The following is a 115,343-nucleotide window of genomic DNA, read 5'->3' on the forward strand; positions in this document are numbered from 1 at the left end:
TTCGGCATCAGCGCTTCCACAAAGCTCGGCTGTCCCGTCTGCTTAACCGCCATCGCTACCCTCCAAGGCTTTGCCCGAGGGAATCACAATTGACGAATTACGCAACAGGCCCACAAGGGGAGAAGGGGCGGCATCGCTCGTGGCTGGGATCAACTCACTTCATCGCGCACTTGTCGTGGAAGCGATCCTGGTCGTTCTCCACGATGGTCGCGACCGTCTTCAGCGAGAGCTGGCCTTCGCCGTCCTTGACCACGTCCTGGAGGTAGAAGCTCTGCACCGGGATGTGGTTCTTGCCGTATTTGAACGGGCCGCGCAGCGACTTGAAGTTGGCCTTCTCCATCTCGGCCTTCATCGCGTCCTTCTTGCTGGTGTCGCCCTTCACCGCGACCACCGCACTGTTGATGAGCTGGGCCGCGTCATAGGCCTGCGCGCCGTAATAGGTCGGGCGCAGATTGGGGTATTTCTTGCGGTAGTCGGCGACGAAGCGCTTGTTCTGCTCGTTCGGGAGGTCGTTGACCCATTCCTGCGCGCCGGGAACGCCGAGCGCATTCTCCTTCTGGAGCGGCAGCGAGAGCTCGTCGACGGTGAAGGCGGTGTAGAGCGGCATCGTGCTCTTGAGGCCGGCCTGCGCATATTGATTGAGGAACTGCACGCCGGCCGCACCGGGATAGAACACGAAGATCGACTCGGCGCCCGAGGCGCGCGCCTTGGAGAGCTCGGCGGAGAAATCGAGCTGGCTCGGCCAGACCGTGTATTCCTCGCCCTTGACCTCACCCTTGAACGTGCTCTTCAGGCCCGCGAGCATGTCCTTGCCGGCCGCGTAGTTCGGCCCGATCAGGAACACGCTCTTGACGCCCTTCTGGTTCATGTAGAGGCCCATGGCGGCGGGCGTCTGGTCGTTCTGCCAGGAGGTCGAGAACACGTAAGGCGAGCACAGTTCGCCGGCGAGCTGCGACGGACCGGCATTGGCCGAGATCAGGAAGGTCTGCGAGTCCACCGCGGTCTTGAGCGAGGCCAAGAGCACGTTCGACCAGATGTAGCCGACGATGAAGTCGACCTTGTCGGACTGCACCAGCTTCTCGGTCTTCTGCTTGCCGACATCGGGCTTCTGCCCGTCATCCTCGTAGATCACCTCGACCGGCTTGCCGTCCATCTTGCGGCCGATGTGGTCGAGCGCGAGCTCGAAGGAATTGCGCATGTCGTTGCCGATCACGGCAGTCGGGCCGCTGAAGGTCGAAACGAAGCCGATCTTGATGGTGTCGCCGGCGAAAGCCTGATTTGCCAGTACCAGCGCCGCTGCGCCCGCCAGCCAGAATGCCGTCCTCATAACCACTCCCCTCCTTATTATTGATCCCGGAAACGGGGTGATCGCCGCCCCCGGGTCTGTCTCTATTGAACGCAAAATCTGTCGCGCCGCCAATGGCTCAGCGTCCGCCCCTGCACCATATTTCGCCCTAATCGAGGATGGCAAGAAATATAATTCTACTCACTTCGATCAAGGCTGCGGCGCTTTTTCGCGGGGTATGGCGATACGCCCAGCCTATGCCGCGATTGATGACGGCTATTGGACTACGGCGCCCAATGCGCACTTAGATGAAGGGAGAGCAGCAGCGAGATTCGAGGGTGCATCATGGCCGCAAATCCCCACCGCGTCGTCATCGTCGGAGCCGGCTTCGGCGGGCTGGAGGCGACCTACCGGCTTGCGGGCGCGCCGGTCGAGATCACGCTGATCGACCGCCGCAACCATCATCTGTTCCAGCCGCTGCTCTACCAGGTCGCGACCGCCTCGCTCGCGACCAACGAAATCGCCTGGCCGGTCCGGCACCTGATGCGCGACCGGCGCGAGGTGACGACCCTGTTTGCGACGGTGAGTGGCGTCGACGCCGACCGGCGCTGCGTGCTGATCGACGACGGCAGCGAGGTGCCCTACGACACGCTGGTGCTCGCCACCGGCGCGCGCCATGCTTATTTCGGCCATGACGAGTGGGAGCAGTTCGCCCCCGGCCTGAAGACGCTGGAAGACGCGACCACGCTGCGCCGTCACATCCTGGTGGCATTCGAGCGCGCCGAGCGCGAGACTGATCCGGCCAAGCGCGCGGCGCGGCTGACCTTCGTCATCGTCGGCGCCGGCCCGACCGGCGTCGAGCTCGCCGGCACCATCGCCGAAATGGCGCACCACACGCTCCCCGCCGACTTCCGCAACATCGACACCCACAAGGCACGCGTGGTGCTGATCGAGGCCGGACCGCGCGTGCTCGCGGGCTTCCCCGACGATCTCTCTGCCTATGCGCAGGCTTCGCTGGAAAAGATCGGCGTCGAGGTCGTGCTGGGCCAGGCCGTCACCGAGATCAACCGTGAGGGCGTCGTGTTCGGCGGCAAGCTGCTTGAGGCAAAGACACGAATCTGGGCCGCCGGCGTGCGCGCCTCGCCCGCCGCCGAATGGCTGGGCGCACCAAGCGATCGCGCCGGGCGCGTGGAGGTCGAAGACGATCTGACGATACCTGGTCATCCCGATATCTTTGCGATCGGCGACACCGTTGTGATCAACGCCTGGGAGGGTAAGCCAGTGCCCGGCATCGCGCCGGCCGCCAAGCAGCAGGGCCGTCACGTCGCCGAGACCATCAAGGCGCGCCTGCGTGGCGAGAGCAAAGGTGCATTCCGTTACAAGCACTCCGGTAGCCTCGCACAGATCGGCAAGCGGCTCGCCGTGATCGATTTCGGCAAGGTCAAACTGCGCGGCACCATCGCATGGTGGATCTGGGGCATCGCCCACATCTACTTCCTGATCGGCCTGCGCCACCGCCTCAGCGTCGCCCTGAGCTGGCTCTGGATCTACGCCCGCGACCAGCGCGCGGCGCGGCTGATCACGCAGGGGAGCAGCAAGGTGGCGTAGGGACGCTACCGTAGCGCGCTTTGCTTACCCTCCCCTGGAGGGGGAGGGTCGGCTCAGATGGAGCGCAGCGACATGCGAGACGGGGTGGGGTGACGGTCTCTCCGCATCGAACAGTGCCCGTGTTGAGAGATCACCCCACCCCGCTCGCGCTTCCCGCGATCGACCCTCCCCCTCCAGAGGAGGGTGAAGAGGCAACCGCAGCGACATCGCTACTTCACCAGTTCGCATCCGCCCTCCGCGAGCGGCCGGAACGCCTGGTCTGCGGGAATCGTCGAGACCAGCTTGTAATAGTCGTACGGATATTTCGACTCCTCCGGCTTCTTCACCTCGAACAGATACATGGGATGCACGACGCGGCCGTCCTGGCGGATCGTGGTGTCGCCGAACAGCTTGTCCTTACCCCTGAACTTCTTCATCTCGGGCACGGCGTCCTTCGCATTGTCGCTGCCGGTCGCGGCGACCGCGTTCAGATAAGCGAGCGTCGAGGCATAGACGCCGGCCTGGTTGCCGCTCGGCATCTTGCCGTTCATGCCGGGCCGCACAGCGAAGCGCTTTGCAAACGCGCGGGTGTCGTCGTTCATGTCCCAGTAAAATGCTTCCATGAGCTGGAGGCCCTGGGCAACCTTGATACCCATGCCGTGGACGTCGTTGATGAAGAGCAGGAAGGCGACGAGCTTCTGGCCGCCTTGCTGGATGCCGAACTCGGCGGCCTGCTTCACCGCGCTGATGGTGTCGCCGCCGGCATTGGCGAGGCCGATCACCTGCGCTTTCGAGCCCTGCGCCTGCAACAGGAAGGAGGCGAAGTCGGAAGTGCCGAGCGGATGTTTTGACGAGCCAAGCACCTTGCCGCCGTGCGCCTCGATGTATTTCTGCGCCTCCGCCTCGATGCCCTTGCCGAGCGCATAGTCGACCGTGAGGAAATACCAGTCCTTGCCGCCGCGCGACATCATCGCGGCCGCGGTGGTGTTGCCGGTCGCCCAGGCGTCGTTGACCCACTGGATCGTATTGGGCGAGCAGGCCTTGCCGGTGAGATCCGAGCTTGCGGTCGACGACGCCAGGAACGTCATGCGGCTGTCGCGCAAGAGCGTATTGATGGAAAGGCCGACGGCAGAGTTAGGGACGTCAACGATGGCATCGACGCCCTCGACATCGAGCCATTTGCGCGCGATCGCGTTGCCGACATCGGCCTTGTTCTGGTGGTCGGCATAGACGATCTCGACCTTGATGTTCTTGCCGCCGCCGTTGAAATCCTCCGCGGCCATGCGCGCGGCCTCGACCGACCCCATGCCGTTGGTATCCTGAAAGATGCCCGAGATGTCATTGAGCACGCCGACGCGCACGACATTGTCGGAGATCTCGGCGCTTGCCGCGCCGCTCATCAGGCTAGCCGCCAGCGCAAGCGTCCATTTCAGGTGTTTCATTGTTCCCTCCCCTATTTGTTTGGCAGCCGTTCGCGTCAGGCCGGCGTGATCGTCACCGGCAGGCTGTCGAGCCCGCGCAGCGTGTTGTTGAAGCGGCGTTTTGGTTCACCCGTGATCTCGATGCTGGCGACGCGACGGGCCAGTGCCGTGAGCATCGTCTCGCCTTCGAGCCGCGCCACGAGCTGACCGACGCACATGTGAATGCCGGAGCCGTAGCCGACATGGCCGGAGGTGCGGCGCGTGATGTCATAACTGTCTGCCTTGTCCCAGCGCCGCGGATCGCGATTGGCGGCGGCGAGGAACATCAGGACTTTCTCACCTTCGCCGATCGTCGCGCCCGACAGCTCGACATCGCGCGTCGTGGTGCGGAAGAACGTCTGCACCGGACTCTCGAACCGCACCGCTTCCTCGAAGGCGTTACGCGCCAGCGTGAGATCGCCACGCAAGCGCTGCCACTGCTCGGGGAAGCGCGCCAGGCAATAGACCGCCGCACCGATCCCGTTGACGGTGGTGTCGAGGCCGGCCGACAGCAGCGAGCGTACCAGCAGCGGCGCCTCGGTGGCCGTAATCGCGCCCTCGTCGACATGGGCGTGAATACACGCACCGATGCCGCCGGGCGTGAGATTGTCGCGCTGGCATTGGTCCGTAACGTAGGCCTGGTGCGGCGCCGAGCGCGCAATGGCTTCTTGGCGCAGTTCATTGGGTGGGCCGAACGCGTTGAACACCACGCTCGCGTAGGGGATGAGATGCTCGCGTCCCTCAGGCTTCAGCCCGAGCGCATCCGGGAAGATCGAGAGCGGATAGGCTTCCGCGAGATCCGTGATCGCGTCAAAACTGCGCTTGTCGAGCAGCACATCGACCCGTTCTTCAGCTGCCGCTGCAAAGCGGTCACGGAGGCCCTTCATGACGGTCGGCGACAGCACCTTCGAAAGCACGGCGCGGGTCCGCGTATGCGCGGGCGGATCGGCCTCGAGGATCAGGCTCGGCGGCCGCCACGGCGTCTCCTTCCTGAAATCGGAGAGGCCGACGCCGCGGCTGGAGCAGAACGTCGCGGGATCGTTCAGCACGGCGTGGACCTCGGCATAGCGTGCCACGCCATAGACGTTCCACTTGTCGAGATAGATGACAGGGCCAGCCTCCCGCAGCAGCTCGTGCGTGGGATAGGGGTCGGCGAAGAAATCCATTGCGAAGGGATCGACGTCGAGATGCGGGACGCCTGACGCAGGGGAGCCCGATGCGCTCATGAAAATCCTCCCTCATTTTGATCTTGTGAAAGGGCAGCGCTTGCCCTTAGGTCATCAGGCGCGCCGCTAGTGAGCCCGATATGCCGCCTTCGACCAGATCCCGCCAAAGACCTGCGACCGCCGAGGCGGGACCGACGCTCGACCTCGATCGTTACGTCCCGGCCTTCGTCACCTTCATCGCCAACAAGCTCTCGAACAGCGCGACCGCGTTCTACCAGCGAGAGTTCGGCGTCAACGTCACGGAATGGCGGATCATGTCGCTGCTGGCGATCGAGCCCGGCATTCCCGCCTCGCGGATCTGCCACGTCATTGGCTTCGACAAAGGCCCGGTGAGCCGGACGCTCGCGGGGCTGGAGAAGCGCGGACTGGTCTCGATTCGAACCGACCCGAACGACGGCCGCACCCATTCGATCTCGCTGACGGCGAAGGGCCGCGCCACCCATGACAAGGTGATCGTCGCGGCGTTCGAGCGCGAGCGGCGGCTGTTGTCCTGCCTGAGCAAAGACGAGCGCGAGGTGCTGATCGATCTGCTGCGCCGGCTGCACGAAAATCTCGGCGCAGTCACCGGCAGCAGCACCAGTTGACGCAGCGGGCGTGAGACGCGTGAGCCGCGTCGTGTTGCCGCCTTCAGGCATACGACGGCATTTACCCGCGGCCCCCTCTCTGCCGAACATCGTTTCCTCCAGGATCAGGCGCAGCGGTTCCCCCGCCGTCATCCTTGTCTGGAACGGTTCGCACAAATTAGTTGCTTAAGCAACAAAAGAATCATGCAGGATATTGCGGCAGAATGGCTGGCGTATTTTGCGAGCTGTTTCGCACCCTCTCCCCGTTCTTACGGGGAGAGGGTGGGGTGAGGGGCCTCTCTCCGCAAATGAGATGGCCGTGAGACCTGTACCCCCTCACCCGGATCGCAAGAGCGATCCGACCTCTCCCCGCAAGCGGGGAGAGGTGAAGGAGGCGCGAGCTCCGTTGTGATTGACGAACGGCTACAGACCGATCCACTCACCCGACGCATCATCATTCACCCGCGCCACCGCATCGGCCCGCCGCGTCAGCACGGCGCGCTGGTTGATGTAACCCTTGTCGGTGATCTCACCGCCATCGACCGACGGCGGCTCGGCGAGCAGCAGCGCGCGCGTAGCGTGGCCGGAGGAGTTGGCGCCCTGCTGTTTCAGCTTCGCCAGGCCCTGTGCGATCGCGGTCCTGACCTTGTCATCGCCAAGCACATCGTTCACGCCTGCCGTCTCGGGCAAGCCGGCATGGGTACGGCACATGGCCATGTTCGGGAACACCAGAAACCGCACCTCGTCGCCGCCATGGCCGGTGACGACGATATCCTGCGCCAACGGCGCCAGCGCGGCGATGCCGGCGACGCGCAGCGTACCGACGCTGACCCAGGTGCCGGAGTTGAGCTTGAAGTCCTCCGCGACGCGGCCGTCGAAGAACAACCCGCGCTCAGGCCGTTCCGCATCGGCAAGCTTCACGGCATCGCCGATCATATAGAAGCCCTCGTCGTCGAAAGCCTGCCTGGTCAGCTCCGGCGCCTTCCAGTAACCCGGCGTGACATTGGGGCCGCGCACCCGCACCTCCAGCTTGTCGCCCGACGTGACGAGCTTCAGCTCGGTGCCGGGAATGGGCACGCCGATATTGCCCGAGCGCTCCGCGAGGAAATGACAGTCGGTCGCCAGCGGCGACGTCTCGGTCGAGCCCCAGGCCGACACCATCGGCAGCGGACGACCAACAGTCTCCACCGAAAGCTGCTCGAGCGCGTCCCAGAGGTTCTGCGGCAGCGCGGCGCCGGCATAGAAGGCGAATTTCACTTCGCCGAAGAAACGGCGGCGCAGCTCCGCGTCGCCGCGCAGCGCTGCGATCAGCATGTCGAAACCGCGCGGCACGTTGAAATAGACCGTCGGCATCACGCTTTTCAGATTCGCGAGCGAGGTCGCGAACAGACCGGGCGCGGGCTTGCCGCCGTCGATATAGAGTGAACCGCCGTTGCGCAGCACCAGATTGAAATTATGGTTGGCGCCGAAGGTGTGGCTCCAGGGCAGCCAGTCGAGAATGACGAGATCGCCGCCGCCCGGTTCGAGAAACGTCCAGGTCTGCGCCTTGGCCTGCTGGCTCGAGGTCAGCATGCGCTGGGTGTTGATGACGGCTTTCGGCGTGCCGGTCGAGCCCGAGGTGAACAGGAATTTTGCGATCGTGTCCGGTGTTACCGTGGCGAGGGCTTTTGCGACGTCGCCCGTTTCGGGCGTCGCCGCGATGTCACGGAAGGCCAGCGCATCGGCATCGCCGGCATTGCCACTGATGATCTGCGCCTCGTGCAGCGGCTTAATCGCGGCGAGTGCAGCAGCAAACGGCTTTGTCGCGGAGACATAGATTGCGCCCGGCTGAAGCAGCGAGATCATGCTCTTGAGCTTGTCGAAATCCTTCGACATCAGCGAATAAGCCGGCGAGATCGCGGCCGAGGGAACGCCGACATGCTGGGCGGCCAGCGCAAGCAACGCGTGATCGATGCTGTTGTCGGAGAGGATGATGACGGGACGCTCGGCGCTGAGCTCTTGCGCCAAAATCCAGCTCGCCGCTGCGCGGACCCGCCGCAGGGCGCCCGCGTAGGTCATGGTGGCCCAGGGCGTGTCGGCGCTGTCACGCTCGGCGAGGAAGATCGTGTCAGGCGTCTGCCGCGCAAAATGCTCCAGCCAGTCGCCGATGCAGCGCGCGCCGTCGCGCAAGGGTTCTGGCGAGCGCAGCACGATGCTGCCGTCGGCGCGATGCTCGGCGACGGTCTTGGGCGTTGCGAACAGGCTCGAAGCGTCACCGCGTGCGGCGGTTGTCATGGTTTCCTCCTCGCCCTGGACGTCCGGATCGGCTGCAGCCTCGTTCCGGGCCGCTTTGGCCATATTGTTGGGCACGGCAATTGTTGTCGTCAACAACAATCTTCCGCGAGGGCCTTCGGAGCGCTAAGCTTGCACGGCAGGAGAGATCACGTGACAGCCAGCGCAGCCCGAACTGAGCCCCGCCCCGCCCCACGCAAGCGTGCCGGCAACGGCGCGGCGCGGCCGAACGACGCGGACGAGATCGGCCTCGACGCCCTGGTCGGGCACGCCGGTTATGCGGTGCGGCGTTTCCAGATCTGGATCTTTCAGGACTTCATCAAGACGCTCGGCGAGGTCGACATCAAGCCGACGCAGTATTCCGTGCTGACGGTCATCGGCGCCAATCCGGGCCTGTCCCAGATGGCGGTAGCGAAGCGGCTCGGCATCGAGCGCGCCCGGCTGGTGCATCTGCTCGACAGCCTCGAACAGCGCAAGCTGGTGAAGCGGGTCAAGTCGAAGGCGGACCGCCGCTCCCACGCGCTGCACCTCACCGCACCGGGGGAGACGGCGCTGGCAAAGTTCAAGCGCCTCGCTGCCGAGCACGAGCGGCATGTCGTGGAGAAGATCGGCAAGGAGAACAGGGAGCGCCTGCTCCAGATCCTCGCCGGCTTCACCTGATCGACGCTGCCTAATATTTACGCAAATGCCCGTATCAGGGCGCTGGCACGACCGCCCAACAATTCGAAATATCTTACAAGCCACTGATCCCTCGATAATATCCGAGACCTAACGCCTGCCCGGATTGTGTACACAATGGCACATCGCTTGCTTCAATCCGGGTAAGACCTGTTGCCGGAGTTTTGTCACCATGGGGGCTGAGCAGCCTGAAACGATCGCCGCGATTGTGGCTGCGCATCGCGCGGGCACGAGCACGCCTGCGCAGACCGTCGCGCGAACCTATCAGCGCATCCGCGATCACAACGATCCCGCGATCTTCATCAGCCTGCGCGACGAGAAGGACGCGATCGCAGAAGCCGAGAAGCTTGCCGCAAGGGATGCCACCAGCCTGCCGCTCTACGGCGTGCCGGTTGCGGTGAAGGACAATATCGACGCGCTGGGATTTCCGACCACCGCGGCCTGCCCGGCCTTCTCATATACGCCGATGCATGATTCGACCGCGGTGGAACGCCTGCGTGCGGCCGGCGCGATCATCATCGGCAAGACCAATCTCGACCAGTTTGCCACCGGCCTCGTCGGCGTGCGCTCGCCTTACGGCATCCCCAAAAACTCGATCCGCGAGGATCTCATTCCCGGCGGCTCGAGCTCGGGCTCGGCGGTCGCCGTCGGCGCCGGACTCGTGCCGCTGTCGCTGGGCACGGACACCGCCGGGAGCGGCCGGGTGCCGGCGATGCTCAACAACATCGTCGGCCTGAAGCCGAGCCTCGGCATGATCTCGAATGCGGGCCTGGTGCCGGCCTGCCGCACGCTCGACTGCATCTCGGTATTCGCTCGGACCGTCGACGACGCCGCGCTGGCACTCTCCGTGATGGCGGGTCCAGACCAGGCCGACCCATTCTCGCGCGACCGGCCGCTGGGCGCGATCACGCCGTTCCTCGCGAATTTGCGCCTCGGCGTGCCCCGCAACGGACAGCTGATCTTCTTCGGCGACAGGAAGGCGGAAGCGGCTTACGGCGATGCGCTGAAGCGCTGGACCGCGCTCGGCGCTGAGCTGGTCGAGTTCGACCTCGAGCCGTTCTACGAGACGGCGCGGCTGCTCTATGAGGGGCCGTGGGTCGCCGAGCGTTATCTCGTGATCAAGGATCTGCTGGCGTCCGCGCCTGATTCGATTCATCCGGTGACGCGCGAGATCACCGCGGCCGGCGCGCGGCTGACCGCTGCGGACACCTTCTCTGCGCTCTACCGCCTGCAGGGCCTGCGCAAGATCGCCGAGCGGACGTTTGCCAGCATCGACGCGCTGGTGTTGCCGACGGCGCCGACGGCGTACACGACCGCGCAGGTGCTGGCCAATCCAATCGAGCTCAACAGCCGGCTCGGCACCTACACCAATTTCGTCAACCTCCTCGATCTCTGCGGCCTCGCGGTCCCGGCGTCGATGCGCGCGGACGGCATTCCGTTCGGCATCACGCTGCTCGCGCCCGCAGGACGCGATGCGATGCTCGCGAGCATCGGCCGCGTCTTCCATACCGACACCAAGCTGACGGTGGGCGCCAAGGACGCTACACAAGCACCGCTGGCGCCGCTTGCCGCAAGGAGCAGCGACGAGATTCCGATCGCAGTGGTCGGCGCTCACCTGTCCGGCATGGCGCTGAACGGCGAATTGAAGGCGCTCAACGGAAAGCTTATCGAAGCGACCAAGACCGCGCCCGACTACAAGCTCTACGCGCTCCAGACCACGCCGCCGAAGCCCGGCATGCTGCGCGTGGAAGCAGGCAAGGGCGCGGCGATCGAACTGGAGATCTGGTCGCTGTCGTCGTCGGCTTTCGGCAAGTTCGTGAATGCGATTCCAGCGCCGATGGCAATCGGCACAATCAGGCTTGCGGATGGCCGCAGCGTGAAGGGCTTTCTCGTCGAGCCGGAGGTGCTGGGCGAGGCGCGCGACATCACGGCGTATGGGGGATGGCGCGCGTATATGAAGGAAGTCGCGGCGATATAGGTCTCGTAGGGTGGGCAAAGCGTAGCGTGCCCACCATCACAGCGGTTAGGAAAGACGTGGGCACGGCGCTTTGCGCCTTTGCCCACCCTACGGTACCGCGTGCGCAGCTCTAAACCGACACCGCGTAAATCTCATACTCCCCGCGCACCAGTTCGATATGGGCGCGCATGGCGGCCGCCGCGCCCTGCTTGTCGCCGCGCATGATGGCGACGACGACGCGGTCGTGCTCGGCTTGCGACTTTGCCAATCGGCCGAGATTGCGGAACTGGGCGCGGCGGAACGGTTGCACGCGGACGCGGGTCGCCAGCGTGATCTCGGCGATGTAGCCGTTCTGCGATCCCGCATAGATCGCGTTGTGGAAGCGCTCGTTGACCTCGTGGAAGCGATCGGGATTGCCGGCGTAGCTGAGGACGCGCAGCTCTTCGTGGACGGCTTCGAGACCGTGGCGCTCGGCAGCGGACATGCGCTCGGCGGCAAGGCCCGCGCACAGCGCCTCGAGCTCAGCCATCGCCTCGAACATGCCCTTGAGACGCTCGACCGAGGGCTGCGCCACCACCGCGCCGCGATGGGCGCGCGATTCGACGAGGCCGCTCGCCACCAGCTGGCGCAACGCCTCGCGGACCGGCGTGCGCGAGACGCTGAAGCGCCGCGCGATGTCGGTTTCATCAAGCGGCGCGCCGGGGGCCAGGGTTCCGCGTACGATCTCGTCGGCGAGTTGAAGCCGCAATTCCTCGGCGCGCGTGATCTTGTGCACGCTGGGCTGCGCCCGGTCGACGCGCGGCACCACCGGCTCGGCCGGCAATAATCCCTGCGGAAGATCGTCAAGCGTCATACGATCAGGTCTCTTTCGACTCGTCGATGATGCTGACATGGGCGGCGACGACGCGCCAGCCCTCCGGGAAGCGAATCCAGGTCTGCATCTGCCGGCCGACCTTGCCGGGAGCCGTGTCGCGATAGAACAGGGTGGAGGCCACGGCCGTGTCGCGGCCATAGCTGGTGATCACGGTTTTCGCGGTGCGGCGGTTGAGGCCCACCGGCGAGCGCCCGGCGCGGAAGCCGGAGATCGCCTCATAGCCGTAGAGGTTCTCGCCGATGCCGTAGCGCAGCGTGCGGGGATCGTTGCGGAAGAGCTCGCCGAGCACGGCGACGTCGTTGGTGATCAGCGCCTGCTCATAGCGCTCGAACGCGGCCTTCACTTCCGCGATCACCTCGGGGAGATCGATCTCCATCTTAAATTCCTCTCAAGTCCCCTTTTATAGTCCCCTTGGCGACGGCGCGGATACCACGCCCATCTTCTCCAATGCGTACGCGACGCGCAGCGCGATGTCCTCGCGCCAGGGCGCGGCGATGATCTGCACGCCGATCGGCAACGGCTCGAGCGGCACCGGCACGGCGACCACCGGCAATCCGATGAACGAGATCGGCTGGGTGTGGATGCCGATATTGGCGCGAACCGGCAACTCGACGCCGTCGAGTGTGAAATTCACCTGGCCAAGCTTCGGCGCGGTACAAGGCGTGGCCGGTGCAATCAGCACGTCGACGGATTTGAAGATCTCGGCAAGCTGCACGCGATACCAGCGGCGGAATTTCTGCGCGCGGTCGACCAAGGGCGCGGGCACCATCGCGCCGGCAATCAGCCGGTCACGCACGGCGGGATCGAAATCGTTCGGGCGCTTGCGCAGGCGATCGAGATGCAGCGAGGCGCCTTCGGTGGTGGTGATGACATAGGCCGCCGCGCGGGCGCGCGAGGCTTCGGGCACGTCAACGATCTTCGTCGCGCCGAGTGCCTTGGCGACGCGGCTGACGGCTTCGACGGCCTCGGGAAACAGGTTCTTCTGAAAGTGCCCGCCGGCAATCGCGATGCGCAGGTCCGACACCGGATTGGCGAGCAGCGGCAGCGTCGGCTCCAGGCCACGCGTGGTGCAGGCGGCATCATCCGCATCCCCCCCCTGCATCACGTCATAGGCGAGCGCGAGATCGGTCGCCGAGCGCGCGAACGGGCCGAGATGATCGAGGCTCGCGACGAACGGGAACGAGCGCGCGCGCGACAGCCGGCCATAGGTCGGCTTCAAGCCAAAGATGCCGCAGAAGGAGGACGGCACGCGGATCGAACCATTGGTGTCCGAGCCGAGCGCGATCGGCACCAGCGCGCCGCCGACGGCGCTCCCCGAACCACCAGACGAGCCGCCGGTCATCCGGGTCGTGTCATGCGGATTGCGCGAGGGACCGTCATGGACGTTCTCGCCGGTGAAGTCGTAAGCGTATTCGCCCATGTTGAGCGCGCCGACGAGCACGGCGCCGGCGGCCTCCATCCGCTCGATCAGCGTAGCGTCGCGCTTGGCAGGCGCGAGGTCACGATTGATCTTCGAGCCGGCCCGCGTCGGAAGCCCCGCGACGTCGAACAGGTTCTTCACCGCGAAAGGAACACCGGCGAGCGGGCCGATCTCCTTGCCGGCAGCAATGTCGGCATCAACAGCGCGCGCCTTCGCACGGGCGCGCTCGGCGGTGACGTCGGTAAAGGAGTTGAGGACGCCATCGTGCTGCTTGATACGCGCAAGAGCTGCTTCGGTGGCATCGAGTGCCGACATCTTGCCGCCGGCCACAGCCTTGGCGATGTCCGCAGCCGTCATCTCTGGCTTGGTGGTCATGGCGGGATCAGACCGTGAAGATCGGCGCCGGCTCGGTCTCGTCCGGCAGCGCGAATTCGTCGACCAGTCGGCCAAGCCGGAGCGAGACTTCGAGATTGGCGCGCACCGCCGGCCTCCAGGCCTCCTCGACCGGCAGCGCCAGCGCTTTCGATACGGCGTCGATATAGTTGTCCAGCGGTTCGGCCATCACGCTCCCAAACAATCTCTCAGTGTACCTGCAACGGCGGATGCGGGATCGCCGTCAGCAGCTCCTTGGTGTAGTCGTCCTGCGGATCGCTGAGGACTTTTTCGGAAGAGCCCTCTTCGACGATTCGACCTGTCCGCATGACAATGACACGATCGCACAACAAGCGCACTACGTTCAAATCATGCGAGACGAACAGATAACTCATACCTAAGCGCGCTTTCAGGTCCTGAAGCAGATTGAGGACCACGGCCTGGACCGAGACGTCCAGCGCCGCGGTCGGCTCGTCCAGGATGACGAGTTTTGGACGCAGCGCGATGGCGCGCGCAATGCCGACGCGGGCCTTCTGGCCGCCGGAAAGCTGGTGCGGAAACCGATCCAGCAGATTGTGCGGCAGCCCGACCATGGTCGCGAGTTCCTCGCAGCGCGTGCGCAGCGCATCGCGGCCCCTGATGTCGCCGAGCTGCATGATGGGGTCGGCGATGGCGCGGGCGGCGGTAAAGCGCGGGTTGAGGCTGTCGGTCGGGTCCTGGAACACCATCTGGATGCGGCTGCGTTGCGGCAGCCGGGCGAAGGAGGCAGGCGCGATGGCGCCGATGTCCTCGCCGTCGAACTGGATCAGGCCGGAGGTCTGGTCCAGTAGGCGCATCACCATCATCGACGTCGTCGATTTGCCGCAACCGGATTCGCCGACCAGGCCGACGCTCTCGCCATGGCCGATGGAGAGGCTGATGCCGTCGACCGCGCGGAACACGTCGGGCTCGACTGGCGGCTTGCGGCCGAACAGTTTGCCGAGCGTGGCGGTGGCACCCTGACGAGGATATTCCTTGACCAGCTTTTCGACGAGGAGGAGGGGCTTCTGGCTCTCTGCGGCGGCGGCCGGGGCCGGCTCCGCGGGGGCGGCGGGTTCCGCGCCCTCCTCCTCCGGCAGCAGATCGCGCAAGCTCACACCAAGCCGCGGCGTCGCGCGCATCAGCTTCTTGGTGTAGGGGTGCTGCGGGTTGGCGAAGATGTCGGCGGCCTTGGCGGTCTCGACGACGCGACCCTTCTCCATCACGACGACGCGGTCACAATAGGCGGCCGCAAGGCCGAGGTCGTGCGTGATCAGGATGGTCGACATCGCCTTGCGTTTTGTCAGCTCGACGATCAGGTCCATCACCGCCTTCTGGGTGGTGACGTCGAGGCCGGTGGTCGGCTCGTCCGCGATCAGGAGCTGCGGATTGCAGGCGAGCGCGAGCGCGATGACGACGCGCTGGCACATGCCGCCTGACAGCTCGAACGGATAGGCGTGGTAGCGCTCGCGCGGGCGGGCGATCTTGACCTGCTCCAGCGCCTCGATCGCCTTTTCTCCGTGGTCCGAGACCGTGGCCTGCTGCACGTGGGTGCGCAGCACGTCCTCGATCTGGTCACCCACTTTCCGGATCGGGTTCAGGGCCGCGCGCGGGTTCTGGAAGATCATCGAGACTTCGCGGCCGCGCAGATCGCGCATCTGGTCTTCGGTGGCCGCCCTGACGTCGATGCCGGAGAACATCACCGAGCCCTCGGCGATCCGCCCCGCCCGATCGAGGATGCGCATCACCGCATAGGACGTCACCGACTTGCCGGAGCCGGACTCGCCGACGATGGCGAGCGTCTCGCCCTTGGCGACGGAGATGTTGACGTGCTGGACGGCTTTGACGATGCCGCGGCGGGTGGTGAATTCGACCGTGAGATCCCTGACGTCGAGCAGGGGCTGGGCGGTCATGAGGGCCTCCCGATCAAAAAAGTAGAAAACAACCCCATGCACAGTAGAGATGTGCTTGATTCAACTAAGAAACTTTTTGGAGAATTTTGGCGTGAGGCGGACCCGGCCCTCTCATTCCCTCCCCCCTTGCGGGGGAGGGGCAGGGAGAGGGGTAGCCACGAACTCAGATCTCGCTTGGGGCTACCCCTCTCCCATAGCCGAAGCTTCGCTTCGGCGTTGACTAAGAGGACGGCCGCCGAAGGCGGCCTGTGCCTCCCCCGCAAGGGGGGAGGGAGCGCAGCTGCGAGCTTGGAAACAGCCATCACGTCCTCCGCTGCGGGTCGACGATGTCGCGGAGGCCGTCGCCGAGGAGGTTGAAGCAGAACACGGCGATCATCAGCGCAAGGCCCGGGAACAGCGCGATCCACCATTCCCCTGACACCATGAAGCCCGCGCCTTCGGCAACCATGATGCCCCACTCGGCTGTCGGCGGACGGACGCCGAGGCCGATGAAGGACAGGCCGGCGGCATTGAGGATGGCGTAGCCCATGGTCAGCGACATCTGCACGATCATGATCGGCATGATGTTCGGCAAGATGTGCACCAGCAGGATGCGGAGTTCGCCGTTACCGGACAGGCGTGCGGCCTGCACGAAGCCGGCATTGCGGCGGACGTTGGCTTCGGCGCGGGCGACGCGGGCGTAGAGCGGGAAGTTCACGATGGCCGTGGCCAGGATGATGTTCTGCACGGTGTTGCCGAGCGCGGCGACGATGCCCATCGCCAGCACGAACAGCGGAAACGCCATGATGGTGTCCGCGATGCGGCCGACAATGCGATCGGTCCATCCGCCGAAATAGCCCGCTGCGATGCCGGCAAGGCCGCCCATCAGGAACACCAGCACCACGGAGGCGATCGCGATGAACGTATCGAGCCGCGTCGCAACCACGACGCGGCTGAAAATGTCGCGGCCCAATTGATCGGTGCCGAACCAATGCGCGGCCGAGGGCGGCTTCAGTGCAGCGGCCGTGTCGGAGGCCAGCGGATCATACGGCACCACATAGGGACCGAAGATCGCGGCAATCAGGATCACGATCAGCAGCGCAAAGGCAAAGCCGGTGACCTTGTTCTCGCTGAGAACGTAGCGGGTCTGTTCGAGGATCGCAGTGAGGCCCGACGTTCGCGCGGGGCCGACAGGTTCAACAGCAGGCGCAACCGAACTCATGATTTAGCCCTCCAACCTGACACGCGGATCGATCACGCCATAGAGAATGTCGATCACGAGATTGAGCAGCACGTACATGACCGCCATGGTCAGCACGAAACCCTGCACCGGCGCGAAGTCGGACGAGATCAGCGCTTCCACCGCGTAGGAGCCGATGCCGGGCCAGGCGAACACTTTCTCCACCAGCACGTTGGCCCCTAACAGGAACGAGAACACCATGCTGAGCGTGGTGATCACGGGCAGCATCGCGTTGCGGAACGCGTAGGTGATGATGACGGTCGCCGGCGACAGACCACTGGCGCGGGCCGTCCGCACGAACTCCGACGACAACACCGCCAGCATCGAGGCGCGCGTCATGCGCGCGATCGGCGCCAGCGAGAAGATCGCGAGCGTCGTCGCCGGCAGAATCAGCTGGCTCAGCGCGGAGCGGAACGCCTCGAAGTCGCGCGCGATCAGCGTGTCGATCAGGTAGAAGCCGGTCACCGTCGGCGGCGCGCTGGTGAACACATCGAGGCGACCGAGCGGCGCGGGTGACCAGCCGAGCCTGAAATAGAAGATATAGACCAGCACGAGGCCGGTGAAGAACACCGGCAGAGAGACGCCGGCCGTCGTCGTGACACGGCAGAGATGGTCGACCCATGATCCCGGCCGCGTCGCCGCCAGCACGCCGAGCGGAATGGCGATGACGACCGAGACGATGAGGCCGAGCAAGGTCAGCTCTGCGGAGGCCGGCAGGCGGTTGCGGATCTCGGCCGCCACCGGCTGTCCCGTGGTGAGCGAGTTGCCGAAATCGCCATGGGCAAGGTCGTTGGTGTAGCGGAAGAACTGCTCGATCAGCGGCCTGTCGAGGCCGAGCTTCTTGCGGATCTGCTCGACAGCTTCCTTGGTTGCCGCGGGCCCTGCGAAGTAGGCGGCGGGATCGCCCGGCAGCGCGCGCGTCAGCAGGAAGGTGACGATGACGACCCCGATCAGCGAGGGAATCGCGAACATCAGGCGCTTGCCGATCATGGTCAGCATGGAAAGACGCTCCTGGATGACGAACGAATCTTGCTAGCGGACAAGAGCGTTGCCCCGCGCTCCGCTGCGTTCCCTCCCCCCTTGCGGGGGAGGGTTAGGGAGAGGGGTGGCTCCGGGTGAGATCTGAGTTCGTGGCTACCCCTCTCCCCGCCCCTCCCCCGCAAGGGGGGAGGGAGTGAGAGGCCAGCGCCCGCCTCACTCCGAAATGCAGCTAGCGTCGCGGCCATGTCGCGCGCGCTCATGACGGCTCACCCCTTCACCAGCGCGCGGTAATCCAGCCTCCGGTGGAACCAGTATTGGTAGCCGCTGATGTTCTTCTGCATCGCGACGTTGACGAAGGGCTGGTACAGCGGGATGCGCGGGATGTCGGTGAAAGCGAGATCGACAAAACCCTTCACATCGGCATCGTAGGCCGCAGTGTCGCCGGTCGCAGCCGCCGTGCGCGCGCCGTCGATCAGTCTGTCCATCTCCGCCGACTTGTAGCTCATGGTGTTGAAGACGGAATTATTGCCGTGATAGCACCAGTAGAAGAAGTATTCGGGGTAATCGAGCCAGCCCGAGAACACGTTGGTGAAGAGCGGCATCTCCTTCTTGTTCAGCTCGGTGCGCCAGTTGGCGCCGGGCACCTTGTTGATGGTGGTCTTGATGCCGATCTGCGCCAAGCTCTCCTGCACCAGCACGCAGAGCGGCTCGTTGACGCCGGCGAAATTGAGATCGAAGGAGATCGTGGTCTCGAAGCCGTTGGCGAGGCCTGCCTCCACCATCAGCGCTTTCGCCTTCTCGATGTCGGTGTTGTATTTGTGCGGCTGCGGCCAGGCGACTTCGGTCGACTTGTCCTTGGGCGCGCCGAACATCGGGTTCGCGAGGCCGAACATCACCGCGTCCATGATCTTCTGATAGGGCAGTGCATAGGCCACCGCCTGGCGGACCTTGGGATTGTCGAACGGCGGCTTGGTGACGTTCATGCCGATATACTGGATGCCGTTGGAGAACGGCAGCGACACGACGTTGAGCTTGCCGTTCGCCTTCATCTCCTGAAAGTCCTTGTTGGGCAGCTCATAGGAGATATCGGCGTCGCCCCGCTCCAGCAGCGCGCGGCGGTTGCCGGCCTGCGGCACCATGCGCCAGATCACGCGCTTGATCTTCGGCAGCGGACCGCAGACCCAATCCTCGTTGCGCTCCATGATGACTTCGGTGCCGGCGGTCCACTTCGTCACCTTGTAGGCGCCGGAGCCCGCGGTCTGCTGCTTGGTGAATTCGAGACCCCAGGGGTCCTTCTCACTGGCGTTCTTCTTCACCAGCTCGGAGTTGACGATGCAGGGCACGATCACCGCGAGATCGGGGATCGTCAGCCTGTCCTTCTTCAGGAAGTCGACGCGCACGGTGTGGTCGTCGATCACGACGAACTGCTCGGGCTTTGTGAGAGAGCCCGCGCTCATCTGGAAAGTCGGGAAGCCGCCGACGCTGACGGCGCGGTCGAGCGACCACTTTACGTCCTTGGCGGTAACGGGCGTGCCGTCGTGGAATTTGGCGTTCTTGCGCAGCTTGAAGGTGACCGACATGTCGTCGATCTTCATGTCCTCGGCGAGCTCACCCTTGAACTTGTCGCGGTCGTAATAGGGCACGCCGCCGGGGCCGACCTTCATCTCGTGGCTGATCAGGCGGTCGTAGCAATTCCAAGACACTTCATAGCCGGGCACGTTGGTGCCGACGCCGTGGATGTCGAGATTGTTCGGGCCGCCTTCCGAGACGATCAGCAGCGTCTCCGAGCGCGCATCGGCGTAGGCGGACGAGATCACCTGTGGCATCGCCGGAAGCGCCGCGCCTGCGGCCAATCCGGACACGGACTTGAGGAAATCGCGGCGCTTCATGGAAAATGCTCCAACGCAAAAGTTTCTGGTTGGAACAGGGATTCGCAAGGTTCGTGCCAGCGCTTAACGAGGCTTTAATTTCCACATAAGGCACTGATTCTGAATAATATTTTTGACATTTCGGCGATCGATCGCGCTTCGGGCAGACCGGTCAATTGCATACAAAGGTGCGATTATGCTCCAAAAATAGGCTGAAAGATTGAGCGCCGCCGGATTGAGCAGGCCGTCGCAGATGGCCTGGGCGGTTCAGCCCGGCCAGATCAGATCCTGGAGTTCGACGAGATCGTTCGCCCTGTCCTGCCAGCCCTCGATACAGACGTGGCTGTTGAGGTCGCTGGCGCGGTGCAGCAGCATCAGCGCCATCAGCCGGCGCTTGAGCGCATAGTCCAGCTTCGCATAGCCAAAGCCCTCGAGCAGGCTGCGCACCCTCCCCGGCCGTCCGGCCGCCATGAAGGCGCTGGGGCCGAGCAGGTCGTAATCGCGCCATCCTGCGAGCACGTCGCCGAAGTCAAACAGGCCGGCGAGCGACCAGTTGCCGTCGTCGCAGGCGAGCAGGAAATTCTGGGGGATATATTCGCCCACCAGGATCACCGGCGGCGCATCCATTGGAATCAGCTCGGCTGCATCGCGCAGGAGATCGTCGAGGCCTTCGAGGAATTTCGGCGCAAGGCCAAGCCGCGTGTGCCGCGCCTTGCATCCCTCCATCTGGGCACGCATGAAGTCGTCCCAGCGCGGTTCGATCTTTGCGAGCGGCCCAAGCGGCGCGTGCTGCACGGCGGCGATGGTCTCGCCGATCTGGCGCAGCAGGCGCTCTTTCTGGTCTTCCGCCAGCTGCGGCCACACCTCCGAGCCGAGCGTGCCGGCAAGGCGCGTGATGATGAGGTAAGGCCAGCCGTCGCGCTCACCCTCCGCGACGATCTCCGGGATCGGCAGATGAAGGCGGCCGGCAAGCTGCGCCAGCGACCCGCGTTCGGAGACGAATTGCGCGCGCAAGAGCGGCGGGAAGATTTTCAGGATCAGCCGGTCATCGAGGCCGACGACGAGATTGGTGCCTGTTACAAACACGTGCGGCGAACTGGCATCGAGACCGTGGCTGCGCGCGACGTCTATCGCAATTCCCAGCCATTGCCGTGGATCAGAGCGAAAGACGCGAAAGCTGTCCGCATCGGCGAAAGCCGGCAACACGGCAGTTGTCATGGGCCGCTACCGGTCCGGGCTGGCGCGCTCGAACTGGCGCAGCAGCTTGTTGCCGCGCTCGACCGCGGCATCGAGCGCAGCCTGCGCGCCCTTCTGGCCGGTAAAGGCCTGCTCCAGCTCGTCCTCGATGGCGCCGCGGATCAGCACGAACGAGCCGAGCCGGATGCCCTTCGAGTTCTCCGTCGGCTGATGCAGCGTGATCTCCTCGAACGAGATCGCGGAGCCCGGATTGCGCTCGTAAAAACCCTGCGCGCGCGTCAGCTCGAAGGCGGCGCGAGTGATCGGCAGATAGCCGGTGTTCTGGTGCCAGGCGGCCTGCACGCCGGGCTGCGACAGATAGGCGAAGAACCGCGCCACGCCCTTGTATTCCTGGCGCGGGCGGTCGCGCAGCACCCACAGCGTGGCGCCGCCGATGATCGAGTTCTGCGGCGCGTTCTTTACATCGGGCCAGTACGGCATCATGCCGTAGCCGATATCGAATTTCGAATTCGCCTTGATGTCGGCCCGCGTCGCCGAGGAGCCGATGAAGATGCCGCATTCGCCCTTCTGGAAGCGCGGCTCGGCCGACTGCCCGCGGCCGCCGTAATCGAACACCTTGCCCTTCTGCCACTCGGCGAGCTGGGCGATGTGTTGCACGACGACCGGGTTGTTGATGGTCAGCTCGGCATCCAGCCCCGCAAAGCCATTGGTCCGCGTCGCGAGCGGCAGATTGTGGAAGGCGGAGAAATTCTCGATGTGGATCCAGGACGGCCAGGAGGTGGTGAAGCCGCAAGCCGCGCCGCGGTCGCGCAGGCGTTTTGCGGCAAGCCCAAGCTCGGGCCATGTCTTCGGCGGCGTCTCCGGATCGAGGCCCGCGTCGCGGAACATGGTCTTGTTGTAATAGAGGATCGGCGTCGAGGAATTGAACGGGAAGGACAACAGATTGCCGGCCGCATCGGTGTAATAGCCGGAGACGGCGGGAAGGTAATCATCCAGCGAGAACGGCTCCTTCATGTCCCGCATCATGTTGAACACGGGATAGATCGCGCCCTTGGCCGCGGTCATGGTGGCGGTGGCGACCTCGTTGACCTGGACGATCGCCGGCTGGCTGCGCGAGCGGAAGGCGAAGATCGCCGCCGTCACGGTCTCGGTGTAATTGCCCTTGTAAGCAGGCACGATGCGGTAATCGGACTGCGAGGCGTTGAAATCGGCGGCGAGCTTCTCGAGCTGCCGGCCGAGCTCGCCGGACATGGCGTGCCACAGCGCGATGTCGGTGGCGGCGCGCGCCTGAAGAGGCATTGCGAGGACGATGAAAGCGGCGAGGATCCGCAAAAGACGCGATGCTGAAATCACGATGGCTCTTCCCGTGGCGCGCGGCAAAAGGCGACCATACCTGCTTAAGGCGCGGCATTTCCCGTTTCAACCGGGAATGAACGGCGGCCGCGCCGCACAATCGCCCCGCCGGGTGCGGCGGGATGGCCTTCCCTTAACCATCTGCTAGATTGCATTGAACCTTTTGGCTTCGCCATAGACTCCACCACTGAGGGGTTGAGTGTGCCAGTGCTGAACCGTGCCGAACTCTCGCGGACCGGGGTGATCTTCGTTGCGCTTCTGCTCGCGGTATGCGCGACGGGCGCAGCTGCGCGCGAATTCCGCGCCGCCGACACCCAGACCGAGGACTACCCGACCGTCCAGGCGCTACGCTACATGGGCGCGCTGATCGCCGAGCGCACCGGCGGCCGGCACGAGATCAAGGTGTTCCACTCCCGTCAGCTCGGCGAAGAGAAGGAGACCATCGAACAGACCAGGGTCGGCGCGATCGACCTCAACCGGACCAATGTGGCGCTGATCGGCAACTTCGTCCCGGCGATGAACGTGCTCGCCATGCCGTTCCTGTTCCGGTCCATCGAGCACATGCAGAGGGTGCTGGACGGGCCGATCGGCAGCGAGATCCTCGGCAGTTTCGAGCCCTACGGCTTCGTCGGGCTCGCCTTCTACGATTCCGGCGCGCGGTCGATCTACAACGGCGTCCGTCCGATACGGAGTGTCGCCGACCTCAGGGGATTGCGGATCCGGGTGCAGCAGTCGGAGTTGATGAGCGAGATGATCCGCTCGCTCGGCGCCGAGCCGGTCGAGATGCCCTACGGACAGGTGCTCACCGGACTTGCCAACCATCTGATCGACGGCGCCGAAAACAACTGGCCATCCTTCGTGACGACAGACCATTACAAACATGCTGGCCACCTCGCGCTCACCGAGCACACGATGAGCCCGGAAGTGCTGGTGATCTCGCTGAAGGCCTGGAAAAGCCTGTCGGCGGACGACCAGCAGATATTCCGCGAGGCCGCGGCTCGCTCCAGCCGGTTCATGCGCGAGAAGTGGCGCGACCTCGAGGAGCAGTCGCAGCACAAGGCTGAAGCCGCCGGCATCACCGTCGTCAAGGACATCGACCGCAAGCCGTTCGAGGAGGCGATGGCTGCGATCTACGCCAAGGCTGGGCGCGATCCCGCCGCGGCCGCGCTGATCGAACGCATTCGCAAGGTGGAGTGAGCCGCTTGGCTGCACTTGGACACAGCGAGCACGCAGACAGGCCGCCCGGCCCGCTCGGGCGGCTGCGCGCGCGTCTGGTCGGCATGCTCCGCGCGGTGCCGATCCGCTGGCGCATCCTGTCGATCGCGGCGCTGAACTCGGCCGTGGTCGTGGTGCTGGTGGGGCTGATCTGGAACGGCACGCAGGTGCTGGGCTCGGCCTGGGGCGACGTCCGCCAGGTGCGCGAGTCCGACCGCATCCTGGCGCTGCTCGAAAGCGAGACCGGGCGCCTGCACAATCTGATCCACCGCTACATCAACCAGCCGAGCCCGGACCTGTTCGCCGAGATCCTGCTGCTGCGCGAGGCGGTGCTGGGCACGCTGACCGACCGTGCCGCCAAGGACCCGATGCTGTCGGGCTCGGTCGAGGAGCTGGAGCGCACCACCGACCGCTTCCTCAACGGCTTCGGCGAGCTGCGTAGCGTGCAGGCGACCATCGCCAAGACCTATGAGGAGCAGGTGCAGGGCCCGGCCCGGGACATGGCCGGTCTCTATTCCATCATCGAAGGCGCCACCGGCCACCGCGACGCGCTGATCTGGCCCTCGCTCGGCAAGTCCCGCGAGGCCTTTACCGCGATGCTGGTGGCCGCCAACTCCTACTATCTGTCGCTGTCGCCTGGTGCCGCCGACGACGCGCGCCGCAACACCGAGACGATCGAGAAGACCATTCCGGTCATGATCGATCTCGCCGACAACGACCTGCAGCGCATGGCGCTGCAGCGGCTCGGGACCCGCACCATGGCGCTACGCGAGGGTTTCGCAAAACTCTCCGAGCAGCTGACGAGCCGCACCGAATTGCTGCGCAACACCATCGACGCCAGCCAGGCCGAGGCGATCGGCGCCATCGACGACCTCTCCACCAAGATGCGCCAGCGCGAGCAGAAGGCGCAGGAGACGTTTGATCGTACCCTGGCCGATATCTCGCGGCGGGTGCTGTCGATCGCGGTGATCTTCCTCGGCATCATCCTCACCGCGGGCGTGCTGATCGCGCTGTCGATCCGCCTGCCGCTGCAGCAGATCATGACCGCGATGCGCGCGATCACGCTCGGCGACCTCGACCGCGAGGTGCAGGGCACCAAGGCACGCGACGAGGTCGGCGCCATGGCGCGCGCGGTCGAGGTGTTCCGCGAGAACGCGATCGCGAAGCGCGAGACCGAGGACGAGCTGCGCGCGTCCAAGGAGAAGGCCGAGAGCGCGCTGCTCGAGCTCAACACCGCGCAGCAGAATTTGATCGACGCCGAACGGCTGGCGGCGCTGGGCGGCCTCGTCGCCGGCGTCGCGCACGAGGTCAACAACCCGATCGGCATCAGCCTGACCGTCGCTTCCAGCTTCGCCCGGCGCACTGAGATCTTCGAGGCCCAGCTCAAGGGCGACGGCGGCCTGCGCCGCTCGCAGCTGGAGGAGTTCGTGCAGTCCTCGCGCGACGCCTCGCAGCAGCTCGTCGCCAACCTCACCCGCGCCGGCGAGCTGATCCAGTCGTTCAAGCAGGTCGCGGTCGACCGCTCGCACGCCGAGCGGCGGCAGTTCTCACTCAGCGAAGCTACCGACCAGATCATCGCCAGCCTGCGTCCGGTCCTGAAGCGCTCGCCGATCACGCTCCAGGCCGACGTGCCCGAGGGGCTCCTGCTCGACGGCTATCCCGGCTCCTACGGCCAGATCCTGACCAACCTCTTCCTCAACGCCGCCAACCACGCCTTTGCCGACGGCCGCGCCGGCACGATCACGATCTCGGCGCGGCCGCGCGGGACCGACGACATCGAGATCATCTTCGCCGATGACGGGGCCGGCATGACCCCCGACGTGCAGCGCCAAGCCTTTGACCCATTCTTTACCACCCGGCGCAATGAAGGTGGTACGGGACTCGGGCTTCATATCGTCTATAACCTTGTCACCCAGCAGCTCGGCGGGCGCATGATGCTGGAATCCAAGCTGGGACAAGGCACTACTTTTCGCATTATCATGCCCCGGGTCGCCAAGGGCGGCGCGCAAAGCACAGAGACTGACGGGACTTCTCAATGGCCGAACAGGACGATGTCCTCCACCTGATCGACGATACCGGTACCGCACCGGAGGACCAGAACGCACGGAAGTGGAAGATCGCCGTCATCGACGACGATCCGGCCGTGCATGACGGCACCCGCTTCGCGCTGTCCGACTACAGCCTCAACGGCCAGGGTCTTGAGATCCTCTCCGCGCATTCCGCGGCGGAAGGTCGCAAGCTGATGGCCGCGCATGGCGACATCGCCGCCGTGCTGCTCGACGTCATCATGGAGACCGATGTCGCCGGCCTCGAGCTGGTCGAGTTCATCCGCAACGAGCTCAGGAACGAGACCGTGCGCATCATCCTGCGCACCGGACAGCCCGGCCAGGCGCCGGAGCGGCGCGTGATCGTGCAGTACGACATCAACGACTACAAGGCCAAGACCGAGCTCACCGCCGACAAGCTGTTCACCTCGCTGACCGCGGCGCTGCGCTCCTATCAGCAGCTCGAGCGCATGGTGCAGACGCGGCGCGGGCTCGAGATCATCATCGACGCCGCCTCGACGCTGTACGACTTCAAGTCGATGCAACGGCTCGCCGAGGGCGTGCTGACCCAGCTCGCCTCGCTGCTCAATGTCGATTGCGCCGGCATACTGGTGCTGCGAGACAATGGCGGCGTGGACCCCGAGCTCTCCGTGCTCGCCGGCAGCGGCTGCTACAGCCGCTTCATCGGCACGACCTCGTCGAAGGCGCTCGACCCCGATCTGCGGACGATGGTGGAGGCCGCGTTTCAGGGCCGCAAGAACGAATTCGCCGACCACCGCAGCGTGATCTATCTGCGGACCGGCTCCGGTCGCGAGGTGGTGGTGCTGCTGCAGGCCGAGCGCGAGCTGTCCGAGACCGACCGCTCGCTGGTCGAGATCTTCTCCAGCCGGCTCTCCATCGCCTTCGACAACGTCATCCTCTACCAGCAGCTCCAGGACGCCAACACGCAGCTGGAGGACCGTGTCGCCCAGCGCACCCGCGCGCTGATGCAGGCCAACCGCCGCCTCTCTGCGCAATGGCTGCGGCTGCAGCGCGCCAACGGCTTCAAGAACGAGATTCTGGGCACCGTCGCGCATGACCTCAAGAACCCGCTCGGCGTCATCCTCGGCCGTACCGAGATGCTGAAGGAGCTGATTTCGACCGGCGCCTCGTCCGACGGCGTGGTCGCCCAGGTCGATCACATCCGCGATGCGACGAAGCGCCTGACCACGATGGTCGATCATCTGATCTCGGACGCAATGGCCGATGCCTTCGACATCACCATCCGCCGCGAGCCGGTCGACGTCGCGGCCCTGGTGAAAGAGGTGGCCGACGCCAACCATCCGCTCGCGGTCAACAAGCAGCAGGCGATCAGCGTCACGGCGCCGCCCAACATCGTCACCATGTGCGACACCGACCGCATCCGCGAGGCGATCGACAATCTGATCAGCAACGCCATCAAATACTCACCGATCGGCGGCAAGATCATCGTCGCCGTCACCCATGAGGCCAATGATACCGTCGTCCGCGTCAGCGACGAGGGCGCCGGCCTGTCGCCGGAGGATCTCGGCCGCCTGTTCGGCCGGTTCCAGCGGCTGTCGGCCAAACCGACCGCGGGCGAGAGCTCGACGGGGCTTGGGCTTTCCATCGTCAAGCGTATTATCGACATGCATGGCGGCGAGGTGACGGCCGAGAGCGACGGTCCCGGCAAGGGATCGACCTTCACCATCACCCTGCCCGCGACCGAGTTGCCGTGATTCGAGTACCGAGATCTGAGTGATATGACCCAAAGCCAGCACATCATGATCGTCGACGACGAGGCCCCGGCCCGGGAGATGGTCGGCGATTACCTCAAGATGCACGGCTTCACCGTGACGCTGTGCGACGGCGGCAAGAGCTTGCGCACCGCGATCGACGGCAGCATGCCGGACCTCGTCGTGCTCGACCTCAACATGCCCGAGGAAGACGGCCTCTCGATCATCCGCGACCTCAAGAGCCGCATCAACGTGCCCGTGATCATGCTGACGGCGACCGCGAGCCCGATCGACCGCGTCGTCGGTCTCGAGCTCGGCGCCGACGATTACGTGGCAAAGCCGTGCGAGCTGCGCGAGCTGATGGCGCGCATCCGCTCGGTGTTGCGGCGGAGCACGCCGGTGAAGGCGGTCGAGACCGCGCCCGCCAAATCGGACAAGGATCAACTGGTGCGCTTTGGCACCAAATGGCTCGACCTCGAAGCGCAGGCCTTGCGCGACGACGAAGGCAACGAGCATCCGCTCACCGCCTCCGAGTTCGGGCTGCTGAAAGTGTTCGCGGCCAATCCGAAGCGCGTGCTGTCGCGCGAACGCCTGCTCGAACTGGCCAATGCGCGCGACGCCGAAGCCTTCGACCGCGCCGTGGACCTGCGCATCATGCGCATCCGCCGCAAGATCGAGCCCGACCCGACCAAGCCAGCCGTGATCCGCACCATCCGCGGCGGCGGCTATCTGTTCTCGCCCGCGGGCGAGAAGGCGTAAGGCGGCCGAGCACGCGGTGCCGTAGGGTGGGCAAAGCGAAGCGTGCCCACCATTCTCTCCATGGCGAAAAGAACGTGGGCACGGCGCTTTGCGCCTTTGCCCACCCTACGAGATCGTCGTCCTGGCTGCGCGCGCCCCACGACGACAGTACTGGGCGTCGCGCGGCCGAACGCAATCCCCCGAAATACGTTCCCGGCGCCACCGTCCGCGTCAAAATCCCCACCCCCGTATTTTCCGTACATTGAAATTCCACGGCTTTTCGCCCCGAATGTTTCGTCGCGGCCTGTCCGACGAAACAATTTGGCGGCGCACGAAACCATTTTCCGCTTTTGGTGCAGACGTCCCGAAACGTTCGCTGATTAACACTTTGGTCCAAGGAAACGCCGCTCGGTTGCGGCGCTACGGGGAGCAAGTCAATGCCGAACGTCATCGCCATCAACGCCCAAGCCAGCCAGAGCATCATTGCCGCTCAGGCGACCTCGGACGACATGCTTCTTGAAAGCATTGCCGACGGCAACCGGACGTCGATGCACATCCTCTATTGCCGGCACAATGTGCGGGTTTATCGCTTCATCCTGCGCATTGTGCGTGACGCGACCACGGCGGAAGACCTCGTCAGCCAGGTGTTCCTCGACGTGTGGCGCACCGCAGGCCAGTTCCAGGGCCGCTCGCAGGTCTCGACCTGGCTGCTCTCGATCGCGCGCTTCAAGGCGCTGACCGCGATGCGCCAGCGCCGCTTCGAAGACATCGACCAAGACGACGTGCGCCAGATTCCCGACGATGCCGAGACGCCCGAGACCTCGCTCGACCGCAACGACACCAGCGCCATCCTGCGCGCCTGCGTGCAAAAACTGTCGCCCGCGCATCGCGAGATCATCAACCTCGTCTACTACCATGAGAAGTCGGTGGAGGAGGTCGGTCAGATCATCGGTATCCCGCAGAGCACGGTGAAGACCCGGATGTTCTATGCCCGCAAGCAACTGGCCGATTTGCTTAAGGGCGCCGGCGTCGACCGTTTCGCCGCATAAGGCCAAGGATTTCAATGGGATAGGACCGGACTTTCGGCCCTGCCCTCGGACACGGAAGTGTTACCGCCGACGAAACAATTGAAACAAAGCACAACATCACGCGGAAAAACTTCCCTCCTATAAAGCTCACATACGGTTTCGTTAAACCTCCCAAGACCTCCAGCGACCCGGACGGGATGCCCCCCTTCCGGGTCGTTTTGTGTTTGGGGATGGCTGAGGTCCCGCTTCCTGCTGGAGTGAGGTAGGCACCACTCTCTCATTCCCTCCCCCCTTGCGGGGGAGGGGCAGGGAGAGGGGTACCGCACGGGGGCTCTCTCGATTTGTGCGTACCGCGATCGCGTAGACCATTTCCCGGGGCCACCCCTCTCCCCCGCCCTCCCCCGCAAGGGGGGAGGGAGCGCACCGTCGCCGTGGCCGACTGGGTTGCCTCGCAATGCCGCCCGGTACGCCCCACACCAGGCAGCCGCCCCCTCACGAAGGCGTGACGCCACGTAACAACGCGTGCATCCATCCCGAACTGCCCTCGTGACCTCCTTCACGAGTACCCGATGCTCGAACTTGTCTTCGCCGTCCTTGCCGGCATCCTGACCATCGCCGCGCCCTGCACGCTGCCGATGCTGCCGATCCTGCTCGGCGCCTCGATCGGGCGGGTGGGGCACTTGCGGCCCGCGATGATCGCGCTCGGCTTCGTCGTCTCGTTCTCGGCGACCGCGCTGCTGTTGGGTGCGATCACGCAGGCATTCGATTTCGATCCGAACGTGCTGCGCGAGGCCGCGTCGATCCTGCTGCTCGGCTTCGGCTTGCTGATGCTGTGGCCGGCGCCGTTCGAATGGCTGTCGATCCGGCTCAACGGCTGGCTCGATCTCGGCAATTCCGGCGCCGTGCAGCGCGAGGGCGCGCTCGGCGGCCTCGTGCTCGGCACCACGCTCGGCCTGGTCTGGACGCCCTGCGCCGGTCCCGTGCTCGGTTCGATCCTGACGCTGGTCGCGACGTCGAAGAACGCCAGCTGGGCCGGCGTGCTGTTGATTGCCTATGCCATCGGCGCAGCGATCCCGATGCTCGCGATCGCCTATGGCGGACAGGCCGCGACCACGCGGGTCCGCAGCCTCGCGCGGATCTCGCCGCGGCTGCAGCAGGGCTTTGGTGTCGTCGTGATCGCCTTCGCGGTCGCGGCCTATTTCCAATACGACACGCTGATCGTGGCGTGGCTCACCGGATTCTATCCCACCGGCCAGATCGGCCTGTGATCATCCCTCATCTTCACCGGAGGACGCTTCCATGACTTTCAAACTGCTCGCTGTCTCCACCGCATTGATCGGCATGGCCGTGACAGGCGCCGTCATCCCCGGCATCTGCGACGAGGCCGCGCGTGCCACCCCTGTCGTCACCGCCGCCGCAAGCCAGCAGGCCGCCCCTGATTTCACCGGCATCAACAATTGGTTCAACTCGAAACCGCTCAACATCGCCGACCTCCGCGGCAAGGTCGTGCTGGTCGACTTCTGGACCTATGGCTGCGTCAACTGCGTCAACACGCTGCCGCACGTCACCGATCTCTACGCCAAGTACAAGGACAAGGGCCTCGTCGTGGTCGGCGTGCACACGCCGGAATTCCCGTTCGAGCGCTCCGCCGCCAACGTGCAGGCCGCACTGAAGCGCCACGGCATCACCTATCCGGTGGCGCAGGACAATGATTCCAAGACCTGGAACGCCTACCAGAACCAATATTGGCCGGCGCAATATATCATCGACCAGAACGGCAAGATCGTGTTCCAGCACGAGGGCGAAGGCCGTTACGATGAGATCGACCGCACCGTGGCAAAGCTGCTGAACGCCAATAGCTGAGGCCGCATGCTGCACGAGCGACTCGATTTCGGCGCCGTCGTCGATTTCCAACAGCGGCAGCACCACTCTGTTCAACGGAACGACGACAGCGTCATCCACGCTTTGTAACGTGCAATACCACGTGCTCCAGAGCGGCACTTGGCACGGCTGTCAGTCCCAGATGTCTGCCAGCAGTTCGGGGGGCCTTTAACTGAAAATTAGCCATTCCGGCCAGGATGCTTGTGTTTCTATAGATTGCTGAACGCGCTCGACATGGCATTCTTGGCGCAAGATCGCGAGGGCATTCAGGGAAAGTTCGGCCCCATGAGCACCATTGCCACCACAAACGTTTCAACAAACGACGCGCTGCTTTCACTAATAAGGTCTGCATCCGCCGGCAGTTCCGGCGGAGCTTCAATCGCATCGGCTGGTGCTGCTCGTTTTCCATCCGACCGCGTCGAACTCTCGGATCGTGCTCAACAAATTCTCGAACGAAACAGGGCTGATCAGACGGCCGCAGACAAGCTCACCCAATTGATCCAAGATTTGAGAAGTCGGGGCTCCAAGGGCAAGACCACAACCTATTCCGACTTGGCGAAGATTTCCGGACCAGCAGATGCTTCGACGACCGGAGATAAGACGGTCGATGCGGTCAAGGCGATGGCAAAGATGCCGGAATTTCGTTCAGCAGTGAACGGTCGCGCCGACGATACCGTTCGGGCGCTCGTGCGTGATGGCAAGGTCCCGCAATTGCCCCTTCACCTGACTGATGCTCAGGCGGCGCAGCTCAGCGAGAAGGAGTTGAACCTTTTTGAGATCGTTCAGGGTGTGCAGGGCCTTTACGATGCGATGCCCAAAAGTCTCGACGACGCACTTTCTCAGCACGTGAAGCAGGTGATCGACGGGTATCCGGACATGATCAACCAGATGAAAGCCGACATTGCCGCAGGAAAGCTCCCTGGTGAATACGGGGAGAAACAAGTGAGCCGCTACGAGTCGGAGCTTGCAGCCGCGCGGGGCGGCACGATGAAGATTTCCGCCGAGACTGACACACGTCTGGTTAGGGGCAAATCCGAGTTCACAATGCAGCGCGACGCGATTGGATACAGCGGTCGGGGTCAGACGACGACGACTTCAGACTGGAATGCGATCATCAAAAAATATGGGACCGAGAATATTCAAATCGGATCGGGCCCTTATACGCCTGGATGGGTGATTACCTGGTAGCTTGTTCTTGATCGGATCTTGGCACGCGACTGGCCGTTCGTTGTGATCACTGCTCCACCGGCCATCGCGATGCCTGGGGCGGTGAGAATCCAGGCGATGTAGCTCGCGGCCCAATACGCAACAGCTATGATTTGAAAACCTCGCTATGCTGCAGCTTACGCAACCTCCCCTTCTGCGTTTGAAATTGCAGCGAATCGCCTAGAATCTGCCTCTCCTCGATGCCCTCGAAGCGCAGTCAACTGGCAAATTGACCACACCGATCCGGGCGGTGCCCCGTGCTTAAATAGTGCCCAGGCCCATGTGATTCGGTGGTGAATGGAACTTGAGCCGGCCCTAACGGCGATCGACCGCGCAAAGAATATCGCGGACCTGTCGGATGTGCTGAATCACTGGCGCGACGAAAGCGGCCTCGCGCATCTCGCCTATCATGCCATCCATGTCCCGACTTGCGACAAACCCAACCCCGTGTTGCTGCTCACCTATGACACAGCTTGGGTCGATCGCTACATCACCCAAGATTACTTTCAGATTGATCCCGTGGTCGCCGCGGGCCGGAAGAGCGACCTGCCAGTTGACTGGTTGAGGGTCGATCACGAAACGCCCGCAGCGAAGCACTTCTTCGCTGAAGCCGAGAGCCATGGCGTTGGCCGACACGGCTTCACAATGCCGATCCGAGGCCCGTTCGGGGAACGCGGCCTTTTCACGATCACCTCAAACGAAAGCGACGAATATTGGCACCGCTGGCGCTATGCGCACCTGCGCGACTACGCGCTCCTTGCCCACTTCCTCCACGACAGGGCCATTACGCTCGCCGGCCTTCGTTACACGCCAAGACCACGGGCCCTCTCGCGCCGCGAGCAGCAATGCCTCAAGCACCTCGCAAATGGCGACACTCCTCAGCAAATCGCAGGGCTGCTGAATATCTCCGCCGCGGCCGTCCACCTGTACCTGCGATCGGCGCGGGACAAACTCGAATGCAAAACCATCGAGCACGCCGTCGCAAAGGCCGTCTGCCTCGACTTCGTGCAGTATGGCGGAGCCTGAACGCCAATAGTTGATGCCGCATGCAGCGGCTTTCCGATGTCGCTTGACTCCACGGACCCGTCCGTGGAGTTTCGCGCCGACGAAATCAGCCGCCCACAATGGACGACGCGACCACCAGCACCGACATTCGCCTTCGCGAAGGCGCCTCGATCGCGCAGCGGCTGGTCATGTCCGGCTTCGCGGCCGCCGTGGCGCTGTGCTTCACGCCGGGCCTGTTCACGCACGACATTTTGGAAGTGATCGTCTCGGTGGCCGCGCTCTTCGTGGGAGCAGCGTTCGTCGTCGGCATCATGCTGGCGCCTGCGGTGGTGTGGATCATCACGCCGAACGAGATCCTGATCGGGCAACAGCGCCCGTTCGGAAAACTCCGGACCAGGATCGTCGCGAAAGACGACATCAGGGGACTACAGGTTCCCGGCAGCAAGCGGGCAAAAGCCCGTTTCCAGCTGGCCTTCACGTTGGCCTCGGGGGAGCGCCTGACGTCGCCGCCGATCTCGGACGTCACCCATGTACGCGACACCGTGGCGCGGATCGCCGCGCAGTTCGATGTCCCCGACGTCGAGTCACCCGTCAATCCGCTCGATGCCAGCAATCCCGAGATGCGTCTCGGCGAGCCGCTCGAGGCGTTTTCCGCGCGGGACATCAGGATCGTCGCGCTGATCGCCGTCGCCTTGTCCGCCGTTCCCTACGCCTACAAGCTCTGGCGTGGATGGCCGCCAAGCCATGTCGACATCCTGCTGCTGCCGCTCGGCGCGCTCGCCGCATTCGCGGTTTACAGATACGCCAACCTCGTGACCGGCGCGTTCTGGATCATCCGCGAGAGCGATATCCGCGTCGAGCGCCTGTGGGGCGACGGCACGCCGCGCGCCGACCATATCGAGGGCCACGACGTGAAGACGATCACCGTCGACCGCCGCGGCCGGTCCGAGGACGAGCACTGCATCGTCACGATCCGGTTGCGCTCGGGGCGCCGCTTTCGCAGCCCACGAATCGGGTCGCGGATCGAGGCCCGCGCGGTGGCGACCGAAATCGTCCGGCGGCTCGGGATCGCGCCGGAGAACAACAAGATTTAGCTCTCCCCCCTTGCGGCGTTGCGATCGCATTTCAAGGTGAGCTGACAAAGTCGCCTGCGGCCATCCTTCGAGACGCCCGCCTCCGGCGGGCCCTCAGGATGAGGACGGAGTGCGTGGCGGCAATTGCGACGGGCACCGATGCGTCTTCGCCGCATCCTGAGGAGACCGCGAAAAGCGGTCGTCTCGAAGGACGAGGCGCGAACTCAGGCCGCCGCCAAGCAAGCGGGGGAAGGAGCGCACCGGCCTTTGCGGCCGCGATCTAGGCTTTTCGCGCCATCCCCCGTTTGTGGCATTGCGAAGTGCCCGTCAAAAAACCAAAGCATTCTCGTGACATACCAGCCGGGCGCGCCATCAACTTGCCATGAACATGCCCCTGAGATTTGATGGTTCCGAATGATTTTCGCTGTGGCAGCGGGGAGAGCTTAAAATGACGGATTATCGTCGCCTGACCGGGGCGTTCATCGCGGCGCTGGGCCTGGTCCTGACCACATCATACGCCTCCGCCCAGCAGCCCGACCGCGGCGACGAGCCGGGTCTGGTCGCCGACGACGGCTACCAGCTCGAGCCCGAATGGCAGAAGCAGGTGGTCTACTTCCGCACCACCGAGACGCCGGGCACCATCATCATCTCGACCGCCGAGCGACACCTCTATCTGGTGCAGCCGGGCGGGCGCGCGATCCGCTACGGCATCGGCGTCGGCCGCGATGGTTTCCAATGGCAGGGCCTGGTGAACATCACCAACAAGAAGGAGTGGCCGGACTGGACGCCGCCGCCGGAGATGATCCAGCGCCAGCCCTATCTGCCGCGCTTCATGGCTGGCGGCCCCGGCAATCCGCTCGGCGCCCGCGCCATGTATCTCGGCACCACCGTCTACCGCATCCATGGCACCAATCGTCCCGATACGATCGGCACCAAGGTGTCCTCGGGCTGCTTCCGTCTCGTCAACAATGACGTCGCCGATCTCTACGATCGCGTCCCTGTTGGCACCAAGGTGGTCATCCGGCAGAAGCCCGAACTCTGATCTTCCCCGCCTTAGCGAATAGTCCTTTTCCCGATTTTTTCGAGAGAGCAACATGATGCGCACTTTTCGAGGCGGCCTGCTGATCGGGCTCGCGGTTGCCGTGCTGGTCGGCGTCCTGGCGGTGATCTACGAGTTCTACGATACCCGCACGCTGAAGCGCACCGTGCGCCGTGGCGAGGTGCTGTGCGGCGTCAACAAGGGCCTGCCGGGCTTCTCGATCCCCGACGACAAGGGCAACTGGACCGGCTTCGACGTCGATTTCTGCCGCGCGGTGGCCTCCGCGATCTTCAACGATCCGAACAAGGCGAAGTTCGTTCCGCTCGACGCCGGCGAACGCTTCAAGGAATTGCAGAGCCGGAAAGTGGACATCCTCTCGCGCAACTCGACCTGGAGCATGGCGCGCGAGCTCGACTACGACCTCTATTTCCCGGCGGTCGCCTATTACGACGGCGCAGGCTTTATGCTGCCGCGTTCGCGCAACAAGGAGACGTCGCTGGACCTGACCGGCAGCAAGGTCTGCGTCCAGTCCGGGACCACGACGGCGCTCAACGTCGCCGACTACTTCCGCGCCAACAACATGAAGTATGAAGAGGTGAAGTTCGACAAGCTGGACGACGTCGTGAAAGCCTACGACACCGGCAAGTGCGACACGCTCTCCGCCGATGTCTCCCAGCTCTATGCGCTCAGGCTGAACCTCGGCAAGCCCGGCGACCACATGATCCTGCCGGACATGATCTCCAAGGAGCCGCTCGCACCCGTGGTGCGCCAGCGCGACGACGACTGGATGATGATCGTGAAGTGGACGCTCTACGCGATGATCAACGCCGAAGAGCTCGGCGTGACCTCGGAGAACATCGACGAGGCCCTGAAGTCGAAGAAGCCGGAAGTGATGCGCCTGGTCGGCACCGAGGGCAATTACGGCGAGCAGCTCGGCCTCACCAAGGACTGGGTCGTCCGCATCATCCGCAACGTCGGCAATTACGGCGAGATGTACGAGCGCAACATCGGCGAGAAGTCCAAGCTGAAGATCCCGCGCGGCATGAACCAGCTGTGGAATGCCGGCGGCGTGCAGTACGCACCGCCGGTGCGGTAAGGACGGTCTAACCGCCGTCATTGCGAGCGAAGCGAAGCAATCCAGAATCCCTCCGCGGAAACAGTCTGGATTGCTTCGTCGCTTCGCTTCTCGCAATGACGAGATTGGGGCACGAGCTTTCTCCACCTTCTCAACTGTCATCGCCCGGCTTGACCGGGCGATCCAGTATTCCGAGACGTCAATCGTATGCGGACAGGCCGCGGCGTACTGGGTCGCCCGGTCAAGCCGGGCGACGACACCGCGTGTGAGGCGCGCCCCTCGCGCCTCTCCTCAACTCAATACCCCCGCGCCCTTGCCAGCTGCTCGGTGTGGTAACTCGCATCACCGAACAACTCCTCGCACACGCGTGCGCGCTTCATGAAGAAGCCGATGTCGAACTGGTCGGTCATGCCCATGCCGCCATGCATCTGCACGCCCTCCTGCACCGCGCGCGTGGCGGTGGTGCCGGCGCGGGCTTTTGCCACGGCGACGCTTGATGCGGCCTTGGCGACGTCGGCATCCAGTGCCTGGAGCGCCTTCATCGTGGCGGCGCGGGTGATCTCGATGTCGACATAGAGCTCGGCGGCGCGGTGTTGGAGTGCCTGGAATTCGCCGATCAGCTTGCCGAACTGCTTTCTATTCTTGAGGTACTCGACGGTGCGGTTGAAGACTTCTTCGCTCAAGCCCACCATTTCGGCGGCGACCGCGCCGCGGCCGATGTCGAGCACGCCGTCGAGCAGCGCTGCGCCCTGATCGACCTCGCCGAGCACGCTATCGGCGTTGACCTCGACATTGGCAAGCTCGATCCGCGCCGCGTTGTGCGCATCGACCATGATGGTGCGCTCGATCGCAACGCCCTTGGCCTTGGGATTGACCAGGAACAGCGTCAGCCCTTCACGCTCGCCGGCGGCGCCAGCGGTACGCGCCGCGACGATGAAGAGGTCGGCAACGTGACCGTCGATGACCAGCGCCTTGGCGCCGGAGAGCTTGAAGCCGTTGCCGGCGCGCACCGCCTGGAGGCTGGTCTGGAGCGGGCGATGCTTGGCGCCTTCGTCGATCGCGAGCGTCGCGAGCAGCGAGCCGTTGGAGATTTTCGGCAGGTGCTCCGACTTCTGCGCGGCATTGCCGCCGCGGTTCAGCGCGGAGGCTGCGACGACGCTGGTGGCGAGGAACGGCGACGGCATCAAGGTGCGGCCGATCTCCTCCATCACGACACCGGCCTCCATGAAGCCAAGACCGCTGCCGCCGAACTCTTCCGGCACCAAGAGGCCGGCAAAGCCCATCTCGGCTAAGGAATGCCACAGCTCCTTGGAGAAGCCGGTCGGGTCCTTGGCGTCGCGTAGGGATCGCAGGTGCGACACCGGCGCCTTGTCGCTGATCAGCCCGCGCGCTGAGTCGCGGAGCATCGATTGTTCTTCGGTGAGGACGAGGGCCATGTGCGTGTTTCCGATTCGAAGATCTATTTTGGTTCGTCATTCCGGGATGCGCCGTAGGCGCAGGCCCGGAATGACGTGCGGTTGCAGCGTGCCTCACGCCCCCGGCAAATCCAGGATGCGCTTGGCGACGATGCCGAGCATCACCTCAGTCGTGCCGCCCTCGATCGAGTTGGCCTTGGTGCGCAGCCAGGCGCGCGGGCGAGCGCCCTGCCTGGAGCGCTCGCTCTCCCATTCCAGCGCGTTGACGCCACCGGCCGACATCAGGATCTCGTGGCGGCGCTTGTTGAGCTCGGTGCCGTAATATTTCATCGCGGACGAGAACGCCGGATGCGCCTGGCCGGCCTTGGCGAGATCGACCGCGCGTTCGGCGCAAGCGGCGAGCGCGGCCTCGTCGACGTCGAAGCTCGCGATCCGGCCGCGCAGCATGGAATCGTCGAGCTTGCCTTGTGCATCGGTGCCGACGGAATCCGCCGCGATCTGGCCGAGCGGCCGGCCGACGCCGCGCTCGCCCATGCCTGATATCATCGCGCGCTCATGCTGGAGCAGATATTTTGCCACGTCCCAACCGCGGTTGACGGTGCCGACCACATGCGACTTCGGCACGCGGACACCGTCGAAGAAGGTTTCGCAGAACGGCGAATAGCCGGAGATCAAAAGGATCGGCTTGGTCGTCACACCCTTCGAGGCCATGTCGAACAGGATGAAGCTGATGCCGTCGTGCTTCTTCGCCGTGGGATCGGTGCGCACCAGGCAGAAGATCCAGTCGGCGTAATTGGCATAGGAGGTCCAGATCTTCGAGCCCGTGATGACGAAATCGTCGCCGTCGCTCTCGGCGCGGGTCTGGAGCGAGGCGAGATCGGAGCCGGCGTTCGGTTCGGAATAGCCCTGGCACCAGCGGATCAGGCCGGCCGCAATCTTCGGCAGGTGCTCCTTCTTCTGCGCCTCGTTGCCGTATTTGAGCAGCGCCGGCCCCAGCATCCAGATGCCGAAGCTCGACAGCGGCGGACGCGCGCCCATCTTCGCCATCTCGGCGCGCAGCACCTTGTGCTCGGCAGCGCTGAGGCCACCGCCGCCATATTCCCTGGGCCAATCAGGCACGGTCCAGCCCTTGTCGCGCATGCGCTCGAACCAGATGCGCTGTGGCTCGGAGGCGAATTTCGTATTGCGCCCGCCCCAGAACACGTCGGTATCAGAGGTCACGGGCTTGCGCATCTCCGGCGGGCAGTTGGCTTCCAGCCAGGCGCGCGTTTGCTCGCGGAATTGCTCAAGATCGGCGGCTTCAGATTCGCTCATGGTCGTTTCCATCAATCAAAAAGACTTGTTGGGCGCGACTCTGGGCCATCGCACCGTGGAATTCAACCACTTCCGTGGCGCGCATGCCGCGCCGCATTCGGCTATAGTCGATGGCATGGCCGCTTGAAAACAAAGAGGAAACGAGAATGCGCCTGAAACTTCTTTCGCCTGGCGAAATGAACGAGAGCCAGCGGCAGACCTATGACGAGTCGATTGCCGGCAAGCGCGGCAAGCCGCCGGCGCCGATGATGGCCTGGCTCAACAGCCCCGACATGGCCCGTCACGCCACGCGGCTCGGCGAGGTGCTGCGCTACGACACGATATTCCCCGCCAAGCTTTCGGAGATCGCGATCCTGGTGACGGCGCGGCACTGGACCGCGCATTACGAATGGTACGCGCATAAGCGCCTGGCGCTCCAGGGCGGCATGGACCCTGAGATCATTGACGCGATCCGCGACCGCCGCACGCCTGTCTTCGACGATCCCAAGGGCAAGATGATCTACGACGTCGCGAAGTCGCTGCATGAAGGCCATGGCGTCGAGAAGGGCCTCTACGATGCGGCCGTTGCGCTGCTCGGCGAGCGCGGCGTCGTCGAGGTGATCGGGCTGTGCGGCTATTACACAATGGTGTCGATGACGCTGAACACGTTCGAGTTCGAGCTGCCCGAAGGCGAGGTGCCGGAGCTCTCATAGTTTCGTATCCGGAAACGATGGGTTTCAGGACAGGCAGGTAGCACTGCCCCGGAGCCGGCCTTATCTGGAGTTGGTCAACGGAGCAGCACCATGTCGCAAAACCAAGCCGTCGCCGCCGGCACAAGGATCGGCCACGTCCACCTCAAGGTCGCCGATCTCGATCGTGCGCTCGGCTTCTATTGCGGCGTGCTTGGTTTCGAGCTGATGCAGCGGATGGGCTCGGGCGCGGCGTTCATCTCGGCCGGCGGCTATCATCACCACATCGGGCTCAACACCTGGGAAAGCAAGGGCGGCTCGCCGCCGCCGCCGGGCACAACCGGCCTCTTCCACACCGCGATCCTCTATCCGACGCGGCCCGCGCTGGCGGATGCGCTGCACCGCGTGCTCACGGCCGGCATTGCGCTCGACGGCGCCAGCGACCACGGCGTCAGCGAGGCGCTGTATCTGCGCGATCCCGACGAGAACGGCGTGGAGCTGTATTGGGACAAGCCGAAAGAGCAATGGCCGCTCGGGCCGGATGGCAAGCTTGCGATGTTCACGAAGCGGCTGGATGTCGAGGGGTTGCTGAAGCAGCGCGAGGGATAGTCTCGTAGGGTGGGCAAAGCGAAGCGTGCCCACGCATTCTCGCGATGTAGAGACAGATGGTGGGCACGGCGCTACGCGCCTTTGCCCACCCTACGAGAGCTTCGTTTGCGGTTTCCCGCGCACCATGATCAACGCCGCGGCCGCCACCTCCAGCGCAATACACAGATAGAACGGCAACGTATAACCACCGGACCAATCGCGGAGGAATCCGACCACGCCGGGGCCGAACGCGTAGGTCACCTGGTTGATCGCTGTATTCAGGCTGATCAGCACGCCGAACGAGGTGGAGTCGAATTCCTGCTGCACGATCAGCGATGGCAGCGTGATGAGATTGCCGACCGAGAAGCCGAACACCGCGCAGGCCGCGATCAGCACGTAGTCGTTGTGCACATTGATGACGACGCAAAGCGCCGCGGCCTGGCTGAGGAACGACAGTGCCGAGGCAAGCCGCTGGTTGAGGCGGTCGATCACCATCGAGAACAGCACGCGGCCGATCACCGCCATGGCGGTCAGTACCGCGACCGCCACCGCCGCGCGCTCGCGGCCGATCACGGGATCGAGGAACGAGATCAGGTGCACGATGAAGCCGACCTGCGCGAACAGCACCAGCGCAAAGGCAATCGTCACCGTGAGAAAGCCGACGTCGCGCAACGCCCATGCGCGGATCTCGGTCGACGATTGCGGCCTGGCCCTCGCCGTCGCATGCCAGCCGTGAAGATCGGGCGGCCGGCCGACGAGAAGGAGGATCACCGGCAGCAGCAGTACCAGCATGGCGCCGGCGGCGGCGTACATCGCGCTGGCAAAGCCGACATGGCCGATCAGGGTTACCAGCAGCGGCACACCGACGATGCCGCCGAAGCTGGCGCCGTTCAGCGCCAGGCTGATCGCCATGCCGCGCTTCTGGTCGAACCACAGGCTGATCGTGTTGGTGATCATGGCGAGACTCGTGCCGGCCCAGCCGAAGGCGAGCACGGCGTCGGCGAGATAGAGCTGCCAGGGCTCGCGCACCGCACCGATCGCGACCGCGGCCGCCGCCATCGCCAGCGTGCCGGCGATCAGGCAGAGCCGCGGGCCATATTTTCTGACGGCCTCGCCGACGAAGACGACGAGCAGCGCACCGAACAGATAGAAGAACGTCGTCCCCGAGGAGATCAGCGAGGCCGGCCAACCCCGCGCGCGCTGGAGCTCGGCGACATAGACGCTCTGGCCGTAGAAACCGAGCCCCCAGCCGAAGGTCGCGAGCAGGAAGCAGACCGCGACGATGCGCCAACCTTCGTAGCGAAGCGAGGATTCGTCGATGGGCGCGTCGTGCCGGGGATTGTCGAGCATTGGCGCTTTTCCTTCGCTGTCCCCGCGTCGGGACAGCTTCTCCATGACGAGCATCATGTAACGATGCGGGACCAGAAAATCACTTCGACAGCGATCGAAGTATCAACGCTGCTGACAGCCTCCCGCCAACCTATTGAGCATGATCTTTCCGCAAAAACCGCTCCGCACTTTTCCGGATCATGCGTCAGATCGCATCCGGGAACTCGCCCATCGCCGCGTCCAGCCGCGCCTTGCGGCGGCGGGCCCAGGACGCCAGCGAGAGCACGGCGAGGCCGAGCACCACCGGCGGAAACACCACCATGTTCACCGCCGACCAGCCGTAATTCGCCAGCAGCTGGCCGGAGGAGAACGAGCCGATCGCCATCATGCCGAACACCAGGAAATCGTTGAAGGCCTGCACCTTGTTGCGCTCCTGCGGACGGTGCGTCTCCAGCACCAGCGCGGAGGCGCCGATGAAGGAGAAATTCCAGCCGACACCGAGCACGATCAGCGTGGCCCAGAAGTGCATCGCGGTGAGGCCGGAGAGACCGATGCCGGCGGCCACCGCCTCCAGCAGCAGGCCGGCGGCGACGATCTTGGGCGCGCCGAAGCGGGAGATCAGCGCGCCCGTGAAGAAGCTCGGGCCGTACATGGCGACGATGTGCCATTGAATGCCGAAATTGGAATCGCTGACACTGAGGCCGCACATCTTCATGGCGAGCGGCGCCGAGGTCATCACCAAATTCATCATGGGATAGGAGATGACGCCGCACAGCGCGGCCGCGATGAAGCGCGGCTGGGTCACGATGTCGAGCAGCGGCCGGCCACCGTGCAGATCTGCCGGTGCCGGCTTCGGCATGTCGACGCCGGCGACGATGCCCATCGCGACCAGCGCCACCGCGGCCTGCACCAGGAAGCTGAAGGCGAACAGATAGGGCGACCAGACGTCCATGGTCCATTGCACGAGCTGCGGACCGAGCACGCCGGCGAACACGCCGCCGGCCATCACCCAGGACACCGCCTTGGGCCGGTAGGCGGCGCTCGCACCATCAGCCGCGGCAAAGCGATAGGATTGCGCCACCGCGCCGTAGAGGCCGCCGAGGAAGGTCGCGACGCAGAACAGTGCGAACGAGGCATGCAGGATCGCAAACGAGCCGAGCACGCCGGTGAGCGTGCCCAGACCCGTGCCAACGATAAAGGCCGCGCGGCGGCCGAAGCGGCGCGAGATCGCACCGGTCGGCAGCGTGCCGGCGGCGAGCCCCAGCACATACATCGAGATCGGCACGGTCGCGAACGACATGTCGGGCGCAAGCGTCGCGCCGACGATGGAGCCGGTGGCGAAGATCACCGCCGAGTTGGCGCCGGTCAGCGCTTGCGCCGCGGCAAGGCGCACCACATTGGCACGCACGCGGGCGTCGGCAGCGATTTCGTGGGCTGAAGTCACGTCTAACATCGGCATTTCCGCCCGAAGGGGCTCACAAGGGCCTTGTTGATTCCCGGCACTATGGAGGGGCGCGGGAGGGCGGGCAACCGGCGCAAACGGGCGCAGGCCATGCCTCTGACGCAATCGGGCGGATGATATCGGCCCGCGCGCTTGACGGCTTGCGCTCGATCAAATCCTATCCGCCGCGATCCTTGGGAGTTTCGTTCATGTCTGTCGACGACCGGCCCACGCTCAGCGCTCCCGACGACGATCCCTGGCTCTGGCTCGAGGAGATCGAAGGCAAGCAGGCGCTCGATTTCGTCGCGCGGCAGAATCAACTGACGCTCGCGGCGTTCGGGGGCGCAGCCTTCGAGCGCGACCGCGATGTCCTCGCGGCGATCTACGATCGTCCCGACAACATCCCCTATGTCAGCCGGCGCGGAGACGATCTTCACAATCTCTGGAAGGATGCCGTCAACCCGCGCGGCCTGTGGCGGCGAACCACGCTGGCGGAATTTCGCAAACCGCATCCGGCGTGGGAGATCATGCTGGACATCGACCAGCTCGCAGCACACGAAGGCGAGGACTGGCTGCTCAGCGGGATCGCCACGATGCCGGGACGCTCGCGGGCAATTCTGAGCCTGTCGCGCGGCGGCAGCGACGCCGTCACCCTGCGGGAATTCGACATCGACACCAAAAGCTTCGTCGCGGACGGTTTTACGCTGCCGGAGGCCAAGGGCGGCGTGGACTGGATCGATGCCGATACGCTGCTGCTGTCGAGCGCCCATGGCGAGGGCATGGCGACGACTTCCGGATATTCGCGGACCGTTCGCGTGTGGCGGCGCGGCCAGCCCGTCGATCAGGCGCAAACGATCCTCGAGACCACGGCCGATCACATGGCGATGTCGGGCATGGCCGACGATACGGGACCGGCGCCGCGGGTCTGGATCGTCGACCAGATCGATTTCTTCAATCATGCGATCTGGCTGCGCGATGCGGCTGGTGCAACGACGAAGCTCGATCTGCCGACCGGCATATGGATGCAGGCGCATGGCGACTGGTTCGCGATGAAGCTGCGCAAGGACTGGCAGGTCGAGGGGCGGACCTATGCCACCGACACCGTGCTCGGCATCTCGCTCTCCGCGTTCCTGGCAGGCCACCGCGATTTCGCGGTCCTGTTCGAGCCGGCGCCGCGACGCGCGTTGCAAGGCCTGTTCTGGGCGGGCGGCAGACTGGTGCTGTCGATCCTCGACGAGCTCAGGCCGCGCTTCGAGATCTGCACGCCATCAGCGAAGGGCTGGAGCCGCGAGACGCTTCCCGGCCTCCCCGAGATTGGCGTCGTCGACATCTGGCCGCTCGATCGCCATCCGTCCGAGAGCAATGGCGACCTGCTCGCCAATGTGCAGGATCCGCTCACGCCGCCGTCGCTGCTGTTGCTGGAGCGCGGCGCCGCAAGCCCGACCGTGCTGAAGCAGGCGCCGAAGACATTCACCGCGGATGGTCTCGTGGTGACGCAGCACGAGGCGATCTCGATCGACGGCGAGCGCATTCCCTATGTCCAGACGGGTCCCGCGGGCGAGACCGGCGATGCGCCGGTCTATATGAGCGCCTATGGCGGCTTCGGCCATGCGGTGAAGCCGTACTACAACCCCTCGCTCGGCAAGCTGTGGCTCGAACGCGGCGGCACGATCGTGCAGGCGAATTTGCGCGGCGGCGGCGAGTTCGGCACCCGCTGGCACGATGCCGGGCGGCTCGCCGGCAAGAAACTCTCGCACGACGATTTCGCGGCCATTGCCGCCGATCTCGTGCGACGCGGCGTGACGCAGCCAAAGCGGATCGCGGCGCAAGGCGGGTCGAACGGCGGCATCCTCATCACCAACATGCTGGTGCGCTACCCCGAGCGCTTCGGCGCGCTGTTCTGCACCATTCCGCTGATCGACATGCGCCGCTACACCAAACTGCTCGCGGGCGCGAGCTGGATCGCGGAATATGGCGACCCTGACAAGCCCGAAGAGTGGGAGTGGCTGCAGACCTACTCGGCCTATCACAACGTCAAGGCCAGCCAGTCCTATCCGCCGATCCTGATCGCCACGACACGGCGCGACGACCGCGTTCATCCCGGTCACGCGCGCAAGATGGCCGCAAAGCTGCAGGCGATGGGCTACGAGGCCTGGTTCTACGAGCCGGAAGCCGGCGGCCACGGCTACGGCAAGGACAACAAGGAGCGCGCGGGATTCGAGGTGATCGGCTTCCGATTCTTGAAGGACAGGATCGGGTGGAAGGACGGGGAGGCGTAGTCGAAGCGTCGTCTACGCGGATGTAGCTTTACGACGTGAGGCGGGCGCCGCTCGCTCATTCCCTCCCCTCTTGCGGGGGAGGGGCAGGGAGAGGGGGCCACACGGGGACTCTCTCGATTTGCGCGCGCGGCAGGTCGTAGATGGATAGACCGTTTCCTGGGCTACCCCTCTTCCCCGCCCTCCCCCGCAAGGGGGGAGGGAGCGCACCTTCTGCATCGCTAGCGCGAAAACACCAGCGTCAGATTGTTCGCCGGCATCTCGATCGTATCGACCAAGCTTAGCCCGGCTCCGCGTGCGAGCGTCTCGACGTCGCTGATATCACGCACGCCCCATTCGGGATTGCCTTCGCGCAACGAGGTGTCGAACACGGCATTGCTGAGCGCGGTGTGCTTGCCGTCGCGCTTGAACGGGCCGTAGAGGAACAGCTTGCCGTCGGCCCGCAAGTAACGGCCGGCGCCGGTGAACAGGCCCTCGGCCACGCTCCATGGCGCGATGTGGATCACGTTAGCGCAGAACAAGGCGGCCAGACTCGTCGGGCCCTGCCCGCTTCGCATCTCCGGACACCAGTCGGGGTCGGTGAGATCGATCCGCAGCGGTGAGCGGATGTTTTGCAGGCCCGAATGGACGCGCCAAGCCTCGATGCTCTTGAGGTGGCGCTGGTTGAGATCGCTCGGCCACCAGGTCAGGCCGGGCGTGCGCTGGGCGAAATGGACCACGTGCTGGCCGGTTCCGCTGCCGAGCTCGACGACGTTGCCGGTCAGGCCTGCGAGATCCTTTTCCAGCGCCGCCCAGAGCGGCTCGTGATTGCGATGAAATGCCGGTGCATCGAGCCGCCCATCCGACTCGACCCGTCCGCCGTCCCTGCCAAATTCGACGACATATTCAGCCAATTGAGGTCCCCTTGAAAAAACGAGAACGGGAAAAAAATACGATGGGCGCTCAAACGCCCCGAAAACAGCCGGCCAGCGCTCCTGGCCCGAATCCGCCCAACAACTAGTCTCTTTAGTTGCAATGCGGAAGATATTAACTCCATTTTGCCGCGCGCATAGTCTTGATTGTCAGATGATCCCCTTTGTGCTTTGGAACACTATATTTCCACGAACGAGATCATCGACATAACGCCTCGGAATGACGCCTTGACCGCCTTTCCACGGACGCCCGTCCTTTACGTCCTGCTGGCGATCGCCGCCGGCCTTGCCGCAGGCCCGGTGCGGGCGCAATCCGCCGTGGCCGATGGCCAGAAGCTCGCCTTCGACCGCGGCAAGGGCAATTGCCTGACCTGCCACGTCATCAAGGGCGGCGACCTGCCCGGAACGATCGGGCCGGAGCTGAAGGACATCAAATCAAAATACCCTGATCGCAACGAGCTGGTCGCGATCATCTTCGACGAGACCAAGCGCAATCCGCAGACCATGATGCCGCCGTTCGGCCGGAACCGGATTTTGACCGAGCAGGAGATCAGCGCCATCGTTGATTTCCTCCAGACCCTGTGACTTCAGGCACGCCAAGAGACCGTCGAGGAGATTTGAGATGACCATCACCACCGGCCCTCATCCGACGCGGCGCCTGATCCTTCAGGGCGTAGCCGGCGTCGCGCTGCTCGGCCTCGGCAACCTGCCGTTCGCGCCCGCGCGTGCAGCGGCCAACGACAAATATCCGGAAGAAGCATTCAAACAGAAGAGCGAGGCGGACGCGATCAAGGCGCTCTACGGCAAGACCGCCGAGCCGTCCGACAAGGTCAAGCTCGACGCACCCGAGATCGCCGAGAACGGCGGCGTAGTGCCGATCTCGGTGACGACGACGCTCGACAAGGTCACCTCGATCTCGTTCTTCGTGGCCGAGAATCCGAGCGCGCTCGCGGCAAGCTACAAAATTCCCGATGGCACGATCCCTGCTGTCGCCAACCGCCTGAAGATGGCCAAGACCACCAACGTGACCGCGATCGTGGAGGCCGACGGCAAGCTCTATAGCGCGACCAAGGAAGTCAAAGTCACAGTCGGCGGCTGCGGCGGTTAGGAGAATTTAGATGGCATCCAGCATCCGCGTCCGCGCCACGGCCAACGGCGACATCACCGAGGTGCAGGCGCTGATCCAGCACCCCATGGACACCGGCCTGGTCAAGGACGCCAAGGGCGAGGTGATTCCGGCGCACTTCATCCAGCGGCTGAAGTTCGAATGTAACGGCAAGGATGTCTTCGTCGCCGATTGGGGCACCGCGGTCTCCAAGGACCCCTACGTCAAGTTCAGCTTCAAGGGCGCCAAGAAGGGCGACGACCTCAAGGTCTCCTGGACCGACAACAAGGGCGGGTCGGACACGACCACCGCGAAGATTTCGTAATGAATGCCCGCTTCTTTCTCCTTGGTTCGTTGAGCGCCGCGCTGGTCGCGTTCGCCCTCACCTCTCCGCGCGTGATCGCGGCCGACAAGGTCGATCCCGTTGCCGATGCGAAAGCGTTCCAGAACTTCTTCTTCCAGAAGTTTCCGACCGTGAAGCACGAGGATTTCGTCAACGGTCCTTATTCGATGAACGAGGACATGAAGCGGCAGTGGCAGGAGAAGGAGGAATTCCCGCCCTACGAGTTCGCGCTCGACGCCGGCAAGGAGATGTTCGCGACCCCGTTCAGGAACGGCAAGACCTATGCCGACTGCTTCCCGAACGGCGGCATCGGCATCCGCCAGAACTATCCTTACTTCGACACTGGGGAAGGCAAGGTCGTCACGCTGGAGCTCGCGCTCAACCGCTGCCGCGAGGCCAATGGCGAGGCGCCCTATTCCTACGTCAAGGACGAGATGGCTTCGCTCACCGCCTACATGGCGTTCACCTCGCGCGGCAAGCCGATGGACATCAAGATCCCCGACGACCCGCGCGCGCTCGCCGCGTACGAGAACGGCAAGCGCTATTTCTACACGCGCCGCGGCCAGATGAATTTCTCCTGCGCGAGCTGCCATGTGCAGAGCCCGGGCGAGCGCATCCGCGCCGAGATCCTGGCGCCGGCGCTCGGCATTCTGAACGCGATGCCGATCTACCGCTCGGAATGGAGCGGCATGGGCACCACCAGCCGCCGCTTCGTCACCTGCAACAGCCAGACCCGCGCGGTTCCGCTGGAGCCGCAGGCCGATGAATATCGCGACGTCGAATATTTCCTGTCCTACGTCGCCAACGGCCTGCCGATTTCAGGGCCGGGAGCGCGGCCATGAAGCTGTCACTTCCTCTCGCCATGTTGCTTGCCTTGAGCCTCGCGCCGGCAGCGCGCGCGGCAAACGAGGCGGACTACAAGGCGGCCTATGCCGCTGCGGAGGCCGCCTCCAGGGAGGCAGCCGGCATGCGCAACCAGTGGACCGTGACCGTATCAGCGCTGGCGGCAGCCAAGAAGGCGGCCGACGGCGGCGATTTCGACCGCGCGGTTGCCGCTGCGAAGGAGGCCGAGGCGCTGGCGAAGGCCTCGATCTTCCAGGCGACGTCGGAAAAAGAGGCGTGGAAGGCGATGGAAATCCGCTAGACTAAAAATCTCGTGGAACCGTCGAATTGCCGTTGAGAGGCGCGGAGAATTTCTGGATGGCCATCCGCCGCCGCGATTTCCTGAAGAGCACCGCTGCTGTCGCCACATCGCTCAGCCTGCCGCGGCTCGCGCGCGGCGCCGAGACCGCGAGCATTTACGACCTCGAACGGTTCGGCAATGCGCGCATCCTGCACACCACCGACACGCACGCGCAGCTCAACCCGGTCTATGTCCGCGAGCCCAGCGTCAATATCGGCATCGGCGAGATGGCAGGACGGCCGCCGCATCTGGTTGGCCGCGCTTTCCTCGAACGGTTCGGGATCCGGCCCGACAGCGCCGATGCCTATGCCTTCAGCTGCTTCGAGTTCGAGAAGTCCGCGGGCCGCTTCGGAAAGCTCGGCGGGTTCGCCCATCTGAAGACGCTGGTCGACCGTTTGCGCGGCGATGCCGGCGAAAAGCGCTCCGTGCTCGTCGACGGCGGCGACCTCTGGCAGGGCACCGGGCTTGCCAACATCATGCAGGGCCGCGACATGGTCGAGGTCGCCAACCTGCTCGGTATCGAGGCGATGACCGGGCATTGGGAATTCACCTATGGCGAGCAGGTGTTGCGTGAGAATCTCGAGCGCTTCAAGGGCGAGTTTCTGGCGCAGAACGTGTTCCTGACCGAGGAGGCCGCGTTCAACGACGCTCCCGCTTTCGACAAGGCGAGCGGGCGCGTGTTCAAGCCTTCGATGATCAAGGAGCTCGGCGGCCATCGCGTTGCGATCATCGGCCAGGCCTTCCCCTATGTGCCGATCGCGCATCCCAAGCGGTTCACGCCGGACTGGACTTTTGGCATCCGCGAGGAGGAGTTGCAGAAACATGTCGATGCCTTGCGCGGCACTGAGAAGGTCGATGCGGTCATCCTGCTGTCGCACAACGGCATGGACGTCGATCTCAAGCTCGCGAGCCGCGTCACCGGCATCGACGTCATCCTCGGCGGCCATACCCATGATGCGATCCCGCAGCCCATCGCGGTGAAGAACGCGAGCGGTACGACGCTCGTCACCAATGCCGGCTCCAACGGGAAATTTCTGGGTGTCCTCGATCTCGCGCTCGACAAGGGCAAGGTCGGCGATGTCAGGTATCACCTGCTGCCGGTCTATTCCGAGCTGCTGAAGCCCGACCCTGGCATGGCCGAGCTGATCGGCCGGGTGCGCGCGCCGCACGTCACCGACTGGTCTGAGAAGATCGCAACGCCCGACCGCCTGCTGTATCGCCGCGACAATTTCGCCGGCCCCGTCGACGAGCTGATCTGCACCGCGCTGCGCAGCGAACTCGATGCCGAGATCGCGCTGTCGCCGGGCTTCCGCTGGGGCGTCACCGCACTGTCCGGCCAGCCGCTGACCATGGAGGATGTGCTCGCGGAAACCGCGATCACCTATCCCGAGACCTATGTGCAGGAGATGACCGGCGCCCAGATCAAGGAGGTGCTGGAAGACATCTGCGACAACCTCTTCAATCCCGACCCCTATTACCAGCAGGGCGGCGACATGGTGCGCGCCGGCGGGCTCAGCTACACCTGCACGCCGACGGCTGCGATCGGCAGCCGCATCTCCGAGCTGAAGCTCAATGGCGGCAAGGCGCTCAGCGCGAGCCACCGCTACAAGGTCGCGGGCTGGGCCTCGGTCAACGGGCAGCAGGGCGCGCCGGTGTGGGATGTCGTCGCCAAATATCTGCGCTCGGGCCGGATGTTTCAGGAGCGGCTCGGCTCCGGCGTGACGCTGAAGGGCGTCGAGGGCAATCCTGGCATTGCAGGACAGGGATGATGCGGTGGCAAACCTGTCGCGCGATGCTGCTGGCGGCGCTCGCCTTCGCCGCCACGCCATGGGCCTCGGCACAGCAGGTGCCGCTCCAGGACAAGCCGTTCGCCGAGCACAAGATCGTGCTTCAGCTCTCCGACGGCGATGTGAAGAAGCAGGCGCTGGTGCTGAGCGTCGCCAACAATCTCCTGAAGGCCTACGATCCGGACAAGGTCGCGATCGAGGTGGTGGCGTTCGGCCCCGGCATTGATCTCCTGTCCACCGGCAGCGAGCGGCGCAAGCAGGTCGAAAGCCTGATCGCGCAGGGCGTGCGCTTCGATATCTGCCTCAACACGGTCGACACGATCGAACGGGAGACCGGAAAACGGCCTGAGTTCATCCCCGCTGCGACGCCGGTGCAGGTCGGGGTCGGGCAGATCCTGTTCCTGGCGGAGAACGGGTACACGGTGGTGCGGCCGTAGGGGCGCTGGCGCGCCTCATCCACCGCTGTCATTCCCCGCGAAAGCGGGGAATCCAGTACGCCGCGGCTTCTCCGTACCTCTCGGCGCCTCTGGAATACTGGATCGCCCGCTTTCGCGGGCGATGACAGCGAGCATGTGGCGGGCACCTCAGCCCCACCCCCCCGCAATAAGAATCTTCTAAATTTTACTCTCCACACAGTGAATTGCTTCTCTTTCCGACCCACGGCGTAGTAGAATCTTGGGAACCAGTTCCACCCCGGGTCTTGCCATGATCTTTCGCCAGCTCTTCGACAGCGTTTCGGGCACCTACAGCTATGTCCTCGCCAGCCGCCCCGGCGGCGAGGCACTGATCCTCGATCCCGTGCTGGAAAAGGTCGACCGCTACTGCCAACTGTTGCGCGAGCTCGACCTCAAGCTGGTGAAAGCCGTCGACACCCATCTCCATGCCGACCACGTCACCGGGCTCGGCGAGCTCCGCGACCGCACCCATTGCATGACCGTGATGGGCGACCAGACCAAGGCCGACGTGGTGGCGATGCGGGTTGCCGACGGCGACAAGGTGACGATCGAGGGCCTGTCGCTCGACGTGATGTACACGCCCGGCCACACCGACGATTCCTACTCCTATCTGATGGGTGACCGCGTCTTCACCGGCGACACGCTTCTGATCCGCGGCACCGGCCGCACCGATTTCCAGAACGGCTCGTCGCGCGCGCAATACGAGTCGATCTTCAACCGCCTGCTCAAGCTGCCGGACGAGACGATGGTGTTCCCGGCGCATGACTACAAGGGCGACACCGTCTCCACCATCGGCGAGGAGAAGCGCTACAATCCGCGGCTCCAGGTGCGTTCGGTCGACGAATATATCGAGCTGATGGCGAACCTGAAGCTGCCCAATCCGAAGATGATGGACGTCGCGGTGCCCGCCAACATGCATGTCGGCCTGCATCAGGAGGAGCTGGAGAAAGAGGGCCGCGCAGTCAGCGCCGTCGAGGCGATCCGCATCCTCGGCCGTCCCGACATCCTGCTGGTCGATCTGCGCGAGACCAATGAGCGGATAAAGCACGGCATGCTCGAAGGCGCGCTGCATACGCCCTATCCGTCCGTTGAAGACAGCCTGAAGCCCGGCGGCATGCTGCGCGAGGTCGCGGCCGCCACCGGCCGCCGCGTCGTGTTCTTCTGCGCGTTCGGCGAACGCTCGGCGATGGCTGTCGCCGCCGCCAAGGAAGCCGGCCTTTCCAACACCGCCCACATCGCCGGCGGCATCGATGCCTGGAAGAAGGCCGGCGGGCCTGTGGTGCACTGACGCCCCCCTTCTTGCGGTAAGTCAGGAACCGCACATATTTTGGGGGTAGAAGCGGATGACGCATCACCATCCGGGATCACCCATGGCCAAGATTGGCAAGCCGGGCAAGCCGCCCAAAGTCGCCGATAACAAGCAAGCGGACGACAAGGCGAAGAAGCCCCTGCCTCCGCTCGACGACGACGACGATTGCGACGACGGCGATATCGCGACGCCGAAACGCGACCGCTACGGTTCGGATGACGAGCCGTTGTGAGTGTGTGAGCTTGCCGCACGAACGGTGCGTTCCCTCCCCCCTTGCGGGGGAGGGAGCGCAGCGTGGCCCACTGTACCGTCGAGCAAGCATCGCGATCATAACGCCCCCACCCGCGCTACCTGCCATGCGCCCGCGTTCATGGACAAATAACGGCTCTCCCCGATAGTTTGCGCGTCCCCCTTTAGGACGTGAAACGGAACTGCAATGGTCGACGTTCTCGCCGCACCGCAACAAGGCAAGGCGGACAGCGCGCTGCGCACGCTGACCGGGATTTCGATCGCGCATTGGGTCAGCCATTTCCATCTGCTGGTCCTGCCGATGCTGTTTCCGTTCCTGAAGAGCCAGCTCGGCGTCGGCTATATCGAGCTCGGCTTCGCGCTCACCGTCTCAGCGGTCGTATCCGGCCTGACGCAGGCGCCGACCGGCTATCTCGTCGACCATTTTGGCGCGCGCAAGATCCTGCTGGCCGGGCTCACGCTCGGCGGCTTCGCGCTCATCCTGCTCGGCCTGCATCTCAGCTATGCCTCGCTGATTGCCTGCGCGGTGCTGCTGGGTCTTGCCAACAGCGTCTACCACCCCGCCGACTACGCCATCCTGGCCGAGCACATGGATGAGGCGCGGATGGGCCGCGCCTTCTCGGTCCACACCTTTGCCGGCTATCTCGGCGGCGCGGTGGCGCCGGCGATCGTCGCGGCGCTCGTCACCGTCTCCGGCGGCACCGGCGCGCTGATCGCGTCGGGCGCGATCGCCGTGCTGGTGGCCCTGTTGCTGGTCGTCATGAACATTCCCGATGCCGGCGCGCACAAGACCAAGCCGGGCAACGAAAACGCGCCGAAGCAGGCCGTGATCACGCCGGCGCTGATCACGCTCACCGCGCTGTTCATGCTGCTCAGCCTGTCGGTCGCCGGCATCAACAATTTCGGCGTGGTGGCGCTGATGAGCGGCTACGGCGCGTCCTACTCCGCCGCCAACGTCGCGCTCACCGCGTTCCTCGCCGCCAGCGCCGCAGGCGTGCTCGCCGGCGGCTTCCTCGCCGACCACACCGCGCGCCACGGCTATGTCGCCGCGGCCTGCTTTGCCGCGAACGCAGCGATCGTGCTGCTGATCGCGCTGGTCACGCTGCCCGGCTGGATGCTGACGGCCGCGATGATGATGGCGGGCTTTCTCTCCGGCGTGATCGCGCCGTCGCGGGACATGCTGGTGCGCAATGCCGCGCCTCCGGGTGCGGCGGGCCGCGCCTTCGGTATCGTCTCCACCGGCTTCAATCTCGGCGGCATCGTCAGCCCGCTGCTGTTCGGCTGGATCATGGACCAGAGCGCGCCACACTGGGTGTTCGGAGCGTCCGTGATCTTCATGGTGGCAACCGTGGTGCTGTCACCGTTCACTGAGCGGAAGGCTGCCAAGGCTGCCACGCAACCCTGAGCGCACTTCCCCGCGGTTGACACTTCGCTTGCGCGCCCGAAAATGCGCTCAAGCAAAACAACCCAAGCAAATAGCCAACGGGAAGAAACACCATGAGCACCCCTGATCTCGTGATCCGCGGCGGCACCGTCGCGGATGGAAGCGGCGGCGAATTGTTCGAGGCCGATGTCGCCATCAGCGCCGGCAAGATCACCGAGGTCGGCAAGGTCGCAGGCAAAGGCAACGAAGAGATCGACGCGCGCGGCAAGCTCGTCACGCCGGGCTTCGTCGACGTCCACACCCATTATGACGGCCAGGTCACCTGGAGCCAGGACATCACGCCGTCGTCGCAGAACGGCGTCACCACCGCGATCATGGGCAATTGCGGCGTCGGCTTCGCGCCGTGCAAGCCTGCCGACCACACCCGCCTGATCCAGCTCATGGAGGGCGTCGAGGATATTCCCGAGCCGGTGCTGAGCGCCGGCATTCCCTGGGCGTGGGAGAGCTTTCCGGACTACATGAACTGGCTGTCGAAGCGCGATTTCGACATCGATGTCGGCGCGCAGCTGCCGCATGCGGCGCTGCGCGTCTATGTCATGGGCGAGCGCGGCGCGCGCCGCGATCCCTCGACGGCGGAGGACAACGCCGCGATGGCGAGACTCGCGGGCGAAGCGGTGCGCTCCGGCGCGCTCGGTTTCTCGACCTCGCGCACGCTCAACCACCGCACTTCGACCGGCGATTTCACGCCGACGCTGAAAGCCGGCGAGGACGAGCTCACCGCCATTGCCGGCGCGATGCATCGCGAGGGCCGCAGCGTGCTGCAATTCGTGCTGGATCTCTCCACCCTCCACGAAGATTTGCCGATGATGCTGCGGGTGGCGGATGCCACAAAGTGCCCGATCTCGTTCTCGATCACGCAGAACGACAAGGCGCCAAACCGCTGGCGCCAGACGCTGGACGAGATCAATGCGGCGGCGAAGCGCGGCCTTTCCATCACCGCGCAGATCGCGGCGCGTCCGGTCGGCCTGCTGCTTGGGCTCGAGCTGTCGCGCAATCCGTTCCAGACCCATCCGAGCTACAAGGCCATCGCGCATCTGCCGCTGAAGGAGCGGCTGGCGCGGCTGCATCAGAGCGACGTGCGCAAGGCCATTTTGAGCGAGACGGCGACCGCGACCGACGATCCGCTGTTCTTCCGGCCCAACTACGACAAGATGTTCCTGCTCGGCGATCCCCCCGATTACGAGCAGCCGCCGGAGAACGCGCTGGGGCCGCAGGCGCGCAAGCAGGGCCGCCAGCCGGAAGAGCTCGCCTACGATGCGATGCTGTCGGATGAGGGCAAGGGCATGCTCTACGTGCCGTTCCTCAATTATGCCGACGGCAATCTCGACGCGACGCGCGAGATGCTGATCGATCCGCAATCGGTGCCGGGCCTCTCCGACGGCGGCGCGCATTGCGGCATCATCTGCGACGCCAGCTTCCCGACCTATCTGCTGACGCACTGGACGCGCGACCGCACGCGCGGCGAGAAGCTTACGATTCCCTTCGTGGTCGCCGCGCAGTCGCGCAAGACCGCGCTCTCGGTCGGCCTCACCGATCGCGGGCTTGTCGCTCCCGGCTACAAGGCCGATGTCAACGTGATCGACTACGACCGGCTGCATCTGCATCCGCCGAAGGTGCATTACGATCTGCCGGTCGGTGGGCGGCGGCTGTTGCAGGATGTCGACGGCTATGACGCGACGATCGTGTCGGGCGTGGTAACGCGGCGGCACGGTGAGGCCACGGGACGCCGGCCGGGCAAGTTGGTCCGGGGTGCGCAGGGGGTGAATTAGGCGAGGCTGCCGCTTACTCCCCTGGAGGGGGAGGGTCGCTACGCATGTAGCGAAGCGGAATGCGTAGCGGGGTGGGGTGACGGTCTCTCCACATCCAACAGTGCCCGAGCGGAGGGATCACCCCACCCCGCTCGCGCTTCGCGCGATCGACCCTCCCCCTCCAGGGGAGGGTCAGAAGACCGCCCCTTACGTCGGCGACACCGCGCCCTTCAGTGCCGCGGCCTGCGGAGCCGCACCGCGGCTCAGCCTGGCCTTTTCCGTGTTCGGCCACAGCAGCAGCAGACCGATGACACCGGAGCCGACCATCACCACCGCGTTGATGGTGAAGCCGGTCAGATAGCCGTCGACCATGTTGCCGGCGCGCTGGATCACGGCACCCATCACGCTCGGCGCGATGATGCCCGACAGCGTGTACAGCGCGCCGTAGATCGCGATGACCGCGCCGCGCTGCGAGGCCGGGGTGAACTCGCCGAGCATCGGCGGGCAGACGACATAGATCGCGCCGCACAGGCCGGAGCCGACGACGAGCAGCGCGATCTGCAGGCCCGCGCCCTGCACATGCGCCATCATCGCCAGGATCAGGCCGCCGATGATCAGCGGCACCGAGCCGAGCACGCCGCGCGAGATGCGCGTCGTGTAGCCGCGCGCCATCATCACCTGCGAGACCCACCCCGTGAGGATGACGACGGTCGCGCCGAACACCCAGGGCAGGATCGAGACGTAGCCGGCCTGGCTCTGCGAGAAGCCCAGGCCCTTGACGATGAACGGCGTGAACCAGGTGAGGCCGAGCGACAGCGCCCAATAGGCCCCGAAGGTCGCGACCACGCAGCCGAGGAAGGTGCGCGAGGTCAGCAGCTGCACATAAGGGATTTTCGGCTCCGTGACGGCGAGAACCTGCGTATCCTCGAGCGGTCCTTCCTTGCCGAACGTCAGCCAGGCGCAGACCCAGAGCAGTCCGACGACGCCAAGCGCGCCGAAGGCGTAGTGCCAGGAATGATTGACGATGACCCAGTTCAACGCCGGCACGGCCAGGATGACGCCGAAGGCCGAGCCTTGCGACAGGATCGCGGTCGGCAGCGTGCGCTTCTCGTCGGGGAACCATTTGTAGATGGCATGGGCTGCGACCGAGAAGGCAGGTCCCTCGCCCGCGCCGAGCACGATGCGGCAGATCAGAAGCGTGGTGAACGAGACGGTGCCGACCATCGGGAACTGCGCCAGCGCCCAGATCACCGCCAGCGTCAGCAGCACCCAGCGCGTCGGCACCTTGTTGACGATGAAGCCGACCACGATGGCCGAGATCGAGAACAGGAAGAAGAACGAGGAGCCGAGCAGGCCGAATTGTTCGGCATCGAGCTTCAAATCGGTCATGATCGGCACGCCGGCGAGACCGACGACGATCTTGTCCGCGAAGTTCACCACCATGAAGAGAAAGAGGAGAAAAGTGACGGTCCAGGCGCCCTTCGGCGTTGCCTTGGCTTCCCCTGCCGTCCTGCCCGCAACGTCGGGCGTTCCCTGAGCGCTCATCATTCTCCCCGTATGTCTTTTTGTCGGCACGTTTTTGATTTGGCCGTCTTGGGAGCTAACAACGGCTTCAAGGCCAACGCAACCCCGGCATTTCCACGGCAAGTGTGCTACGCAGCATTGAGTTAATTCCGTCCGGCGCATTGACCTTGCTGAGCATCCGAAACCTCTCAAAGACCTTCTCCTCGGCCGGCGAGCCGGTCCATGTGCTGCGCGGTGTCGATCTCGACCTCCAGGCCGGCGAGCGCGTCGCGCTGACCGGCGAGTCCGGCAGCGGCAAGAGCACGCTGTTGCACCTGATCGCGGGTCTCGACGCGGCCGACAGCGGCACAATTCGCCTGGAGGACACCGAGGTCACCAAGCTCTCGGACGCGGGCAGGGCCGAGCTGCGGCGCGACCGCATCGGCCTGGTTTTTCAGCAGTTCAATCTGATCCCGAGCCTCTCGGTCGCCGACAATCTGGCCTTCCAGGCGCGGATCGCCGGCCGTCACGATGCGGCATGGTCAAAGGAGCTGATCGAGCGGCTCGGGCTCGGCAATCTGCTCAAGCGTTATCCAGAGCAATTATCAGGCGGCCAGCAGCAGCGGGTCGCGATCGGCCGGGCGCTGGCGACAAAGCCGTCGCTGCTGCTCGCGGACGAGCCGACCGGCAATCTGGACGAGGATACCGCCGACGACGTGCTGGCGCTGACGCGCGATCTCGTCACGCGCACCGGCTGCGGCTTCCTGATGGTGACGCACAGCCTGCATCTCGCCGGCACGCTCGACCGCCACGTCACCTTGCATGCGGGGCGGATCGCATGAGGCGCGCGCTGTGGGTCCTCGCGGTGCTGCTGAGCCACTGGCGACGGCACAAGATGCAGTTCGCGACGCTCCTGATCGGGCTGATCGCGGCGACCGCACTGTGGAGCGGCGTACAGGCGATCAACCAGCAGGCCCGCAATGCCTATGATCGCGCGGCGGCGACGTTCGGCGGCGTGCGCACGGCGATGCTGGTGGCGCCTGATGCCGCGACCTTTTCGCAGGAGCTGTTCATAAAACTTCGCCGCGCGGGCTGGCCGGTCTCGCCGGTGCTGGAAGGCCGCGTCCAGGTCAATGGGCGTTCGGTGCGGCTGCTCGGCATCGAGCCGGTGACGATGCCGGCCGACGTCGGCAACGCGCCGCGCCTCGGCGCCTCGGATTTGAGCAGTTTTGTTGCGTCGCCCGGCCAGACATTGGTGGCGCGGGAGACGCTGAGCGATCTGCAGGAACAGGAAGGCGCGGCACCGCCGATCAGCAGCGGCGCAAAACTGCCGCCGCTGCGCGTGCTGCCGCAGCTCGTGTCCGGCGTACTCGTCGTCGACATCGGCGTCGCGCAGCGGCTGCTGAACAAGCCGGACCAGGTGTCGCGGCTTTTGGTCGGCAAGCCCAGGGGCAAGCCAGCGCCGCTGGCGAGCGTCGTTGGCGAGCAGTTGCAGCGGGTCGAGCCGAATGCGGAGACGGAGCTGGAGCGCCTCACCGACAGCTTCCATCTCAACCTGACCGCCTTCGGCCTGCTGTCCTTCTTCGTCGGTCTCTTCATCGTCAACTCCGCCGTCGGCCTCGCCTTCGAGCAGCGGCTGCCGATGCTGCGCACGTTGCGGGCCTGCGGCGCCTCGGCGCGTCTGGTCAACACCGTGCTGGTGGTCGAGCTGGTGGCACTGGCGCTGGTCGCAGGGCTGATCGGGCTCGCCTGCGGCTATTTCATCGCGGCTGCGCTGCTGCCCGACGTCGCGGCGTCGCTGCGCGGGCTGTATGGCGCGCAGATCCCGGGCCAGCTCACACTGCGCTCCGAATGGTGGCTTGCCGGTATCGGCATCAGCATTGCGGGTGCACTCGTGGCCGCCGCGACCAGCCTGATCAAGGCGATCAGGATGCCGGTGCTGGCGACTGCCCAGCCGTACGCCTGGCAGCAGCGGCAGCGCCGCTGGCTGGTCCTGCAGAGCGGCGCGGCCTGCGCCGTGTTTGCGGTCGCGCTGTTGTTGCTTCACTACGGACAGTCGCTGATTGCGGGATTCGGCGTGCTCGGGGCGCTGATGCTGGGCGCGGCGCTGATCCTGCCGGCATTCCTCGAGATCATCCTGCTCGTTGGCCAGCGCTGGGCGAAGGGGCCGCTGGCGCTGTGGTTCTGGGCGGACAGCCGGCAACAGCTCTCCGGCTTGTCGCTGGCCCTGATGGCGCTACTGCTCGCGTTGGCCGTCAATGTCGGCGTGTCCACCATGGTGGAGACCTTCAGCCGTACCTTCGTCGGCTGGCTCAACGGGCGGCTTGCCGCCGACGTCTACATCAGCGCCTCCGACAATGCGCAAGGCGTAGCGATCCGGGGCTGGCTGAAGGAGCGCAGCGACGTGCAGGCGATCCTGTCGGGCGGACGCGCCGATACGCAGGTGCAGGGCCAGCCGGTGGAGCTGCTCGGCCTGCCCGATCACGCGCTCTATCGCGAACGCTGGCCGCTGCTGGAGACCGCGCCGCGCGCCTGGACCCAGCTCGTGCCGGGCAATGCCGCCTTCATCAGCGAGCAGTTGAGCCGCCGCCTCAACGTCCGCGTCGGCGATGTCATCGAGGTGCCGGCACCGGGTGGCACCTGGGAGCTCGACATCGCCGGCATCTATGCCGATTACGGCAACCCCAAGGGGCAGCTCGCGGTGAATGTCGCGGCGTTGATCCGGCACTTCCCGCAGACGCCGCAGACGCGGATCGGCCTGATCGTCGCGAAGGAAAATATCCCCGGCCTGATCGCAGCTTTGCAGAAGCAGTTCGCGCTCGACGACCGCAGCGTCGCCGACCAGGCGACCGTGAAGGCGGAATCGATCCGGATCTTCAACCGCACCTTTGCGGTGACGTCGGCGCTGAATGCCTTCACGCTCGGCGTGGCCGGGATCGCGCTTTTGACCAGCCTGCTGACGCTGGCAAACTCGCGCCTGCCGCAGCTCGCGCCGCTGTGGGCGATCGGCATCACGCGGCCGCGCCTTGCCGCGATCGAATTGACCAAGACATTGTCGGTTGCGCTGTTCACCTCGCTGCTGGCCGTGCCGCTCGGATTGCTGGTGGCGTGGTGCCTGATCGTGATCGTCAATGTGAAGGCGTTCGGCTGGCGGCTGCCGTTCCACGTGTTTCCGCTGCAGCTGGTCGAGCTGGTCGCGGTCGCGCTGGTCGCTTCGCTGCTTGCCGCCCTGCTGCCGATGATACGACTGGCGCGGATGCAGCCGGCGAGCCTCGTCAAGGTGTTTGCCAATGAGCGCTGACAGGATTTCGCGGCGCGCCTTCGCCGGCGGTATCGCCGCCCTCGCGGCTGCACGCCGCGCCGGCGCGCAAGGCTATGCCGGGCTCGGCGAGACCGCCGACGGCTTTGCGAAGGTGACACCGGGAAAGACGTTCAGCTTCCCGGCCGATCACGGCCCGCATCCGGAGTTCCGCATCGAATGGTGGTATCTCACGGCGAACCTCGTCGATAGCAGCGGTGCGGCCTGCGGCCTGCAATGGACGCTGTTCCGCCAGGCGGCGCAGCCGGGCCCGCAAGGAGAGGGCTGGGCCAATCAGCAGATCTGGATGGCGCATGCGGCAGTGACGCGCGCCGACACCCACCGCTTCAACGAGGTGTTTTCCCGCGGCGGCATCGGGCAGGCCGGCGTCACGGCAAAGCCATTTGCGGCGTGGATCGATGATTGGGAGATGAAGGGTTTTGAGCGCACCGACGATCGCGCCCTGGCACCGCTGGCGCTGAAAGCATCGGGCCCCGACTTCAGCTACGCGCTGACGTTAGAGGCCGATCGACCGGTGGTGTTGCAAGGTGATCACGGTTACAGCCGCAAGTCCGAGCGCGGGCAGGCGTCCTACTATTACAGCCAGCCGTTCTACCGCGCGCGCGGCAGCCTCATGATCGACGACAAATCCGTCGATGTCTCGGGCCAGGCCTGGATGGACCGCGAGTGGAGCAGCCAGCCGCTCGATGCCGACCAGACCGGCTGGGACTGGCTGTCGCTGCATCTCGCATCCGGCGACAAGCTGATGCTGTACCGGCTGCGCCAGAAGGACGGCCAGGACTATCCATTCGGCAATTGGATCAGCGCCGCGGGCGACACGCAGATGATCGCGGGTGGCGATATCCAGATGAGTCCGAAAGCGACCGCCGAGATCGCGGGTCGCAAGCTTCCGGTGGAATGGCAGATCGCGATCCCCTCACGATCGCTCTCGATTGCCTGCAAGCCGCTTAATCCAAAAGCCTGGATGGGGACAGGCTTCTCCTATTGGGAAGGGCCAATCAGCTTTGCCGGCACGCATGACGGCGTTGGCTATCTCGAGCTGACCGGCTATTGAAGCGCGACCTCCTCAGAAGGATCCGCGATGTATCATCTCACCGCCCTCGTCACACTGCTGGCGATCGCATTTTATATGTTCACCTGCATCAACGTCTCGCGCTCGCGCACCAAGACCGGTGTCAAGGTGCCGGCGATGTCGGGCCACCCTGATTTCGAGCGCGCCTTCCGCATCCAGGCGAACACGCTGGAATGGATGCCGGTCTTCCTGCCGGCGCTCTGGCTGTTCGCGATCTATGTCGGCGACGCCATTGCAGCCGGGATCGGCGCGGTCTGGATCATCGGCCGCATCGTCTACTTCATCGGCTATTCGAAGGCGGCGGCAAAGCGCGGCCCGGGCTTTGCGATCCAGGGCATCGCAGCGATTGCGCTGTGGGCGGGGGCATTGGGGGCGGTGGTGTTGCGGATGGTGTGAGGGGGCGGCATCACGTGCGCCCGTGTCCCGGGCGCGGTGCAGCGTGTAACGCTGCGCCGCTGAACCGGGACCCAGTCTGGCCGCGACCCGTGGAGAAGTGTGGGTCCCGGCCCTGCGCAGCAGCGTTTCACGCTGCAGCGCGTCCGGGACACGAGAGCCTCACTTCGTCAGCGGGCAGCCGCTGTCCTTGGCGGCGAAGAACGCCTTGTCGCCGGGGACGGTTGCGAGCAGCTTGTAATAGTCCCACGGCTTCTTCGATTCCGACGGCTTCTTGACCTCGAACAGATACATGTCGTGGACCATGCGGCCGTTCTCGAGCACCTTGCCGCCCTGCGCAAAGTCGTCGTCGACCGGCAGCTCCTTCAGCTTCTTGGCGACCGCGTCAGGGTCCTTGGTGCCGGCGGCCTTGACCGCCTTGAGATAGCTCAGCGTCGCCGAATAGGTGCCGGCCTGGATCATGTTCGGCATCCGGCTGGTGCGCTTGAAGAAGCGTTCGCCGAAATGGCGGGTGCGGTCGTTGAGGTCCCAGTAATAGCCCTCGGTCAGCACCAGGCCTTGCGCGGCCTGCAAGCCGAGACCATTCACCTCGGCGAGCGTCATCAGGAGGCCGGCAAGCTTCTGGCCGCCGGAGACGATGCCGAACTCGGCCGCCTGCTTGATCGAGTTGGTGGTGTCGAGGCCGGCATTGGCGAGGCCGACGATCTTCGCCTTCGAGCTCTGCGCCTGGAGCAGGAAGGAGGAGAAGTCCGACGAATTGAGCGGCACGCGGACAGAGCCGGCCACCTTGCCGCCATTGGCGGTGACGATCTCGCTGGTGTCCTTCTCCAGCGCATAGCCGAAGGCGTAGTCGGCCGTGAGGAAGAACCAGGTGTCGCCGCCCGCTTTCGTCAGCGCGCCGCCGGTGCCGACGCCGAGCGCACGGGTGTCATAGGCCCAGTGGAAGCCGTAGGGCTGGCAGGCATCGCCGGTGAGGCGCGAGGTCGCGGCGCCGACGACGATGTCGATCTTCTTCTTTTCCTTGGAGAGCTCATGGATCGCGAGCGCGACCGAGGAGGTTGTCAGCTCCGTGATCATGTCGACGTTCTCGACGTCGTACCAGCGCCGCGCGATCGAGGTGGCGAGATCCGGCTTGTTCTGGTGATCGGCGGTGACCATCTCGATCTTCTGGCCAAGCACTTCGCCGCCGAAATCCTCGATCGCCATCTTGGCGGCTTCGACCGAGTATTTGCCGCCGTAGTCGGCATAGACGCCGGACTGATCGTTGAGAATGCCGATCTTGACGCCTTGGGCGGAGGCCGGCGCAGCGAGCAACAGAGCAGACGTTGCGACAGCGGCCAAAAGTGCTGATTTCATATGTTGGCTCCCAGCAGTTTTCTGTTTTGAAATCGCGCGGATACTAGTGAAGAACCCCGCGCCTGCCCATCCATTTCATGTTGGTCGTTAGTATGGAGGATGGTGCGACAAATCGAGCTGTCGTCCCGGGGCGCGCGTAGCGCGAGCCCGGGACCCATAACCACAGGGAGAGATTTGGCGAAGACTCGTGGTTACGAGCTTCGCCCCATCTTTCTTCCTGGGGGTATGGGTCCCCGCCGACGCGGGGACGACAGCGGGGGGTGTGGATACGCTGGCGGCCGCCACCGACAATTAGGGGGCCACCACCTCCGGCTTCTTCCCCTCGTTCCGCCCCTCCGCCAGGTTCCGCACCACCACATAGAAGATCGGGGTGAACAGCAGGCCGAACAGGGTGACGCCGATCATGCCGAAGAACACGGCGACGCCGACCGCTTGCCGCATCTCCGAGCCGGAGCCGGACGAGATCACCAGCGGCAAGACGCCCAGGATGAAGGCGAAGGACGTCATCAGGATCGGCCGCAGGCGCAAGCGGCAGGCGTCGATCACGGCCTCCAGCCGCGGCTTGCCTTCTTTCTCGATGTCGCGTGCGAACTCGACGATCAGGATCGCGTTCTTTGCAGCTAACCCCACCAGAACGACGAATCCGATCTGGGTGAGGATGTTGACGTCCTGCCCCATGATGCGCACGCCGATCGTGGCCGCCAACAGGCACATCGGCACGATCAGGATCACCGCGAATGGAAGCGTCCAGCTGCCATATTGCGCGGCGAGCACGAGATAGACGAACAGCACGCAGATCGGGAACACGAGCAGGCCCGCATTGCCGCCGGTGACCTGCTGGTAGGAGAGGTCAGTCCATTCGAAGGTGAAGCCGCTCGGCAAGATATCGTCCGCGAGCTTCTTGATGGTGTTGAGCGCCGTGGTCGAACTGACGCCCGGCGCTGGCTCGCCCTGGAGCTCTGATGCCGCATAGAGATTGTAGCGCGCGACACGGTCGGGACCGGAGACGTCCTTGAACTCGACCACGCTGCCGAGCATCACCATGTCGCCGGAGGCGTTGCGCGTACGCAGGCGCGAGAGATCGCTTGGTTCTTTCCGGAACGGGAAGTCCGCCTGCGCCGTGACGTGATAGGTGCGGCCGAACAGGTTGAAGTCGTTGACATAGGTCGATCCGAAATAGGTCTGGATCGTATCGTTGATGTTGGCGATCGGCACCCCGAGCTTCTGCGCCTTGGTCCGGTCGATGTCGACGAAGAGCTGCGGGGTGTTGGCCGAGAACGGCGAGAACACTGTGGGGCCGAGCAGCAAGGGCGATTTGCGCGCCGCGGCGACAAGCTCGTCGGTGGCCGCGGCGAGCAGCTCCGGCCCGCGGCCTTGGCGGTCCTGAATGCGGATGGTGAAGCCGCCGCCGGTGCCGATGCCGGGCACGGCCGGCGGCGGAATGACGATGATGAACGCGCCCTGGAGCACGGCGAGCCGCTTGCGCAGCTCGGCCGTGATGGCGTTCGCCGTCAGCCCCTTCTTCAGCCGCGCTTCGGGCTCGTCGAACACCGGAAACAGCGCCGCTGCGTTGCCCTGCTGCGTGCGCGTGGCCCCCGAGAATCCGGCGAAAGCGGCGACGCGGACGATGCCGGGCGTGTCCAGCGAGATCCGCTCGATCTCACGCACAATTTCCGTGGTGCGCGCCAGCGACGCGGCGCCGGGCAATTGGACGGAGATGATGACATAGCCGCGATCCTGCGCGGGAATGAAGCCCTGCGGTGTGGTCGCGATCAGCCAGCCGGCGCTGCCGATCAACACAACGTAGATCAGGATCATCACCACGGCGTGCCGGATCACGAAATTGGCGAGGCCGGCGTAGCCGTGCGAGAGCCGGTCAAACACGCGGTTGAACACACCAGTGAAGCCGTTCCAACCACGCGCGATCAGATTCCACGCGGCAGGTGGCCGCTTCTCTGCGTGGGGCGTGAGGATCAGCGAGGCCAGTGCCGGCGACAGCGTCAGCGAGCAGAAGCAGGAGATCGCGGTCGCAACTGCGATCGTGACGGCGAATTGCTGGAAGAACTGGCCGGAAATGCCGCCGATGAATGCGGTCGGCACGAACACCGCGCATAGCACCAGCGCGATCGAGACCAGCGCGCCGCCGACCTCCTCCATGGTCTTGAGCGCGGCATCGCGCCGGCTCAAACCGTGCTCGAGATGCCGTTCGACATTCTCGACCACGACGATGGCGTCGTCGACCACGATGCCGACGGCGAGCACGAGGCCGAACAAAGTGAGGTTGTTGATGGAGAAGCCGAGCGCCGCCATCACTGCAAACGTGCCGACCAGCGAGACCGGAATCGCAATGATGGGAATGATCGCCGGCCGCCAGCCCTGCAAGAACACCAGCACCACGATGACCACCAGCAGCATGGCCTCGTAGATGGTCTTGATCAGCTCGTGGACCGATTGCGCGATGAACTCGGTCGGGTTGTAACCGATATTGTAGTCGAGGCCCTTCGGAAAGCTCTCCTTGAGCTTCGTCATCGTGTCGGAAATACTTTTCGCAGTCGCGAGCGCATTCGATCCCGGCCGCTGCGTCACCAGCATGGCAACCGCCGACTTGCGCAACAGGAAGCTGTTGGTGGAATACGCGAGAGCACCAAGCTCGATGCGCGCGACGTCGCGCAGCCGCACCGTGCGGCCGTCGGAGCCGGCCTTGATCAGGATGTCCTCGAACTGCTTCTGGTCCTTCAAGCGCCCGGTGAAAACGAGGTTTGGCTGGAAGGCGCGGTCGGCGATCGGCGGTTCGGCGATCTGGCCGCCCGCGATCTGGACGTTCTGGGCACGGATCGCGGCCAGCACCTCGGTCGAGGTCAGGCCGAGATTGGCGATACGGTCGGGATCGAGCCAGAGCCGCATCGAATAGTCGCGTGCGCCGAAGATCTGGATATCGCCGACGCCGTCGATCCGCAGCAGCTGGTCACGGACCTGGAGCAGCGCGTAATTCGAGATGTAGAGCTGGTCGAACGTATCGTCCGGCGACAGCATGAACACGACCATCAGGATGTCGGGCGAGTTCTTGCGCGTGACGACGCCGTTGCGCTGCACTTCGTCCGGCAGTTGTGGCTGTGCGATCGCGACGCGGTTCTGCACCAGCACCTGCGCCTTGTCGAGGTCGGTCCCGAGCTTGAAGGTGACGGTGATCGTCAATTGCCCGTTCGAGGTCGCCTGGCTGTAGAGATACAGCATGTCCTCGACGCCGTTGATCTGCTGCTCGATCGGAGCTGCGACGGTGTCGGACACGGTCTGCGCCGAGGCGCCGGGGTATTGCGTGGTGACGACGACGGTCGGCGGCACCACTTGCGGATATTCGGAGACCGGCAGCGTGGTATAGGCGAGCGCGCCGACGATCAGCAGCACGATCGACAGCACCATCGCCAGGATGGGCTGGTTGATGGAGAGACGGCCAAGGTTCATGACTTGTCACCGGGCTTGCCGCCGGCTGGCGCGGGAGACGGAGCGACCTTGGCGCCGACGCGGGCGCGCTGGATGCCGTTGACGATGACGCGGTCCTCCGCCTTCAGCCCCTCGCGGATCACGCGCAGGCCCTCATCGAGCGGACCGAGCACCACGGGGCGCGCCTCGACGGTGTCGTCCGGCTTCACGACGAACACGATCTTGCGGGACTGGTCGGTCGCGACCGCGACGTCGGGAATCAGCAGCGCCTCATAGGGCGCGCTGCCGATCAGCCGGACGCGGCCGAACTGGCCGGGCAGGATCGAGAGATCGGTGTTCTTGATCACGGCGCGGCTGCGCAGCGTGCCGGTTGAGACATCGAGGCGGTTGTCCAGGAAGTTGATGGTGCCCTCATGCGACGGCTTGGTCTCGCCGGCGAGCGTCACCTGCACCGGGTTCGCGGTGTCGCGCGAGCTCGGACGGCGGCCTTCGAACCACAGCTTGCTGTATTTGATGAAGGTCGCCTCATCCATGTCGAAATAGACGTAGATCGGATCGAGCGCGACGATCGAGGTGAGCAATGTCGAGGTGCCGGTATCGCTGCCCTGCACGAGATTGCCGGGGCTGACGAGATGGCGACTGACGCGGCCGGTGAGCGGCGCGGTCACATGGGTGAACTCGATATTGAGCCGGGCAGCCTTCAGCGCGCCTGCGGCCTGCGTCTCCGCGGCATGCGCCGCCTGCAGGGCCTGGCGGCGCTGGTCAACGGCCTGCTCTGAGACCGCGCTGGTCTGGACCAGGTTCAGACCACGGTCGAGCTCGCGCTTGGCAAGCTCCACCTTGGCACGCGCGTCGGACAACTGGCCGTCCGCCTGCTCGGCCACCGCCTCGAACGGGCGCGGGTCAATGACGTAGAGCAGGTCGCCCTGATGCACGATCGCGCCGTCCTGGAACTCGACAGAGTTGACGAAGCCGCCGACACGGGGGCGCACCTGCACCTCCTCGACCGCCTCGAAGCGGCCGGTGAACTCGTCCCAATCGGTGACGGTGCGCTTGACCGGCTGGGCGACGGTCACCGGCGCGGGCGGTGGCGCCGACGCTTGCGTGGCGGGCTGCCCACAACCGGCGAGCGCGAACGCCGCTGCGAGAAGGCCGGCAATTGCATAAGGCATTGCGCAGGGCCGGGTCCGAACGAAATCGTGCTTTTTGACAAACTGCTCGCTTCCGTCCGGTCCAGTCATCCCAGGTCCTCGCATAAGAGCCGCCGAAAAACGCAGGGTACGCCTCTACCCGCGGGCGCCACAAGATGGTTGGCAATGATGAACTCTTCAAGACCGATGCACGCGCAATGCTTCGAAGAATGCCCTGGCCTGATGGCGGGTTGACAGGAAGAGTGATGATGGCAAGCGGCCGCTGATGCGCGTCGGTGCGCAAGCTTGGCGATCAAGGCGCACGCTCACCACCCTCCCCTGGAGGGGTCCGGGACGAGCGTACCTCGCCCGTGGGTCGGCTCACATGGAGCGCAAGCGAAATGTGAGACGGGGTGGGGTGATGGTCTCTCCGCGTTGAGCAGTGCCCGTGTTGAGAGATCACCCCACCCCGCTCGCGCTACGCGCGATCGACCCTCCCCCTCCAGGGGAGGATAAGAAGGCCGCCAGCGTCTTCGCACATGACGGACACCGTCCGCTCGGCTAGATTGCTCGTAGAAAAACAAAGCCGAATTGTCCTGGGAGGACAGGCGTGCACCAGGGACGTGTCGTTTACGGCGCGATCGAGGAGGTCGTGTTCGGCCATCCCGCGGCCGAGGCCGTCGTTGCGCAGATGGACCGGCTGGGAACGCGCCGCGCCTTCCTGATGGTCTCGGGCACGCTGAACCGGCAGACCGACGAAATCACGAAGATCAAAGACGCGCTCGGCGCGCGTTGCGCCGGCCTGTTCGACGCCATGCCGGCGCACACACCGCGCGAGGCGGTGATCGCGGCGACCAATGCGGCGCGCGAAGTGAACGCCGACCTGATCGTCACCGTGGGCGGCGGCTCGATCACCGACGGCGCCAAGGCGGTGCAGCTCTGCCTTGCGAACGGCATCGACGACGTCGACGGCATCGAGCGCATCCGCGTCCACAAGGGCGTCGCGCCCGAGATGACCGCCCCTGACGTGCGGCAGGTCAGCGTGCCTACCACGATCGCCGGCGGCGAGTTCAGCGCGATCGCCGGCGTCACCGACCGCGGCGCGCATGTGAAGCAGATGCTGCGGCATCCGCTCACGGTGCCGCGCGCGACCATCCTCGATCCCGCCATCACCGTGCACACGCCGGAATGGCTGTTTCTCTCGACCGGCATCCGCGCCGTCGACCATTGCGTCGAGGCGATCTGCTCGCGCGAGACGCACCCTTATGCCGATGCGCAGTCGGTGAAGGGCCTTGCCATGCTCGCCGACGCGCTGCCGCGGGTGAAGGCCGACCCTGCCGACCTCGACGCCCGCATGGATGCGCAGATCGGCACCTGGCTGTCGATGGGCGCGCTCGCCGCCGGCGTGCCGATGGGCGCGAGCCACGGCATTGGCTATGTGCTGGGAGCGGCCTTCGACGTGCCGCACGGCTACACCTCCTGCATCATGCTGCCGGCGGTGATGCGCTGGAATGCGCGCGACAACGCCGAGCGCCAGATGATCGTCGCCGCCGCGATGGGTTTTCCCGGCCACAACGCCGGCGACGTGCTCGATGCCTTCATCCGCTCGCTCGGCATGCCGCGCAGCCTCGCCGACGTCCGCGTCTCGCCCGAGCATTTCGACGCCATTGCCGAACAGGCGATGCGCACGAACTGGATCCCGCGCAACCCGCGCAAGATCGACGGCCCCGCCGACATTCGCGAAATCCTGCTTCTCGCCGCATAATTTCAAGCCGGAGGACTGATGTATCCAGGTCAGCATGCCCGTCTACGCCCGCTCCAGCCCGCCTTCATCATGGCTGCGACCGGCGAGGCCGTCGCCTATCGCGAGCTCGATGCGCGCAGCAACCGCCTTGCGCAACTGTTTCGCAAGCACGGCTTGAAGCGGCTCGACCATTATTCGATCTTCATGGAGAACAATTCGCGCTACCTCGAAGCCTGCGGTGCGGGCGAGCGCTCCGGGCTGTACTACACCTGCATCAACTCGTTCCTGACGCCGGGCGAGCTCGCCTATCTCCTCGTCAACAGCCAGTCGAAAATCCTGATCACCTCCGTTGCGAAACTCGACATCGCCCGCGAGGCGATCAAGGCCTGTCCGGACATCAAGCTCTGCATCGTCGCCGACGGCCCCGGCGAGAGCGACCGCATCGTCGGCCTCGCCGAGGTGACCGCCGACCTGCCCGAGGCTCCGATCGCCGATGAATGGCTCGGCACCGCCATGCTCTATTCATCCGGCACGACCGGACGGCCGAAAGGCATCCTGCGCCCGCTGCCGGAGGAACCGCCAAAGCACAATCTGCCGCTGTTCGATTTCCTGACAAAACTTTGGCACTACCGCGAGGGCATGGTCTATCTCTCGCCTGCCCCGCTCTATCACTCCGCGCCGCAAGCCGCGGTGAACCTCACGATCCGCATGGGCGGCACCGTGATCATCAAGGAGACGTTCGATCCCGAACGTTATCTCCAGCTCGTCCAGCAATGGGGTATCACCCACACTCAGCTGGTGCCGACGATGTTCTCGCGCATGCTGAAGCTGCCGGAGGAGGTGCGCGACCGCTACGACCTGTCGTCGCTGGAGATTGCGATCCACGCCGCAGCGCCCTGCCCGGCATTGGTCAAGGACGACATCATCAAATGGTGGGGGCCGATCATCCACGAATATTACGGCGCGACCGAAGGCCTCGGCTTCACCGCCTGCAACAGCGAGGAATGGCTTAGCCACCGCGGCACCGTCGGCAAGGTGCTGCTCGGCGACCTCCACATCCTCGACGAGAACATGAGGGCGTGCCCGATCGGCACGCCGGGCCAGGTCTGGTTCAAGACGGCATCGTCGTTCGAATATTTCAACGACCCCGAGAAGACCAGGGAGGCGCGCTCGGCCGACGGCAGCATGAGCACGGTCGGCGACGTCGGCTATGTCGACGAGGATCGTTTCCTCTATTTGACCGACCGCGCGACCTTCATGATCATCTCCGGCGGGGTGAACATCTATCCGCAGGAATGCGAGAACCTGCTGATCACCCACCCGAAGGTCGCCGATGCCGCGGTGTTCGGCGTGCCCAATCCCGATCTCGGCGAAGAGGTGAAGGCGGTGGTGCAGCCGATGCCCGGCGTCGTGCCGGGCGAGGCGCTCGCCGAAGAACTGATCGCCTTCTGCGGCCAATCGCTGTCGCGGCAGAAGGTGCCGCGCTCGGTCGATTTCGAGAAGGAACTGCCGCGGCTGCCGACGGGCAAGCTGTACAAGCGGCTGCTGCGGGACCGCTATTGGGGGAACAAGACGTCAAGGATCGTGTGAGCCCCACTGTCGTCCCGGGGCGCGACGAAGTCGCGAACCCGGGACCCATAACCACCGGCGGGAGTCGTCGCGCGAGCAGGTAACTCCGAGTCATCATCAAACGACTTCCTGTGGTTATGGATCCCGGATCTGCGCTTCGCTTGTCCGGGACGACGGCGAAGTTTGTTGAGGCAGCTGCGCGCACAGGAACCATCCCTTCGCACCTGCACTCTCACATGAAGAGAGTGTGAACGCCTGCGGCCTTCCGTCATCCGAATTGTCGAGGCGGCGAGCGGCCTTGCCGGTTGCCTCGCTGCACGCGCGTCGCTATCGTCTGACAAACAGGCCGCAAAGGCCCAAAAGACGAATGTCCAGGGAGGATGAGCATGCGGAGCGTGTGGGCGCTCGCCGCAGTGGCGGCGCTATCTGTGCTGACGGCCTCGACCACCACGCTCGCCGGCGGGCCCAAACAGGGCGGAATCCTGCGGATGTACCACCGCGACAGCCCCGGCAACGCCTCGATCCATGAAGGCGCGACCTACTCGCTCAATGTTCCCTTCATGCCCGTGTTCAACAACCTCGTCATCTACAAGCAGGACGAGGCGCAGAACAGGATGGACAACATCATTCCGGAACTCGCCGATAGCTGGGCCTGGGTCAACGACAACAAGACGCTGACCTTCAAGCTGCACCCGGGCGTGAAATGGCATGACGGCAAGCCGTTCACCTCCGCGGACGTCAAATGCACCTTCGACATGTTGATGGGCAAGTCGCAGCAGAAGTTCCGGCAGAATCCGCGCAAGACCTGGTACGAACAGGTCAACGACGTCTCCACCAACGGTGACCTCGAAGTTTCCTTCAACTTGAAGCGGCCGCAGCCGTCGCTGCTGGCCCTGCTCGCCTCGGGCTACACGCCGGTCTATCCCTGCCACGTCTCGCCCGGCGACATGCGCACGCACCCGATCGGCACCGGCCCGTTCAAATTCGTCGAGTTCAAGGCCAATGAATCGATCAAGCTGACCCGCAATCCCGATTATTGGCGCGAGGGGCGGCCCTATCTCGACGGCATCGAGTTCACCATCATCCCGAACCGTTCGACCGCGATCCTCGCCTTCGTCGCGGGCAAGTTCGACATGGCGTTCCCGACCGAAGTGAGCATTCCGCTGTTGAAGGACGTCAAATCGCAGGCGCCGAACGCGGTCTGCGTGGTCGAGCCCAACAATGTCGCCACCAACATCATCGTCAACTCGTCTGCGCCGCCGTTCGACAATATCGACATCCGCCGCGCCATGGCGCTGTCGCTCGACCGCAAGGCGTTCATCTCGATCATGTTCGAGGGCCAGGGCGATGTCGGCGGCACCATGCTGCCGCCACCGAACGGGCTGTGGGGCATGCCTAAGGAGATGCTCGAGAGCATTCCCGGTTACGGCCCCGATGTGAACGCCAACCGCGAGGAAGCCAGGAAGCTGATGCAGAAGGCCGGCTACGGGCCGGACAAGCATCTCGCCGTCAAGGTCTCGACCCGCAACATCCCGGTCTATCGCGATCCCGCGGTGATCCTGATCGACCAGCTCAAAAGCATCTATATCGACGGCGAGCTCGACGTGGTCGAGACCGCGAACTGGTTCCCGAAGATCGCACGCAAGGACTACATGCTCGGGCTCAACCTGACCGGCAACGCCGTCGACGATCCCGACCAGTCGTTCTACGAGAACTATTCCTGCGGCTCCGAGCGCAACTACACCAATTACTGCAACAAGGAGATCGAAAAGCTGTTCGACGTGCAATCGCAGGAGACCGACGTCAACAAGCGCAAGAAGCTGGTGTGGGACATCGACAAGAAGCTGCAGGAGGACGTCGCCCGCCCGATCATCTTCCACGCGCGCACCGGCTCCTGCTGGCAGCCCTATGTCAAGGGCGTAACGGTGATGTCGAACAGCTCCTATAACGGGTATCGCTACGAGGACGTCTGGATGGACAAGTAGCGCAGGCGGACGGTTTCGACAGGAGGCGATGCATGTTTGCCTATCTGGTGCGGCGCCTGTTCCTGATGCTCGTGACCCTGTTCGGGATCTCGGTCGTCATCTTCTTCCTGCTGCGCATCGTGCCCGGCAACATCGTCGACATCCTGTTTGCCGCGGCCGGCTATGTCGATCCCGCCGACAAGGCCAATCTGGAGAAGGAGCTCGGCATCGACCAGCCGCTGGTCGTGCAGTACTGGCACTGGATCAGCGGCTTTCTGCGCGGCGATTTCGGCTACTCCTATGTTTCGGAGAAGCCCGCGCTTCAGGAGATCCTGCCGCGGATCCCGATCACCGCGCGGCTTGCCGGGCTGGCGCTGTTGTTCTCGGCGTCGATCGGCATTCCGCTCGGCGTCATCAGCGCGGTGAAGCAGGGCACACGGCTCGATTACGCGTTGCGCGTCGTCAGCCTCAGCGGATTGTCGCTGCCCTCGTTCTGGCTCGGCCTGCTGATCCTCACGGCGTCTGTGGCGATGTTCAACCAGATGCCGATCTTCAATCCCAATCCGCAGACCTGGCTGGAGGCATTCGCAACCTACGCCGTGCCGGCCGCCGCCGTCGGCTTCCGCAGCGCGGCGCTGACCATGCGCATCACCCGATCCTCGATGCTCGAGGTGCTGCGGCAGGACTATATCCGCACCGCGCGTGCCAAGGGGGCGTCCGATGCGGCCGTGAACTATCATCACGCGCTGAAGAACGCGATCCTGCCCGTCATCACCGTGATCGGCATCGAGGCCGCGTTCCTGATCGGCGGCCTGATCGTGACCGAGACCGTGTTCAACATCCCCGGCGTCGCACGCTTCCTGGTCGAGGCGATCCGCTGGCGCGACTACCCGATCGTGCAGAACCTCGTGATGCTGATTGCGGTCGTGGTGGTGAGCGCGAACTTCATCGTCGACATGCTCTACGCGGTGTTCGATCCGCGCATCCGGTATACGGATTAGGAGATCAGCTTGACCGCGATTGACTATGATCTCGAACTGAGGCGGGCCGGCGCACATGCGACTGGCGGTTGGCGGCGCGTGCTGTATTTGGCGCAGCGGCATGTGCTGGGCGCGGCCGGACTGATCATCATGACGCTGTTCGTGTTCACGGCGATCTTTGCCGACTTCATCGCGCGCTACGATCCCCTGACCATCGACGCCGCCCGTGCGCTGGCGCGGCCGAGCGCGACGCACTGGATGGGCACGGATTCCTTCGGCCGCGACGTGTTCAGCCGCATCATCCACGGCGCGCGGATCTCTCTGGCCGTCGGCATCGGCTCGACGGCACTTGGCGGCACGATCGGCGTCATCGTTGGCCTCACTTCCGGCTATCTCTCGGGCTGGGTCGATCTCGTGTTCCAGCGCGTCTCCGACATCCTTCAAGCGCTTCCACTGCTGGTCCTGGCCTTGATCATGACGGCGGCGCTCGGTCCGTCCCTGCCGAACGTCATCATCGCCATCGCCATTCCGCTGATCCCGACCGTGTCGCGCGTCATTCGCGCCAACACGCTGGCGCTACGCGAACTGCCCTTTGTCGAGGCCGCCAAGTCGATCGGCATGAGCGAGGTGCGGATCGCGCTGCGCCACGTGCTGCCGAACACGCTGGCGCCGCTGATCGTGCTCGCGACCGCGCAGCTCGGCTCGACCATCCTCACCGAGGCTTCCCTATCCTTCCTCGGCCTCGGCATTCCCGAGCCCTATCCGTCCTGGGGCCGCATGCTCTCGGAATCCGCCGCCGAATATGTCCGCACCGCGCCGTGGCTGGTGATCTTCCCCGGCATCGCGATCAGCCTCGCCGTGTTCGGCGCCAATCTGTTCGGCGACGCCCTGCGCGACATCCTCGATCCCCGGCAGCGCGGCTGATGGCAGACAAATCCGATCTCGTGCTCGATGTGAAGAACCTGAAGACGGTGTTCTTCACGAACTCCGGCCTGTTCAAAGCCGTCGACGATGTCTCCTTCACCGTGAGGCGCGGCGAGACGCTGGCGATCGTCGGCGAATCCGGCTGCGGCAAGAGCGTCACCGCGCTGTCCCTGATGCGGCTGGTGCCCGATCCGCCCGGCCGCATCATCGGCGGATCGGTCACGCTCGAAGGCACCGAGCTGCTGGCGCTGGATGAAGCCGAGATGCGCGCCGTCAGGGGCAATCGCATCTCCATGATCTTCCAGGAGCCGATGACCTCACTCAATCCGGTGATGCGGATCGGCGACCAGATCGTCGAGGCGGTGCGGTTGCACCGGGCGATGCCGGCCAGAGAAGCCCGGGACATCGCGGTCGAGATGCTGCGGCTGGTGCGCATCCCCGAGCCGGCGCGGCGGGCGCGGGAATATCCGCATCAGCTTTCCGGCGGCATGCGCCAGCGCGCGATGATCGCGATGGCGCTCGCCTGCAGGCCAGCGCTGCTGATCGCGGACGAGCCGACCACCGCGCTCGACGTCACCATCCAGGCGCAGATCCTGGCGCTGATCCTCGACCTTCAGAAGGAGCTCGGCACCGGCCTCGTGCTGATCACGCATGATCTCGGCGTCGTCGCGCAGACCGCGCAGCGGGTGATCGTGATGTATGCGGGGAAAAAGGTGGAGGAGGCAACGGTGGAAGCGCTGTTCGCGGCGCCAAAGCATCCCTATACGCGCGGGCTGATGGCCTCGATCCCGGCGGTGCCGGCGTCCGGCATGCCGGCGCAGGCTCGGCTGAACGAAATTCCCGGCACCGTGCCGTCGCTGGTGCGGTTGCCGAAAGGCTGCGCCTTCGCGCCGCGCTGCAAGCTCGCGATCAAGCGTTGCGAGGCCGAATATCCGCCGCTCGCGGATTGGGGCGGCGGCCATCTCGCGGCGTGCTGGCGCGCGGCGGAAGTGGCGGAGGTGGCATGACCGAGGCGCTGCTCGAAGTCACCGATCTCAAGAAGCACTATCCGGTGCGCGCCGGCGTGTTACGGCGGCAGGTCGGCACCGTGCATGCGGTCGACGGCGTCTCGTTCTCGGTTCATACCGGCGAGACGCTCGGCCTTGTCGGCGAATCCGGCTGCGGCAAGTCGACGGTGGCGCGCAGTGTGCTGCGGCTGGTCGAGCCGACTTCGGGCCAGATCCGCCTTGACGGAGAGGACATCACCCGTCTCTCCAAGACCGCGCTACGACCGCATCGCCGCTCGATGCAGATCGTGTTCCAGGATCCCTTTGCTTCGCTCAATCCGCGCATGACCGCCGGCGACATCGTCGGCGAGCCGCTCGCCGTTCACGGGCTCGCAAGCGGCAAGGAGCTGGAAGCGCGTACCGCAAAACTGTTCGAGCAGGTGGGCCTGCGGCCTGATCAGATGCGCAACTTCCCGCATCAATTTTCCGGTGGCCAGCGCCAGCGCATCTGCATCGCACGCGCGCTGGCACTCGGGCCACGCCTGATCGTCTGCGACGAACCGGTCTCCGCGCTCGACGTCTCGATCCAGGCGCAGGTGATCAATCTCCTGATCGACCTGCAAAAGCAGCACGGCTTCTCCTATCTCTTCATCGCGCATGACCTCGCCGTGGTCGCCCATATCAGCCATCGCGTCGCCGTGATGTATCTCGGCCGCATCGTCGAGATCGCCGACAAGGACGAGCTATTCCGCAATCCGCGCCATCCCTACACGCAGGCCCTGCTCGCGTCAGTGCCGGTTGCGAACCCGTTTGCCAAGAAGCTCGCGCCGCTGGTGGATGGCGACGTGCCGAGCCCGGTCAATCCGCCATCTGGCTGCGCGTTTCACACCCGCTGCCGGTTTGCGATCGAGCGGTGCAAGACGGAGCGGCCGGCGCTGGTGGATGCCGGCGATGGGCACCAGGTGGCGTGTTTGCTCAACGGGGGGACGGGGCGGGGTCAGTAGGCCTCAACGCCCGGATCACCGGCCAGGCCGCCAGCGCGGCGGCCAGATGCTTGAGCGTGTGGCCCGAGACAATGTGGCCTGTCGCTTCGAAAATGGTCGCATCGCCGAGCTCGAAAAGCTTGGCCAGCACGTAAAAGAAGATCACGCCGCCGAGCGACACGCCAAGTGCGCCGGGCCGGGGCCGAGTCATCGCCAGCCCCAAAGCGAGCGCCATGCCGCCGAACTGCACGACCACCCATGGCGTGAGGTTCGCGTATGCGACCCAGGCCGCGAGCAGGCCTGCGACTGTCACCAACACGACCACCGCCTGACCGGCACGCACGCTGACGCGCTCGCTGGCCGCAATGCCCAAAAAGCCCGCGAACGCCACCGCCATGCCGAGACGATCGGCCACCAGCCGCTGCGGCGCTTCGGGATCCAGATGATAGACGCACGATCCTATGCACGTGAGGATCAGACCCACGAAGAGGCAACCTGCACCCGCGGGCGCATCAGGGTGGGCACGCAGGCGCAGCAAGCCCCAGGCGCCCATCGCCAGGAAGGCAAGATTGCTCAGCACGTCGCCGGCGTTGGGCACGCCCAGCCACATGCGAGTGTCGACGAAATGCGGGATGTGCCAGGTGGATGCGGGCAGCGCCGGCGCGAGGAGCGCCACGAGCGTCAGGACGAAGAGTGCGCCGATCAGATATTTTTCGCGAACTTGCGGCGCGGCGAACGAGAACCGGCGGGACACTGACGGCAGTAGGGCATCGGTCTCTCGGGCGTGGTGATTTGCGCGCAACATGCAGGCCTCCACATGATTTGACATCGCTCAGTATTAGTAGCCTGGAATTGAACAATGTTCAATAAAAATCGTGAGCGAGATCAAGCAGGCAATATCATATTGGAATATTTGGATTTATTGGGACGCTCGAGTGCAGTGTCGTAGGGTGGGCAAAGCGACGCGTGCCCACCGTGCAGGTATACCGACCGGATGGTGGTGGGCACGGCGCTCCGCGCCTTTGCCCACACTACGAGACCGCGTTCGCGGCGCTACCCCGTCGCGATCTCCACGACGATCCTGCCCGTGGTGACCTGCTCACCTTCAGCGACGTCGATCGCGGCGACCACGCCGTCGATGCCGGCCTTGTGGACGTGCTCCATCTTCATTGCTTCCAAGGTCATCACCGGTTGACCGGCGGTGACGCGGTCGCCGGGCTTGACCAGCACGGCGACGACGCGGCCGTTCATGGCGGCGCGGACTTTGCCATCTCCGCCATTGCTCGCAGCCGCCTTCGGTGCGGCGAGGGTGAGATCGGTGACCGCAAGCGGGATGCCGCGATGCTGGAGGTAGAGCCGGTCGCCATCGCGCAGGAATCTTGCGCTGTCCATCACGCCGTCGTGGCGGAAGCGGATGGCGTCGGGATCGAGCTGGTCGATCTCGAACTTGTCCTGACGGCCGTCGGCGGCGACGATGTAGCCGCCATCACGCTCACGCGTGATTTCGAGCTCGTGAGTGTGGCCGGCGATCTCGACTTTCGCCGGCAGCGGGAATGTTGCCGCCAGGCTCCGGCCGGCTTGCCATAACGGCGCGCGCGGATTGGTGACATAGAGCAGCAGGCCCGCCAGCGCCGTGTCGAATGCAGCATTCACCGGCGGCGCCAACAGTTCGTCGCGATGTGCGCCGATGAAGGCCGTCGTCGCCTCGCCCCTGGCAAATCCGGGGTGGCGCAGGCAGGACATCAGGAACGCCTGATTGCTGGTCACGCCAAAAGCAGTGAGTTGCTCCAGGCCGACGATCAGCCGCCCCCTCGCCTCCTCCCGTGTCGCGCCATGGCTGATCACCTTGGCGATCATGGAATCGTAGAACGGCGGGATCTCCGCGCCCGATTGCAGCGCGTGCTCGACGCGGATGCTGTCAGGCACCTGCCAGCGCGCCATGCGACCGGACTGCGGCATGAAATCCTGCGCGGCATCTTCCGAGCACAGCCGCACCTCAATGGCGTGGCCTGAGAACTTGATGTCCTGCTGCTTCACCGGCAATGGCTCGCCGCGCGCGACGCGCAATTGCAGCTCGACCAGATCGAGCCCGGTGATGGCTTCGGTCACGGGATGCTCGACCTGGAGACGCGTGTTCATCTCCATGAAGTAGAACTCATCGCTGGCGTCGAGCAGGAATTCCAGCGTGCCGGCGCCCTCGTAGCGCAGCGCCTTGACCGCGGCGACAGCGACCTCACCCATTTTCGCGCGCAACGCGGGCGTGACCGCCGGCGATGGTGCCTCCTCGATCAGCTTCTGATGTCGCCGCTGCACCGAGCAGTCGCGCTCGCCGAGATGGATGGCGTTGCCGTGGCTATCGCCGAACACCTGGATTTCGATGTGCCGCGGGTTCTGGATCGCTCGCTCGAGGATAACGGTCGGATCGCCAAAGGCGGCGTTTGCCTCCGACCGCGCACTGCGCAGCGCATCGGGGAAGGACGCGGCATCGGTGACGAGCCGCATGCCGCGTCCGCCGCCGCCGGCAACCGCCTTGATCATCACGGGGAAGCCGATCTTCCTGGCTTCCGCGAGCATGACCTCGTCGCTTTGGTCGGCGCCCTGATAGCCGGGCACGCAGGGCACGCCGGCCTTCTTCATGATCTCCTTGGCGCCGGCCTTGTTACCCATCGCCTCGATCGCCTGCGGCGAGGGGCCGATGAAGACGAGGCCCGCCTCCTTGCAGGCCTGCGCAAAGTCCTCGTTCTCGGCGAGAAAGCCGTAGCCGGGATGCACGGCATCCGCGCCGCTCACCTTGGCCGCGGCGATGATCGCGGGAATGTTGAGATAGGATTGCGCCGGCAGGGCTTCGCCGATGCGCACGGCCTGGTCGGCCTGCCGGACATGAAGCGCATCGCGATCGGCATCCGAATAGACCGCAACGACGCCGAGGCCGAGCTGCCGCGCGCTACGCATCACGCGCAGTGCGATCTCGCCGCGATTGGCGACCAAAACCCTGAAGAACGGCCGGTGCTGCACTGATCCGTTCCTCATGGGCGGGCCACCGAGAATTGCATGCGCTGGGGCGTGCGCGCGTCGCCCTCGCGGCAGATCGCGAGCACCTCGGAGAGCACTCCGCGGGTATCGCGCGGGTCGATCACACCGTCGTCGAGCACGCGTGCGCTGGTCGAGAACACGTCCATCTGGCCATCGAACACGCCGATGATCTGCGCCTTCATCGCGTCGAGCTTTTCCTTCTCGACCAGCTTGCCGCGGCGCGCGGCGGCGGCCTCGGTCACGATCGCCATCGTCTCAGCGGCCTGCTCGCCGCCCATCACGGCGGTCTTGGCGTTGGGCCAGGAGAAGCAGAAGCGCGGATGGAAGCCGCGCCCGCACATGCCGTAATTGCCGGCGCCGAACGAGGCGCCGCAATAGATGGTGATCTGCGGCACCGTCGCCGACGTGACAGCCTGGATCATCTTCGAGCCGTGCTTGATCATGCCGGCTTCTTCATAGGCTCGGCCTACCATGTAGCCGGTGGTGTTGTTGAGATAGAGCAGCGGCGTGCGGGTCTGGCAGCAGGCCTGGATGAAGTGCGTCGCCTTGTTGGCGCCGGCGGGATCAAGCGGGCCGTTGTTGGTGATGATGCCGATCGCCTGCCCTTCGATGCGGGCATGGCCGCAGACGGTGGCGGGGCCGTAATTGGGCGCCATCTCGGTGAAGTCGGAATCGTCGACGATGCGCGCGATCACCTGCTTCATGTCGACGGTGCGCTTGTGGTCCATCGGCATGATGCCGAGCAGTTCGTCCTGGTCGTAGCGCGGCGGTTTGAACTGTGAAGCCGCTCGGCCTGGCCGCTCCCATTCCAGCGCCGCCATGATCTCGCGCGCAATGCGCAGCGCATCGCGGTCGTCCTCCGCGAGATAATCGCCGAGGCCGGAGACCTGGGTGTGCATCTCGGCACCGCCAAGCTCTTCCTCGGTCGCGATCTCGCCTGTGGCGGCCTTCAGCAGCGGCGGCCCGGCGAGGAAGGCGCGGGTGCGGCCGCGGACCATGACGATGTAATCGGACAGGCCGGTCTGGTAGGCGCCGCCGGCGGTGGACGAGCCGTGCGTGACGGTGACGACCGGGAGGCCGGCCGCCGAGAGCCGCGCGAGATTGCGAAAGATATTGCCGCCGCGGACAAAATCCTCGACGCGATAGCGTAGCAAATTGGCGCCGGCGCTTTCGACGAGCTGGACGTAAGGCAGCTTGTTCTCCAGCGCGAGCTCCTGCACGCGCAGCGTCTTGTCGAGGCCGTATGGCTGGAGTGCGCCCGCATCGATGCCGGCGTCATTGGCACTGACCATGCAACGGATGCCGGAGACGAAGCCGATGCCGGCGATGACGCCGCCGCCGGGCACGCTCTTGTTCGCATCGGATACGTCGAACATGTAGCCGGCGAGCGTCGACAGCTCGATGAAGGGCGCGCCGGGATCAAGCACCAGCGCGACGCGTTCGCGCGGCAGCAGCTGGCCGCGCTTGTGGAAGCGATCCTTTGCCGCCGCCGATGCGCTACGCGTGCGCTCTTCCAGCGCCCGCATGCGGTCGATGAGACCGAGCATGCCGTCACGATTGGCGTGGTAGGCGGCGCTACCGGGGGAAATGGTGTTTTCGAGAATGGACATAATTCTATCCTGCTCGTCATTGCGAGGAGCGAAGCGACGAAGCAATCCAGATTGCTTCAACGGAAAGATACTGGATTGCTTCGCTTCGCTCGCAATGACGGGTGAGGCGATACCTTACCTGTTCGTCCCAAAGATCTTCCGCGCCTCGGCGGGGCTTGCGATCTCGCGGCCCGCACGGCGGGCACAGGCGGCGATCGCTTCGATCAGTTGACCATTCGACGTCACCTTCTTGCCGTCGGCGAGATAGAAGGCGTCCTCCAGGCCGGTGCGGAGATGGCCGCCGAGTTCGGCGCAGCGCTGGTGCAGTGGCCAGATCTCTTCGCGGCCGATCGCCGTGACCTGAAAATGCGCCTCGGGGCGCTTCAGCTTGATCAGAATCGGCAGCAGATCAGGATCGGACGGCATGCCGGAAGCAACGCCCATCACGAAATTATATTCGAGCGGACCTTTGTACATGCCGACCTGGTGGTACATGCCGACGCAGCGGACGATGCCGACGTCGAAACATTCGAACTCGGGGATGGTCCCGACCGCGTTCATGACGTCGAGATAGTCCTTCACCTTCTCGACCGCGTTGTCGAACATCATCGGCGGCCAGGCCCAGGTGTTGTCGGCTTTCACCTTCAGATAGTTCAGCGAGCCGGCGTTGCAGGCCGCGATCTCCGGCCTGGTCTCGCGGATGCAATCGAGCGCGCCGCTGTAGTTCGGCCCCGAGACGCCCGAGGTGTGATTGATGATGACGCCGGGGCAGGCCTCGCGGATGGCCTGCTGAATCTCCTTGCTGACGCTCACGTCCCAGGACGGCAGATGTCCCTTGTCCGGCGCCTGCTGGCGCAGATGGATGTGCATGATGCTGGCGCCGGCATCGAACGCAGCCTTGGCTTCGCGCGCCATCTGCTCGGGCGTCACAGGCACGTTGTGCTGCTTCGGGTCGGTGAGCACGCCGTTCAGCGCGCAGGTGATGACGGCCTTGTCGCTCATGCCAAAAATGTCTCGCACGTTGAGAATTCAACGCTTGTGATCATGTGACGCGCGGGCATGCGGCTTCTTGCGCGGAGAAGCTGAAGAAAGGGCAAGAGATCGTAGGGTGGGCAAAGCGCAGCGTGCCCACCAACTTTGCCAATTGCTGAGAGGTGGTGGGCACGGCGCAAGAGCGCCTTTGCCCACCCTACGGAAGCGACGCTAGCTCGCCTCCGCGAGCCGCACCGTCTCGGTGCTGCGGTAGATCGCGAGGTCGCGCGAGCCGACGAAGATCGCGCGCGGCTTCAATCCATAGAAGCGGCGGATCGAATGGCTGAAATGGGTCGAGTCGGGATAGCCGATGTCCTGCGCGAGGTGGGCGAGATTGAGGTCCTGGTTGGCGAAGTGCAGCAAATGCCGCGCGCGCTTCCAGGCGCGGAAGGAGCGGAACGAGATGCCGGTCTCCTCCTTGAACAGATGGAGGAAGCGCGAGGCCGAGAGCCCCGCTTCCGCCGCGCAAGTATCCGCCGTCACCGGCTCGCCGGAGAAGCGGCCGATGCGGGCGACGGCGCGCATCACGCGCGGATCGAGCACGCGACGCGGCAACGCCTCGCCAAAGCACATCTCGTCGAATTCAGCGGTGGTGATGTCGCCATAGCGGCGCTGGCGCAGCAGGGCGTAGGCGGCGAGGATCTTGCGGGCATAGACGGCCCGGTCAGGTCCGGTCAGCCGCGCGGCCAGGGCCTCGATCACGCCGTCCGGCATGCTTTCCGGCTCGAGCGTCACGCTGATTGCAGTGCGGTAGTCGCTGGCGATGGAATGCCGCTGGTTCGGCAGGGTCACGAACAGCTCGCCGGTGGCGAGAACGTCGTCGATCGTCAGATGCAGGCTGCCCTTCACCGCGACATAGACGTGGCAGCAGCCGGGGGTGCGCTTGCGGGGACGGCCGAGCAGGCCGGCATAGAATACCCGCTCCGGCGTGATCAGCATCAGATGGTCGGATTCGCGACCGTTATCTTCCATTGGGATCCTCCTCGCGCGGCTCTTTGGCCGCTGCGGACGGAGGTCACCTTAGCGGAAATTTGGGCGCTGTCACGGCGCGATAGCGCTGTCATGGAAACATGCGTTATCGTTCCGGGGCGGTCCGCCGGACCGGTCCCGGAACCTCGAGATTCCGGGTTCGGCGCTTCGCATCACCCCGGAATGACGGCGTCCCTTACCCCCTCACGCGCGCCGCAACATTCTGCTCGACGGCGGCCTTCTGTTCCGCAGCAACCGCGCGCTTGAATCCGTCGCGCTGCTGCAGCCGCGCCCAATAGGCTGCGACATTTGGCCCGAAATCCTTGGCGAGGCCGACGTTGTTGGCGAGCCGGAGCGCGTAGCCGATGACAATATCAGCGGCGGTGAAACGCCCTGCGCACAATGTTTCGGCATTGGCCGTCGCCGCCTCGACCGCGCGCAGGCGCCCCAGGAACCATTTCGCATAGTCCCCGGCGACCTGCGGATTGCGGCGCTCTTCCGGCTCGAGCTGGGTGTATCGGAGCACCAGCGTCTGCGGGAAGGTCAACGTGGCATCGCTGAAATACATCCAGTTCAGGAACGCGCCATAGGCGGGATCTTCGGGTCCGACCATCAACGGCGTCGGCCCGTGCTTGATACCGAGATAGTGGCAGATGCCGGAGGACTCGGTCATCTTGGTCTCGCCGTCGATTAGGAAGGGGATCGTGCCGAGCGGATTGAGCGCGAGATACTCCTTGGCGAAGACCCGCGGCGGGAACGGCAGCATCTTCAGTTCGTAAGGAAGCCCCATCTCCTCCAGCATCCAGAGCGGACGGAACGAGCGCGCGGCGTCGCAGTGATAGAGCGTGATCATCAGGAAATACCTTTACTGCCGGGCAGCGTACCCATCATCTTGCACAAGACCATCAGCATGACCTCGTCGGCACCGCCGCCGATCGACGTCAACCGGCTGTCGCGATAGGCCCGGCTGACCGGCGTCTCGTTGGTAAAGCCCATTCCGCCCCAATATTGCAAGCAGGCGTCGGTGAGCTCGCGCCCGAGCCGGCCGGCTTTCAGCTTGGCCATGGTCGCAAGCTTGGTCACGTCCTCGCCGGCCACGAGTTGCTCGGCGGCGCGATAGATCAGCGCGCGCAACAACTCGACTTCGGTCTGCATCTCCGCGAGCTTGAAGTGCACGACCTGGTTGTCGAGGATCGACTTCCCGAAGGCTTGGCGGTTACGCGTGTACTCGATGGTCTGATCGATGATGTATTCATGCGCCTTCAGGCAGGCCGCCGCGCCCCAGAGCCGTTCCTCCTGGAACTGGATCATCTGGTAGGTAAAGCCCTTGCCCTCCTCGCCGATCCGGTTGCGCTTGGGCACGCGGACATTGTCGAAAAAGATCTGCGCGGTGTCCGAGGAGCGCATGCCCATCTTGTCGAGCTTTCGTGCCACCGTGACGCCCTTGCTCCTCATGGGCACGCAGATCAGCGACTTGTTGCGGTGAACCGGCCCATCGCCGGTGTTGGCAAGCAGGCAGATCCAATCGGCCTGGGTGCCGTTGGTGATCCACATCTTGCCGCCATTGATGACGTAGTCATCGCCGTCCGAGCGCGCATTGGTCTTGATCGAGGCGACGTCGGAGCCGGCGCCGGGCTCGGAGACGCCGATGCAGGCGACGTAATCGCCCGATATCGAGGGGCTGAGAAATTCACGCCGCACCTCGTCCGAGCCGAACCGCGCCAACGCCGGCGTCGCCATGTCGGTCTGCACCCCGATTGCCATCGGCACGCCGCCGCAGGTGATGGCGCCCAGCTCCTCCGCCATCATCAGGGCGTAGGAATAGTCGAGGCCCGAGCCGCCGAACGCGACCGGCTTGATCAACCCGAGGAAGCCGAGGCTGCCCATCTTCTTGAACAGCTCATGCGCCGGGAAGATGTCAGCCTTCTCCCAGTCATCGACATGAGGGTTGATCTCGTTGGCGATGAATTTTTGTAAGGAGCGGCGGATCTCGTCGTGGTCGGCGGTGAATAGCATCTCTTTCCCTTCGTCATTCCGGGGGCATCGCGCAGCGATCAACCCGGAATCCATTCCTCTACGACATCTGCGGCACAATGGATTCCGGGCTCGCGCTACGCGCGCCCCGGAATGACGGTGAGGTCACAACCCCATCTGCCGCGACGCCAGATCCTTCATGATCTCCTCGGTGCCGCCGCCGATGGCGTTGACCTTGACCTCGCGATAGATGCGCTCGGCCTTGATGCCGCGCATGAAGCCGGCCCCGCCGAAGATCTGCACGGCTTCCGAGGCGCAGAACGCCATGGTCTGCGTCGCCTGGTTCTTCATCATGCAGATTTCGGCGACCGGGCTCTCGCCCTGCTCCAGCCGCCAGGCCAGCATTTCGAGCATCGCTTGCGAAGCCGCGACCTTCTGCGCCATGTCGACGATCTTGTGACGGATGACCTGGTGCTGGGCGAGCGGCTTGCCGAAGGTCTTGCGTTCCTTGGCATAGGCGATGGCTTCGTCGAGGCAGACCCGCGCGAAGGCGGTGCAGCCGGCCGCCATGCCCATGCGCTCGCTGTTGAAATTCCGCATGATGATCTTGAAGCCCTGCCCCTCCTCGCCGATCAGATTTTCGACCGGCACGCGGCAGTCGTCGAAATGCAGCGTTGCGGTGTCGGAGGCCCACCAGCCCATCTTCTTCAGTTTTGTCCTGGACAGGCCGGGCGTGTCGCCCTCGACCAGGAGCAGGCTGACGCCGCCGGCGCCCTCGCCGCCTGTACGCACCGCAACGGTCAGATAGTCGGCGCGCATCCCTGAGGTGATAAAGGTCTTCTCGCCGGTCACGACGTAGTGATCGCCATCGCGCCGCGCCCTGGTGCGAAGGTTCGCGACGTCGGAGCCGCCACCCGGCTCGGTAATCGCCAACGCGGAGATCTTCTCGCCCGACAGCACTTGCGGCAGCACGCGCGCCTTGATCTCGGGTCGTGCCGCCCGCGCGATCGGCGGCGAGCCGATGGTATGGCTCATCAGACTGGCGCTGACCCCGCCCGCCCCGGCGCGCGCCAATTCCTGGCTGGCGACGATCTTCATGAACTGGTCGGCAGCGATCCCGCCATATTCCTCGGGGAATCCGAGCCCCAACAGGCCAATCTCGGCCGCCTTGCGATAGAGCATGCGGGGAAATTCGCCGGCCTCGTCCCATTCATGGGCAAAGGGCGTGATCTCCTTCTCGACAAAGCGGCGCATCACCTCGCGGAAGGCGTCATGCTCGGCGGTATAGAACGGGCTCTTCATCGTCGTCTCGCCCTGCTGGCGGATTCGTGTTGTCCACCATGGCCGGAACATTTGCCGTTCACTTGCGCAGAGTGGCTGACCGGGGGAACCGCTCCACGCAGCCTAAGGCCTAGCAACTCAACGCAAGACGATTTTCGCCCCTCGCAGGCCAACTCCGGGTCAAAAAAAGACGTGGCACACAAACTCCGGCTGGCCCCAGGGCCACGCCGGGCATGGTGCCGGCAATAGGGACGCAGGCGGCACAAGACCGCCGAGGGAGGGATTTTTGGCCGTTCGTTATTACGACTGGATCGTCCATCACGGCCGCCGCTCGCCCGATAAGGTCGCGGTGATCGACCTCGCGAGCGCGCGCCGCTTCACCTATTCGCAGCTCGAGGCCCGCGTCGCGCGCCTGGCCGGATTTTTCCGTGACGTGCTCAAGGTGTCGCGCGGCGACCGCGTCGCGGTGCTGGCGCTGAACACGACCGATACGCTGGAGGTGCAATTCGCCTGCGGGCGGCTCGGCGCCGTCTTCGTGCCGCTGAACACCCGCCTCACCGTTCCCGAGCTCCAGTTCATCACCGGCGATTGCGCGCCGAAGGTGATGATCCACGACACTGATCTGGCCGAGACCGCGCTGAGCGTCGCGAAACTCTGCAACGTCGCGACCAGCCTGCTGCTCGGCCCCGGCGGCAGCTATGAGGCCGGCATCGCGTCCGCCAAGCCGCTCGCCCGCGCCGAGGAGGTCACGCTCGATGACGTCTCGACCATCATGTACACGTCGGGCACCACGGACCATCCCAAGGGCGCGACCATCACCCATGGCATGACGTTCTGGAATTGCGTCAATCTCGGCGGCCCCGCCTGCATCGGGCCGGCCTCCGTGCTGCTGACCGTACTGCCGCTGTTCCACACCGGCGGGCTCAATTGCTACACCAACCCGGTGCTGCATGCCGGCGGCACCGTGATGATCATGCGCGCCTTCGATCCCGGCACGGCGCTCGGCCTGATCAACGATCCCGCGCAGGGCATCAACGTCTTCTTCGGCGTGCCCGCGATCTACCAGTTCATGGCGCAGCATCCTGCCTTCGCGACCACCGACCTGACGCGGCTGATCGTCTGCGGTGTCGGCGGCGCGCCGATGCCGGTGCCGCTGCTCAAAGTGTGGGAGGCACGCGGGGTCGCGCTCCAGCAGGGCTACGGCATGACCGAGACCTCGCCGGCCGTGCTGGTGCTCGATCGCGAGGATGCAGCACGCAAGGCGGGTTCGGCCGGCAAGCCGGTGCTGCACACGGAAGTCCGCATCGTGCGCCCTGATGGCAGCGACGCCGCTATCGGTGAGCTCGGCGAGCTCTGGGTCAAGGGCCCGAACATTACGCCGGGCTACTGGAACAGGCCGGAGGCGAACAAGACGTCCTTCACCGACGGCTGGCTGCACACCGGCGATGCGACGCGTGTCGACGAGGAAGGCTTCTACTATATCGTCGACCGCTGGAAGGACATGTACATCTCGGGCGGCGAGAACGTCTATCCGGCCGAGGTCGAGAACGTCCTGCATCAGCTCACCGCGATCGCTGAGGCCGCCGTGATCGGCATTCCCGATCCGCAATGGGGCGAAGTGGGGCTCGCCATCGTCGCGGCCAAGCCCGGTCAGCGGTTGACCGAGGCGGATGTCTTTGCGCACTGCGCGGCCAATCTCGCGCGCTTCAAATGCCCGCAACAGGTGCGCTTCGTCGATGCGCTGCCGCGCAACGCCACCGGCAAGATCCACAAGCCGACGTTGCGGAAAGAATTCTCGGTCGCGTCCGAAGTCGACAAGAAAGTCGCCAGCGCCTGATCAAAGCGCCCCTTGCGGGCGCTTCTTCGTTTCTGACGTGCCTACTCCAACCCAGAAGAAACCCCAAAGAAAACCCCAAGGAATTTTCATGAACAAGAAACTCTCCCTGCTTGCCGCAGCAACGGCGTTGACGCTGCTTGCGCCCCCATTCGCGTATGCGCAGAAGGCGTACGACACCGGCGTCACCGACACCGAGATCAAGATCGGCAATGTCGAGGCCTATTCCGGTCCTGCGTCCGCCTACGGCATCATCGGCAAGACCGAGGAAGCCTATTTCAAGATGATCAACGACCAGGGCGGCATCAACGGCCGCAAGATCAACTGGATCTCCTATGATGACGGCTACTCGCCGCCGAAGACCGTGGAGCAGGTTCGCAAGCTGATCGAGAGCGACGAGGTCTTCCTGGTCTTCAACGCGCTGGGCACGCCGACCCAGACCGCCGTGCAGAAATATCACAATTCCAAGAAGGTGCCGCAGCTCTTCCTCGCCACCGGCGCCAGCAAGTGGAACGACCCGAAGAACTTCCCCTGGACCATGGGCTTCCAGCCCAGCTACCGGGTCGAGGCCCAGATCTTCGCAAAGTACATTCTGAAGGAGAAGCCGGACGCGAAGGTCGCGATCTTCTATGCCAACGACGATTTCGGCAAGGACTACCTCGCCGGCATCAAGGACGTGTTCGGCGACAAGGCGTCGAAGCTGATCGTGGCCGAGGAGAGCTACGAGACCTCGGAGCCGTCGATCGATGCCCACATCGTCAAGCTCAAGGGCACCGGCGCCGATGTCTTCGTCAACATCGCGACCCCGAAATTCGCGGCCCAGGCGATCAAGAAGATCGCGGAGCTGGAGTGGAAGCCGATGCACCTGATGACCGACGTCTCGGTGTCGATCGGCGCGGTGATGAAGCCGGCCGGCCTCGAGGCATCCGAGGGCGTGCTGTCGGCCGGCTATCTGAAGGATGCTTCGGATCCGCAGTGGAAGGACGACGAGGGCATGAAGAAGTTCATGACCTTCATCGACAAGTACATGCCCGGTGCGAACATCTCGGACGCCAATCTGGTCTACGCCTATGCCGCGGCCCAGACGATGGTGCAGGTGCTGAAGCAGTCGGGTGACAATCTGACCCGTGAGAACGTGATGAAGCAGGCCGCTAGCCTCAAGGACTTCGTCCCCGATACGCTGATCCCGGGGATCAAGATCAACACCTCGTCCACGGACTTCGCGCCGATCGAGCAGCTCAAGATGTGGCGGTTCAAAAAGGGCCAGTGGGAGCTGTTCGGCGACATCATCAGCGCCGAAACGGGCGGTTAGGCCGCGGCAACTGTGCATACCTCGATAAAATAGCGGCCGAAAGGCCGCTATTTTTTTTGCATGGCGCCGCCAGGGCGAACTATCCCGGCAGGAATAACGCGAACGATTCGTCGACCGTGCGGCGCAGGTGACTGCGATACAGTGCGTGGTTGGCATCATCCGGCCCGATCCGCCCCAGGGACGGTTGCGGAACGTTGCTGAGCGGCACATACGCGATCGGCGCCGCGATCGGCGTCAGTTGCGAGCCGGGTCCGGCGCGGAGCGTCGAGATGATGCCGTACATCTCGCCGGCAACCGTCGGCCGCGACACCGTGATCACGCGATGCTGGCCGTGCTTGATGATGACGAGATAGATGAAGCCGGACTGATGCGGCACCGCAACCTCGCCGGTATGCTCATAGGCGGCATCGGTTCGCTCGCCCTCGCGGAACACCAGTGAAGACACCTTCGGCTCCCAGACGATCTCGGTGCGATAGGCGAAGATCGCATCCTTGTCGCCGAAGGACGGTCGCAGCGTGATGTAGACGTCCTCGAGCCAGGTCACCGCGCGATGCGCATAGGAGCCGAGGCTGTCGGGCGCGACATCGCTTGCGGCCGGAGGCGTCACCACGGCGGCGTTTTTGCGCAAGGAGACGCCCAGCGCCTGCTCCAGCCGCACGGTGGTTGCCAGCGTGAACGGCCGCCGGCCACCGAGCACCTTCTCCAATGTCGACAGGCTGAGCTTGGCCTGCTCGGCCAGCGCCTGCCGGGACATCCGGCGCCTGGCGAGCTCCTCGCGAATGGTCTCCGCGATCTCGCGGCTCTGCTCGTCCGAAAGCTGCCTGTCGGTGAATCTATCCTGCGTCTGCATCGTCAACCCCGCTCCACGGACGCCAGTCTAGCAGGGCGGACAAACCAGCACAAAACCGTACATGGCGATCCCGGCGTTGGCCTGCCGGGGCCGGCCGCGGCGGAACATTGCCGATCATTCTGCTCGCGCATTCAGGCGCTCCCGACCGATGCTCCGAGCCAGCGAACACCCTTCGGGAGCAGGCGAAATGGATAGCTACGACACAGCCGACAGCGACGAGCATCCCATGCTGGGGCGGCTGATCAAGCTCGGATTGTTTCTTCTGGTGCAGGGCATCGCGGTGATGCTGGTCGCCTTCGTGGCCCTGCTCGTGAGTCTTGAGCCCGGATGGTCGGCGACGACGGAGCAGGCCAGCCTGCTCCAGCCCGGCGACGCCAAATCCGGCACCCTTCTCCTGAAGGAGGACGGCGCCACCACGGAGGCGGTCCGCCTCGGCACCGACGTCGACATCACGGTATCAGGCCCGACACTGCGCGCCCGCGTCACCCAGGTCTTCCGCAATCCGACCAAGGACTGGGTCGAGGCGACCTACGTTTATCCGCTTCCCGCCGGCGGCGCCGTCGACACACTGAAGATGGTGGTCGGCGACCGCGTCATCATCGGCGACATCAAGGAGCGGCAGCAGGCACGCGTGATCTACGAGCAGGCGCGCCGCGCCGGCCAGAAGGCCGCGCTCACCGAGCAGGAGCGGCCGAACATCTTCACCAATTCGCTCGCCAATATTGGTCCCGGCGAAACCGTGCTGGTGCAGATCGAATATCAGGAGCCGGTGCATCAAGCCGGCAATGAATATTCGCTGCGGCTGCCGCTGGTGGTCGGGCCGCGCTACAATCCGGCGCCGATTGTGCAGAGCGTCGACTTCCGCCAGGATGGCTCGGGCTGGGGCATGTCCAATTCGGAGCCGGTGCCGGACCGCGACCGCATCTCGCCGCCGGTGCTGGATCCCGCCAGAAATGCGCCGGTCAATCCGACGAGCATCACGGTGCGCCTGAAGGCAGGCTTCGCGCTCGGCGAGGTCAGGAGTCACCACCATAACGTCAAGGTCGAGAGCCCGGACAATGCGACGCGAATCGTCACGCTTGCCGACAGCGCGGTGCCCGCCGACCGCGATTTCGAGCTGACCTGGAAGCCGGCCGCGGAGAAGGCACCGTCGGTTGGGCTGTTCCGCGAGCGTGTCGGCGATGCAGATTATCTGCTCGCCTTCGTGACCCCGCCCAGTGCCGAGCAGACGGCGCAAAAGCCGCTGCCGCGCGAGATCGTGTTCGTGATCGACAATTCGGGCTCGATGGGCGGTACGTCGATCGTTCAGGCCAAGGCCAGCCTGACTTACGCGCTCTCTCGCCTTCAACCGAACGACCGCTTCAACGTCATCCGCTTCGACGACACCATGGACGTGCTGTTTCCGGCCTCCGTGCCGGCCGACGCCACGCATGTCGGCGAAGCCACTTCGTTCGTCAGTGCCTTGCAGGCCCGCGGCGGCACCGAGATGGTGCCGGCGATGCGCGCGGCCTTGACGGACAAGGCTGGCGACACCAGCATGGTCCGCCAGGTGGTGTTCCTGACCGACGGTGCGATCGGCAACGAGCAGCAATTGTTCGAAACGATCACTGCGATGCGGGGCCGCTCGCGCGTGTTCATGGTCGGCATCGGATCCGCGCCCAACACCTATCTGATGACGCGCGCCGCCGAGCTCGGCCGCGGCGCGTTCACCCATATCGGCTCCGTCGAGCAGGTCGAGGAGCGCATGCGCGGCCTGTTCGCCAAGCTGGAGAACCCGGCAGCGACCGGCCTCAGTACAAAATTCTCCGAAGCGAAGGCCGACGTCACGCCGGCGATCATTCCCGACGTCTATCGCGACGAACCGCTGGTGTTGGCGGCAAAGCTCGACAAGCTCGCGGGCTCGCTCGAGATCAAGGGACGCGTCGGCGACCGGCCGTGGTCGGTGACGCTGCCGCTGCAAAACGCCGCCGAAGGCAAGGGCCTGTCGAAACTCTGGGCCAAGCGCAAGATCGGCGACGCAGAGGTGGCGCGTACCATGCGCGAGATGACGCCCGAAGACTCCGACAAGGCGATCCTGGCGCTGGCGCTCGACCACCAGATCGTCACGCGGCTCACCAGCCTCGTCGCGGTCGACAAGACGCCGAGCCGCCCCGAGGGCGAGCCGCTCAAGCTCAGCGAGCTGCCGCTCAACCTGCCGGCCGGCTGGGATTTCGAGAAGGTCTTTGGCGAGCGGCGCGAACGCCATGCAGATGCGCGCAACCAGCCGGCCGCGAGGCGCCCGACACCTGCCGCGCCCGATGCGATCCGCCTGCCCAAGACCGCAACCTCGGCCGAGCTGAAGATGATCGCAGGCTTCATCCTGATCGTGCTCGCCCTGATCCTGTTCGTGTTCAACCGGCGTCGGCCCTTGCTCACCGACGCTGCTTGAGAGAGGAGCCCCCCGAACTCCTCTGTTAGCGCGCGCGGCTGCCCGTCCCACACTAACGGCCGCGCGCGCCTTTTTCCTACTGTCATTGCGAGCGCAGCGAAGCAATCCAGACTGCCTCCGCGGAAAGACTCTGGATTGCTTCGCTGCGCTCGCAATGACGAATGTCGAGACCATGCCCCGCCTCATCTCGCCCGTCGCTGTTGCACTTGTCGGCCTCCTCCTGTTCGGCGACGGCGCCTACATCCATGCCAAGGCCTGGCTTGCTCAGGTGCTGCTGGAGCGCGCGTTCGACAGAAGCCTAACGACCGGCGAGGTGGTCAAGCCGTGGTCATGGGCCGACACCTGGCCGGTGGCGCGGATCGAGGTGAAGCGGATCGGGGCCAGTGCGATCGTGCTGGAAGGCACCAGCGGCCAGGCCCTCGCTTTCGGACCCGGCCATATCCACCAAACGGCTGATGCCGGCGAGCGCGGCATTGCCGTATACGCTGCGCACCGCGATACACATTTCCGCTTCCTGCGGAATGTCGCCATTGGTGACGTAATCGATGTCACACGTCGTGACGGAAAGCACTTTCGCTATCGGGCGGATTCCTCCGCTGTGGTTCGCTTCGATGAGTCCGGCATCGATCCCGCGGCGCAGGATGTCGAGCTAGTGCTCACAACATGCTGGCCCTTCGACGCCGTCACGCCCGGACCCGAGCGCTACGTCCTGCATGCCACCTTGATCGAAACCGGCGAATAGCGGTTCGCAATCCGCCACGCGCTCAGGGAGATGGGCACCCTGGCGCTCAGGGAGATGGGCATCCTGCGGCGCCGCGTTCTCGGCTTCGATCCGACGCAGATGCAGATCCGGCGCGCCATCGCTCCCTACCTCGCGAAGCAATTAGCCTATCACTACGCCTACAAGCTGCGCCTGCTGCGCTACTGAACGACGGCAGAGGCATGATCACCATTTGAAAGAATAAGTGTCACGCAGTCGTGGCACGTCTCCCGATCGTTCGCACTTTCGCCAAAAGTCTGGTGATGCTAGCGTTGTCGCGAAGCACTCACCATTCCGCCACGCGGCATGGAGCCATCACGATCAGTCCCGCCGGACGCCGGCGCAAGACAGCGCTGCAACAAGAACAAGAGGTAAAGCGCCATGGAAGCCCAGGTACCTGCTGCGTCCGTTTCTCCGCGTCCATGGTCTCCAGCGCCCGATGCCAGCGACGTCGTCAAGGGCATCCACGCCATGCTGCACCCGCACAACATCGTGCTGGTGGGCGCGACCGACAAACCCGGCAATTATGCCGAACGCATCTGGAACAACCTCGTCAAGTACGGCTATGAGGGCGGGCTCTATCCGGTCAACGCCAAGCGCGACACTGTCTGGGGTGTGCCCTGCTACAAGGACTTTGCGAGCCTTCCGGAAAAACCCGATCACGTGCTGGTGCTGGTGCCCGCGCGCTTTGCCGTGCAGGTGATCCGCGACGCCGCCGCGGCCGGCGCGCGCTCGGCCACCATCGTCACCTCGGGCTTCAGCGAGTTGCAGGATGAGGAGAGCCAGAAGCTCGCTGCCGAATTGCAAGCCGCGATACGCGAAACGGGGCTCGCCGTCACCGGCCCGAACTGCCTCGGCAATTTGAGCGCGGGCGAAAAGCTCTTCACCAATATCGACGACCGTGTCGTCACCATGGAACAGGGTGCGGTGGCGATCGCCGGGCAATCCGGCGCCATCGTGATGGCGATCCGGCAGGCGCTGGAGGATCGCGGCGTCGGGGTCGGTTACATGGTGACGACCGGCAACGAGGCCGGGCTCGAGACGCCGGACCTGATGCGCTATTTCGCCGAGGATCCGAGCATCAAGGTCATCGTGGTCTATCTCGAAGGTGTGCGCAACACCAAGGCGTTTCGCGACGCCTGCAAGGCCGCGCGCGCCGCGAGCAAGCCGGTCATCGCACTCAAGCTCGGTTCGTCCGAGGGCGGCCGCGCGGCGGCGATGGCGCATACCGGTGCGCTCGCGGGCTCAATCGAGACCTTCGACGCCATCGCGACCCGCGAAGGCGTGATCCGGGTCGGCGGGCTCGACGAGATGATCGAGACCACCGAATGCTTCGTTCACTCTGCCGTCCCCAAGGGCGACCGGCTCGCCGCGGTCACGCTGTCAGGCGGCAAGCGCGGCATGCTGCTTGACGCGTTCTACGCGGAAGGCCTGAACTTTGCGCCGCTGAGCCCGCACGTCGGCTCCGAACTGGCGAAGATGCTCGGGCCCGGCTCGATTGTCGGCAATCCGCTCGATGCGGGCTTTGCCGCGGTGGTCGATCCCTCCGTCTACATGAAGTCGATCAAGCTGATGATCGACGACCCCGATATCGACATCGTCATCGTCGATGCGGAGCTGCCCAAGACGCCGCACGAACTGCGAGAACGCAATTTGCGCATCGTCGACGAGATGGCGAGCCGGGCGTCGAAGCCGGTGATCTATATCAGCGCGATGTCTATCGGCTTCACCGAATTCACCAAGGGCTTGCGCAAATCGCTGCCGCATCTCGCGATCATGCAGGGCATGGACCGTGCGGTGACCGCAATCAAATCGCTGCTCGACTATGCGAAGCTGCGCAAGGAAGTGCCCGACATCGTCTCGAGCTCGAAGCCTGCCGCCCGCGCCGTGCTGGAGAAGGCGCTGAAATCGGCGAGCGGTGCCGCGCTCGACGAGGTCGCCTCGAAGAAGCTGCTGAGGGCCTATGGCATCCCAGTCTCGAAGGAAGCCATTGCGCAGACGGCGGCGGAAGCCGCGAAGATCGCGAAGCAGATCGGTTTCCCGGTCGTGGCAAAAGTCGTCAGCGCCGAGATCCTGCACAAATCCGACATCGGCGGCGTGGTGCTGAACCTCGCCAGCGCGGCGGAGGTGAAGAAGGCATTCGCCGACATCACCGCGCGGGTGACGAAGCTGAAGGGCAAGCCGAAGCTCGACGGCATCCTGATCGCGCAGCAGGTCAAGGCCGATCTCGAACTCGTGGTCGGCGCCTCGCTCGATGCCGAGATGGGTCCGGTCGTGCTGTTCGGCACCGGCGGCATCGACATCGAGCTGATGAAGGACGTCGCGCTTGCCGGCGCACCGCTGGACGAGGCTGAGGCCCGGCTCCTGATCGGCCGCACCAAGGCCGGTATCAAGATGCGCGGCTATCGCGGCAAGCCGGCCCTGCACGAGGCCTCCGCGGTGAAAGCGCTGGTCGGCCTGTCCAATTTGATCGCAGATGCCGGCGACCGGATCGCTTCGATCGACGTCAACCCGTTCCTGATCAACACCAAAACGGGCGTCGCCGTCGACGCCCTGATCGTGCTGAACAATGCTGCGGCAAAACGCGCCGCCGGGCATTGATGTCGCGTAAGGCGGATTGGCGGGTTACGCTTCCGCCTTCGCTCTTCGAGCTACGGCGGACAAGTCGTTAACCCGCCCGCTCTAGTATTGCGGCCGCAGCATCGTCCTTCCAACCATCCCGCTTTGGCCATAAAATCGCCCTGCATGGCACGCGCGAGCAACCTCGTAATCGGAACGGCGACGCTGGCGGTCATCGCCGTGGCGTTCGGCGGCGTGCTCGGCGTGCAGAAATGGCGCACCGCCCAGAGCCGGAGCCAGTTGCGCGTGGTGTTCGAGGGTGGCTCCGCCAGCGGCCTGCGTCGCGGCGGCCCGGTCAATTTCGACGGTGTTCCCGCGGGCCAGATCCTGTCGATCAAGCTGGATAATCCGCGCAAGATCGTGGCGCTGGTGATGCTCGACAACACCGCGCCGATCCGCAAGGACACGGTTGCTGGCATCGAGTTCCAGGGCCTCACCGGCGTCGCCGCGATCTCGCTGATCGGCGGCGCGCCCTCCGCGCCGCCGGTGCCGCTGGATACGGACGGCATCCCCATGCTGATCGCCGATCTCAGCGACGCCGAATCCATCGTCGACACCCTGCATAGCGTCGACCGCACGATCGTCAGCAATGCCCCTGCGATCAAGGACGGCCTGCGCACGTTCGAGAACCACACCGCCGATCTCAGGAGCAAGGGCGGCGAAATCGACTCCGTCATGGCCAAGGTCGACACTGCCTTCGCAGGCTTCGACAAGGCGGTCACCAAGATCGAAGGCGTGGTCCCCGGCTTCGCCGACGGCAACGCCGACGAGCTGTTCGAGAAGATCAGGGGACTGCACGAGCTCGCCGATGCCATGAAGAAGAAGTCGGCTGCTTACGTCGAGGACATCCGCCGCTCGCTGCTCGACGTCAGCGAAGCCGCCAACAAGATGGCTGGCACGCCCTTGCCTGCCGCCGCCCCGCGCCCCCCGCGCAAGCCTCCGCAGAAGAAACAGTGACGCTCTTTCTCATCCTCCCCTGGAGGGGGAGGATCGGATCGCATGCAGCAAAGCGAAATGCGATCCGAGGTGGGGTGAAGGTGCTTCCCAGCATGCAGTGTCCGAGTGGAGAGATCACCCCACCCCGCTCGCGCTTCGCGCGATCGACCCTCCCCTCCAGGGGAGGATGGCCTCGCCCTACCACGCGTAGCGCACGACGCCCTTGCCGGCGTAGGAGCGGGTGACGTTCGAGAACTCGCCCTCGAAGGTCGCCGACGCAGACCAGCCGTTCATCCAGCTCATCTGCACCGCCGCGGTGGTCAGTGCGGAATCGCGCGCCTGCGCTGCACCGTTCACGACGAAGGCCGATCCCGGCAGGGTCTGGAACACCGCGCCGACGCTGCGGTCCGGATTGTAATCATGCGCCCAGGCGACGCGGCCGCGCAGGGTCATCAGGCCACCGGCCGCGGCGAATGATTTGTCCGCGCGCAGTCCGAGCTCGGTGCGGGTGCTCGTCACGTCCTTGGCGGCATAGTTGAGCGCGAAGGTGTTGTTGCCGACCACCGCGAACTCCGAATAGTTCGGAAGGCTGAACATGGTGGCCTGTGCCGCCGCATAGGGCGTCAGGCCGATCCATTGCATCGCGTAGCGGTAACCGCCCTCGATCCGGCCCGAGAGGGCGTTGGCGTTGAACTGCGCCCGCAGCTGATCGACGCCGGCGGCCGTGACGATGCGGTTGGTCGTGACGTCCTGCCAGCCATAGGCCAGTGCCGCCGTGATATAGGCAGGTCCTGCCGTGTGACGAACGAAGGCGCCGGCCTGGAACAGGTCGGAGCGGCCCCAGCCGAGCCCGTTGACGTTGAAGCCGGTCGCACCGCCGGCAAGCGCAAAGCCGGCGATCGTCGACGGCGAGAAGCGATAGTCGAGGCCGACGGCCGTGCCATAAACGCTGCTGCTGGTGTTGTTCGAGCCGAGGGCAGCGTTGCCGTCGGTGGTCTGCGAGCCGCCATAGCCGGCCGCCCACACATCCCAGCGCTGCTCGAAGGTTGCGGCCGGTGCCTTGCGGTAGATCGAGGCGAAGGCGTCGCGCGTGGTCTTGTCACGCGCGCCCTTGCCGGTCGCGGCATAGGCGCTCGCGCTCGGCTCGCCGGCATATGGCGTCGCACCCGATGTGCCGCTGCGTCCCGAGCCGAAGACGTCGGTCAGCAGGCTCATGAACAGGTTCATCGCATTGAACGTCGTCTGCCGCGCCCCCGTTGCGGATTCGCCCGAGGCCTGCGTCAGGCCCTTGGGGCCAAGGCCTGCGAATTCGGCTTGCAGGAAACCGTTGGTGTTGAAGAAATTCTGAAGCGTCGTGGCGACGTTCTGCTGGTTGATGTTGAGCGCGTATTTCGCGCCATAGTTCAGCGTGAAATCGAGAAACACTTCGTTTGACCCGACCGTCGTCGTGCCGACCAGGCCACCCGGCGCGGCAACGCCGGCGAAATTACCGGTGGCGCTGCCGAAAAACTGCATGATCGAGTAGTGCTGCATTATCTTGCTGCCGGGATACAGCGCGACACCCACGGTCCCGTCCAGCGTGACGTTGCCGCTGACGAGCGCATGGCTCGTGCTGAATCCACTACCGGCCTGCACAACATAGACCGAGCCGGGCTGCAAGGTGAGATCGCCCTGGACCTGCATGCTTGAGCCCGGGCCGCCGTCGCCGGGCGCGTAGATACCGCCGTTGGCGATAAACGTGTTGCCGACGATGCCGGCGCCGAACAACGCACCGCCGGCATTCACGGTGGTCAGGCTCGATTGCGAGATGTCGCCATCAACCCGCAGGATGCCGCCATTCACCGTCGTGGTGCCGGTGTAGGTATTTGTGCCGGAGAGGATCAGCGTTCCGCTGCCGACCTTTTCCAACGAGCCGGGGCCGGCAGGACCGCAACTGCAGGGATCGTAGTCGCCAATGACGCCGCTGACCTCGGTCGAGCGGTTGTTGCCGCCAACGACGAGAGTGTTGCCGCCTCCGATGTAATAGAAGCCGCTGCCTTCGATCGAACCGGCCGTGATGCGGCCGTCGCTGTTCGGGCCGAGGCTAACCCCGAAATCGACAATGCCTGTGCCGGTGGTGATGAAGCGCGCGTTGCCGCCGGTGGAATGGTCGAAGAACTCGGTCTTGCCGCCGTCCTTGGTGATGATGGTGGCATTGCCGGCCGTGGTGAACGCGCCGAAATTGGTGCGGCCGTCGGCCTCGTTGATGATCGTCGCGTTGCCGGCGGTCGCGGTATCGGATCCGGCGAGACTGCCAAAGACGGTACCGCCGAAATCCTTGTTCAGGACGGTCGCGGAAGCGGCCGTCGATTGTTCGGTGAATAGCGTGCCGCCGCCGTTCTGGTTGGTGATATTGGCCTTGCCCGCACTTGTCTGGGCAAGGAAGATCGTGGCACCGCCGGCATTGGTAATGGTGGCCTGGCCCGCGGTCACCGTTTCGATCCCGCCGATCGTGCCGAAAAGTGTCTGGCCGCCGGCGTTCAAGATCGACGTGATGCCGGAGGTATCGGCGTTGACGATGTTGAATGTGCCCTCGTTGGTGACGGCACCGATGATGCTGGCGGTGTGGGTCGCGTCGCCAAGCTGCAATGAGCCGCAGTTGCAGATGAAAGTATCGCCGGTATAGGTATTGGCGCCGAGCAACGCCAGGATACCAGGACCCTGAACGTTGATCCCGCCGCTCCCGACGATGCGCGAGGCGATCACAGCCGACGGATCCACCGTGCCCGAGACGTTGTTGGTGATGAACGTGGTGCCGCTCGTGGCCAGCCGGAGGTCGCCGCCCTGAATGGTGTAGACCGAATTGTCGCCGGTGACATCGAAGCCCACAAGGCTGGTGAGCTGGACGCCGCCGGGGGTAACCGTCACCGTGCCGGCCGTTGCCGGCGTCGAGACTCCCGAGTAACCGAATATCGTGCCGGCTGACGAAGGATCGTAGGCGCTGCTGACCGAACCGAAGACGTTCGTCCAGTTCGTCGTGGTGGTGTCCCACACCCCGCCGCCGCCGTTGACGGCGCCGTTCGGCGTGGTCTGTGAGCCGTTGAAGACCTGCTGCGCTCCGGCGGGGCTCGTCGCGGCGGCTGCCCCCAAGGCGAGGCTCATCCAGAATGCCGCGCGAATTGCCGCGGCACTCCGGCGCGAGTAACCCCGCCCCATCGATGGCAACCCAGCCCCCACGCTATTCCCTCACCCGCGGCGCTCCCAGCGGCGCCGCTAGGAACTTAGGCCATGAGGCTGGCCGGCAGAACTACGGTTCCTCGAGAATCAGCCAACGGGACCGCAACTTAGGCAGATTCAACAACTCATGTTGCAACCGAGCCACGGTTTTTGCCGGGCTCAATTCCTACCCCGCGCATGCGTCCATGCGTCAGAATGTCCGTTCCATGTACAACTGTTCACATCTTGGCTGATCATCCGGGGCCGCGCCGTGCCCCCGTTCCTCGGCGCATTCGCATGAATGGCAAGCACGCCGTCCGCAACGGCTCAGTAATTGCTCGCCGCCGAGCCATTCGGGATGCCGTCGATCGGACATTCCTCCGTCCCCGGCGTGGAGCGGGTCATCGCCTCGACCATGTCCCGCGTCCCTTCCGGATCGGCGATCCAGTTCTTGTAGAAATCATAGGGGCACGCCGCGACGCCGCGCGGGCTTTCGCCGGAATTGATCATGCCGGTGTAGCCCCGGTGGACCAGCTTGTAGAGATGGTTCTGCGACTGGCCGTTGCGGCGCGCATCGCGGATCAGATGTTTCGACAGTTGGGCATATTGGATGCCGTAGTCCTCCTCGCCGCACTCGCCGAGCGTGCGGCCGTCGAAGCCGATGATCGCGGAGTGACCGAAGTAGGAATAGACGCCGTCGAAGCCGGCGGCGTTGGCGACGGCAACATAGACATTGTTGGCCCACGCCATCGCCTTGGAGATCATGACCTGCTGCTCCTTGGCCGGATACATGTAGCCCTGGCAACGCACGATCAATTCGGCGCCCTTCATGGCGCAGTCGCGCCAGATCTCCGGAAAGTTGCCGTCGTCGCAGATGATCAGGCTGACCTTCATCCCTTTCGGGCCGTCGGAGACATAGGTGCAATTGCCGGGATACCAGCCCTCGATCGGCACCCACGGCATGATCTTGCGGTACTTCTGCACGATCTCACCCTTGTCGTTCATCAGGATCAGGGTGTTGTAGGGCGCCTTGTGCGGATGCTCCTCGTGGCGTTCACCGGTCAGCGAGAACACGCCCCAGACTTTCGCCTTGCGGCAGGCCTCCGCGAAGATCGCGGTCTCTTCACCGGGCACCGCGGAGGCGGTCTCGTACATCTCCTTGGAGTCGTACATGATGCCCTGGGTCGAGTATTCCGGGAAGATCACGAGGTCCATGCCGGGCAGACCCGCCTTCATGCCCACCAGCATGTCGGCGATCTTGCGGGCGTTGTCGAGCACCTCGGCCTTGGTGTGCAGGCGGGGCATCTTGTAGTTCACCACTGCAACACCGACGGTGTCGTTGCTGCTTGAAATGTCACCGTGAAGCATTTTGAGCGCTCCTGTCTTTTATTTGTTTGGGGTTGCCGTCGATCGAGCGACCGAGTTAGTGGCTGATCATCCAGGGGCGCGCGGTCGGAAAGCCCTTGGCGCCGCTCCTGCTCTTGGTCATCAGCCGCGCGGGCTTTGTCTTGTCCGTCGAGCTCTTGTCCTTCACGGTCTTGCCCGACGAACAGCAGCCGCAGCCGGGGCCATGCGAGGCCTTGTATTGCGCGAGCGTCTGCGGCGCATGCGTGCTGCGCTCGTTGACGGCGTGAGCCTTGCGCTTCTCCGCCGGCATGCAGAAGAAATTCGGCGCAGTCAGGATCACCCGCGGCGCCATGGTCTCGCAGTGCGGACAGCTTTGCGGATCGTCGCATTCCGCCATCGGGCGCAGGTCCTTGAACGGCCCGCAATCGTCACAGAGATATTCATAGACCGGCATCGCATCATCCCTACGCTGTTGCCTGTGAGAGAATTCCGCGGCGGATGCGGGGCGGCAAAGTCGCGCCGTCCCGCATCCTGTCGCGCAGGGAGACTATTTGTCCGGCGAGATCGGCATCTGGATATCGCCGGTGATGTGCTTGATGGGTCCTGCCGCCGAGGGCATCACGTCGAAGTCGAAGATCTCGGTCGGCAGCCATAGCGTGGCGCAGGCATTGGGCACGTCGACCACGCCGGAGATGTGGCCCTGGCACGGCGCGGTGCCGAGGATCGAATAGGCCTGGGCGCCGGAGTAGCCGAACTTCTTCAGATACTCGATCGCGTTGAGGCAGGCCTGGCGATAGGCGATGTGGACGTCGAGATAGTGCTGCTTGCCGGCCTCATCGACCGAGATGCCCTCGAAGATCAGATAGTCCTTGTAGTTCGGCGTGATTGGCGACGGCTTGAAGATCGGATTCTTGATGCCGTATTTCGCCATGCCATCCTTGATCACTTCGACCTTCAGATGCAACCAGCCGGCCATCTCGATGGCGCCGCAGAAGGTGATCTCGCCATCGCCCTGGCTGAAGTGCAGGTCGCCCATCGAGAGACCGGCGCCGGGCACGTAGACCGGGAAGTAGATCTTCGAGCCGCGCGAGAGATCCTTGATGTCGCAATTGCCGCCATGCTCGCGCGGCGGCACGGTGCGCGCACCCTCGGCACCGATCTTGTCCTTGACGTCGCCCTTGGCGCGGCCGCCATGAGCGGTCGCCGCGAACGGCGGATTGGCAAGACCAGGCACGCGGGTCGGGTTGGTCGCGATCAGCTCGGCCTCGCGCTTGTTCCAGGTTTCCAGCATCTTCGGATCGGGCAGGCAGCCAATCAGGCCAGGATGGATCAGGCCGGCGAAGTTGACGCCGGGCACGTGACGCGACGAAGTGTAGAGACCCTTGATGTCCCAGATCGACTTCTGCGCCAGCGGGAAATGGTCGGTGAGGAAGCCGCCGCCGTTCTGCTTGGAGAAGAAGCCGTTGAAGCCCCAGAGGCTCTCCTTCATCGGGCCGACGTCGAGCAGGTCGACGACGAGGAGGTCGCCGGGCTCGGCGCCCTTGACGCCGATCGGACCGGACAGGAAGTGCACGATCGACAGGTCGATGTCGCGCACGTCGTCGGCGGAATCGTTGTTCTTGATGAAGCCGCCGGTCCAGTCATAGGTCTCGATGATGAAGTCGTCGCCGGGATTGACCCAGGCCACGATCGGGATGTCGGGGTGCCAGCGGTTATGCACCATGTCATTTTCGTAAGCCGATTTGGTGAGATCGACCTTGATCAGTGTCTCTGGCATCGAGATGCTCCCCTTTTTACACGGTTGGTTAGACGGACAGATATTTCGAGACCTGCGCGGCATCGACGGCGTCGCGCGGATCGTCGCGGACGATCTCGCCGTTCTCGATCACCAGCACGCGGTCGGCGATGTCGAGCGCGAAGCTCAGGACCTGCTCCGACACCACGATCGAGAGCCCCTTTTCGTCGCGGATGCGCTTCAGTGTGCGCGCCATGTCCTTGATGATCGACGGCTGGATGCCTTCGGTCGGCTCATCCAGCAGCAACACTTTCGGCTTGGTCGCGAGCGCACGCGCGATCGCAAGCTGCTGCTGCTGACCGCCGGAGAGATTGCCGCCGCGACGGCCCTTCATCTCCAGCAGCACCGGAAACAATTCGTAGATGTCGGCCGGAACCTCGGTCCCGCCGGAGACGACGAGGCCGGTCTCGATGTTCTCCTTCACCGTCATGGTCGAGAAGATCATGCGGCCCTGCGGCACATAGGCGAGGCCCTTGGCGACGCGCTCGTAGCTCGGCAGGCCGCCGAGCTCGGCACCGTCCATCGTCACCGAGCCGCTCTTGGCGGGAAGGATGCCCATCAGCGACTTCATCAGCGTGGTCTTGCCCATGCCGTTGCGGCCCATGATCGCAACGATCTCGTTGGGCGCGACCTTGACGTTGAGCCCGTGCAGCACCTCGCTCTGGCCGTAGGCGACGTGAAGATCGGAAATTGCCAGCATGATCGCTTCCTAAATCCGTGTGAATTCTGGTGAGGCCGCTCTGCCGTGAACTTTCTTCCTTCTCCCCTTGTGGGAGAAGGTGGCGCGGGCGAAGCCCGCGACGGATGAGGGGTCTGCATCCGCGGATACGAGAGGCAGCTTGACTCGCGGAGAGATACCCCTCACCCGGATCGCTCGCGCGATCCGACCTCTCCCACAAGGGGAGAGGTGGACCGTCATTTCCGCAGCAGACTCGCTCGACTTCATCATGTCTCAATGGCCCAGATAGACTTCGACGACCTTGGGGTCGTTCTTCACCTTCTCCATGGTGCCCTCCGAGAGGATCTGGCCCTGGTGAAGCACGGTGACCTTGTGCGCGATGTCCTCGACGAATTTCATGTCGTGCTCGATCACCAGAACCGAACGGTTCTTGATGATGCGGTTGAGCAGCTCGGCGGTCTTGGCGCGCTCGGACACGCTCATGCCCGCGACGGGCTCATCCAGCATCAGCAGATCGGGATCCTGGATCAGCAGCATGCCGATCTCGAGCCACTGCTTCTGGCCGTGGCTGAGCAGATCGGCGTTCACGTTGAGCCGATCCTTCAGGAAGATCATCTCGGCGACTTCGTGCACCCGGTCGCGCACGGCGGCGTCGCGGGTGAAGGTCAGCGCGCCGAACACCGAACGGCCGCGCGGATAGGAGATCTCCAGATTCTCGAACACCGTGAGGTCGTCGTAGATCGACGGGTTCTGGAACTTGCGGCCGACGCCGGTCTTGACGATCTCGTTCTCGCGCATCCGCGTCAGCTCCTTGCCACGAAACTGGATCGAGCCCGACGTCGCTTTGGTCTTGCCGCAGATCAGGTCGAGCACGGTGGTCTTGCCGGCGCCGTTGGGACCTATGATGACGCGGATCTCGTTCTCGTCGACGTAGAACGAGAGATCGTTGACCGCCTTGAACCCGTCGAACGACACGGTCAGTGCCTCGACGGCGAGCAGGAATTCCTTGGGCTGGTGACCGACGAGCATAATCTATCTCCTCACTGCCAGCGTGGCATCGGCATCGTGGTGACCTACGAGCATGATGATCTCCTCACTCGGCCGGGGCGCCGTCGGCGACCGAGCTGTCGGTCCACCCGTCGGGTTTCGGTTTGCGCGATGAGATCAGGCGATCGATGCGTGGCTGCACATAGTCGCCCCAGATCCCGGCAAGACCGTTCGGGAAGGCCAACACCACGGCGATGAACAACCCGCCGAGGCCAAACAGCCACAATTCGGGAAAGGTTTCCGACAGGCTGGTCTTGGCGAAGTTGACCAGCAGCGTGCCGTAGACCGCGCCGAGGATCGAGAGCCGGCCGCCGACCGCGGTGTAGATCACCATCTCGATCGAGGGCACGATGCCGACGAAGGACGGCGACATGAAGCCCACGTTGAGCGCGAACATGGCGCCGCCGATCGCAGCGAACATTGCGGCGATGCAGAAGGCGAAGATCTTGAAGTTCGCGACGCTGTAGCCGGAGAAGCGGACCCGGTCCTCCTTCTCCCGCATCGCGACCAGGATGCGCCCGAGCTTGGAGTGCCGGACGAACTGCGCGATCATGATGCAGGCGAACAGCAGTCCGACTTCGAAGAAGTACAGCACGATCTTGGCGTGGTCGGGCCGGATGTCCCAGCCCTTCAAGGTCCGCAGGTCGGTCATGCCGTTGATGCCGCCGGTGTAGCCCTGCTGTCCCACGATCAGGATGGTGAGGATGGCCGCGACCGCCTGGGTGATGATGGCGAAGTAGGTGCCGCCGACCCGGCGCTTGAACATCGCGGTGCCGATGATGAGAGCGAAGATGCCGGGCACGAGAATGATGGCGGCGATCGTGAAGGTGAGGCTGCTGAATGGCTTCCAGAACAGCGGCAGCGCGGTGATCTGATTCCAGTCCATGAAATCAGGGATACCCGGCGTCGACTGGATCTTGGTGTTCTCCACGCTCGAGGCCTCGAGCTTGAGGAACATCGCCATGCAGTAGCCGCCGAGCCCGAAGAACACGCCCTGGCCGAGGCTGAGAATGCCGCCATAGCCCCAGCAGATCACCAGCCCCAGCGCGACGAAGGCATAGGTCAGGTATTTCGCGACCAGATTGAGCCTGAAGACATCGAGTGTGAGCGGCAGGACCACCACCAGGAAGACCGCGAGCACCAGAATTCCGAAGAACTCCGATCGGTTGAAGAAGCGATTGTCGGTCATTGCATCAGCCCCAGTTTCTCACTTGCGGACCTTGAGGGCGAACAGCCCTTGCGGCCGCAGCATCAGGATTCCGACAACTGCGAGCAGCGTCAGCACTTTCGCCATCGAGCCCGACATGAAGAACTCGAGGGTGGATTGCGTCTGCGAGATCGAGAAGGCCGAGGCGATGGTGCCGATCAGACTGGCGGCGCCGCCGAACACGACCACCAGGAACGTGTCGACGATGTAGAGCTGTCCGGAGGTTGGCCCGGTGGAGCCGATCATCGTAAAGGCGCTGCCGGCGACACCGGCGATGCCGCAACCGAGACCGAAGGTGTAGCGATCGACCTTTTCGGTGTTGATACCCACCGCCCCGGCCATGATGCGGTTCTGCACGACGGCGCGGACCTGGCGGCCCCAGCGCGACTTGTACATGACATAGGCGACGCCGATGGTGATCAGCACGGTGAGGCACATCACGAAGACGCCGTTGATCGGCACCTCGATGCTGTCGGTGACGTGCAGCGAGCCGAGCATCCATTGCGGCAGCTCGACGCCGACCTCGCGCGCGCCGAACACGGAACGATAGGCCTGCTGCAGCATCAGGCTGAGGCCCCAGGTCGCAAGCAGCGTATCGAGCGGGCGCTTGTAGAGATGCCGTATCAGCACCCATTCCACCAGCATTCCCAGCGCGCCGGATGCGACGAAGGCCAGGATCATCGCCAGGAAGAAGTAGCCGCTGAACAGGCTCGGCAAATAAGCTTGGAAGAAATTCGACGTCATCCAGGTGACGTAGGCCCCGAGGATCATGAACTCGCCATGGGCCATGTTGATGACGCCCATCTGGCCGAAGATGATCGCAAGACCCAGCGCCATCAGGACGTAGACCGAGAACAGGATCAGTCCCGCAAAACCCTGCATGACGAAGATGGAGCCAAGATCACCAAGCGAGTAGTCGCCGAACATCGATGTCCTCCGTCAGGGATAAGGTCCCGCGTCGCGAGCAGGTTCGCGACGCGGGGGTCTTGGGCGTGGATTTGCGGTCCACGCCAGGGAGAGGCTTTGGAGAAAGCGCGACTGATGCCGCGACTTACTGATAGCCCTTGGGGAAAGGATCCGGCTCGACGAGATCGGCGGTCTCGTAGATCAGCTCGAACTGGCCATCGAGCTTGGCGCGTCCCACCCGGGTCTTCGACCAGAGGTGATGGTTTTCGTGGATGCGGACATAGCCTTCCGGCGCACCCTTGAACTCGACGCCGGGCGAGGCCGCCGCGATCTTGTCGACGTCGAACGAGCCCGCCTTCTCCACCGTCAACTTCCACAGCCACGGGCCGAGATAGGCAGCCTGGGTGACGTCTCCGATCACGGTCTTCTCGCCCCACATCTTCTTGAACGCGGGCACGAACGTCTTGTTGTTGGGATTGTCGAGCGACTGGAAGTACTTCATGCAGGCATAGGCGCCCGCGATGTTCTCGCCGCCGATGCCGTCGATTTCGTCTTCGGTCACCGAGATCGTCAGCAGCGCCTGCTTGGAGAGGTCGATGCCGGCCGCCTTGAGCTGCTTGTAGAACGCGACGTTCGAGCCACCGACGACGTCGGTGAAGATCACGTCGGGCTTGGTCAGCTTGATCTTGTTGATGACCGAGTTGAACTGGGTGTTGCCGAGCGGATAATATTCCTCGCCGACGACCTTGCCCTTGAGCACGTTCTCGACGTGCTTGCGCGCGATCTTGTTCGAGGTGCGCGGCCAGATGTAGTCGGAGCCGATGAAGAAGAACGATTTTGCGCCCTTCTCCTTGGCGATCCAGTTCAGGCCGGCGAGGATCTGCTGGGTCGCCTCCTGGCCGGTGTAGATCACGTTCTTGGACTGCTCGAGGCCCTCGTAGAAGGTCGGGTAATAGAGCATGCCGTTGTACTGCTCCATGACCGGCAGCACCGCTTTGCGCGAGGCCGAGGTCCAGCAGCCCATGATGGCCGCGACCTTGTCGTTGACGAGCAGCTTCTTGGCCTTTTCCGCAAAGGTCGGCCAATCGCTGGCGCCGTCCTCCTGGATGAACTTGATCTTGCGCCCGAGCACACCGCCCATGGCGTTGATCTGCTCGATGGCGAGCTTTTCGGCCTCGATCGAGCCGGTCTCGGAGATGGCCATGGTGCCGGTCGCCGAGTGCAGGATGCCGACCGTCACCTCGGTGTCCGTGACCGCCAGGCCCGTCGTGTTGACCGCCGAGGTCGCCGGGGCCTGCGCAAAGGACGCCCGCGGCAGCATCGTGATAGCAGGCAGGGCGGCCATTCCCATCAATAGTTTACGCCGGAGCGGCAACAACAGGCCCTTGTTTGCTTCGTCTGACATGAGCACCCCACTGTTTGTTCGAGGACACGCGATTGGTGCCGTGAGGATGGCTCGAATTTGTGCAGCGCAAGCATACGCAAGATCGCGTATACTGCACCGCAAAATACCGACGTAGGCTTTTGGTACGGAATTTGCGAGGCGTCCGGGTCCGTATCGGGAGTGGGGTCACGAGTGGCAGGGCGGCAGCGAATAGATCGCGTCAGGCGCCAGTACAACCAGTGGGTCGCCAACCAGACGCTGGAAGACTACGCGCTGCGCTTCACCGCCAAGAGCGCGCGCCGCTGGTCTGCCGCCCGCGTCGCCAACACAGCACTCGGTGCCATCTCCTTTCTGGCGCTGGAAGCGATCGGCGGCACCATCACGCTGAACTACGGCGTCACCAACGCCAGCGCCGCGATCCTCGTCGTCTCCACCATCATCTTCTTCTGCGGCGTGCCGATTGCCTATTACGCAGCCAAATGCGGCATCGACATTGACCTGCTCACCCGCGGCGCCGGCTTCGGCTATATCGGCTCGACCGTGACGTCGCTGATCTACGCCTCCTTCACCTTCATCTTCTTCGCCATCGAGGCGGTGATCCTGGCCACGGCGCTGGAGATGTGCTTCGGCATTCCGCGCCCGATCGGCTACCTCGTCAGCGCGGTGGCGATCATTCCGCTCGTGACCTATGGCATCACGCTGATCAGCCGCTTCCAGCTCTGGACGCAGCCGATCTGGATCATCCTGCACATCCTGCCCTTTGCCGCGATCGCCTGGGCCAACCCCTACTCGTTCACGGAGTGGCGCAAGTTCGCCGGCGAACATGGCGACCCGAGCGGGCATTTCGATCTGCTGCTGTTCGGTGTCGCATCCTCCGTGGTGTTCTCACTGGTGGCGCAGGTCGGCGAGCAGGTCGACTTCCTCCGGTTTTTGCCGCGCGACCGCCGCACGTCGCGAACGTCGTGGTGGATCGCCCTGCTGATCGCGGGCCCGGGCTGGATCATCTTCGGCGCACTGAAATTGTTGCTGGGCTCCTTTCTCGCCTTCTTTGCGCTGAGCCACGGCCTCTCGGGCGAGCTGGCGGCCGAGCCCGCGCACATGTATCTTGAAGCGTTTCGCTACGTGCTGTCGCAGCCGGACCTGGCGCTGGCGCTCACCGGCATGTTCGTGATCCTGTCGCAGCTCAAGATCAACGTTACCAACGCCTATGCCGGCTCGATCGCCTGGTCGAACTTCTTCTCGCGTCTGACGCACAGCCACCCCGGCCGTGTCGTCTGGCTGGTGTTCAACGTGATGGTGGCTCTGCTCCTAATGGAGATCGGCGTCTACAAGGCGCTGGAGCAGACGCTGGCGCTCTACTCCAACGTTGCAATCGCCTGGGTCGGCGCGCTCGTCGCCGATCTCGTCGTCAACAAGCCGCTTGGCCTGCGCCCGCCGCAGATGGAGTTCAAGCGCGCCCATCTCTACGACATCAATCCGGTCGGCGTCGGCGCGATGACGATCGCGACCATCGTGTCGATCGCGGCGTTTTACGGCCTGTTCGGCCCGACCATGAAGGCGCTCGCAGCCTTCGTCGCGCTGACGGTCGCCTTCGTCACCGCGCCTGTCATCGCCTGGCTCACCGACGGAAAATACTACATTGCGCGCAAGCCGAAGAAGAGCTGGGCCAATATCGAGTCGATCCAGTGCTGTATCTGCGAACACAGTTTCGAGCCGGAGGACATGACGTCCTGCCCCGCTTACGCCGGCCCGATCTGCTCGCTGTGCTGCTCGCTCGATGCACGCTGCCACGACCTCTGCAAGCCGCATGCGCGGGCACAGGTGCAGTTCGCCGAAGCGCTCGGCAAGATTCTTCCCGAACCGATCTATCGGCGGATCAACTCGCAGTTCGGCCACTATATCGGCGTGTTCGTGGTCTCCGCCGGCCTCGTCGCGCTGGTGCTGGGGCTGATCTATCTCCAGACCTCGGCGAGCGCGCCTGGCGAGAACATGCTTGTCTCGAACGTGCTCTGGAAGGTGTTCTTCTCGCTCAGCATCATCATCGGCGTGGTGGCCTGGCTGTTCGTGCTGGCGCAGCAGAGCCGCCGCGCCGCCGAGGCCGAGACGCGGCGGCAGACGACGCTGCTGATCCAGGAGATCGACGCGCACAAGCGCACCGACGCCGAGCTTCAGCGCGCCAAGGAGGTCGCCGAATCCGCCAACCTCGCCAAGAGCCGCTACGTGGTGGGGCTGAGCCACGAGCTGCGCTCGCCGCTGAACGCGATCAGCGGATATGCCCAGCTCCTGGAGCAGGACGCAACGCTCAGCACCAAGCCGCGCGACCAGGTCCGCGTGGTTCGCCGCAGCGCCGATCACCTCTCCGGCCTGATCGACGGCATTCTGGATATTTCCAAGATCGAGGCGGGGCGCCTGTATCTGTCGCGCGACGAGGTGCGGCTGAGCGATTTCCTCGACCAGCTCGTCGGCATGTTCCGTCTCCAGGCGGCCGCCAAGGGCATCGACTTCGTGTTCAGGCGGCCCGCGCATTTGCCGGTCGTGGTCTACGCCGACGAGAAGCGGCTGCGCCAGGTGCTGATCAATCTGCTCTCCAACGCGATCAAGTTCACCCAGACCGGCAGCGTGCAGTTCGTCGTGCACTATCGCAGCCCCGTTGCCGAGTTCGAGGTGATCGACACCGGCCCCGGCATCCAGGGCGACGACCTCGAGCGCATCTTTGCGCCCTTCGAGCGCGGCGCGCTCGGCGTCTCGCAGCCGCAAACCGGCACCGGGCTGGGCCTGACCATCAGCCGGCTGCTCGCCGGCGTCATGGGCGGCGACATCAAGGTCCTGAGCACGGTTGGCGCCGGGAGCACCTTCAAGGTCAAGATCCTGCTGTCGGAAGTCGCCAATCCGCTGCGCATCGCGCCGGTGGAGGCGCCGGTCTCCGGCTATCGGGGCGCACGCAAGACCATCCTCATCACCGACGACGACCCTGTGCATCGCGATCTCCTGCGCGAGGTGCTGGCGCCGCTCGGCTTCATCCTGCTCAGCGCACCCGATGGGCCAGGATGCCTCGCGCTGGCGCAGCATTGCCGGCCCGACCTGTTCCTGCTCGACATCTCGATGCCTGCCATGGACGGCTGGGCCGTCGCGGAGGCCTTGCGCGCAAGCGGCCATCACCAGGCGCGCATCCTGATGGTGTCGGCGAGCGCGCTGGAGGCTCACGGCACGCCGCTGGCGCAACCCTTCCACGACGGCTATCTGATGAAGCCGATCGACATTCCGCGGCTGCTGGAGACGATCCGCCAGCTTCTGAAGATCGAATGGCAGTACGGCTCGGACCAGATCGCGGTGCCGTTCTGGCGGCCCGAGAGCGGATCAAGGCCACCGGTGCGGCACATCGAGGCGCTGATGGGGCTCGGCCAGATCGGCTACGTCAAGGGCATCCAGTTGAAGCTGGACGAGATCGGCAGCGAGCACCCCGAGCATGCCGACTTCGTCGCGGAAATGCGGTCGCTGGTCGACCGCTTCGATCTCGACCGGTACATGGCCACATTGAAGACGTTGCATGCGCATGAGCATTGAGTCGAGGAAGCGCGATGTCGCGCTCGTTGTCGATGACTCCCCGGAGACGCTGCGGCTGCTCACCGATGCGCTCGACGGCGCCGGGATGACGGTGATGGTGGCGCTCGACGGCGCGGCCGCGATGCGCATCGTCGACCAGATCACGCCCGACATCGTGCTGCTGGACGCCGTGATGCCCGGCATGGACGGATTCGAGACCTGCCGCCGGCTCAAGCGCGATGCGGGCGTTGCCAACGTGCCCGTGATCTTCATGACGGGCCTTGCGGAGACCGAGCACATCGTGCGCGGGCTGGAGGCCGGCGGCGTCGACTACGTGACAAAACCGATTGTGATCGAAGAGATGCTGGCGCGCATCCGTGTCCATCTCGGCAATGCCCGCCTGACCCAGAGCGCGCGCGCCGCGCTCGACGTCTCCGGCCGCTTCCTGTTCGCGGTCAACCGCCAGGGCCACATCCTCTGGGCCACCCCGCAGGCGCAAAAACTGCTGGCCGATCACCATGACGCGCAGACCGACGACTTCGTCCTGCCGCCATCACTCCTGCAATGGCTGGAGCAGGCGAAGGACAAGGGCAGCTCGAAGTCGCAGGCGGCTCCCCTGCCCGACAATCCGCAACTGCGGCTCTACTACATGGGCGAAACCGCGCCGAACGAGTTCCTGCTGCGGCTGTCCAAGGAGTCCGGCTCGGCGCCGCCGCCCGAATTCACCAGCGAGCTCGGCCTCACCACCCGCGAGGGCGAGGTGCTGGCCTGGCTCAGCAAGGGCAAGACCAACCGCGACATCGCGCAGATCCTGGGCTTGAGCCCGCGCACCGTCGACAAGCACCTGGAGCAGATCTACGCCAAGCTCGGCGTGGAAAACCGGACCGCGGCGGCGGCGATTGCAACGAATGCGACGAGACGGAATTCGTGAGCATGTTGTTGAGTTGAACCGCCGCTCGCCTCACAAGCGGTGTCGTCCCGGACAAGCGCAGCGAAGCGAAGCGCCGATCCGGGACCCATAACCACAGGGAGTAGTTTGGCGAAGACTCGGAGTGGTCAGCTCGCTGTATAACCACTCCCTGTGGTTATGGGTCCCGGGTTCGCTTCGCGCCCCGGGACGACAGCCGTGTGTGTCGCGATCGTCCCCGCCTCTTACGCGAACTCCCTCATCCGTAAACAAACGCCCCGTCGTCCAGATCCGTCTTCGGGATCTCGTCCTTCTCGGTCCAGTAATCCTGGCTGTGCTGCCATTCCGGCTTGTCGCCGCGCTTGGGGAGCAGGTCCATGTTGCGCATGATGTAGCCGGGGTTGAAGTTTTCCGGATCGATCCAGGGCAGGATCGGCATGTTGTGGTCCTCAGGCCGCAGCCTGACCTCGACCTTCTTCGTGCCCTTGGCCTTCATATGGCCGAGCAGCCGGCAGACGAAATCGGCGACGAGGTCGACGCGCAGCGTCCAGCTCGCGCGGAAATAGCCGAACACCCAGACCATGTTCGGCACGCCCGTGAACATCATGCCGCGATAGGTCACGGTGTCGCCGAAGGCGAGCGGCTTGCCGTCGATCTCGAAGGCGATGTCACCGAGCGCCGCGAGATTGAAACCGGTCGCGGTGACGACGATATCGGCTTCCAGCAGCTTGCCGGACTTGAGCTGGATGCCGTTCTCGACGAAACATTCGATCTCGTCGGTGACGACGGACGCCTTGCCGCTGGCGATGCCCTTGAACAGATCGGCATCGGGCACAAAGGCGATGCGCTGCCGCCACGGCCGGTAGGTCGGCGTGAAATGCGTCTCGACGTCGTAATCCGGCCCGAGAACCGCGCGGATCTGGTCGATCAGATCCTTTTTCACCTGCTCCGGCTTGGCAATGCAGAGCTTCGTGAAAGCATCCTGCTCGAACAATATTTTGCGGCGGACGATCTCATGGATCCACTCCTCGTCCACCTGAAGCCGGCGCAGCTCCTCGGCGATCTCGATGGCGTTGCGGCCGAGACGGAAATAGGTCGGCGAGCGCTGCAGCATGGTGACATGCGCGCAGGCGTCGGCGATGTTCGGCACCAGTGTCGCCGCGGTCGCGCCGGATCCGATCACGACGACCTTCCTGTTCGCGAGGTCGATATCGTCGGGCCAGCTCTGCGGATGGACGATGCGGCCCTTGAAGCGGTCCATGCCCTTCCATTCCGGCGTGTAGCCTTCCGAATGGCGGTAGTAGCCCTGGCACATCCAGAGGAAGTTGGCGGTGAAGGTCTTCGCCTCGCCGGTGTCCGTCGTGGTCGCCTCGATGGTCCAGAGATTTTGCTCGCTCGACCAGCTCGCGGAATTGATCTGGTGCTTGTAGCGGATGTGCCGGGCGATATCGTTGTCGTCGATCACCTCGTTCATGTAGGCGAGGATTTCATCGGCGGTCGCGATCGG

92 protein-coding genes and 1 pseudogene (1 of these 93 running past the window's edge) are annotated in these 115,343 nt (G+C 64.6%); 51 read left to right on the forward strand and 42 right to left on the reverse strand.

Going from position 1 to position 115,343, the window contains the following annotated elements; genetic code table 11:
* Positions 1–154: 154 nt before the first annotated feature.
* Complete coding sequence (locus OWC48_RS25465) at positions 155–1,327, reverse strand: ABC transporter substrate-binding protein (protein WP_028148067.1); 1,173 nt, start codon at positions 1,325–1,327, stop codon at positions 155–157.
* Positions 1,328–1,630: 303 nt separating this feature from the next.
* Here OWC48_RS25465 and OWC48_RS25470 point away from each other — a divergent pair, with 303 nt between their 5' ends.
* Positions 1,631–2,893 carry an NAD(P)/FAD-dependent oxidoreductase gene (locus tag OWC48_RS25470; RefSeq protein ID WP_282522429.1) on the forward strand — a complete coding sequence of 421 codons (1,263 nt, stop codon included), beginning with the start codon at positions 1,631–1,633 and terminating at the stop codon, positions 2,891–2,893.
* A 209-nt stretch (positions 2,894–3,102) separates the two neighbouring features.
* Here the strand turns inward: OWC48_RS25470 and OWC48_RS25475 are convergent, their stop codons facing one another.
* Both OWC48_RS25475 and OWC48_RS25480 read right to left on the reverse strand, forming a co-directional pair.
* Positions 3,103–4,314, reverse strand: coding sequence for an ABC transporter substrate-binding protein (locus OWC48_RS25475; protein WP_282522430.1), 1,212 nt, complete (start codon positions 4,312–4,314; stop codon positions 3,103–3,105).
* A gap of 35 nt (positions 4,315–4,349) precedes the next feature.
* Entirely contained in the window at positions 4,350–5,558 is a 1,209-nt protein-coding gene (locus OWC48_RS25480) for a cytochrome P450 (protein WP_282522431.1), read from the reverse strand.
* 80 nt (positions 5,559–5,638) lie between these two features.
* On the opposite strand from OWC48_RS25480, the gene OWC48_RS25485 reads away from it, so the two are divergent.
* Positions 5,639–6,142, forward strand: a complete 504-nt coding sequence (locus OWC48_RS25485) for a MarR family winged helix-turn-helix transcriptional regulator (protein WP_282522432.1) — start codon at positions 5,639–5,641, stop codon at positions 6,140–6,142.
* A 402-nt stretch (positions 6,143–6,544) separates the two neighbouring features.
* On the opposite strand, the gene OWC48_RS25490 is transcribed toward OWC48_RS25485, so the two are convergent.
* Positions 6,545–8,395, reverse strand: a complete 1,851-nt coding sequence (locus OWC48_RS25490) for a feruloyl-CoA synthase (RefSeq protein ID WP_282522433.1) — start codon at positions 8,393–8,395, stop codon at positions 6,545–6,547.
* A 150-nt stretch (positions 8,396–8,545) separates the two neighbouring features.
* On the opposite strand from OWC48_RS25490, the gene OWC48_RS25495 reads away from it, so the two are divergent.
* The gene (locus tag OWC48_RS25495) at positions 8,546–9,052 is read left to right on the forward strand and encodes a MarR family winged helix-turn-helix transcriptional regulator (RefSeq protein WP_282522434.1); all 507 of its coding nucleotides are present in this window, start codon (positions 8,546–8,548) and stop codon (positions 9,050–9,052) included.
* A gap of 190 nt (positions 9,053–9,242) precedes the next feature.
* Positions 9,243–11,048 (forward strand): allophanate hydrolase, encoded by a 1,806-nt coding sequence (gene atzF, locus OWC48_RS25500; RefSeq protein WP_282522435.1) that lies wholly within the window; start codon positions 9,243–9,245, stop codon positions 11,046–11,048.
* Positions 11,049–11,157: 109 nt separating this feature from the next.
* Here the strand turns inward: atzF and OWC48_RS25505 are convergent, their stop codons facing one another.
* From OWC48_RS25505 to ugpB, 10 genes are all read right to left on the reverse strand, one after another.
* Positions 11,158–11,880 carry a GntR family transcriptional regulator gene (locus OWC48_RS25505; RefSeq protein WP_282522436.1) on the reverse strand — a complete coding sequence of 241 codons (723 nt, stop codon included), beginning with the start codon at positions 11,878–11,880 and terminating at the stop codon, positions 11,158–11,160.
* Positions 11,881–11,884: 4 nt separating this feature from the next.
* Positions 11,885–12,277, reverse strand: coding sequence for an oxalurate catabolism protein HpxZ (gene hpxZ, locus OWC48_RS25510; protein WP_014491241.1), 393 nt, complete (start codon positions 12,275–12,277; stop codon positions 11,885–11,887).
* A 24-nt stretch (positions 12,278–12,301) separates the two neighbouring features.
* Entirely contained in the window at positions 12,302–13,696 is a 1,395-nt protein-coding gene (locus OWC48_RS25515; RefSeq protein WP_282522437.1) for an AtzE family amidohydrolase, read from the reverse strand.
* A gap of 7 nt (positions 13,697–13,703) precedes the next feature.
* The gene (locus OWC48_RS25520; protein ID WP_282522438.1) at positions 13,704–13,883 is read right to left on the reverse strand and encodes a DUF4089 domain-containing protein; all 180 of its coding nucleotides are present in this window, start codon (positions 13,881–13,883) and stop codon (positions 13,704–13,706) included.
* Between the two features lie 19 nt (positions 13,884–13,902).
* Entirely contained in the window at positions 13,903–15,624 is a 1,722-nt protein-coding gene (locus tag OWC48_RS25525) for an ABC transporter ATP-binding protein (RefSeq protein WP_282522439.1), read from the reverse strand.
* Positions 15,625–15,925: 301 nt separating this feature from the next.
* On the reverse strand, positions 15,926–16,825 hold the full coding sequence (locus tag OWC48_RS25530; RefSeq protein ID WP_282522440.1) for an ABC transporter permease: 900 nt from the start codon (positions 16,823–16,825) through the stop codon (positions 15,926–15,928).
* A 3-nt stretch (positions 16,826–16,828) separates the two neighbouring features.
* Positions 16,829–17,842 (reverse strand): ABC transporter permease, encoded by a 1,014-nt coding sequence (locus OWC48_RS25535; protein ID WP_282522441.1) that lies wholly within the window; start codon positions 17,840–17,842, stop codon positions 16,829–16,831.
* A 248-nt stretch (positions 17,843–18,090) separates the two neighbouring features.
* Positions 18,091–19,713, reverse strand: coding sequence for an ABC transporter substrate-binding protein (locus OWC48_RS25540; RefSeq protein WP_282522442.1), 1,623 nt, complete (start codon positions 19,711–19,713; stop codon positions 18,091–18,093).
* 246 nt (positions 19,714–19,959) lie between these two features.
* The gene (locus OWC48_RS25545) at positions 19,960–20,910 is read right to left on the reverse strand and encodes a phosphotransferase (protein WP_282522443.1); all 951 of its coding nucleotides are present in this window, start codon (positions 20,908–20,910) and stop codon (positions 19,960–19,962) included.
* Between the two features lie 6 nt (positions 20,911–20,916).
* A complete protein-coding gene (gene ugpB / locus OWC48_RS25550) occupies positions 20,917–22,221 on the reverse strand; it encodes a sn-glycerol-3-phosphate ABC transporter substrate-binding protein UgpB (RefSeq protein WP_282522638.1) in 1,305 nt (434 codons plus the stop codon).
* 222 nt (positions 22,222–22,443) lie between these two features.
* Between ugpB and OWC48_RS25555 the strand changes: the two genes are divergently transcribed.
* The 12 genes from OWC48_RS25555 to OWC48_RS25610 all read left to right on the forward strand — a co-directional run bounded on the left by OWC48_RS25555 (position 22,444) and on the right by OWC48_RS25610 (position 36,301).
* Positions 22,444–23,439 carry a TRAP transporter substrate-binding protein gene (locus OWC48_RS25555; protein WP_282522444.1) on the forward strand — a complete coding sequence of 332 codons (996 nt, stop codon included), beginning with the start codon at positions 22,444–22,446 and terminating at the stop codon, positions 23,437–23,439.
* A gap of 83 nt (positions 23,440–23,522) precedes the next feature.
* Positions 23,523–25,523 carry an ATP-binding protein gene (locus OWC48_RS25560; protein ID WP_223154137.1) on the forward strand — a complete coding sequence of 667 codons (2,001 nt, stop codon included), beginning with the start codon at positions 23,523–23,525 and terminating at the stop codon, positions 25,521–25,523.
* A complete protein-coding gene (locus OWC48_RS25565; protein ID WP_282522445.1) occupies positions 25,493–27,238 on the forward strand; it encodes a DUF3369 domain-containing protein in 1,746 nt (581 codons plus the stop codon). The genes OWC48_RS25560 and OWC48_RS25565 overlap by 31 nt, the downstream gene beginning before the upstream one ends.
* Before the next feature lie 24 nt (positions 27,239–27,262).
* Entirely contained in the window at positions 27,263–27,994 is a 732-nt protein-coding gene (locus OWC48_RS25570; protein WP_041957018.1) for a response regulator, read from the forward strand.
* A 416-nt stretch (positions 27,995–28,410) separates the two neighbouring features.
* Entirely contained in the window at positions 28,411–29,022 is a 612-nt protein-coding gene (locus tag OWC48_RS25575; RefSeq protein WP_028151983.1) for a sigma-70 family RNA polymerase sigma factor, read from the forward strand.
* Positions 29,023–29,570: 548 nt separating this feature from the next.
* Positions 29,571–30,269, forward strand: a complete 699-nt coding sequence (locus OWC48_RS25580; protein WP_282522446.1) for a cytochrome c biogenesis CcdA family protein — start codon at positions 29,571–29,573, stop codon at positions 30,267–30,269.
* 31 nt (positions 30,270–30,300) lie between these two features.
* Positions 30,301–30,864, forward strand: a complete 564-nt coding sequence (locus OWC48_RS25585) for a thioredoxin family protein (protein WP_282522447.1) — start codon at positions 30,301–30,303, stop codon at positions 30,862–30,864.
* Between the two features lie 303 nt (positions 30,865–31,167).
* A complete protein-coding gene (locus tag OWC48_RS25590) occupies positions 31,168–32,070 on the forward strand; it encodes a hypothetical protein (RefSeq protein WP_282522448.1) in 903 nt (300 codons plus the stop codon).
* 315 nt (positions 32,071–32,385) lie between these two features.
* Complete coding sequence (locus OWC48_RS25595) at positions 32,386–33,114, forward strand: LuxR family transcriptional regulator (protein WP_282522449.1); 729 nt, start codon at positions 32,386–32,388, stop codon at positions 33,112–33,114.
* A 98-nt stretch (positions 33,115–33,212) separates the two neighbouring features.
* Positions 33,213–34,187 carry a hypothetical protein gene (locus tag OWC48_RS25600; protein ID WP_282522450.1) on the forward strand — a complete coding sequence of 325 codons (975 nt, stop codon included), beginning with the start codon at positions 33,213–33,215 and terminating at the stop codon, positions 34,185–34,187.
* A gap of 427 nt (positions 34,188–34,614) precedes the next feature.
* Positions 34,615–35,208 (forward strand): L,D-transpeptidase, encoded by a 594-nt coding sequence (locus OWC48_RS25605; RefSeq protein WP_282522451.1) that lies wholly within the window; start codon positions 34,615–34,617, stop codon positions 35,206–35,208.
* Between the two features lie 55 nt (positions 35,209–35,263).
* Positions 35,264–36,301: an amino acid ABC transporter substrate-binding protein gene (locus OWC48_RS25610; RefSeq protein WP_282522639.1), complete on the forward strand. Its 1,038-nt coding sequence runs from the start codon at positions 35,264–35,266 to the stop codon at positions 36,299–36,301.
* Positions 36,302–36,576: 275 nt separating this feature from the next.
* On the opposite strand, the gene OWC48_RS25615 is transcribed toward OWC48_RS25610, so the two are convergent.
* Together OWC48_RS25615 and OWC48_RS25620 are read right to left on the reverse strand one after the other, a co-directional pair.
* On the reverse strand, positions 36,577–37,716 hold the full coding sequence (locus tag OWC48_RS25615; RefSeq protein ID WP_282522452.1) for an acyl-CoA dehydrogenase family protein: 1,140 nt from the start codon (positions 37,714–37,716) through the stop codon (positions 36,577–36,579).
* Between the two features lie 93 nt (positions 37,717–37,809).
* On the reverse strand, positions 37,810–39,009 hold the full coding sequence (locus OWC48_RS25620) for an acyl-CoA dehydrogenase family protein (RefSeq protein ID WP_282522453.1): 1,200 nt from the start codon (positions 39,007–39,009) through the stop codon (positions 37,810–37,812).
* On the opposite strand from OWC48_RS25620, the gene OWC48_RS25625 reads away from it, so the two are divergent.
* From OWC48_RS25625 to OWC48_RS25635, 3 genes are all read left to right on the forward strand, one after another.
* Positions 39,008–39,136, forward strand: a complete 129-nt coding sequence (locus OWC48_RS25625) for a hypothetical protein (RefSeq protein WP_282522454.1) — start codon at positions 39,008–39,010, stop codon at positions 39,134–39,136. The two genes, OWC48_RS25620 and OWC48_RS25625, sit on opposite strands and share 2 nt — an antisense overlap.
* Positions 39,137–39,155: 19 nt before the next feature.
* The gene (locus OWC48_RS25630) at positions 39,156–39,701 is read left to right on the forward strand and encodes a carboxymuconolactone decarboxylase family protein (protein ID WP_282522455.1); all 546 of its coding nucleotides are present in this window, start codon (positions 39,156–39,158) and stop codon (positions 39,699–39,701) included.
* 90 nt (positions 39,702–39,791) lie between these two features.
* The gene (locus tag OWC48_RS25635; protein WP_282522456.1) at positions 39,792–40,286 is read left to right on the forward strand and encodes a VOC family protein; all 495 of its coding nucleotides are present in this window, start codon (positions 39,792–39,794) and stop codon (positions 40,284–40,286) included.
* A gap of 90 nt (positions 40,287–40,376) precedes the next feature.
* Here OWC48_RS25635 and OWC48_RS25640 read toward each other — a convergent pair whose 3' ends face one another.
* Both OWC48_RS25640 and OWC48_RS25645 read right to left on the reverse strand, forming a co-directional pair.
* Positions 40,377–41,615 (reverse strand): MFS transporter, encoded by a 1,239-nt coding sequence (locus tag OWC48_RS25640; RefSeq protein WP_282522457.1) that lies wholly within the window; start codon positions 41,613–41,615, stop codon positions 40,377–40,379.
* 184 nt (positions 41,616–41,799) lie between these two features.
* A complete protein-coding gene (locus OWC48_RS25645; protein ID WP_282522458.1) occupies positions 41,800–43,047 on the reverse strand; it encodes an MFS transporter in 1,248 nt (415 codons plus the stop codon).
* Positions 43,048–43,244: 197 nt separating this feature from the next.
* Between OWC48_RS25645 and OWC48_RS25650 the strand changes: the two genes are divergently transcribed.
* Positions 43,245–45,314: a prolyl oligopeptidase family protein gene (locus OWC48_RS25650; RefSeq protein ID WP_282522459.1), complete on the forward strand. Its 2,070-nt coding sequence runs from the start codon at positions 43,245–43,247 to the stop codon at positions 45,312–45,314.
* Positions 45,315–45,532: 218 nt separating this feature from the next.
* On the opposite strand, the gene OWC48_RS25655 is transcribed toward OWC48_RS25650, so the two are convergent.
* On the reverse strand, positions 45,533–46,204 hold the full coding sequence (locus OWC48_RS25655; protein WP_282522460.1) for a DUF938 domain-containing protein: 672 nt from the start codon (positions 46,202–46,204) through the stop codon (positions 45,533–45,535).
* Positions 46,205–46,450: 246 nt separating this feature from the next.
* On the opposite strand from OWC48_RS25655, the gene soxX reads away from it, so the two are divergent.
* The 11 genes from soxX (at position 46,451) to OWC48_RS25710 (ending at position 55,866) form a co-directional block, all read left to right on the forward strand.
* A complete protein-coding gene (gene soxX / locus OWC48_RS25660) occupies positions 46,451–46,807 on the forward strand; it encodes a sulfur oxidation c-type cytochrome SoxX (protein WP_028155216.1) in 357 nt (118 codons plus the stop codon).
* Between the two features lie 37 nt (positions 46,808–46,844).
* On the forward strand, positions 46,845–47,330 hold the full coding sequence (gene soxY, locus OWC48_RS25665; protein WP_282522461.1) for a thiosulfate oxidation carrier protein SoxY: 486 nt from the start codon (positions 46,845–46,847) through the stop codon (positions 47,328–47,330).
* A 10-nt stretch (positions 47,331–47,340) separates the two neighbouring features.
* Positions 47,341–47,652 (forward strand): thiosulfate oxidation carrier complex protein SoxZ, encoded by a 312-nt coding sequence (soxZ, locus tag OWC48_RS25670; RefSeq protein WP_039154842.1) that lies wholly within the window; start codon positions 47,341–47,343, stop codon positions 47,650–47,652.
* Positions 47,652–48,512 (forward strand): sulfur oxidation c-type cytochrome SoxA, encoded by an 861-nt coding sequence (gene soxA / locus OWC48_RS25675; protein ID WP_166070898.1) that lies wholly within the window; start codon positions 47,652–47,654, stop codon positions 48,510–48,512. The genes soxZ and soxA overlap by 1 nt, the downstream gene beginning before the upstream one ends.
* The gene (locus tag OWC48_RS25680) at positions 48,509–48,814 is read left to right on the forward strand and encodes a hypothetical protein (protein ID WP_282522462.1); all 306 of its coding nucleotides are present in this window, start codon (positions 48,509–48,511) and stop codon (positions 48,812–48,814) included. The genes soxA and OWC48_RS25680 overlap by 4 nt, the downstream gene beginning before the upstream one ends.
* Before the next feature lie 56 nt (positions 48,815–48,870).
* Positions 48,871–50,622, forward strand: coding sequence for a thiosulfohydrolase SoxB (soxB, locus tag OWC48_RS25685; protein WP_282522463.1), 1,752 nt, complete (start codon positions 48,871–48,873; stop codon positions 50,620–50,622).
* On the forward strand, positions 50,619–51,077 hold the full coding sequence (locus OWC48_RS25690; protein WP_282522464.1) for a hypothetical protein: 459 nt from the start codon (positions 50,619–50,621) through the stop codon (positions 51,075–51,077). The genes soxB and OWC48_RS25690 overlap by 4 nt, the downstream gene beginning before the upstream one ends.
* Positions 51,078–51,345: 268 nt before the next feature.
* Positions 51,346–52,383 (forward strand): MBL fold metallo-hydrolase, encoded by a 1,038-nt coding sequence (locus OWC48_RS25695; protein ID WP_282522465.1) that lies wholly within the window; start codon positions 51,346–51,348, stop codon positions 52,381–52,383.
* Positions 52,384–52,465: 82 nt separating this feature from the next.
* On the forward strand, positions 52,466–52,636 hold the full coding sequence (locus OWC48_RS25700; protein ID WP_282522466.1) for a hypothetical protein: 171 nt from the start codon (positions 52,466–52,468) through the stop codon (positions 52,634–52,636).
* Positions 52,637–52,840: 204 nt separating this feature from the next.
* Positions 52,841–54,058, forward strand: a complete 1,218-nt coding sequence (locus tag OWC48_RS25705) for an MFS transporter (RefSeq protein WP_282522467.1) — start codon at positions 52,841–52,843, stop codon at positions 54,056–54,058.
* A gap of 92 nt (positions 54,059–54,150) precedes the next feature.
* Positions 54,151–55,866: an amidohydrolase family protein gene (locus OWC48_RS25710; RefSeq protein ID WP_282522468.1), complete on the forward strand. Its 1,716-nt coding sequence runs from the start codon at positions 54,151–54,153 to the stop codon at positions 55,864–55,866.
* 186 nt (positions 55,867–56,052) lie between these two features.
* On the opposite strand, the gene OWC48_RS25715 is transcribed toward OWC48_RS25710, so the two are convergent.
* Entirely contained in the window at positions 56,053–57,390 is a 1,338-nt protein-coding gene (locus tag OWC48_RS25715; RefSeq protein WP_282522469.1) for an MFS transporter, read from the reverse strand.
* A gap of 146 nt (positions 57,391–57,536) precedes the next feature.
* On the opposite strand from OWC48_RS25715, the gene OWC48_RS25720 reads away from it, so the two are divergent.
* From OWC48_RS25720 to OWC48_RS25735, 4 genes are read left to right on the forward strand one after another with little or no spacing between them, the layout of a single operon-like run.
* Entirely contained in the window at positions 57,537–58,190 is a 654-nt protein-coding gene (locus OWC48_RS25720; RefSeq protein ID WP_282522470.1) for an ABC transporter ATP-binding protein, read from the forward strand.
* Positions 58,187–60,649 carry an FtsX-like permease family protein gene (locus OWC48_RS25725; protein WP_282522471.1) on the forward strand — a complete coding sequence of 821 codons (2,463 nt, stop codon included), beginning with the start codon at positions 58,187–58,189 and terminating at the stop codon, positions 60,647–60,649. The genes OWC48_RS25720 and OWC48_RS25725 overlap by 4 nt, the downstream gene beginning before the upstream one ends.
* Positions 60,639–61,721 (forward strand): lipocalin-like domain-containing protein, encoded by a 1,083-nt coding sequence (locus OWC48_RS25730; protein ID WP_282522472.1) that lies wholly within the window; start codon positions 60,639–60,641, stop codon positions 61,719–61,721. Before OWC48_RS25725 ends, OWC48_RS25730 begins: the two co-directional genes overlap by 11 nt.
* Positions 61,722–61,748: 27 nt before the next feature.
* Positions 61,749–62,135: an MAPEG family protein gene (locus tag OWC48_RS25735; RefSeq protein WP_282522473.1), complete on the forward strand. Its 387-nt coding sequence runs from the start codon at positions 61,749–61,751 to the stop codon at positions 62,133–62,135.
* Positions 62,136–62,294: 159 nt separating this feature from the next.
* On the opposite strand, the gene OWC48_RS25740 is transcribed toward OWC48_RS25735, so the two are convergent.
* The 3 genes from OWC48_RS25740 to OWC48_RS25750 form a co-directional block, all read right to left on the reverse strand.
* The gene (locus OWC48_RS25740; protein ID WP_071909074.1) at positions 62,295–63,488 is read right to left on the reverse strand and encodes an ABC transporter substrate-binding protein; all 1,194 of its coding nucleotides are present in this window, start codon (positions 63,486–63,488) and stop codon (positions 62,295–62,297) included.
* A gap of 291 nt (positions 63,489–63,779) precedes the next feature.
* On the reverse strand, positions 63,780–66,950 hold the full coding sequence (locus tag OWC48_RS25745; protein ID WP_282522474.1) for an efflux RND transporter permease subunit: 3,171 nt from the start codon (positions 66,948–66,950) through the stop codon (positions 63,780–63,782).
* Positions 66,947–68,170 (reverse strand): efflux RND transporter periplasmic adaptor subunit, encoded by a 1,224-nt coding sequence (locus OWC48_RS25750; protein ID WP_282522475.1) that lies wholly within the window; start codon positions 68,168–68,170, stop codon positions 66,947–66,949. The genes OWC48_RS25745 and OWC48_RS25750 overlap by 4 nt, the downstream gene beginning before the upstream one ends.
* 499 nt (positions 68,171–68,669) lie before the next feature.
* On the opposite strand from OWC48_RS25750, the gene OWC48_RS25755 reads away from it, so the two are divergent.
* The 7 genes from OWC48_RS25755 (at position 68,670) to OWC48_RS25785 (ending at position 77,230) form a co-directional block, all read left to right on the forward strand.
* Positions 68,670–69,824: an iron-containing alcohol dehydrogenase gene (locus tag OWC48_RS25755; RefSeq protein WP_282522476.1), complete on the forward strand. Its 1,155-nt coding sequence runs from the start codon at positions 68,670–68,672 to the stop codon at positions 69,822–69,824.
* 18 nt (positions 69,825–69,842) lie between these two features.
* Positions 69,843–71,393 (forward strand): AMP-binding protein, encoded by a 1,551-nt coding sequence (locus tag OWC48_RS25760; protein ID WP_282522477.1) that lies wholly within the window; start codon positions 69,843–69,845, stop codon positions 71,391–71,393.
* A 365-nt stretch (positions 71,394–71,758) separates the two neighbouring features.
* Complete coding sequence (locus OWC48_RS25765; protein WP_282522478.1) at positions 71,759–73,357, forward strand: ABC transporter substrate-binding protein; 1,599 nt, start codon at positions 71,759–71,761, stop codon at positions 73,355–73,357.
* 32 nt (positions 73,358–73,389) lie between these two features.
* Positions 73,390–74,337 (forward strand): ABC transporter permease, encoded by a 948-nt coding sequence (locus OWC48_RS25770; RefSeq protein ID WP_282522479.1) that lies wholly within the window; start codon positions 73,390–73,392, stop codon positions 74,335–74,337.
* Between the two features lie 9 nt (positions 74,338–74,346).
* Positions 74,347–75,240: an ABC transporter permease gene (locus OWC48_RS25775; protein WP_282522480.1), complete on the forward strand. Its 894-nt coding sequence runs from the start codon at positions 74,347–74,349 to the stop codon at positions 75,238–75,240.
* Positions 75,240–76,247 (forward strand): ABC transporter ATP-binding protein, encoded by a 1,008-nt coding sequence (locus tag OWC48_RS25780; RefSeq protein WP_282522481.1) that lies wholly within the window; start codon positions 75,240–75,242, stop codon positions 76,245–76,247. Before OWC48_RS25775 ends, OWC48_RS25780 begins: the two co-directional genes overlap by 1 nt.
* Positions 76,244–77,230, forward strand: a complete 987-nt coding sequence (locus OWC48_RS25785) for an ABC transporter ATP-binding protein (protein WP_282522482.1) — start codon at positions 76,244–76,246, stop codon at positions 77,228–77,230. Before OWC48_RS25780 ends, OWC48_RS25785 begins: the two co-directional genes overlap by 4 nt.
* Here OWC48_RS25785 and OWC48_RS25790 read toward each other — a convergent pair.
* The 8 genes from OWC48_RS25790 to OWC48_RS25825 all read right to left on the reverse strand — a co-directional run bounded on the left by OWC48_RS25790 (position 77,202) and on the right by OWC48_RS25825 (position 87,108).
* Complete coding sequence (locus tag OWC48_RS25790; RefSeq protein ID WP_282522483.1) at positions 77,202–78,014, reverse strand: hypothetical protein; 813 nt, start codon at positions 78,012–78,014, stop codon at positions 77,202–77,204. The two genes, OWC48_RS25785 and OWC48_RS25790, sit on opposite strands and share 29 nt — an antisense overlap.
* Before the next feature lie 248 nt (positions 78,015–78,262).
* Entirely contained in the window at positions 78,263–80,239 is a 1,977-nt protein-coding gene (locus tag OWC48_RS25795) for an acetyl-CoA carboxylase biotin carboxylase subunit (RefSeq protein ID WP_282522484.1), read from the reverse strand.
* Positions 80,236–81,852 (reverse strand): acyl-CoA carboxylase subunit beta, encoded by a 1,617-nt coding sequence (locus OWC48_RS25800; protein ID WP_282522485.1) that lies wholly within the window; start codon positions 81,850–81,852, stop codon positions 80,236–80,238. Before OWC48_RS25800 ends, OWC48_RS25795 begins: the two co-directional genes overlap by 4 nt.
* Before the next feature lie 114 nt (positions 81,853–81,966).
* Positions 81,967–82,833 carry a 3-keto-5-aminohexanoate cleavage protein gene (locus tag OWC48_RS25805; RefSeq protein WP_028155241.1) on the reverse strand — a complete coding sequence of 289 codons (867 nt, stop codon included), beginning with the start codon at positions 82,831–82,833 and terminating at the stop codon, positions 81,967–81,969.
* A 201-nt stretch (positions 82,834–83,034) separates the two neighbouring features.
* The gene (locus tag OWC48_RS25810; RefSeq protein WP_282522486.1) at positions 83,035–83,835 is read right to left on the reverse strand and encodes an AraC family transcriptional regulator; all 801 of its coding nucleotides are present in this window, start codon (positions 83,833–83,835) and stop codon (positions 83,035–83,037) included.
* Positions 83,836–84,028: 193 nt separating this feature from the next.
* Positions 84,029–84,685, reverse strand: coding sequence for a glutathione S-transferase family protein (locus OWC48_RS25815; protein ID WP_282522487.1), 657 nt, complete (start codon positions 84,683–84,685; stop codon positions 84,029–84,031).
* Positions 84,685–85,848, reverse strand: a complete 1,164-nt coding sequence (locus OWC48_RS25820; protein WP_282522488.1) for an acyl-CoA dehydrogenase family protein — start codon at positions 85,846–85,848, stop codon at positions 84,685–84,687. Before OWC48_RS25820 ends, OWC48_RS25815 begins: the two co-directional genes overlap by 1 nt.
* Positions 85,849–85,971: 123 nt before the next feature.
* Complete coding sequence (locus OWC48_RS25825) at positions 85,972–87,108, reverse strand: acyl-CoA dehydrogenase family protein (protein ID WP_282522489.1); 1,137 nt, start codon at positions 87,106–87,108, stop codon at positions 85,972–85,974.
* Positions 87,109–87,373: 265 nt separating this feature from the next.
* Between OWC48_RS25825 and OWC48_RS25830 the strand changes: the two genes are divergently transcribed.
* Positions 87,374–88,924: a long-chain fatty acid--CoA ligase gene (locus OWC48_RS25830; RefSeq protein WP_282522490.1), complete on the forward strand. Its 1,551-nt coding sequence runs from the start codon at positions 87,374–87,376 to the stop codon at positions 88,922–88,924.
* 88 nt (positions 88,925–89,012) lie between these two features.
* A complete protein-coding gene (locus OWC48_RS25835) occupies positions 89,013–90,233 on the forward strand; it encodes an ABC transporter substrate-binding protein (protein ID WP_282522491.1) in 1,221 nt (406 codons plus the stop codon).
* 79 nt (positions 90,234–90,312) lie between these two features.
* On the opposite strand, the gene OWC48_RS25840 is transcribed toward OWC48_RS25835, so the two are convergent.
* Entirely contained in the window at positions 90,313–91,083 is a 771-nt protein-coding gene (locus tag OWC48_RS25840; protein ID WP_282522492.1) for a helix-turn-helix transcriptional regulator, read from the reverse strand.
* A 187-nt stretch (positions 91,084–91,270) separates the two neighbouring features.
* Between OWC48_RS25840 and OWC48_RS25845 the strand changes: the two genes are divergently transcribed.
* The 5 genes and pseudogenes from OWC48_RS25845 to OWC48_RS25865 all read left to right on the forward strand — a co-directional run bounded on the left by OWC48_RS25845 (position 91,271) and on the right by OWC48_RS25865 (position 97,847).
* Positions 91,271–93,511 carry a marine proteobacterial sortase target protein gene (locus tag OWC48_RS25845; RefSeq protein WP_282522493.1) on the forward strand — a complete coding sequence of 747 codons (2,241 nt, stop codon included), beginning with the start codon at positions 91,271–91,273 and terminating at the stop codon, positions 93,509–93,511.
* Between the two features lie 172 nt (positions 93,512–93,683).
* Positions 93,684–94,253: a class GN sortase gene (locus OWC48_RS25850; RefSeq protein ID WP_282522640.1), complete on the forward strand. Its 570-nt coding sequence runs from the start codon at positions 93,684–93,686 to the stop codon at positions 94,251–94,253.
* Positions 94,254–94,295: 42 nt separating this feature from the next.
* Positions 94,296–94,439: pseudogene (locus OWC48_RS25855) on the forward strand (glycosyltransferase); the annotation flags it as partial.
* A gap of 213 nt (positions 94,440–94,652) precedes the next feature.
* Positions 94,653–96,872 (forward strand): acetate--CoA ligase family protein, encoded by a 2,220-nt coding sequence (locus tag OWC48_RS25860; protein WP_282522495.1) that lies wholly within the window; start codon positions 94,653–94,655, stop codon positions 96,870–96,872.
* 144 nt (positions 96,873–97,016) lie between these two features.
* On the forward strand, positions 97,017–97,847 hold the full coding sequence (locus OWC48_RS25865) for an MlaD family protein (RefSeq protein ID WP_282522496.1): 831 nt from the start codon (positions 97,017–97,019) through the stop codon (positions 97,845–97,847).
* A 177-nt stretch (positions 97,848–98,024) separates the two neighbouring features.
* Here OWC48_RS25865 and OWC48_RS25870 read toward each other — a convergent pair whose 3' ends face one another.
* The 9 genes from OWC48_RS25870 to urtA form a co-directional block, all read right to left on the reverse strand.
* On the reverse strand, positions 98,025–100,967 hold the full coding sequence (locus OWC48_RS25870) for an autotransporter domain-containing protein (RefSeq protein WP_282522497.1): 2,943 nt from the start codon (positions 100,965–100,967) through the stop codon (positions 98,025–98,027).
* A 381-nt stretch (positions 100,968–101,348) separates the two neighbouring features.
* Positions 101,349–102,389, reverse strand: a complete 1,041-nt coding sequence (locus OWC48_RS25875; protein ID WP_063979998.1) for an aliphatic amidase — start codon at positions 102,387–102,389, stop codon at positions 101,349–101,351.
* A gap of 55 nt (positions 102,390–102,444) precedes the next feature.
* On the reverse strand, positions 102,445–102,822 hold the full coding sequence (locus OWC48_RS25880; RefSeq protein WP_282522498.1) for a zinc ribbon domain-containing protein: 378 nt from the start codon (positions 102,820–102,822) through the stop codon (positions 102,445–102,447).
* 93 nt (positions 102,823–102,915) lie between these two features.
* The gene (gene fmdA / locus OWC48_RS25885) at positions 102,916–104,145 is read right to left on the reverse strand and encodes a formamidase (RefSeq protein ID WP_282522499.1); all 1,230 of its coding nucleotides are present in this window, start codon (positions 104,143–104,145) and stop codon (positions 102,916–102,918) included.
* A gap of 28 nt (positions 104,146–104,173) precedes the next feature.
* A complete protein-coding gene (urtE, locus tag OWC48_RS25890) occupies positions 104,174–104,863 on the reverse strand; it encodes an urea ABC transporter ATP-binding subunit UrtE (RefSeq protein WP_071909047.1) in 690 nt (229 codons plus the stop codon).
* A gap of 252 nt (positions 104,864–105,115) precedes the next feature.
* Complete coding sequence (gene urtD, locus OWC48_RS25895) at positions 105,116–105,871, reverse strand: urea ABC transporter ATP-binding protein UrtD (RefSeq protein WP_007615920.1); 756 nt, start codon at positions 105,869–105,871, stop codon at positions 105,116–105,118.
* 64 nt (positions 105,872–105,935) lie between these two features.
* Positions 105,936–107,078, reverse strand: coding sequence for an urea ABC transporter permease subunit UrtC (urtC, locus tag OWC48_RS25900; RefSeq protein ID WP_282522500.1), 1,143 nt, complete (start codon positions 107,076–107,078; stop codon positions 105,936–105,938).
* Between the two features lie 18 nt (positions 107,079–107,096).
* Positions 107,097–108,023: an urea ABC transporter permease subunit UrtB gene (urtB, locus tag OWC48_RS25905; protein WP_014491162.1), complete on the reverse strand. Its 927-nt coding sequence runs from the start codon at positions 108,021–108,023 to the stop codon at positions 107,097–107,099.
* A gap of 124 nt (positions 108,024–108,147) precedes the next feature.
* Positions 108,148–109,407 (reverse strand): urea ABC transporter substrate-binding protein, encoded by a 1,260-nt coding sequence (gene urtA / locus OWC48_RS25910; RefSeq protein ID WP_282522501.1) that lies wholly within the window; start codon positions 109,405–109,407, stop codon positions 108,148–108,150.
* Positions 109,408–109,578: 171 nt separating this feature from the next.
* Here urtA and OWC48_RS25915 point away from each other — a divergent pair, with 171 nt between their 5' ends.
* Both OWC48_RS25915 and OWC48_RS25920 read left to right on the forward strand, forming a co-directional pair.
* A complete protein-coding gene (locus OWC48_RS25915) occupies positions 109,579–112,950 on the forward strand; it encodes an ATP-binding protein (RefSeq protein ID WP_282522502.1) in 3,372 nt (1,123 codons plus the stop codon).
* Complete coding sequence (locus OWC48_RS25920; protein ID WP_282522503.1) at positions 112,934–113,860, forward strand: response regulator; 927 nt, start codon at positions 112,934–112,936, stop codon at positions 113,858–113,860. The genes OWC48_RS25915 and OWC48_RS25920 overlap by 17 nt, the downstream gene beginning before the upstream one ends.
* Before the next feature lie 235 nt (positions 113,861–114,095).
* Here OWC48_RS25920 and OWC48_RS25925 read toward each other — a convergent pair whose 3' ends face one another.
* On the reverse strand, positions 114,096–115,343 hold the 3' portion of the coding sequence (locus tag OWC48_RS25925; protein WP_282522504.1) for an NAD(P)/FAD-dependent oxidoreductase. The gene runs 255 nt beyond the window's last position; 1,248 of the gene's 1,503 nt are visible here — the last part of the coding sequence; its start codon lies off the right edge, out of view; it ends in the stop codon at positions 114,096–114,098.

This window comes from Bradyrhizobium sp. Arg816, assembly GCF_029989365.1.
Classification (GTDB): domain Bacteria; phylum Pseudomonadota; class Alphaproteobacteria; order Rhizobiales; family Xanthobacteraceae; genus Bradyrhizobium.

Bases quoted from the DNA above. Each gene is read 5' to 3' on its own strand.
- OWC48_RS25470 (WP_282522429.1), top strand. From the start codon at position 1,631: ATGGCCGCAAATCCCCACCGCGTCGTCATCGTCGGAGCCGGCTTCGGC.
- OWC48_RS25490 (WP_282522433.1), bottom strand. From the start codon at position 8,395: ATGACAACCGCCGCACGCGGTGACGCTTCGAGCCTGTTCGCAACGCCC.
- OWC48_RS25705 (WP_282522467.1), top strand. From the start codon at position 52,841: ATGGTCGACGTTCTCGCCGCACCGCAACAAGGCAAGGCGGACAGCGCG.
- OWC48_RS25870 (WP_282522497.1), bottom strand. From the start codon at position 100,967: ATGAGCCTCGCCTTGGGGGCAGCCGCCGCGACGAGCCCCGCCGGAGCG.
- OWC48_RS25695 (WP_282522465.1), top strand. From the start codon at position 51,346: ATGATCTTTCGCCAGCTCTTCGACAGCGTTTCGGGCACCTACAGCTAT.
- soxY (WP_282522461.1), top strand. From the start codon at position 46,845: ATGACCATCACCACCGGCCCTCATCCGACGCGGCGCCTGATCCTTCAG.
- OWC48_RS25585 (WP_282522447.1), top strand. From the start codon at position 30,301: ATGACTTTCAAACTGCTCGCTGTCTCCACCGCATTGATCGGCATGGCC.
- OWC48_RS25725 (WP_282522471.1), top strand. From the start codon at position 58,187: ATGAGGCGCGCGCTGTGGGTCCTCGCGGTGCTGCTGAGCCACTGGCGA.
- soxB (WP_282522463.1), top strand. From the start codon at position 48,871: ATGGCCATCCGCCGCCGCGATTTCCTGAAGAGCACCGCTGCTGTCGCC.
- OWC48_RS25865 (WP_282522496.1), top strand. From the start codon at position 97,017: ATGGCACGCGCGAGCAACCTCGTAATCGGAACGGCGACGCTGGCGGTC.
- OWC48_RS25840 (WP_282522492.1), bottom strand. From the start codon at position 91,083: ATGCAGACGCAGGATAGATTCACCGACAGGCAGCTTTCGGACGAGCAG.
- OWC48_RS25785 (WP_282522482.1), top strand. From the start codon at position 76,244: ATGACCGAGGCGCTGCTCGAAGTCACCGATCTCAAGAAGCACTATCCG.
- OWC48_RS25820 (WP_282522488.1), bottom strand. From the start codon at position 85,848: ATGCTATTCACCGCCGACCACGACGAGATCCGCCGCTCCTTACAAAAA.
- OWC48_RS25610 (WP_282522639.1), top strand. From the start codon at position 35,264: ATGCGCACTTTTCGAGGCGGCCTGCTGATCGGGCTCGCGGTTGCCGTG.
- OWC48_RS25630 (WP_282522455.1), top strand. From the start codon at position 39,156: ATGCGCCTGAAACTTCTTTCGCCTGGCGAAATGAACGAGAGCCAGCGG.
- OWC48_RS25525 (WP_282522439.1), bottom strand. From the start codon at position 15,624: ATGACCGCCCAGCCCCTGCTCGACGTCAGGGATCTCACGGTCGAATTC.
- OWC48_RS25540 (WP_282522442.1), bottom strand. From the start codon at position 19,713: ATGAAGCGCCGCGATTTCCTCAAGTCCGTGTCCGGATTGGCCGCAGGC.
- OWC48_RS25835 (WP_282522491.1), top strand. From the start codon at position 89,013: ATGAACAAGAAACTCTCCCTGCTTGCCGCAGCAACGGCGTTGACGCTG.
- urtE (WP_071909047.1), bottom strand. From the start codon at position 104,863: ATGCTGGCAATTTCCGATCTTCACGTCGCCTACGGCCAGAGCGAGGTG.
- OWC48_RS25860 (WP_282522495.1), top strand. From the start codon at position 94,653: ATGGAAGCCCAGGTACCTGCTGCGTCCGTTTCTCCGCGTCCATGGTCT.
- OWC48_RS25880 (WP_282522498.1), bottom strand. From the start codon at position 102,822: ATGCCGGTCTATGAATATCTCTGTGACGATTGCGGGCCGTTCAAGGAC.
- OWC48_RS25735 (WP_282522473.1), top strand. From the start codon at position 61,749: ATGTATCATCTCACCGCCCTCGTCACACTGCTGGCGATCGCATTTTAT.
- OWC48_RS25650 (WP_282522459.1), top strand. From the start codon at position 43,245: ATGTCTGTCGACGACCGGCCCACGCTCAGCGCTCCCGACGACGATCCC.
- OWC48_RS25690 (WP_282522464.1), top strand. From the start codon at position 50,619: ATGATGCGGTGGCAAACCTGTCGCGCGATGCTGCTGGCGGCGCTCGCC.
- OWC48_RS25475 (WP_282522430.1), bottom strand. From the start codon at position 4,314: ATGAAACACCTGAAATGGACGCTTGCGCTGGCGGCTAGCCTGATGAGC.
- OWC48_RS25845 (WP_282522493.1), top strand. From the start codon at position 91,271: ATGGATAGCTACGACACAGCCGACAGCGACGAGCATCCCATGCTGGGG.
- OWC48_RS25740 (WP_071909074.1), bottom strand. From the start codon at position 63,488: ATGAAATCAGCACTTTTGGCCGCTGTCGCAACGTCTGCTCTGTTGCTC.
- OWC48_RS25635 (WP_282522456.1), top strand. From the start codon at position 39,792: ATGTCGCAAAACCAAGCCGTCGCCGCCGGCACAAGGATCGGCCACGTC.
- OWC48_RS25715 (WP_282522469.1), bottom strand. From the start codon at position 57,390: ATGAGCGCTCAGGGAACGCCCGACGTTGCGGGCAGGACGGCAGGGGAA.
- OWC48_RS25750 (WP_282522475.1), bottom strand. From the start codon at position 68,170: ATGACTGGACCGGACGGAAGCGAGCAGTTTGTCAAAAAGCACGATTTC.
- OWC48_RS25710 (WP_282522468.1), top strand. From the start codon at position 54,151: ATGAGCACCCCTGATCTCGTGATCCGCGGCGGCACCGTCGCGGATGGA.
- soxZ (WP_039154842.1), top strand. From the start codon at position 47,341: ATGGCATCCAGCATCCGCGTCCGCGCCACGGCCAACGGCGACATCACC.
- OWC48_RS25680 (WP_282522462.1), top strand. From the start codon at position 48,509: ATGAAGCTGTCACTTCCTCTCGCCATGTTGCTTGCCTTGAGCCTCGCG.
- OWC48_RS25920 (WP_282522503.1), top strand. From the start codon at position 112,934: ATGCGCATGAGCATTGAGTCGAGGAAGCGCGATGTCGCGCTCGTTGTC.
- OWC48_RS25560 (WP_223154137.1), top strand. From the start codon at position 23,523: ATGCTCCGCGCGGTGCCGATCCGCTGGCGCATCCTGTCGATCGCGGCG.
- OWC48_RS25600 (WP_282522450.1), top strand. From the start codon at position 33,213: ATGGACGACGCGACCACCAGCACCGACATTCGCCTTCGCGAAGGCGCC.
- OWC48_RS25825 (WP_282522489.1), bottom strand. From the start codon at position 87,108: ATGAAGAGCCCGTTCTATACCGCCGAGCATGACGCCTTCCGCGAGGTG.
- OWC48_RS25875 (WP_063979998.1), bottom strand. From the start codon at position 102,389: ATGCTTCACGGTGACATTTCAAGCAGCAACGACACCGTCGGTGTTGCA.
- OWC48_RS25480 (WP_282522431.1), bottom strand. From the start codon at position 5,558: ATGAGCGCATCGGGCTCCCCTGCGTCAGGCGTCCCGCATCTCGACGTC.
- OWC48_RS25570 (WP_041957018.1), top strand. From the start codon at position 27,263: ATGACCCAAAGCCAGCACATCATGATCGTCGACGACGAGGCCCCGGCC.
- OWC48_RS25605 (WP_282522451.1), top strand. From the start codon at position 34,615: ATGACGGATTATCGTCGCCTGACCGGGGCGTTCATCGCGGCGCTGGGC.
- OWC48_RS25615 (WP_282522452.1), bottom strand. From the start codon at position 37,716: ATGGCCCTCGTCCTCACCGAAGAACAATCGATGCTCCGCGACTCAGCG.
- OWC48_RS25765 (WP_282522478.1), top strand. From the start codon at position 71,759: ATGCGGAGCGTGTGGGCGCTCGCCGCAGTGGCGGCGCTATCTGTGCTG.
- OWC48_RS25530 (WP_282522440.1), bottom strand. From the start codon at position 16,825: ATGAGTTCGGTTGCGCCTGCTGTTGAACCTGTCGGCCCCGCGCGAACG.
- OWC48_RS25645 (WP_282522458.1), bottom strand. From the start codon at position 43,047: ATGTTAGACGTGACTTCAGCCCACGAAATCGCTGCCGACGCCCGCGTG.
- OWC48_RS25580 (WP_282522446.1), top strand. From the start codon at position 29,571: ATGCTCGAACTTGTCTTCGCCGTCCTTGCCGGCATCCTGACCATCGCC.
- OWC48_RS25575 (WP_028151983.1), top strand. From the start codon at position 28,411: ATGCCGAACGTCATCGCCATCAACGCCCAAGCCAGCCAGAGCATCATT.
- OWC48_RS25515 (WP_282522437.1), bottom strand. From the start codon at position 13,696: ATGACCACCAAGCCAGAGATGACGGCTGCGGACATCGCCAAGGCTGTG.
- OWC48_RS25590 (WP_282522448.1), top strand. From the start codon at position 31,168: ATGAGCACCATTGCCACCACAAACGTTTCAACAAACGACGCGCTGCTT.
- OWC48_RS25805 (WP_028155241.1), bottom strand. From the start codon at position 82,833: ATGAGCGACAAGGCCGTCATCACCTGCGCGCTGAACGGCGTGCTCACC.
- OWC48_RS25730 (WP_282522472.1), top strand. From the start codon at position 60,639: ATGAGCGCTGACAGGATTTCGCGGCGCGCCTTCGCCGGCGGTATCGCC.
- urtB (WP_014491162.1), bottom strand. From the start codon at position 108,023: ATGTTCGGCGACTACTCGCTTGGTGATCTTGGCTCCATCTTCGTCATG.
- OWC48_RS25815 (WP_282522487.1), bottom strand. From the start codon at position 84,685: ATGATCACGCTCTATCACTGCGACGCCGCGCGCTCGTTCCGTCCGCTC.
- urtC (WP_282522500.1), bottom strand. From the start codon at position 107,078: ATGACCGACAATCGCTTCTTCAACCGATCGGAGTTCTTCGGAATTCTG.
- OWC48_RS25770 (WP_282522479.1), top strand. From the start codon at position 73,390: ATGTTTGCCTATCTGGTGCGGCGCCTGTTCCTGATGCTCGTGACCCTG.
- OWC48_RS25800 (WP_282522485.1), bottom strand. From the start codon at position 81,852: ATGTCCATTCTCGAAAACACCATTTCCCCCGGTAGCGCCGCCTACCAC.
- hpxZ (WP_014491241.1), bottom strand. From the start codon at position 12,277: ATGGAGATCGATCTCCCCGAGGTGATCGCGGAAGTGAAGGCCGCGTTC.
- urtD (WP_007615920.1), bottom strand. From the start codon at position 105,871: ATGCTCGTCGGTCACCAGCCCAAGGAATTCCTGCTCGCCGTCGAGGCA.
- OWC48_RS25620 (WP_282522453.1), bottom strand. From the start codon at position 39,009: ATGAGCGAATCTGAAGCCGCCGATCTTGAGCAATTCCGCGAGCAAACG.
- OWC48_RS25465 (WP_028148067.1), bottom strand. From the start codon at position 1,327: ATGAGGACGGCATTCTGGCTGGCGGGCGCAGCGGCGCTGGTACTGGCA.
- OWC48_RS25595 (WP_282522449.1), top strand. From the start codon at position 32,386: ATGGAACTTGAGCCGGCCCTAACGGCGATCGACCGCGCAAAGAATATC.
- atzF (WP_282522435.1), top strand. From the start codon at position 9,243: ATGGGGGCTGAGCAGCCTGAAACGATCGCCGCGATTGTGGCTGCGCAT.
- OWC48_RS25810 (WP_282522486.1), bottom strand. From the start codon at position 83,835: ATGGAAGATAACGGTCGCGAATCCGACCATCTGATGCTGATCACGCCG.
- OWC48_RS25640 (WP_282522457.1), bottom strand. From the start codon at position 41,615: ATGCTCGACAATCCCCGGCACGACGCGCCCATCGACGAATCCTCGCTT.
- OWC48_RS25745 (WP_282522474.1), bottom strand. From the start codon at position 66,950: ATGAACCTTGGCCGTCTCTCCATCAACCAGCCCATCCTGGCGATGGTG.
- urtA (WP_282522501.1), bottom strand. From the start codon at position 109,407: ATGTCAGACGAAGCAAACAAGGGCCTGTTGTTGCCGCTCCGGCGTAAA.
- OWC48_RS25520 (WP_282522438.1), bottom strand. From the start codon at position 13,883: ATGGCCGAACCGCTGGACAACTATATCGACGCCGTATCGAAAGCGCTG.
- OWC48_RS25565 (WP_282522445.1), top strand. From the start codon at position 25,493: ATGGCCGAACAGGACGATGTCCTCCACCTGATCGACGATACCGGTACC.
- OWC48_RS25535 (WP_282522441.1), bottom strand. From the start codon at position 17,842: ATGCTGACCATGATCGGCAAGCGCCTGATGTTCGCGATTCCCTCGCTG.
- soxA (WP_166070898.1), top strand. From the start codon at position 47,652: ATGAATGCCCGCTTCTTTCTCCTTGGTTCGTTGAGCGCCGCGCTGGTC.
- OWC48_RS25700 (WP_282522466.1), top strand. From the start codon at position 52,466: ATGGCCAAGATTGGCAAGCCGGGCAAGCCGCCCAAAGTCGCCGATAAC.
- OWC48_RS25780 (WP_282522481.1), top strand. From the start codon at position 75,240: ATGGCAGACAAATCCGATCTCGTGCTCGATGTGAAGAACCTGAAGACG.
- OWC48_RS25790 (WP_282522483.1), bottom strand. From the start codon at position 78,014: ATGTTGCGCGCAAATCACCACGCCCGAGAGACCGATGCCCTACTGCCG.
- OWC48_RS25760 (WP_282522477.1), top strand. From the start codon at position 69,843: ATGTATCCAGGTCAGCATGCCCGTCTACGCCCGCTCCAGCCCGCCTTC.
- OWC48_RS25505 (WP_282522436.1), bottom strand. From the start codon at position 11,880: ATGACGCTTGACGATCTTCCGCAGGGATTATTGCCGGCCGAGCCGGTG.
- OWC48_RS25545 (WP_282522443.1), bottom strand. From the start codon at position 20,910: ATGACAACTGCCGTGTTGCCGGCTTTCGCCGATGCGGACAGCTTTCGC.
- fmdA (WP_282522499.1), bottom strand. From the start codon at position 104,145: ATGCCAGAGACACTGATCAAGGTCGATCTCACCAAATCGGCTTACGAA.
- OWC48_RS25625 (WP_282522454.1), top strand. From the start codon at position 39,008: ATGGTCGTTTCCATCAATCAAAAAGACTTGTTGGGCGCGACTCTGGGC.
- OWC48_RS25485 (WP_282522432.1), top strand. From the start codon at position 5,639: ATGCCGCCTTCGACCAGATCCCGCCAAAGACCTGCGACCGCCGAGGCG.
- OWC48_RS25850 (WP_282522640.1), top strand. From the start codon at position 93,684: ATGCCCCGCCTCATCTCGCCCGTCGCTGTTGCACTTGTCGGCCTCCTC.
- OWC48_RS25795 (WP_282522484.1), bottom strand. From the start codon at position 80,239: ATGAGGAACGGATCAGTGCAGCACCGGCCGTTCTTCAGGGTTTTGGTC.